This is a genomic window from Edwardsiella sp. A.80236, from assembly GCF_044540725.1.
Lineage (GTDB): Bacteria > Pseudomonadota > Gammaproteobacteria > Enterobacterales > Enterobacteriaceae > Edwardsiella > Edwardsiella tarda.
Genome location: NZ_JBIUCY010000009.1, coordinates 1 through 114,361 on the forward strand (window position 1 = coordinate 1; position 114,361 = coordinate 114,361).

Here is a 114,361-nt window from a genome sequence, read left to right on the forward strand (position 1 = left end):
ACAGAGTGACAGAGTGACAGAGTGACAGAGTGACAGAGTGACAGAGTGACAGAGTGACAGAGTGACAGAGTGACAGATGGGATCACGCTCGCGTCAGAAAGGCAACACAATTGAGGCGCGGCGACGAAGGTGGGATAATCGGCCGACTTCCGTCTACTGTACCGCTTTTATCAAGGAGCCGTTCCATGTCCCAGAGCATGTCCGAGAAGATCTTTGCCTTGCCGGTCGAACAACAGATGACCCCCTACATCAGCCTACGCCAACTGGACGAGCTGCCCATCGTGGTCATCAACCACCCGTTGGTGCGTGCCGCCGTCGCCCTACAAGGCGCTCATCTGCTGCTGTGGCAACCGAGCGGTGAGCAACCGGCACTGTGGTTATCCCCCATCTCCGCCTTCCGTCACGGCGAGCCGATCCGTGGCGGGGTACCCATCTGCTGGCCTTGGTTTGGCCCGGCGCAGCAAGAGGGTTACCCGTCACACGGCTTCGCGCGTAACCTGCCATGGACCTTTAGCGCACACGACGAAGACGCCCAGGGCGTCACCCTGACCTTTACCCTGACGGCGAGCGATGCCTCACGCAAGTATTGGCCACATGACTTTAGCCTGATCGCCCGTTACCGCCTGGGCCAGCACTGTGCAATCGAGCTGGACGCCTATGGCGACTACCAGTGCCAGGCCGCCCTGCACAGCTACTTCAACGTCGCCGACATCCAAGACGTCTCCGTTTCCGGGCTGGGCAGCACCTATCTCGACAAGGTGAATGGCGGCGAAGCGGGCGTGCAGCAAGGAGCACTAACCTTCTCTGCCCGTACCGATCGGGTCTATACCGCACCGGAAGCCTTTAGCGTGATCCACGATAAGGGCTTCCAGCGTAGCATTGAGATCCATCACCACCAGCATAGCGATGTGGTCGCCTGGAACCCGTGGAGCGAAATCGCCGCCGCGATGGCCGACATGCCGAACGAGGGCTACCACACCATGGTCTGCGTGGAGACCGCCCGCGTCAGCCAGCCGATGCAGGCCAGCGACGGCAACCCGGCGCACCTGGCCGCCACCCTGCGCCTGCGCCCACAACGCTAAGGCTCCATCGCCGGCGCCCCGGTGTGGGCGCCGGGATCGCCCCGCCGACGGCGCGGGCCAGAGCGTGATAGCCGGTGCCTCTCTCACCCCCACGCTGCCTCACCGCCTGTTCTCCCCACCGTCACAAGCGCCCATCCCGCCCATCGCCCCCCTCGGCGATAGCCACGCCAGACGGGTCACCGACGCGAATGCTCCCGGCCTCGCGCCATCCCTGGCAGTACCCGTTGCGCCACGGCATGAGGGGAACGCCCCCTGAAGGGTACACTCGCCAGGTTAGCGCCTTGCACCCGCGCCCCGCCCTCTTGGGCAAGCCCTTGGCCACTGAGTCACTTTCCCCTCGTCACTCGCCTGACGCCTCCTGTTCACCCCACCGACCACCTTACCGGCCACCTCACCCACTTTCCCGCACCGCACCGACGTGTGGCCACCTTGCCATCGATCACTTGCAAATAATTATCATTATCAATTAATATGTATGACCTTTTGATACTTCTGGGTTATGTATATGATAAAAAGAACAGTTTTCACTCTATTGCTCCCCTTCTGCTCTCCACTGGTCGTCCAAGCGGCGGAAGCGGAGAAAAAAGACAGCGAGGATAGCGTTTATGTCATCGAGAAGAAGGAGGAGAAAATCAACGAGACGGCCATCTCGCAGAATGAGATAGAGAATCAGCTGATTTTCGATATGCAGGATATTGTCCGCCACCTGCCCGACGTCGGCGTCTCCAGCGACGGGCGTTTTGGTAATAATGGCTATAGCATGCGTGGCGTCGATAAAGATCGCGTCGCGATCTCCGTCGACGGCATACCGCAGGGAGAAACCTTCGACAACCTGATTTACAAGGGATATGGCTATTTTAACGGCAGCATTAACAACGTCGAAACCGAGCAACTGAAAAGCGTATTGATCACGAAAGGAGCCGACTCGTTATTCTTGGGAAGTGGCGCCTTGGGTGGCGGTGTGCAATATGTCAGCAAAGATCCCAGCGATTTGATCCGCTCGGGGAATAGCGGTTTGGTTTCCCGCACCGCCTACAGCTCGAAAAATGACGAAAAGATGCAGACTCTCGGCGGTGCATTTAGCGGCGATTGGCTGGAGGGGATGCTGCTTTATACCTATCGGAATGGCCATGAAACCGACAACTTCCGCCATGAGAACGACGTCTTTGGCCGGGCCCGTGGTACGCCAGACCCGCAAACGAGAAAGCGCCAGTCGCTCCTCTCCAAGTTCAACCTCATGCTCGGCGATGCGCACACCCTCAGCGCTACCGTCGAATACGCCAAAGAAAAAAACTATACCGATGAGAAGTCGTGGCACCTCTTCTCCAAATATCACCGCACCGGCGACGATGTCGCGGAAAAGCGGCGTTATAGTTTCTCCGATACCTGGCAACCCAGCGCGTACATCGACACCGTCAAAACGGAGTTTAACTGGCAAAAAATCGACCAGACCGCCTTTAGCACGATCTATGAAGACTTTGAGCAAGGGTATTATGGCGATATTTTCGAAGAGAAAAGCCGCCGCCTGACTCAGTATGGCCGCTATCTGAATAACGAGATTTCATTCAATACCTGGTCATTATGGGCGACACGTCATCATCTGACGCTACGCAGCCAATATGCCACGAAACGCTTTGATAATGTCAATGCCGATATCACCTGGTTAGGTAATCCCAAACAACCCTACCTAGATGATAAAAAAATCATTCGCCCCGTCTCTAGCCGCGATATCAATGCCACCTTCGTCGATGAGATCACCCTGCCCGACGAGAAGCTCAGTTTTATCGTCGGCGCCCGCTATGATCATGTCACGCATAAACCCGACGCGGGGCCATTATCCCTGGCGAAAGATAGCGATCCCCAACCCAACCGCTATTCCGCCCTGTCGTGGGCCCTGAGCGCCAATTATGCCATCACTCCCAACTATACGTTGCAGTATAAGATCGGTAAGGGGTTCCGTATTCCTACGGCGCAGGAACTCTATTTCGATTATGGCGATAGCATCGCGGCTAACCGTGTCGAGCCGAATCCCAACTTAAGGCAGGAGCAAGGCCTCAGTAACGAAATCGCCCTGAGTTATCAGGGGGATCTGCTCCAGAATAAGATCAACGCCTATTACACCAAATATACCGACTTTATCGATCTCAAGCAGACCGAGAAGCAGGTTCCCAATCCTTGGTACGATCCCAGCAATCCCTCACGCTGGAACAAGCCGACCCTGTCGCAGAATCACCTGCAATATGCCAATGTCGCCTCGGCGGCTGTTTGGGGGCTGGAGCTGAGCAACGAGTTTCACCTCAGTAAGGCGCTTGGCGGGCAGGATAACTATAGCCTGCGTAATAGCGTGAGCTACGCCCGGGGGAAAGATGCCGATGGCAACGCATTGCTCTCGATTCAACCCGTTAAATGGGTCTCCTCCCTCGCCTATCGCGATCTCGGCGGGAAATATGGCGCAGAGTTCTTTATGACCTATGCGGCAAAGAAGACCGCGAGCCAGGCCATCCATAATGGCCGCCCCTGGCCCTATCTGAGCGCGAGCTATGTGGTATTCGATACCACCGCCTATTATCACATCAATGATAATATCTCGCTGCGTGCCGGCGTATTTAATCTGTTGAATAGAAAATATAGCACCTGGGATACGCTACGCAGCCTGCCGGAATTCGGCACAACCAACCAGATAGATAGCGATAGAGTGGGTCTACAGCGCTTCACCGCGCCGGGGCGGAACGTCGCCGCCGACATCTCCTTCTACTTCTAATCTCCGCATCCACGCCCGAGGCAAACGGGTGAGGCGGGCAACGAAAACAGGGTCGCCGAGGCGACCCTGTTACGCTGATTGGCAACGTCTGACACCCTCTTAGAAGGTGTAGGTCACCCCTGACCACAACATGCCAGTATAATCCTTGCTGATCATCGGGCTGTTGGTGATCTCGTCGCTCAGTGAGACGTAGCGGCCGGCGAAGAAGGCGCTCCACTTGGCGTTGATGCGATAGTGCGCAGTCAGCTCCAGGTAAGGCGACCAGCTATTTTTCGGGCTGTACTGATCCAGCGTGCTGCGGCGTGACTCGTCGCCGGAGACACCGAAGTAGTAGTTGTTCTGGTTGGCGCTGTTCCAGGTCACCCCAACGCCCGGCGTGAAGCTCCAATCGCCCTGACGCCAGGTGTAGAGGTAGGCCAGATCCCCCACCAACCCATTGCTGTTATCCAGGATGTCGCCAGAGAAGGCGGCGCGCAGTGTCCCCCAGCTCTCGTGGTGGCTATAGCTCAAACCGGCCATCACGGTGGCGTAGCGGTTATCCAGACGCTTCATGCGCCAGTCGTCACTGTCGCTGGCGCGGTAACGCCAAGGTGAATAAAACACGGTCGCACTCAGCTGATCCTGCTGATCTTTCCACAGGTAATAACCCGCGGTCAGGCTGTGAAAATAGAAATCATCACTGTCGTAATTCACCATCGGCACGGGATAAACTCGCTCGGATTCTCCACGGTATGGATCCGGGGAAACCAGGGCGGAAGCACCAATAGACCAGGTACCCGCCTGAGCGGCGGCGCTAACAAGCAGGGAGAGGGTACCCAGCGCGCAGAGCGTACGTTTTTTCACCTTTACATCATCCAATAACAAATCAAAATAAGTTGAACGATTATACTCAGAGACTGGTTAATATCATTAGGTTTTATCTAAAAAATCGTTAACATGCCACTTTTTATCCGCTCCGCCCCCTCGCGCCGCCTCCCGCCAATTTGTGCCGCTCCGCCCGCCATGACGCGGGAAAAACCCTAAACTGAGTGCTTGAAATCGCTTAAAAAAAAGACAGGCGCCGCTCGCGCATTCGGGGGAGTCCGCCTAAGCTTGATCTCAGGGGGAGACTGCGGTCGGCCCGCCGGGTGCGGATGCCTCGGGGCGGTGCGCGGCGCCGTTAGCCATGTCACTGACTATGCCGCTGAGACATCTTCCTTAACTTGTGCTGACAAAAGGATGGGCATCGCTATGAACATATTTGAACAATATCGCCAGCGTTATGAATCGGCCAAGGATGAGGAGCTGACGCTACAGGCCTTTCTGACTCTCTGCCGCCAGGATCGCAGCGCCTATGCCAACGCCGCCGAACGCCTGCTACAGGCCATCGGTACCCCGGAAATGATCGACACGGCGCAAGATCCCCGACTCTCCCGCCTATTCTCCAACCGCGTCATCGCCCGCTATCCCGCCTTCGCCGAATTCTACGGCATGGAAGAGGCCATCGAGCAGATCGTGGCATATCTGCGCCACGCGGCGCAGGGATTGGAAGAGAAGAAACAGATCCTCTACTTGCTGGGGCCGGTCGGTGGGGGTAAGTCCTCGCTGGCCGAACGGTTAAAGGCGTTGATGCAATGCGTCCCCATCTATGTGTTGAGCGCCAACGGCGAACGCAGCCCGGTCAACGACCACCCGCTGTGTCTGTTCAGTCATCAGCAGGATGGCACCCTGTTGAGCCAGGAGTATGGCATTCCGCCGCGCTACCTGGGCACCATCATGTCGCCATGGGCGGCCAAACGCCTACACGAGTTCGGCGGCGACATCACCCAGTTCCGCGTCGTCAAGGTGTGGCCATCGATCCTACAACAGATCGCCATCGCCAAGACCGAGCCGGGCGATGAAAACAACCAGGATATCTCCGCCCTGGTGGGTAAAGTCGATATCCGTAAGCTGGAACATTACGCCCAGAACGATCCCGATGCCTATGGCTACTCCGGCGCGCTGTGCCGGGCCAACCAGGGGATCATGGAGTTTGTGGAGATGTTCAAGGCGCCGATCAAGGTGCTGCATCCGTTGCTGACCGCCACCCAGGAGGGCAACTATAACGGCACCGAAGGCATCTCCGCCCTGCCCTTTAGCGGCATCATCCTGGCGCACTCCAACGAATCGGAGTGGGTGCAGTTCCGCAACAACAAGAATAACGAGGCCTTCCTCGACCGCGTCTACATCGTCAAGGTGCCCTACTGCCTGCGCATCTCGGAAGAGATCAAGATCTACGACAAGCTGTTGGATAACAGCGAGCTGGCCCTGGCGCCCTGCGCCCCCGGCACCCTGGAGACCCTGGCCAGCTTCAGCGTGCTGTCGCGCCTGAAGAGCCCAGAAAACTCCAGCCTGTACTCCAAGATGCGTGTCTACGATGGCGAGAGTCTGAAGGATACCGACCCCAAGGCCAAGTCTTACCAGGAGTATCGCGACTATGCCGGGGTGGACGAAGGCATGAACGGCCTGTCGACGCGTTTCGCCTTCAAGATACTCTCCAAGGTGTTTAACTTCGACCACGGCGAGGTGGCCGCCAACCCGGTGCATCTGTTCTATGTGCTGGAGCAGCAGATCGAGCGCGAACAGTTCCCGCAAGAGGTGGCGGAGAAGTATCTGGAACACCTGAAGGGCTACCTGATCCCGAAATATGTCGAGTTCATCGGCAAGGAGATCCAGACGGCCTACCTGGAGTCCTATTCGGAGTATGGACAGAACATTTTTGACCGTTATGTCACCTATGCCGACTTCTGGATCCAGGATCAGGAGTACCGCGATCCGGATACCGGCCAGCTGTTTGACCGTGAGTCGCTCAACGCCGAGTTGGAAAAGATCGAGAAGCCGGCGGGGATCAGTAATCCGAAAGATTTCCGTAACGAGATCGTCAACTTCGTGCTGCGCGCCCGCGCCCACAATAATGGCCACAACCCCAACTGGACCAGCTATGAGAAGTTGCGCACGGTGATCGAGAAGAAGATGTTCTCCAACACCGAGGAGCTGTTGCCGGTGATCTCCTTCAATGCCAAGACCTCCAGCGAGGAGCAGAAGAAGCACGATGACTTCGTCCACCGCATGATGGAGAAGGGCTATACCCGCAAGCAGGTGCGCCTGTTGTGCGAATGGTATCTGCGCGTACGTAAGTCGTCATGAGGATGCGCTATGGGCGGCGTTTTGCCGCCCTTTTCTAGCGGTTGGCAGATTGGGAGGCGCCATGTCTTACTTTATCGATCGTCGCCTAAACGGCAAGAACAAGAGCGCGGTGAACCGCCAGCGCTTCCTGCGCCGCTATACCGCGCAGATCAAGAAATCCGTCGCGGATGCCATTCATCGCCGCTCCGTCTCCGATGTCGAGAGCGGCGAGTCGGTCACCATCTCGCACGACGACATCAGCGAGCCGCTGTTTCAACAGGGCGCTGGGGGGGAACGCCAACGGGTCCATCCCGGTAATGACCATTTTGTACAGAATGACCGCATCGATCGCCAACCGGGCGGCGGCGCCGGGGGAGGCAGCGGGGAAGCGGGTAACGGTGAGGGCGGCGAGGATAATTTTGTCTTTCAGCTCTCTAAAGAGGAGTACCTGGATCTGCTGTTCGACGATCTGGCGCTGCCCAACCTGCGCCACAACCACTACCGCCAGCTGACCGAGTTTAAGAGCCATCGCGCCGGTTATACCGCCAGCGGAGTACCGGCCAACATCAGCGTGGTACGTTCGCTACAGAACTCCTTGGCGCGACGTACCGCGATGAGCGCCGCCAAGCGGCGCGAGCTGCGCCAACTGGAGGAGCAGCTCGATGCGCTACAACAGCGCGAACCGGCGCAACCGCTGGAAAGCATGCGCCTACGCGGCGAGATCGAGGTGCTGCGCCAACGCATCGCCCGGGTGCCGTTTATCGACAGTATCGATCTCCGCTACAAGAACTATGAGCGGCGCCCCGAGCCCTCTAGCCAGGCGGTGATGTTCTGCCTGATGGATGTGTCCGGATCGATGGATCAGGCCACCAAGGAGATGGCCAAGCGCTTCTATATTCTGCTGTATCTGTTTCTCAGCCGTAACTACAAGAACATCGAGGTGGTCTACATTCGTCACCATACTCAGGCGAAGGAGGTGGATGAACAGGAGTTCTTCTACTCGCAGGAGACCGGCGGCACCATCGTCTCCAGCGCCCTGAAGCTGATGGATGAGATCGTGCGCGCCCGCTACGATCCGGCGCAGTGGAACATCTACGCCGCACAGGCCTCCGATGGCGACAACTGGGCCGACGACTCGCCGCTGTGCCAGAAACTATTGACTGAGCGGCTGCTGCCGTTGGTGCGCTACTACTGCTACATCGAGATCACCCGCCGCGCGCACCAGACCCTGTGGCGTGAATATGAGGCGTTAAGCCGCAGCTGCGACAACTTCGCCATGCAACATATTCGCGAGCAGCAGGACATCTACCCGGTGTTCCGTGAACTGTTCGCCCGCCAGCTCGCCAACGATTGAGTCTCTCGCCCCTGCCGCCCGTTGGGCGGCATAACCTGCTGACTTTTCGCGCATCATTAAATTACTTTACAAAGCGGTGCAGAACATTTGTCGCGTTTTGTGGCCTAATACGGACGGTTAAATTTATTCTTTTCATGCTGTAGGAAAGTCATCGCATGCATTCCAGCCAAAAAGCCACCCACTGGCGAGAAGTGTGGCATCTGATCAAACCCTATTGGGTTTCAGACGAAAAATTCAGCGCCTGGAGCCGACTCGGCGCCATCATCGTATTGACGCTGGCGGCGGTGTATCTGAATGTCCTGTTTAACGAGTGGAACCGGGTGTTCTACGATGCCCTACAAAACCGTAACTATGCGGTGTTTAAGGCGCAGTTGATCCGCTTCAGCTACCTGGCGTTTATCTATATCGCCATCGCTATCTTCCGCATCTATCTGACCCAGGGGCTGCAAATGTTGTGGCGCCAGTGGATGACCCGGCGCTATATGGACCGTTGGCTCCAGCATCAGGCCTACTACCATACCGAGATGCAGCAGTCGATCGATAACCCCGACCAACGTATCGCCCAAGATCTGAGCGCCTTGACCAACGGCACCCTTTCCCTGACCCTGGGGCTGCTCTCCAGCCTGGTGACGCTGTTCTCCTTCGTCGCCATCCTGTGGTCGGTCTCCGGCTCGCTGTCGCTGATGATCGCCGACCATGCCCTGGAGATCCCCGGCTACATGGTGTGGTTCGCCTTGCTGTACGCCGGGTTGGGGTCGCTGATGATCTGGCTGGTTGGCCGGCCGTTGGTCAACCTCTCCTTCGATCAGGAGCGCTTCGAGGCAAACTTCCGCTTCGGGTTGATCCGCATCCGCCACAACGCCGATCCGATCGCTCTGTATCACGGCGAGCCGCAAGAGCGCCAGCAGCTTGATGGCCAGTTCCAGAACATCCGCCGCAACTGGTGGAGCATCATGCGCCTGACCCGGCGGCTGAACTTCGCCAGCAATTTCTATGGCCAGTTCGCCATCATCTTCCCGATCCTGGTGGCCGCCCCGCGCTACTTCGCCAACGCCATTCAGCTCGGCACCCTGATGCAGATCTCCTCGGCCTTCGGCCAGGTGCAGGGGGCGCTCTCTTGGTTTATCAACGCATTCGACGATCTGGCCGCCTGGAAGGCATGCGTCAACCGTCTGGCCGGTTTCAATAAGGCCGTGGCCGATCTGGCGGAGCACCCCGGCGATATTCGCCACGGGCAAACCCAGGATGACAACCAGGCGCTGGCGATCAACGGGCTGACCCTGCAGATCCACCAGGGGCGCACGCTGTTCAACGACGTTAGCCTGCAGGTAGCGCGCGGCGATCGCGTCCTGATCACCGGCCCTTCCGGCTGTGGCAAGTCGACGCTGTTGCGCGCCATCGCCGGTGTCTGGCCCTATGGCCACGGCGAGATCTTACGCCCCGACGAGGGTTCGCTGCGTACCCTGTTCCTGCCGCAACGCAGCTATCTGCCGATAGGCAGCCTGCGCGACGCCATCTGTTACCCCTCTGACGCCACGACCCACAGCGATGAGAGTCTACAGACCATCCTACGCGCCTGCCGCCTGAACCACCTGTGCGATCAGCTGGCGACGCGCGCCAACTGGTCGCAACAGCTCTCTCCCGGCGAGCAACAGCGCATCGCCTTCGCCCGCGCGCTGGCGCTGCAACCGGATATTCTGTATCTGGACGAGGCGACCAGCGCCCTAGACGAAGATACCGAGCAGCATGTCTACCGCCTATTGAGCGAGTGGTTACCGGGCCTCACCCTGATCAGCGTGGCGCACCGCAGCAGCGTGGCCCCCTTCCATACCCTGCGTTGGCGCTTTAGCAAGGCGAGCCAAGCCGACGACGACGAGCGCTACTTCGCCCCCTCACAGGTCGAGGTCTCCCTACTCGCAGGCCACCACTAAATGCGACCGGCCGGGGCGCCATGCCCCGGCCATCTGCCTCTTTGCCGCCTTGATCGTGACGCTAGCCCCGCTCGCCTACGCTGCGGGGTGATCGGGCGTGTTGATCAGCCGATCCAACCGGGGCGCCAGCCACCAGCAGATCAGCGCGACGACCAAGGTTGCGAGGGCTAAGGCATAGAAGTAAGCGCCATACTGTTGCAGGGAGTGCAGTGCATCGCCCGCGGCCTCGTTGTCGCTGGCGGAGAAGCCCGCCAACCAAGCCGCCCCCAACGACGCCAGCGCCAACACCATCCCCCACGCGCCATAGATAAAACCACGCACCTCGCGCGGGAACAGCTTGGCGAGCATCGACTGACCCAGGGCCGAGATCAACAGTTCGCCGATGGCGAATAGCAGATGCGGGGCGATGATCCAGAAGGGGGAGACGATGCCCGCCGCATTGCCGAAGAAGCGGGCACTACCGGCGCAGGCAAAGGCGGCGGCGCAGGCTAACATCCCCACGGCGAACTTGACCGGCATCGAGGGGTCACGCCCGTGCTCGCCCAGCCAGGTATAGAGCCAGGCCAGACCGGGACTGAGTACGATGATCCACATCGGATTCAGCGCCTGAAAGGAGACCGGGTTGACCGCTACCCCCAGCAAGGAGGGGCGCACGTTATTGATGGCGAAGAAGTTGAGCGAGGTCGGCATCTGATTGTAGAGGATGAAAAACAGCAAGGCCTGCCCCATCAGCACCAGCCCAACCACCATCTTCAGCCGCGAGATGCGCGTCTCACGCCGCATGATACGCACAATCAGCAACAGGATGATCAGGGCGACGGCCACCAGCAGCACCCGCGTGATCAGCAGTTCACGCAGCAGGAACATGCTGAGCGCCACCACCAGCAACGAACCGCCCAGGTAAGCGGCCATGATAGCGCTCCCCGGCTTGCGGCTATCCACCGGGCTCGCATTCACCAGATAACGGCTATAACGCGCCAGCAGCAACAGGTTGATCACCATCCCCAGCGTGCTGAGAATAAAGGCCGCCTGCCAGCCGAGACGGGCGGCGATCTCCGCCGCCGCCACGGTCGTCAAGAAGGCGCCAATATTGTTGACCATATAAAACAGGGTAAAGGCGCTATCCAGACGTTGATCACCCTGGTTATAGGCCGCGGCGACCAACGCCGGGGCGGCCACCCCGCCGACGCTGCGCCCGACGATCACGCAGCCTAAACCGGCGAAGAGCAGTGACGACGCGTCGCTCAGCGAAGCCGCGGTGATCAGCGCGTAACCCACTCCTTGGAAGGCGTAACCCCACCATAGCGTGCGTTTGGCACCTAACACCTTGTCCGCCAGCCAGCCGCCGACAAACAGCAACGAGGCGCCGATGGCCGTGAAGCTACCGAAGATGCTGAAGGCGCTCTTCTCGTCGAGATGGAGCGCATCATGTAGAAAGACCGGCAGGACGGTCCACAGGCTATAGAAGGAGACGGCCCACCAAAACTGGCAGGCGCATAGGATGTAGAAGGTCGCGGGATAACGCCGGTTCATGAGGCACCTCCTATCGTCTCTGCCTCATCGTATAGCTGTGATGGACAAGGAAAGGCGGCGCTGAAGAAGTGGCGATAGCCCTGGAAAGTCTGCCAGATATCGGACTTGGCACTGACTTCAAACGGTGAGTGCATGGACAACAGGGGAACCCCAGCGTCAACGACACAGGGGCCATGCTGGGCGAGGAAACGGGCGATGGTACCGCCGCCCCCCTCATCGACCTTACCCAACAGGCCGTTTTGCCAGCGCAATGCATGGCTGTCCAACATGTGCTGCAGCAGGGCGAGGTATTCGGCATCGGCGTCGTTGGTTAAGTTCTTCCCACCCGCCCCGGTGTATTTACTCAGCACCATCCCCCCGCCCAGACGAGCGGCGTTATCGGCGTCATGGACCTCGGGAAACAGCGGATCGAGCGCCGGCACCACATCCGCCGACAGGGCGTAAGAGTTCCAGAGGCACTGGCGCAACTGGGTGACCGACGCTCCCGGCATACGCTGCAAGAGCATCTCGATAACCCAGGGGAAGAAGTCGGACTGCATCCCGGTGGCGCCCGACGAGCCGGTCTCCTCCTTATCCAGGAACAGGCAGATCAGGGTCTGCTCCGGTTGCTCGCACGCCAGCAAGGCCTGCAGCGCCGTATAGACGCACACCCGATCATCTTGACCGTAGCCGCCGAGCAGCGAACCATCCAGGCCGACATCGCGGCTCTCCCCCGCGGGCACCAACGCCAGCTCGGCGCGTAGCAAGTCCGCCTGCTCCAGGGCGTAGTCATGCTGCAAGCGGGCCAAGATCTGGCGCTTGACCCGATCCTTATCCTCTTCGGCCAACTCGGCCAAGGGGAGACTGCCAACCAGGATCTGCAGCTCCTCCCCCTTTAATAGTTCATCCCCCGGACGCTTACGCTGGATCTTCGCATCCAGGTGCGGTAGCAGATCGGGGATGGTAAATACCGGCTGATCGCCCCGCTCACCCAAGGTCAACTCGATGCGCCCATGTTGACGGGTGAAGACCACCCCATGCAGCGCCAAGGGGCGTGCCCCCCACTGGTACTTCTTAATACCGCCATAATAGTGGGTACGCATCAGCGCCAATCCCTGCGCTTCATGGAGCGGATTTGGCTTAAGATCGAGATGCGGCGCATCACTGTGCGCGGCGATAATTCGCACCCCCTGGCATAAGGGGCTGCGCCCCATGACGATCAACGCCATGCTCTTATTACGATTAACACAGTAATATTTCCCGCCGACCCTCACGCTCTCCGCCGCTGGCAAAGGACCAAATCCTTGCGCCTGCACCACCTCACGAATAGCGCGAATACACTCCCGTTCGGTTTTAGCCCGATCGAGGAAAGCTTTATAACCGTTACAGAATAATTCCACCTGGTTTATATATTCAGAAGATAAATAATTCTCCATCACACTCCCCTTAATATTATTGTAGAGTGCGGCAATAATATAACCTGAATTTTGGCGGATTATTGAAATAGATCACCAATTAAATTATTGATTTCAGTGTTATATTTTAATAAAAACATGTCATGGTTATATTTATCACTAGGCAGCAGCCGGGAGGTGAATAAAATAATTACCGGGGTCGGCACAAGTAACGGTGATAAATGCCCCACCACGCCGACGCCGTTCGAGGGGGGTTATTGCGGCATAATAAGGGAGAAGTCCCACGTTCCAGGCGGGCGTGGGCGCTGACGTACGGTACGACTCATCGGCAATACGCGCAAAATAAAGATAAAGTATGCTTATGATTACTCGACTCAACAATAGAGAATAATCCACCGAGACACGCGCCGCATCCGCTCACCGCCGCCGTTATTCCGCCCCCAAACGGGGGGGTAGCGGCGCGCTGGCGTAAAATAAATTAATTAACTGTGAACTAAGCCACAACACATAACATCCTCAGCCCATCAAAATAGGTATCACTGGCAAAAGATGCTAGTGTTATTAATTATAATCATAGATGACTAATTAATTTCGTAATCTTATCTACTCGCTCGTTAATTGATACCGCTTGCCGGGTCATTTGTCGCAACACCAAGGGAAAGACACCATGAGTACACTCACTGAACTGCCTGATTACGGCATTCACTTTAGTGATACCGTTCATTTTGACCATGAAGTATCTCGTCTGATCGGTGAAACCGTCAGCGCGCTGATTGCGCGCGATGGCGACATCATCTACGGCGATCTCATCCATGCCATCGCGCGCACGGCTCGCCACGAATCCTGCCAACACCGTCGGACGCTGCTGCTCAGCGCCTTAGATCGCCTGCTGGGCGATCAACCGGCACACAGCGAACTGGCCTAACACATCGACATCGCCAGCCAGGCCTTCTCCTGGCTGGCTTCCCCGCATAACAGTAACATACGGCAACATAAGGTGCTGGCGTCGCCGCTTAGGCTGCGTTATGGTGAAAGCAGGACAGGTTGCGCTAACCGCTCTCCGTAAGTAGTGTCGCTAGCACGCCTGTGACCGCGATCATTTTCAAGGAGACCTTTTATGACCAAGCCGCATCACATTGCCGAATGGGCACGCGTGCGTGAAACCTCTTTAGAAATCGCCGAAGCCATCTTCGAACTCGCCCACGATGACGAAACCTTAGCCCAACAGATCTGGGAAGAGGGGAACGATAAGGTGCTGCCTCTGGCCTTCGCCAAGACGGATAAGGATCAACTCTATTGGGGTGACGAAACCATCGACCGCCGCGACGTCTGATCGCCTCTCGCGCCCTCGCCTTGCCGAGCGGGGAGAGGGCGCGAGTCATGCTATGCGCTCCACCTTTTTCCCCCCTCTCCCATCGCCGCCCTCTTCCGCGGCAAGCGTCACGCGCCCTTCCACCACTCACCTTTTCCGCCGATGGCGGCAGGTTTTAGCCTCGTAGACTACGCTTGTATCAGGACGGCGTGCCGCAGTCCATACCACGAGTTAAGGGAGGTGTGCCATGGCCATATCAACCGCGGAGTCCCGCAGCAGTCGCTGCCTGAGTGATGGCCCGGACTGGACGTTTCCGTTATTGCAGGCGTATCTGAGCGAGATCGATCGCGTCGCCAAACACTACCGCTTAGAGACCTACCCTCATCAGATCGAAATCATTACCGCCGAGCAGATGATGGATGCTTACTCCAGCATCGGCATGCCGATTAACTATGCTCACTGGTCCTTCGGTAAGAAATTTATCGAGACGGAGCGCCGTTATAAGCAGGGACAGCAGGGGCTGGCCTACGAGATCGTGATTAACTCCAACCCCTGTATCGCCTATTTGATGGAGGAGAACTCCATCACCCTGCAGGCGTTGGTGATGGCGCACGCCTGTTACGGCCATAACTCGTTTTTTAAGAATAACTATCTGTTCCGCACCTGGACCGATGCCGGTTCGATCATCGACTACCTGTTGTTCGCCCGGAACTATATCCGCCAGTGCGAAGAGCGCTACGGAGTGGAGGAGGTCGAGAAGATCCTCGACTCCAGCCATGCCCTGATGAATTACGGTGTGGATCGCTACAAACGACCGCAGAAGATCTCACTGGACGAGGAGCGGGCCCGCCAGCAGGCGCGCGAGGCCTACCTGCAAAGCCAGGTCAACGATCTGTGGCGTACCCTGCCGCGCCGCGAGGTCGGTGTCATCGATCGCCAGGCGGCACGCTTCCCCAGCGAGCCGCAAGAGAATATCCTGTACTTTATCGAGAAGAATGCGCCGTTACTGGAGCCTTGGCAGCGCGAGATCGTGCGTATCGTGCGCAAGATCAGCCAGTATTTCTATCCCCAGAAGCAGACTCAGGTCATGAACGAGGGGTGGGCCACCTTCTGGCACTACACCATCCTTAATCACCTGTATGACGAGGGTAAGGTCAGCGACCGCTTCATGCTGGAGTTTCTGCATAGCCATACCAACGTCATCGCGCAACCCGCCTATAACAGCCCCCATTATGGCGGCATCAATCCCTATGCGCTGGGCTTCGCCATGTATCAGGATATTAAGCGTATCTGCCAGCAACCGACGGCGGAGGATCGCGAATGGTTTCCCGACATCGCCGGAGGCGATTGGCTCGAGACGCTGCACTTCGCCATGCGTGACTTCAAGGATGAGAGCTTTATCAGTCAGTTTCTCTCGCCGCATCTGATGCGTGAGTTCCGTCTGTTCTGTGTGCAGGACGACGATCGCAATAACTATCTGGAAATCGAGGCGATCCATAACGAGGAGGGCTATCGGCGCCTGCGTGAACGCCTCTCCGCCCAGTATAATCTGAGCAATCTGGAGCCCAATATCCAAGTCTGGAACGTCGCGCTACGCGGCGACCGTTCGTTGACCCTGCGCTACATTCCCCACAATCGCATCCCACTGGAGGCCAATAGTCGCCGAGCGGTACTCAAGCATCTGCAACGTTTATGGGGCTTCGACGTCTATCTGGAGCAGCTTAACCCAGACGGCGGCGTCGAACTGTTAGAGCGCTGCCCCCCGCAGCCCGCCGGCCTATAACACAACAGGGGCGCTAAAGCGCCCCTGTTGTCGACCGTCGTCAAGCGTTTCTCGGCTTAGCCGCGCCCCTCGGCTAAATCACGCGGAATGCCACTCTGCATCCCGTGCCAGATGGCACCACTCTCTTTGCCGTAGTTACGCACGAAGTCCATGACCTGATCGTGTTGGTGAGCCGCGGCCAGTTCGCCGAGACGGGCATAGAAGGCCAGCGCCAGACGGCGTGCCTGTGGATTAGAGAAGTAGTAACGCCCCACTCGGGTATACAACCCTTTCAGGCCATTGAGGATCAAACCGTAGATCGGGTTGCCGCAGGCGAAGGCCAAGGCGCGGAAGATACGGTAGTCGAGGGCGGCGAAGGCCTCGGCGCTATCCTCCACCGTCGGCGCGTCGGCCACGATACTCTGCACCTTGTCGGGATGCTGACGCACCGCCGCACGAATGAAGATCGCGGCGATATTGGTACGCACCGCCAGTACGTTGTCGATCAGCTGTGGCACACTGTCGTGATCCAGACGCGCCAAGGTCTCCAGGATATTCAACCCGGAGGTTTCCCAGAAATTATTTACTTTGGTCGGTTTTCCGTGCTGGATCGTTAGCCAGCCATCACGCGCCAGACGCTGTAGCACCTCACGCAGGGTCGTGCGGGTGACACCGATCAGCTCAGATAATTCACGTTCTGCAGGGAGAATGGAACCGGGGGGGAAACGATTATTCCAAATACTCTCAATAAGATACTCTTCCGCAAAACCAGCTGGACTCTGCGCCTTAATAACCATGTTGTTAACGTTCCGTCACGACAATCAGCAAAAACTATGGCGCTCATCATACCAGATGGCATCCCGCTGATATAGCACCGGGAGGTAGGAAAGCGCGAAACAGTGTGACCGGCGACACAGGGCTAGCGCGCCGCATACCCCGCCCGCCCCCGCACGATCGTCAGCGCCCAACACGATAATTTCTCCTTGGCCTAAAGCGATGCATATGTATAATGAAAATCATTATCAATTGATGATGCTGTGAGGATGAAGGATATGGATCTGCTGGGAATAACCATTACCGGCGCCGCCGCCTTGAGCGGGACGGCTCTCCTGGTTACACTATGTATCGATGGCGGCCTACCGCGCTTCTGGCAGCGGCGCGCCCCGCGCGCCGAACCGCATTGCGATCGTCGAGCATTGCCCCTGACACCACAGGATGAGGCGGCCGTACCACGCCTCGGCACGTTGACGTTGCCTCCCTCCGCCTTACCGGCCATCGGCCCGCTCGATATTCCATTGCCGGCCCCGCGCATCGCCCTGGGCGATCTCGGCTGACACAGCCGATACGCCGCACGCATGCGCATCTCATGCGTGCCTTATCGCGCATCGCGCGGCACGCTTCTGGATGAGGCTCACCAAAAAAGCCACGCATACTAGTCATTTATCCGGCAATTCAAGTTTCTGACCGCTTTCCTTACCCATTTCACCCCACGCCCATTGCAGGCGGACGCTAAAATCGGCAAGCTTGGCCCTCATTGCCGGGCGCGCTTTGCCGCGCCTGACGCAAGCCGGCCGGGGATGGTGCCGACTTTCGGGTAAGGGATTGCAGTAATCCATCAATAATTAAATGATTTACAATAGGTTATATCGGAAGCGTGATTTGCTACCCAAGGTGAAAGTAGTATAGTCTAATCATTTCCCGGCGAAGATAGGCGCCATTGCGCGGCTCGGGAGAGCAACCGATACCGGCAAATCTCATAAGAAATTAGGTTTAACGACGTTATGACAATCACATATACCCAGGCGTTCGCCAAGAACTTCCTCGGCAACGCGCCGGGATGGTACAAGGTGGCCATTCTGGTATTCCTGCTTATCAATCCGCTGGTGTTCGCTATCAGCCCGTTCTACGCCGGCTGGCTGTTGGTCGTCGAGTTCATCTTTACCCTGGCGATGGCGCTCAAATGCTATCCGCTACAACCCGGCGGTCTGTTGGCGTTGGAGGCCGTGTTTATCGGCATGACCACGCCAGAGAAGATCGCCCATGAGGTAGCCGCCAACCTTGAGGTCTTGCTGCTGCTGATCTTTATGGTCGCCGGGATCTACTTTATGAAGCAGTTGCTGCTGTTCGTCTTTACCAAGCTACTGCTCAACATTCGCTCCAAGATTGCCTTGTCGTTGGCCTTCTGTCTGGCCGCCGCCTTCCTCTCCGCCTTCCTCGACGCCCTGACGGTGATCGCGGTGGTGATCAGTGTGGCCATCGGTTTCTACGGCATCTACCACCAGGTTGCCTCGGGGGGTGGGAGCAACGTGGCACTCAGCGACGATAGTCAGTTGACGGACAGCGCCAAACGCGAGGCACTGGATCAGTTCCGTGCCTTCCTACGCAGCCTGCTGATGCATGCCGGGGTGGGCACCGCCCTCGGCGGCGTCATGACCATGGTCGGCGAGCCGCAAAACCTGATCATTGCCAAGAACGCCGACTGGCATTTCGTCTCCTTCCTGCTGCGCATGGCGCCGGTCACCGTGCCGGTATTCTTCTGCGGCATCCTGACCTGCTACCTGGTGGAGCGCTTCTCGCTGTTCGGCTACGGCGCTCAGTTGCCGGATCGTGTACGCCAAATCCTGCGTAACTTCGACCAGGAGAGCAGCAACAGCCGGACACGCCAAGACAAGCTCCGGCTGATGATCCAGGCGCTGGTCGGGGTCTGGTTGGTGATCGCGTTGGCCTTCCACCTGGCCGAGGTCGGCTTGATCGGCCTGAGCGTGATCGTGCTGGTTACCTCGCTGTGCGGCGTCACCGACGAGCATCTGATCGGTAAGGCATTCCAAGAGTCATTGCCCTTCACCGCCCTACTCACCGTGTTCTTCTCGGTGGTGGCGGTGATCATCGACCAACACCTGTTCACCCCGGTGATCCAGTTCGTCCTGCAGGCGCCGCCCGATCGCCAGCTGACGCTGTTCTATCTGTTCAACGGCCTGCTCTCCTCGATCTCCGATAACGTGTTCGTCGGTACGGTCTATATTCATGAGGCGAAAGCCGCATTGGAGTCGGGGGCCATCTCGCTGAAACAGTTCGAGATGTTAGCCGTCGCTATCAATACCGGGACCAACCTGCCGTCGGTCGCCACCCCTAACGGCCAGGCGGCCTTCCTGTTCCTGCTGACCTCCGCGCTGGCGCCGTTGATTCGCCTCTCCTATGGTCGCATGGTCTGGATGGCGCTGCCCTATACCGTCGTGATGACGCTGGTCGGCTTACTGTGTGTCTCCTTCGCCCTCGAGCCGGCGACGCAGCTCCTCTCCCAGTGGCATCTGTTAACGCTGCCACCGGCGCAAGAGGTGCTGGCCAGCGGCCTATAAGCACGCGCGGCGAAACACATTTCGGCGATTTTTTTCTGGTAGTGTGCAGTCAATGGTTTACACTGGCTGCACCTTTTTGTGACATGGAAGCGTAGTTATGTTGCAATTTTTGAAGCGTTGCTCTCAGGGGCGCGGAGCTTGGCTGCTGATGGCGTTAACGGCGCTGTTACTGGAACTGACCGCGCTCTATTTTCAGCATGTGATGCTGTTGAAACCCTGCGTCATGTGTATCTATGAGCGCTGCGCGCTGTTCGGCATCCTGGGTGCCGGGCTGTTGGGCGCCGTCGCGCCGCAAACCCCGCTGCGTTGGGCCGCGCTATTATTGTGGCTGTATAGTGGGTATCGCGGTCTGGAGTTGGCCTGGCAGCACACCATGATCCAGTTGCACCCCTCTCCCTTCACCACCTGCGATTTCTTCGTCTCATTCCCGACATGGCTGCCGCTGGATAAGTGGTTCCCGGCGATCTTTTTTGCCAATGGCGATTGTGCCGAGCGTCAATGGCAGTTCCTGACGCTGGAGATGCCGCAGTGGTTGGTGGGGATCTTCGCCGCCTATCTGCTGGTCGCCCTGCTGGTCTTGCTCGCCCAGTTTGTTAAGACCAAGCGCCGCTCGCTGTTTAGCCGTTAAGGCCTACCCGCTATCAAAACGCCAGACTCGAATCGAGCCTGGCGTTTTTTATTCCTCGGGGCGCGCATGATGCCCGCGTCACCCACACGACTCAGCGCGCGATCAGTACCGAGGTATGCGCATGGCGCACGATGGCCGCCGCGTTGGAGCCGAGAAGATAGGTCTTCATGCTGGGACGCCGCGAACCGATCAGGATCAAGTCGGCACCAATGCACTCCGCCTCTTTCAAGATCTCGTCGTAGATACCGCCCTGGCGCACCACGACGCTGATATTCTCTGCCGGCAGCGGCAGTTGTGCGGCCAGCGCCTGTAGACGACGATGCAGCTCCTCGCTCATCACATCGTCGAACTGGTTGGTCTGCGGATTGAAACGATTGAGGATAAAATCGGGGATCTGAACGACCACGTACATCAGGCGCACCCGGGTCTCCTCGCTACGGATCACGGATTTCACCTGCTCCAGCGCTAACGCCGTCAGCGCCTCTTCCCCCAGATCCAGCGGCAGTAAAATGTTCTGATACATCGCTCCCCTCTCCTCTGTTGTGATGGGTGCCACGCATCGGCGGTGCCGATACGCGTCAAATCATCATACAAAGCTGACCGGGTGAGGACAACCGCTTTAGCCCGTGGGCGGATCACCCACCGACTCCGCATCACGCGATGAAGTTACTCGGCGTGCTCATCCTGCTGCCACAAAGGCCGACGCATGATGTGTTCTTCCCAGTCGCTGACCTCACTCTCGCGCACCGCGATATAGCGCACCGAGATACGCGCGGCATGCATCGCCGACTTCGAGCCGGTGCGTAACGGGTGCCAGGCGGGTAACGTCCCCCCTTCGTTAAGCAGGCGGTAGGCACAGGTCGGCGGCAACCATTCGAAGGTCGGCAGGTTGTCCCGCGTCAGCTTGATGCAATCCTCTTCATACTCGAAACGCCGCTCATAGTGGCGGCACTGGCAGGTCTTGATGTTGAGTAGGTTACAGGCCACATTCGTGAAGTAAATCTCATCGGTATCTTCATCTTGTAGCTTGTGCAGGCAGCATTGGCCGCAGCCATCGCATAGCGCCTCCCACTCGGCATCACTCATCTGTTCCAGCGTCTTTTCCTGCCAAAAGGGCGTCGTACTCATCTTTGCTCTACCCGCAACAATACCGTTAAAGGCGGACTGTATAGACGCTTTGGGCGATGGATGCAAGCGACTTGTGCCAGCGCCCTGGGCCGAGCTAGATCACTCGCGTGGTCAGCGAGCGCTGATTGAGACCGATGCTCAGCATGTCGCCGGAGCACAGGGGGCCGACGCCGGCGGGTGTACCGGTCAGGACCACGTCGCCGGCACGCAGGGTAAAGAAGCGACTCATGTAACTGATCAACGGCAGGATGGGCGTCAACATATCACGCGTATTACCCGCCTGACGCGCCTCGCCATTGACACTCAACGTCAGGTTGGCGTTCTGTGCGTCGCCGAATTCGTTTTCAGGGATGAAACCGGAGATCGGGCAAGCCCCATCGAACGCCTTGGCCTTCTCCCAGGGGTAGCCGTGCTGCTTGCATTCACGTTGGATGTCACGCAGGGTAAGATCCAGCGCGACGCCATAACCGGCGATCGCCCGCGCCACGCGATCCTCGCTGGCGTTGCTCAACGGCGTGCCGATCAAGACCGCCAGCTCGACCTCATGATGCACCTCACCCAGGCCATGGGGAATGACGATCGGCTGGCGCAGATCGCATAATGCGCTCTCCGGCTTGATAAACAGCACCGGCTGCGGCGCGACCTGGCTGCCCATCTCGCGAATATGGTCTCGGTAATTATTGCCGACACAGACGACCTTGCTAACCGGTAACTCCAGCAGGGCGCCCTGCCAATCACGATGCTGATACATCCTTCACCTCCATGCTCGCTGATAGCCGCCGTCACGCACGGCCGATTCACCTCAACCATTGAGTCTATCGTGTCCTGGCGCAGACGGAAGCCCGCCACCGAGTGTAGCGTGACCGCCTTCACACCCTAGGCGATATGATCCCGCCTCAGGCGGCGCCCCCCTGCGTCAGACGATGCATCTTCAGCAGATCCTCCGGCGGCGGCGGCAGTTGCAAGTAATAGCCCTGCTCGGCCAGCGCCGCGCGCACCGCCGCAATATCCGCGCCCGCCAGGCGTGAACGATTAGCCAGATTGAGCACCATCGCCAACTGCGGCCGGCCGAAGCTTTTCAACAAATCCTCAGGCACGCGGGAAAAATCGTCTTTCTTTTCCACATACAGATAAGTTTGCTCACGCTTGGAGCTTCGGTAGATCACACAAAGCATTTTTTCCACTCTATTTAATTCTGACGGCGACTTGCCTAGATATACCACTGACTATAACATGCTTAGATACAGCGGAATATCACGTAGCCCGTGGTTATTTCGGAGATTTCCCAAGTTGCTGAGCTGAGTCAGGATAGATGTCACAAGCGCCAATAGAACTGAAAGGCAGCAGTTTTACACTCTCGGTTGTTCATTTGCATAATTCTCAACCAGAGGTAATTCGTCCGGCATTAATCGCCAAGGTCGAGCAAGCGCCCGCTTTTTTGAAAAATGCGCCTGTTGTTATTAATATTACTGATGTAAACGGCAGCGTGGAATGGCGAGAAATGCTGCGCGTGTTTAGCGCCGCCGGTCTGCATGTTATCGGCGTCAGCGGCTGCCGCGATGAGGCACAAAAGCAGGCGGTATTGGCGGCAGGATTACCCCTACTCAGCGAGGGTAAGAATGCGCCGAAGATCGTGCCGCCTAGCGCGCCCATCATCGCGCAGACCAAGATCATCGCGACACCGGTCCGTTCGGGGCAACAGATCTATGCACGCAACGGCGATCTCATCGTCACCAGCCATGTCAGCGCGGGCGCCGAGCTTATCGCCGACGGCAATATCCATGTCTATGGCATGATGCGCGGTCGTGCGCTCGCCGGCGCGGGCGGCAATAGTGCCAGCCAAATCTTTTGCACCCATCTGGCGGCCGAGTTGGTCTCTATCGCCGGACAGTACTGGCTGAGTGAGCAGATCCCAGAAAACTATTACGGGCAGGCCGCCCGGCTCTCTCTGAGCGACGGCACCCTTACCATTCAATCTTTATTCTAGGCCCTTCTCCAAAAAGGATATTTTTCATGGCACGCATTATTGTTGTTACATCGGGTAAAGGGGGCGTTGGCAAGACTACATCAAGCGCGGCCATCGCAACCGGACTGGCACAGAAAGGCAAGAAAACCGTTGTTATCGACTTTGACATTGGCCTGCGTAACCTCGATCTGATCATGGGCTGCGAGCGCCGCGTCGTCTATGACTTCGTCAACGTCATCCAGGGGGATGCCACCCTGAACCAGGCGCTGATCAAAGATAAGCGCACCGAGAATCTGTTCATCCTGCCCGCTTCGCAGACGCGCGACAAAGATGCGCTAACCCGTGAAGGGGTAGAGAAGGTCTTGAATGATCTGCAGGCGATGGACTTTGAGTTCATCATCTGCGATTCGCCGGCGGGGATCGAAACCGGGGCGCTGATGGCGCTCTACTTCGCCGATGAGGCAGTCATCACCACTAACCCGGAGGTCTCCTCGGTACGCGACTCCGATCGTATCCTGGGTATCCTCTCCTCCAAGTCCCGCCGGGCGGAGAATGGCGATGAGCCGATCAAAGAACATCTGCTACTCACCCGCTATAATCCCGGGCGTGTCAGCCGTGGCGACATGCTGAGCATGGAGGATGTGCTGGAGATCCTGCGCATTCCGCTGGTCGGGGTGATCCCAGAGAGTCCGTCGGTGCTGCGCGCCTCCAACCAGGGGGAGCCGGTGATCCTGGATAACGAATCCGATGCGGGCCAGGCCTACCGTGATACGGTAGAGCGCCTGATGGGCGAAGAGCGCCAGTTCCGTTTTGTTGAAGAAGAGAAGAAGGGCTTCCTGAAGCGCCTGTTCGGGGGATAAGAGATGGCATTACTTGATTTCTTCCTGTCGCGTAAAAAGACGACAGCCAATATCGCCAAGGAACGGCTACAAATCATCGTCGCGGAGCGGCGCCGGGGCGACAGTGAACCACACTATCTGCCGCAGTTAAAACGCGATTTGTTAGCGGTGATCTGTAAGTATGTACAGATCGATCCAGAAATGGTCAGCGTGCAACTGGAACAGAAAGGGGATGATATTTCAGTATTGGAACTGAATGTCACCTTGCCCGAGAGTGAAGAAGCCGCTAAATGATCGTGGCCCGTCGTTTCCTTATTTTTCGGGGGAACGACTGGATAAATAAACAGATAATTAGGCGTTCCTGGTTTATTATTACTCCGGGAGGCGGGAATAATCTGATTATTGTCGAATGAGGTGAATTGTCTGATAGATAAAATGAGCCAATCGATTTTATCTCACAGACAATAAAGGCAGCGTCACGCTGCCTTTATTATTGCGCCATACCCGCTTATATTTTTTGCAGCAGCGCGTGTAATCCTTCCGCCAGCAACTGGCCGCGCCATCCGCTCAATAGCTCCGGCTGCTCCGCCTTCAAGCCCCAGTGTACGCTAAGTAACTGGTTGATCTGACGGCGTGAGGCGATCAGTTCCGCCGTTAAGCCTCGCTGTTCCGCCACCTGCTGCACCAACGCCTTAATGTGTTTAAACGCCTGCTTATAACCGGCGTGGTCGATCAAGCGTTCGACCATGGGCGGCAGCTGATCGTCGGCCAACGCCGCGCTCTGTGCGACAATCTCCAGCATCGCCTTGCCGTGGTAACGGATCTCCGGGCCGCTGACGCCCAACTCGCTCAGCTCCCCCATCGAGCCAGGCAAGTAGCGCGCCACCTGCCACAAGCTCTCTTCGCGCACCACGAAATTCACCGCCATGTCACGGCTACGCGCCAAGTTCAGACGCCACTCCGCCAACTGTTGCAGACACGCCAGCTGCCGCGGGCGCAACTGCCAGGCATTGGTCATGTCACGGTAGACCTGGCGGGGATCGACCACCTCAGAACGGCGGCGACACAGCGCCTGGCACTCGTCCAACGCCGCCGGTAGCCAACCACAGCCCTCCACCTCGGCCAACAGCTGATGCGCCATCGGCAACAGATAATACACATCCGCCGCCGCGTAGTCGCACTGGCGCTCGCTCAGCGGACGAGCCAACCAATCGGTCCGTGACTCGCTCTTGTCCAACTCGACGCCCAGATAGGCGTTGACCATGGCGGCAAAGCCGCTGGAGAGCGGACGCCCGGTAAAAGCCGCCAGGATCTGTGTGTCGATCAGCGGCTGAGGCAGGGTCTGAAAATCATGCAGGAAGACCTCCAGATCCTCGCTGCCGGCGTGCAGCAGTTTGACGACCTGCGGATTACGCAGCAGATCGACAAACGGCTGCCAGTCGGAGATCGGCAGCGGATCGATCAATGACAGGGTTTCACCGTCATACAGCTGCACTAATCCCAGCTGCGGATAGTAGGTGCGGGTACGGACAAACTCCGTATCCAGCGCGACATAGGGAAACGCGCTGGCGCGCTCGCAGACATCTTGTAGCGCGCTGTTCGATGTAATTAACTGATACTTCAACATAATAATCTCATTCAGGCGCCAGGCTCGCGGCCCGGCGCGGTCGGGTGGCCCAGCATCGCCGCCGGCGCCAAAAACAGTGCGCCGGCGTTGCTGCCGGCGCCCGAGGCAAAAAGCCTGCTGACAGAGTACGCGCCGAGGCTACGGCTTGTCACCTGCTGTCTGCTCCTCGCGCAGTACCCGGCGCAAGATTTTACCCACGTTACTCTTCGGCAGCTCGTTATAGAACACGATCTGTTTCGGCACCTTATAGCCCGTCAGATGACGGCGGCAGTGACTCACCAGTTCATCGCGCGTCAGGCTGGGATCACGCTTGACCACGCACACCTTAACCATCTCACCGGAGCTTTCGCTCGGTACGCCGATGGCCGCACATTCCAGCACCTTGGCGTGCATGGCCACCACCTCTTCGATCTCATTGGGATAGACGTTGAAGCCGGAGACCAGGATCATGTCTTTCTTGCGATCGACGATACGCAGGAAGCCGAGTTCATCCATGGTGCAGACATCGCCGGTCGCCAGCCAGCCGTCACGCATGATCTCATCCGTCGCCTCTGGCCGTTGCCAGTAGCCCCGCATCACCTGCGGGCCGCGTACCTGCAACTCGCCCGCCTCGCCCAAGGCTACCTCGCGGCCATCATCATCCACCAGCCTGACCTGGGTCGAGGGCACCGGCAAACCGATGCTGCCACTGTAACGTTTTAGATCGTAAGGGTTACCCGCCACCAGCGGCGAACACTCCGTCAGGCCGTAGCCCTCCAGTAAATGATGCCCGGTCAGCTTTTCCCAACGCTCGGCCACCGCCTTCTGCACCGGCATGCCACCACCGACCGATAGCCGCAGCGACGAGAAGTCCAGCTCGCGAAAATCCTCGTTGTGCAGCAAGGCATTGAAAAGGGTGTTCACGCCGGTCAGCGCGGTGAAGGGGTAACGACTCAACTCCCGTACCATGCCCGGAATGTCACGCGGGTTGGTGATCAGTAGGTTGCGCCCCCCCATCTCGATAAACAGCAGACAATTCACCGTCAGGGCGAAGACGTGGTACAGCGGCAGCGCCGTCACCACCATCTCTTGTCCGCGCTTCAGTAACGGCCCATAGGCCGCTTTGGCCTGCTCCAGATTGGCCTGCATGTTACGGTGCGTGAGCATCGCGCCCTTGGCGACGCCCGTGGTACCGCCGGTATATTGCAGGAAGGCCAGATCGTCGTTGACGATGTCCGGCTTGACGTACTGCATGCGTCGCCCACGTTGCAACACCCGACGGAAAGAGATGGCGTCCGGCAGGTTATATTTGGGTACCAGGCGCTTGATGTACTTGACCACGAAATTAACCAGCGTCCCCTTGGCCGCCGGTAACTGATCCCCCATGCGCGTCAGGATCACATGGCGCACCTGAGTCGAATACACCACCTTCTCCAGGGTGTGGGCGAAGTTGGAGACGATGACGATGGCGCTGGCACCGCTGTCGTTCAGCTGATGCTCCAGTTCGCGCGGGGTATACAACGGGTTGACGTTCACCGCCACCATCCCGGCGCGCAGGATGCCAAACAAGGCGATGGGGTACTGCAACAGGTTGGGCATCATCAACGCCACGCGATCGCCCTTCTGCAAGCCGAGGCCGTTTTGCAGGTAGGCGGCAAAGGCGCGACTGCGCTCCTCCAGCTTGCGGAAGGTCATCACCTGCCCCATATTGATGAACGCAGGCTGATCCGCATAACGCGCGACGGCGTGTTCAAACATCTCCACCAACGACGCGTAATGGTCCGGATCGATCTCCGCCGGCACATCCTCCGGATAGCGTTTAAGCCAAACCTTTTCCAAGGTGCTTCTCCCTTGTCTCTTATCTGTGTGAGGGGATGACGATCGTCGCCCGTGGCGAGGCGGCGAGAGCCGACCCGTGGCGTGCGATCGCCGTCGTGAATATGCCCTCCTGGCATTAAAAACAAATAACCCCGCAGGGCGGGGTTGCTTTGTTAAGTGCCGCGCGACCTCGTGCAAACGAGGCGCCTGCGCGGCAGCGCGCCATTTTATACCCGAAGCGGCGCGATGGCACCTAAATCTCCCCATGATGAGGCAGTTTGCCCGCTTTTAATCCACGGCTGGCCACGCTTTGCGCAGCGCATGAGCGGTCAGCCTTGTGGGACCACCACGTTTTCGATGCGTGCGGGCATCGGCGGACCCCATCCCCACCCAGGGCCGAAACCTGGCCCCCAGTAAGGGCCGCGCCAGTAAGGATCATAGCCCCATGGCGCGAGGCCTAACGGCTGCGGTGGCATGATCACCTGCTGATCGACCTGCCAACGCTGGTAACCGGTGATATCCAGGGTCACGAAGGTATACGGCGTCTGGCCGATCTTACCCGCGACGCTGCCCGTCAGCGGGCCGACCACGGTGACTAACTGGTGATTAAAGTTGACCGGGTCCAAGAAGTTCACGCTCTTGGCCAGGATGCGCCCCTGGGCCGCCTGACCGAGGATCGGGCGCGCCGCGTCATCCAGCGGCATCACGGCGATCTCCAGGTAGCTGGCCTCTTTCTTGTTGGTCACGCTGACCACCATACCGCCGAAACGCGCCTCCTGGCCGACATACAGATCGGGCGCATTATGCACCGCCACGAAGTTCTGCTGCGGCGTCGGCGAGGTACCACGCACCGATTCCGGCACACTCACGCAGCCAGCCAGCAGCCCCATTAATCCGACGACGCCCGCCGCCGCGATAGCCCTTATTATTCGCCGACTCATCTCACCCTCCGTTAACCCGGCCCCATACCTGCCGGGCAGATCTCGTGACTAGCCAGTTAGACTCGCGTCCCGCGGGCGGGTTCCCGCCGCCTGGTCGCTTAATCGCGTCCCGGCAGCTTTTTCCAGGTCACCTCGTTGCGCAGGTAAACCGGTTGCGCCTGCTCGACCGCCAGCGCCGCCCCCGCCTGCCAGGCTTGCAGCGCCAACGGCAGCATATCCTCGGCATGCGGTAAGCGTATCTGCCCATCACGTAGCGACAGGCCGCTGGCCGCCGCCATATCCGGATAGGTCTGCCAGCCGGTACCGACGGTAGCCCACTCGCCCTGCAAGGCGGCCAGACGCGCGGCCGCTTGCTGCGGGCTGAGTACCGCCTCGCTGTCCTCACCCTGCCAAATACCGTCGACATCGCGCCGGTATTCGCCCCAGTAGACCTCGCCCATGCGCGCATCGATGGCGCTCAGCACCTGACCGGCCGCTCCGACGCGCCAGGCGCCCTGTGCCATGGTCGCCAACGTGGAGACGCCCAGCATCGGCAGATCGGCGCCCAACGCCAACCCCTGAGCGATGCCGACCCCGATACGCACCCCGGTAAAGCTGCCCGGGCCGCGGCCGAAGGCCAGCGCATCCAACTGCGCCAGCGTTAATCCGGCTTCGGCCAGGATCTGCTGCACCATCGGCAGGATACGTTGCGTGTGCTCGCGTGGGCAGAGTTCGAACTGCGCCAGGCTCTCGCCGTTATTCCACAGAGCAACGGAACAGGCTTCCGTTGCGGTATCAATCGCTAAAATTCGCGTGGACATGCCAACCTCGGCAGGAAAATAAATGAGTTACTGATATGGAGAATGATAACACAGCCCCCTAAGGCTGTATTTGTCAATTCTCCGTCGCGCCCTCGGCCTGCGCCGCCGGGGCGGCACGCAGGAAGTCGATGGCTCGCGCCAGATCGCGGGTACGCGGCGCTGGCGGTAGGCTACGCAGAAACACCTCGCCATAGGGGCGCATCACCAGGCGATTATCGCAGATGACGATCACCCCGCGGTCGCGGCTGTCGCGGATCAGGCGCCCGACCCCTTGCTTGAGGGTGATCACCGCATCGGGCAATTGCACCTGGCTAAAGGGGTCGCCGCCGCGTAGTCGGCAATCCTCCATGCGCGCCTTGAGCAAGGGATCGTCCGGCGCGGTGAAGGGTAACTTGTCGATGATGACGCAACTGAGGGCGTCACCGCGCACATCGACCCCCTCCCAGAAGCTGCCCGTCGCCACCAGCAAGGCGTTACCGGCGGCGATAAAGTCGGCCAGCAGGCGCGACTTACCGCTCTCCCCCTGCACCAACACCGGCAAGGTCAAACTGGCACGAAACGCCTGGGCCAGATCGCGCATCATGGCGTGGGAGGTGCAGAGAAAGAAGCAACGCCCGTTGTTGGCCTCAATCAGCGGGCTGAGCATACGCGCCAATTGCACGGCGCCACCGGGCTGATTCGGCGAGGGCAGGAAACGGGGAACACACAACAAGGCCTGATGGGCATAGTCGAACGGGCTGGGCAGCAGCAGGCTGCGCGCCGCCGTCAATCCCAGGCGCTCGCTAAAGTAACCGACCTCCTCCTCCACCGCCAGGGTGGCCGAGGTGAAGATCCAGGCGCCGGGTTTACTTTGTATCACCTCGCGGAACTTCTCCGCCACCGTCAGCGGCGTCAACGCCAGCACGAAGTGGCGCGGGGTACATTCGTACCAATAGCTGTAGCCGGGTTGGCTCACATCGGAGAGCCGTTTCAGCCGATTGCGGTAGAGGGTGGCCCGCTCGAAGGCGGCATCGAGTAACGCCGAACGCCCCAGCGACATCTTCATCACGTCGTAGCACAGCTCGAGGGCATCATCGACCAACAGCAGGGCGCGACGCACCTCGTTCTGCGCCAGGATGTCGCGCAGGTTGCCGCGAAAGCCGGGATCGCCCAGCACGATGCGCAGATCGAGACTGCGTTGCGTCAGCAGATCGGCGCTCTTCTGTAACTGAGCGACATCGCGCAGCTCGGTACGGTAGGCCATGATGATGTCGCGCGCCAGATCCACCAGTTGGCGGCTGGAGAGCTGCTGGCCGAAATATTGGCTGGCGATGTCCGGCACCTGGTGCGCCTCGTCGAAGATGGTCACCTGCGCCTCGGGGATCAGCTCGCCAAAGCCCCCCTCCTTGACCACCAGATCGGCCAGGAACAGATGGTGGTTGACCACCACCACCTGCGCCTCCATCGCCCGCCGCCGCGCCTTGACCACGAAACAGCCCTTGTAGTGTGGGCAGTCACCGCCCAGACAGTTGTCGTTATTGCTGGTCACTAACGGCCAGACCGCGCTCTCCTCCGCCACACCGTGGCACTGGCTGATGTCGCCATCCTCGGTCTGGATCGACCAACTGCGCACCTGCATCAACTCGGCCAACAGCGCCGGGGCCAGCTCGCCCCCGGCCAACGACTGTTGCTCCAGACGCTCGCTGCACAGATAGTTGGCGCGCCCCTTAAGCAGTGCCGTCGCCCCCTGGTAATCCAGCGCCGCCTTCATCAGCGGCAGGTCACGGTTATACAGCTGATCCTGCAATGCCTTGGAGCCGGTCGAGATGATCACCTTCTGGCCACAACGCAGCGCGGGCACCAAGTAGGCGAAGGTCTTGCCGGTTCCGGTGCCCGCCTCCACCACCAATTGTCCCTGGGTGGTGATCGTCTCCGCGACCGCCTGCGCCATCTGGCGTTGCGCCTCGCGGGGGGTGAAGCCGGGTATTTTCTGGGTTAATAGCCCATCGGGGGCAAAATCGTCGGCCACGGCATCTCTCATCTCGGGAATTATAGTGGGGGGATTATGCCAACTCCGTGGCGCAAGCTCCATCGCCATGGGGCTTTATTATCTGACAGACGCACGCATGCGCGGGCGGGAGATCGCCCGCTGGCGACGATTTTGGGTATACTAGCGACACGCCAACAACATGACGAGAAGGGTGAGAAATGTCTATCGAACGTATTAATCCGGAGAAACGCTGGTCGGATGCCACCGTCTTCAACGACACCATCTATTTTACCAGTGTGCCGGAGAATCTGGAGGCCGACGCCACGGCGCAGACCGCCAATGCGCTGGCGGCCATCGACATGCTGCTCGCCCAGTTGGGCAGCGATAAGAGCCGCGTCCTGGATGCCACGATCTTCCTGGCCGATGGCGCGGACTTCGAGGCCATGAATGCCGCCTGGGACGCCTGGGTGGTGCCGGGCAAGGCGCCGGTGCGCTGTACCGTACAGGCCAAACTGATGCACCCGCAGTATCGGGTCGAGATCAAGATCGTCGCCGCCCGCTAACCGGAGGGCCCGCGAATGGGCCACCCTGGCGCTCGCGCCGAGGCCGGCGGGATCATCCCCCTGCCGGCCAGCCGCGAGATAGCCACTAGGCCAGCTTGATCATCACCATGCCGGCCAGCAACAGCGCCAATCCGCACCATCCCTTCACGTTCAAGCGTTGACCGAACAACACCCATCCCGCCGCCATGGTCGCCACGATACCGAAGCCTCCCCATAGGGCGTAGGCCACCGACAGCTCGATCCCTTTCACCGCTTGACTCAAGGCGCCGAAGGCCGCCAGAACCGCCAACAGAGAGAGCACTCCCGGCAAGGGGCGACGAAAACCATCGGACCACTTGAGCAGGATATTGGCACCGATCTCCAGCACCACCGCCGCGCCCAGCCAGACGGCGTGTAACCATTCAAACGGTGACATGTTTCCTCCCCGCCGCCTCATCAGCGTTCGGGCGCGTACCGCTCAAGCCACGTTTCACCGTGCCGGACTTCAACAAGATGATGCCACCCACCAACAGCGCCAACCCCGCAAGCTTGAGCGGGGAGATCGACTCGCCGAACCACAGCACGCTGAACAGGGTGATAAACAGGATACCGATCCCTTCCCACAGGGCATAGGCGACGCCCAGCGCCACGCGTTTAACCGCGAAGGCCAGCAGAATATAGGAGATCGCCACCATCAGTAACATCACAATATTGCCGCCGATGCTGCCGCTGACGCTGGCCCACTTCATCGATAAGGTGCCGATGATTTCGGCGGCGATGGCACAAGCCAAAAAGATCCAATAAATCATAATATTCTCCATTAATTTAGTTTTAGTTATCAGGCCGATATTTTTCTTTAAGTTCTAAAAAATTATTTTTATAAATAAGATGATAGAGAAATTCATCACGCACGGAGTCCGCCGCGAATGCAGAAGATAAATAACCGATAGCCTAATGCCGTCACCCGGCGTGGTGCGATACACACGCGGCGAACAGACGATGGAGAATGACGCTATAGCTCACTACACCAGTGGTACTGACTGGCGATTGTGCAAGAAATGAATAATAGATATGCAGAGGTTTTGATCATCAAACGATTATGCGTTTTCATAGTTGTTTACCCTCTTCCCCCGTACCTGAATCTGGTTGTACGGTTTGTGCAGTGTCCTCCGGTTAGTCATCGTTATATTAGTTGTAGCATAGGCAATTTATTTAAGCAAACCGCCCTTTCCCGTATTTTTCATGGAAAAAATGCCAAAAATAAATAAGTTATCAGATTAAAAAAATAGGGCCACCCCATGGGGATAGCCCTATTCTCCTGCGCCGTCAAGGCGTTAGTCTCATCCCCCTCGGCGCGACGCTGAATAAAGCCAGCGCGCCGGTGGTTAATCATGCAATGGGACGATGAGATTAATCCTTGGCGCCCATCACAGCCTGACGGGCCAGCTCGGTAATGCGCGCGTAGTCACCGCTCGCTAACGCGTCCGCCGGGATCAGCCAAGAACCACCGATGCACAGCACGCTCTTCAGCGCCAGGTAATCCCGGTAGTTGCTCGGCGAGATGCCACCCGTCGGGCAGAAACGGATGTGAGAGAACGGCCCGGCGATAGCCTGCAGCGCCTTCACCCCACCGTTGGCCTCCGCCGGGAAGAATTTGAACTCTTTCAAGCCGTAATCCATCCCCTGCATCAACTCGGATACCGTGCTGATACCCGGAATCAACGGAATCGAACCCGCCGTCGCCGCCTGCAACAGCCCCTCGGTCAGACCCGGGCTGATGGCGAACTGAGCGCCAGCCTCGGTCACTTGGCGCAGCTGCTCGGCGTTAGTCACGGTCCCGGCACCGACGATAGCCTCCGGGACTTCCTGCGCGATCAGGCGGATCGCCTCCAGCGCGCAGTCGGTACGCAGCGTCACTTCCAGTACGCGTACCCCACCGGCGACCAGCGCCTTCGCCAAGGGCACCGCCTGCTCCAGCTGGTTGATCACGATGACCGGCACGACGGGGCCGGCGGTCAGAATGGATTCCGCACTCACTTTCCAGTTGTTCATTGTCGCTTCTCTCCTGATGCCTTTCGGCGGATTAATCAGTGATCCCTTACCGGCACGCCGGCCGACGACGCCTGAAGACAGGCGGGGATCGGTCATAGCGGGGGCGGTCAACACCGCCCCAGCGGGTTAAGCCTGATAAAAGGGGATGCAGCTGGCGCCCTCTTCGGCGCCGGACAGCTGTTCGCGCAACGGATGGAACAGCTCACGCCCCGAGCCATCGTGCAACGCCGAGAGATCCGGCCGCGCCTCGCTACGCGCCGCCAGCTCGGCCTCGTCAACCAGCAGGGTCAAGGTCCCATTACGCCCATCGACGCGCACCCGGTCACCGTCGCGCACCTTGGCCAGCAGGCCACCGGCGTAGGCTTCCGGCGTCACGTGAATGGCGGACGGAACCTTACCGGAAGCGCCGGAGAGACGACCGTCCGTCACCAACGCCACCTTCAAGCCGCGATCCATCAAGACGCCCAGCGGCGGCATCAGCTTATGTAATTCCGGCATGCCGATGGCACGCGGCCCCTGGTAGCGCACCACCACCACGCAGTCGCGATCCAGCTTGCCGGCCTCGAAGGCGGGTAGCACATCGTGCTGGCTTTCGAATACCACCGCCGGGGCCTCGATGATCTGGTTCGCCTCCGGCACCGCCGAGGTCTTCATCACTGCACGTCCTAAGTTACCGGCCAATACCTTGGTGCCACCGTGAGGGGCGAAGGGCGCCTCGATGCTGGCGATCACCTCGGGATCGAACGACTGTTCGGCGCCGGGGCGATAGACCAACTGACCATCCTCCAGGAACGGCTCCTGGGTATAACGGCTCAGGCCATGGCCCGCGACGGTCTCGACCGCTTCATGCAGCAATCCGCCCTTAAGCAGTTCACGCACCAGCACGGCGACACCGCCCGCCGCCTGGAAGTGGTTGATGTCGGCCGGACCGTTCGGGTAGATGCGGCACAATAGCGGCACCACCTCGGAAAGTTCGGAGAAGTCATCCCAGTTGATGATGATGCCCGCGGCGCGCGCCATCGCCACCAGGTGCATGGTCAGGTTGGTGGATCCGCCGGTCGCCAGCAGGGCCACGATACCGTTGACCACCACGCGCTCATCCACCATCCGGCCGATCGGCAGGTAGTTACCGCTGCTCTCCGTCATGCGCGTCACCTGGCGAGCCGCCGCATCGGTCAGGGCGTGGCGTAGCGCGGTATCCGGCTGGACGAAGGAGGAGCCCGGCAGATGCATCCCCATCACCTCCATCACCATCTGGTTAGAGTTGGCGGTTCCGTAGAAGGTACAGGTACCCGGCGCATGGTAGGAGGCGGCTTCCGACTCCAGCAACGCCTCACGCCCGACCTTACCCTCGGCGAACAGTTGGCGGATGCGCACCTTCTCCTTATTCGGCAGGCCGCTGGCCATTGGCCCGGCCGGTACGAACAGGGTCGGCAGATGACCGAAAGACATCGCCGCCATAAACAGCCCCGGAACGATCTTGTCGCAGACCCCCAGGTAGAGCGCGCCGTCGAACATGTTGTGTGACAGCCCGACCGCGGCGGACATGGCAATCACCTCGCGACTCATCAGCGACAGCTCCATGCCGTCCTGCCCCTGAGTCACCCCGTCGCACATCGCCGGCACGCCGCCAGCGACCTGGCCGACCGCGCCGACCTGATGCAACGCCGCCTTGATCTGCTGCGGGTAGCTTTCATAGGGCTGGTGGGCGGAGAGCATATCGTTATAGGCGGTGATGATCGCGATATCGCTCTGGGTCATGCTCTTCAGCGTCGCCTTGTCCTGCTGGGTGCAGGCGGCGAAGCCGTGCGCCAGGTTACCGCACGCCAACTGGGCGCGCTGTACCCGCTTGCTGCGTGCGCGCTCGATCTTGGCCAGATAGGCCGTACGCGCGGCGCGTGAGCGTTCAATAATGCGTTGGGTAACACGTTCTACGGTTGGATTCATTGCAGCCTCATGCCGTCCAGTAGACGTCGACCGGCGTCCGACTCTGTTGAAGTACGGCGCGGATCGGCATCTCATTCACCTCCACACCGCCGACCGCCTGCAGATAGACCTGTCGCTTGGTGTCGCCCACCAGGTGCAGGTAAATCTGCCGGCTGTCCAGCAGCGCCGGGAGTGTGAGGGTTATGCGATCGAGCGGCGCCGTGAGGGGAGTCATCCCCATACACACGCGACCGGAGTCCATCGCGAGAGCCGGAAACAGATTCTCTGCTCCGGGGAAAAGTGATGCGGTATGGCCATCGTCCCCCATACCCAGGATCACCACGTCGAAAGGACGCGGTAGCGCCGCCAGGGCCGCCTCGCTGGCGGCCGCACCGACGAACGGTGTCGCGGCGTCGTTCTTCAGCCCGATGAAACGCGCTGCCGAGGCCGCCCCCTGTAACAGGTGCTCCCGCACCAGACGCTCGTTGCTGGCCTCATCCTGCGGGGCGACCCAGCGTTCGTCGGCCAGGGTAATCGTCACCCGTGACCAATCGAGCGCCTGCTGCGATAGGCAGGCGAACAGCCCCAGCGGGGTACGCCCGCCGGAGACCACCAGGCTGGCTTGGCCGCGAGCGGCGATCCCCTGACGTAGGCGTGCGGCGATGTCATCAGCCAATTGTTCGTTCAGCGCCTGCGCGCCCTGTACTTCGTTAAAGGTTACCATCGTCTCTCCTCCTCTCTCATTGCGGGGCCACTCCGCCCCGCCCTGGCTGCTTAGAACTCGTTCCAGCAGCGGCCATCACGCGTAATCAAGGCCACAGAGGAGACGGGCCCCAGCGTGCCTGCCTGATAGGGCTTCGGCGCATCGTTATCGTCGGCCCAGGCGGTCATGATGGAATCGACCCATTTCCAGGCCTCCTCCACCTCATCGCGCCGTACGAACAGCGCTTGAATGCCGCGCATCGCCTCCAGCAGCAGGCGCTCATAGGCATCTGCCAGATGCTCCTGATGGAAGGTATCGGAGAAGCTCAGATCCAGCTTGGTGGTCTGCAGGCGGTGCTTATGCTCCAGCCCCGGTACCTTGTTGAGGATGTCGATCTGCACCCCCTCATCCGGTTGCAGACGGATGGTCAGTTTGTTCTGCGGCAACGCCTGGTAGGAGTCGCTAAACAGGTTGAGCGGTGGGTTCTTAAAGTAGACCACCACCTCGGAACACTTATTCGGCAGACGCTTACCGGTACGCAGGTAGAACGGCACACCGGCCCAACGCCAGTTGTCGATGTCGGCGCGAATGGCGATGAAGGTCTCGGTGTTGCTGCTCTTGTTCGCACCCTCCTCCTCCAGGTAGCCCGGCACCTTCTTCCCTTGGACGAAGCCGGCGGTGTACTGGCCACGCACCGTGGTCTCACGCACGTTGCTGTGATCGATGCGACGCAGGGAGCGCAAGACCTTCACCTTCTCATCACGGATACGATCGGTGGAGAGATCCGCCGGCGGATCCATGGCGATCATCGTCAGGATCTGCAGCAGATGGTTCTGCACCATGTCGCGCATCTGGCCCGCCTGATCGAAGTAACCCCAGCGCCCTTCGATGCCTACCTCTTCCGCCACGGTGATCTGCACGTGGTCGATCATGCTGTTGTCCCAGTTATTGGCGAACAACGCGTTGGCGAAGCGCAGCGCCAAGAGGTTCAGCACTGTCTCTTTGCCCAGGTAATGGTCGATACGATAGACCTGGTTCTCGTCGAAATAATGCGCCACCTGATCGTTGATCGCCCGTGATGAGGCCAGATCGGTACCCAGCGGCTTCTCCATCACGATGCGACTCGGCTGACGGTTCATTCCGGCATGGCCCAATCCTTGGCAGATGGCGCCGAAGGTGCTGGGCGGCATGGCGAAGTAGTTGAGGGTGACACGCTGCTGCGGGTCGACCATCTTGGCCAGACGCTGGAAGTGATCCGTATCGTTGACATCCAGGTTACAGAAATCGAGGCGCGCACTCAGACGCTGCCACAGCGCCTCATCCAGGCTCTCCTTCAAAAAGGTATCCAATGCCTCGCGTACCACCTCGCGATAGGCCTCGGCATCCCACTCGGCACGCCCGACGCCGATGATGCGCGTCTCGGGATGGATATGTCCCGCCTTCTCCAACTGATACAGGGAAGGCAACAATTTACGTCGCGCCAGGTCGCCCTTGGCGCCAAAAATAACCAGGTCGCAAGCCTGTGCCGTTGACGTTACCGCCATATCTCTCTCCTCGTGCAGGTTACTTGTAATTTTTTTACAGAATCAGATTAATGATACTGATTGTAGCGAGAAAAACGGCTTCCGAGGCATGCTTTACTACACCGTTAATGCGGAAAGCAGCCTATGCGCCACCTCACTCAGCCATGCGACCGACCTTCTATGTAATTTTCTACCAAATTTGTAGAAAAATTACCATGCCGAAAGTTAGACACAGGTCATACATTGCAAAAAAAGGCCGTTCTCCGCCGCAGATGGACTGCAAAGCCGTCATCGCTCGTTGTATATTTTCAACAAACGTTGATAGATTTCTCTTTTATATGAAATCGCCTAACCCGATGAGTGGCCCTCTCCTATGAATACGCTGGAAAAAATCCAGGCAAGTCTGGATCAGCTGAGCAAATCCGAACGCAAAGTCGCCGAGGTCATCCTGGCCGCACCACAGACGGCTATCCACTCTAGCATTGCCACCCTGGCGAAGATGGCTGACGTCAGTGAACCTACGGTAAACCGCTTTTGCCGCCGCCTGGAAACAAAAGGGTTTCCAGATTTTAAATTGCATCTGGCACAAAGCCTTGCCAACGGCACCCCCTACGTAAACCGCAACGTCGAAGAGAGCGACAGCGTCGATGCCTATACCAGCAAGATCTTCGAGTCGGCAATGGCCGGGCTGGAGATGGCGAAGAATCATCTGGATATGGCGACCATCAATCGCGCCGTCGATCTGCTGACCCAGGCAAAGAAAATTTCTTTCTTCGGCTTGGGTGCCTCCGCCGCCGTCGCCCACGATGCGATGAATAAGTTTTTCCGTTTCAACATTCCAGTGGTCTACTTCGACGACATCGTCATGCAGCGTATGAGCTGTATGAACTCCAATGAGGGCGATGTGGTGGTGTTGATCTCCCATACCGGGCGTACCAAGAGTCTGGTGGAGATGGCCCATCTGGCGCGTGAAAACGACGCCACGGTGATCGCCATCACCTCGCTCGGTACCCCGCTGGCCCAGGAGGCCAACCTCGCCCTGCTGTTGGATGTGCCGGAGGATACCGATGTCTATATGCCGATGGTCTCGCGTCTGGCGCAGCTGACGCTGGTCGATGCCCTGGCGACCGGCTTTACCCTGCGCCGAGGGGCGAAATTCCGGGATAACTTGAAGCGGGTCAAGGAAGCCTTGAAAGAATCGCGCTTTGATAAGGAGCTATCCTTTCCCTCTCCCATCGAGTGAGGGTATGGCCTGGCTTTCCGTTAGCAGGCTGGTTCTAAATACTGGGTGCCGGTCGGTCGAGATCGACTCAATCGGTGTCCCCCGCAGGCGCTCGCCGCCTGTGGACTACCCGGGCGAGATGTGGCGGCACTGACCGTTATATTTGCCCACCGTTGTATTGGCAACACCAATGCTTCACATGTCAATGGAGTTATGCATGTCCAGACGGCTTAGAAGAACCAAAATCGTTACCACGCTTGGCCCGGCCACCGACCGCGACAATAATCTGGAAAAGATTATCTCCGCCGGCGCGAACGTGGTGCGTCTTAACTTTTCACACGGTAGCGCAGAGGACCATCAGCTGCGTGCGAACAAAGTTCGGGAAATCGCCGCCAAACTCGGGCGTCATGTCGCCATTCTCGGTGATCTACAGGGTCCCAAGATTCGAGTATCCACCTTTAAGGAAGGCAAGGTATTCCTCAACGTGGGGGATAAGTTCCTACTGGATGCCACCCTGGATAAGGGCGAAGGCGATAAAGAAAAAGTTGGTATCGACTATAAACGTCTACCGGAAGATGTGGTGCCGGGCGACATTCTGCTGCTCGACGATGGGCGGGTGCAACTGAAGGTCCTCTCCGTACAAGAGAATAAGGTCTTCACCGAAGTGACCGTCGGTGGCCCGCTCTCTAACAACAAGGGGATCAACAAACTGGGCGGGGGACTTTCCGCCGATGCCCTGACGGAAAAAGATAAGGCCGACATCCTGACCGCCGCGCAGATCGGCGTCGATTATCTGGCCGTCTCCTTCCCGCGTTGTGGCGAGGATCTGAACTACGCCCGCCGTCTGGCGCGCGATGCCGGCTGCGAAGCGAAAATCGTCGCCAAGGTAGAGCGCGCCGAGACCGTTGCCAGCGAAGAGGCGATGGATGACATCATCTTAGCCGCCGACGTGGTGATGGTTGCCCGTGGCGATCTGGGCGTCGAAATCGGCGATCCGGAGCTGGTAGGCATTCAGAAGGCCCTGATCCGCCGTGCGCGCAAGCTGAATCGCGTGGTGATCACCGCCACCCAGATGATGGAGTCGATGATCACCAACCCGATGCCGACCCGTGCCGAGGTGATGGACGTCGCCAACGCCGTGCTCGATGGCACCGATGCGGTGATGCTCTCCGCCGAGACCGCCGCCGGTCAATATCCGGCCGAAACGGTGGCCGCGATGGCGCGTGTTTGCCTGGGGGCGGAGAAGATCCCCAGCATTAACATCTCCAAACACCGCTTAGACGCGCAGTTCGACAACACGGAAGAGGCCGTGGCGATGTCGGCCATGTACGCCGCCAACCACCTCAAGGGGGTGGCCGCCATCATCGCGATGACCGAGTCCGGCCGCACCGCATTGATGATGTCCCGCATCAGCTCTGGCCTGCCGATCTTCGCCATGTCACGCCATGAGCGTACCCTGAACCTGACCGCCTTGTATCGTGGCGTGACGCCGGTTCACTTCGATAGCCAATGTGACGGCATCGCCGCCGCACAAGCTGCCGCGAATCTGCTGCGCGATAAAGGCTTCTTAGTCTCTGGCGATCTGGTGATCGTCACCCAGGGCGATCAGATGGGCACCATCGGCAGCACCAATACCTGCCGAACCCTACGGGTCGAGTAACGCACCCTCTCGCAACGGGGGCGCCCATGGCGCCCCCTTTTTTTCATCCCGATCCTGAGCGGCGCCTTATAGGGTCAGCACGATAAACAACGCCATCCCCGCCAATACCCCAGAAAATGCCTGACGCTGATGGCTATCACTCACCCGACGCCGTAACTGCATCGCCAACGGTTGGGTCAATAGCGCGCACGCGAACACCGGTAACACCACACTCAGATTGACATAGCCGAACTGCCAGGCCCCTGGCAAGACCGCGCCAAGCGGTGGGGTGCGTAACAGATAGCTGGTGACGGTAACCGCGCTACCCAGCAGCAGCAACCAGTTGCAATACAGGGCGATACGTTGACGTGGAATCGAAGGCAACAGAGCCAGTAACGGCGCCAGCACCGACCCGCCCCCCAAGCCGGTAATGCCCGCGACCGTGCCCCCCGCCAGACACAGGCCAATGCCATAGTTACGGGTACGTGGCGGGGACATCACCGTCGTCGTTGAGCTCGCCGCACAACGCAGGTTACGCCAAGCCATCAGTAGCAGGATGGCGGCGAAGATCAGCAGAATCGCCCGTCCAGGCAACAGGAAGCTGATGTGCACCCCCAGTTGCATGCCGGCGCTTACCGCCAATGCCCAGCCGATCAGCAGGCGGGGATCGGGACGCAATTGCTGCCGCCAAAAGGCTAACACGTTGATTAACGCCGTCAGCATCACCACACTCAGCGAGGTGGCGGCCAGCAGTTGCACCTCACACGCGGGAAACAACACATGCAGCACCGGCACCAGCACGATACCGCCCCCCAGCCCAAACAGCGCGGAAAGCAGACTGGTCAACGCCCCGCACAGGCAGAGTAACGCAATAATTCCCAGGCTCATCCGGTTACCTTCGTTTCTTACGCTGGCCGGACACGTCGCTTACGGCGCTGCCTCTCACGACGAGCCGGTGTCGCGCGACTACAAATCCTGACGGCAGTAAGGCTCAATCTCCCCCGGCCGACGGGTCTTCAACAGTTTTAAGATCCAGGTGTACTGCTCCGGATGCGACTCCATCAGCAGCTCCACCTCCTGATTCATCCGCCGGGCGATATAGGCATCATCTTGCCCGGCGATATCATCCATCGGCGGACGCAGGTAGATATCCAAGCGGCTCCGGTCGCCATCATACACCGGGAACAAGGGGATAACGCGCGCCCGGCACAGCTTCATCAAGCGTCCGATGGCTGGCAGCGTGGCCTTGTAGGTGGCGAAGAAATCGACGAACTCGCTGTGCTCGGCACCATGATCCTGGTCGGGCAGATAGTAGCCCCAATACCCCTTCCGCACCGAGCTGATAAACGGTTTAATGCCATCGTTGCGCGCATGCAGGCGACCACCGAAGCGGCGACGCGCCCAGTTCCAGAGGTAATCGACCAGGGGATTCTTCTGGTTATGGAACATGGCGGCCATCGGCTGCCCCCCCGCCGCCAGCAACATCGCCGGCAGATCGACCGCCCAGCCATGGGGCACCAGGAAGATGACATTCTCCCCCTGTTCACGCGCACGCTCGATGATCTCCGCGCCATGCCAATGGGTATGGCGCAGCAGACGGCGCGGGCCACGCAGGGTCAGTTCGGCCATCAGCAGCATCGACTGACCGGCGCGGGCAAACATCGTGTCGATGGTCTCCTCGCGCTGGCGTTCGCTCCATAAGGGAAAGCAGAGCATCAGGTTGATACGCGCCCGACGCCGCGCGCCTGAGGCCAGGCGCCCCGCCAACCGCCCGACAGCGCCGATCAGGCGATCGCGTAGGCGCAGCGGTAAGTAGGCCATCAGGGCCATCAGGCTGACCCCTAACCAGACTCCCCAATAGCGAGGATGTAAGAAGGCGGCGCGAAAACGCGGGATAAACTCAACGTTCGATTTAGTCTCTGTTTCCATCAATGGGCTCTTTTGTGATATCCGCACGGTGATCCGGGCGGATGGCGGAAAATTGTAATCATTTGGCCGGCAAAAAAAAACCGTTGCCGTCTGCCGGGATGTCCGCTCAGCGTGCCGGCATGCTGCCAAACCGACGAACGGCGGCCTCGAAACAACAAAAAGCCCGCCGAAGCGGGCTTGACTGCGCATCGGTGGCTTAGGCCCCCGCTCAGTCCAGTTGCAGTTGCGGTACCACCTCGCGCGCCTGCGCCAGGAAGGCCGTACGCTCTTTGCCGGTCAACGCATCGGAGCGTGGCAGTTTCACCGTCAACGGGTTCACCGCCTGGTTGTTGACCCAAAACTCGTAATGCAGATGCGGGCCCGTCGAGCGGCCGGTGTTGCCCGACAGGGCGACACGATCGCCGCGTTTCACCTTCTGCCCCGGTTTCACCAGGATGGTCTTCAGATGCATAAAGCGCGTGGTGTATTGACGACCGTGACGGATCACCACGTAGTTACCGGCGGCGCCGCTACGCTTGGCGATCACCACTTCGCCGTCGCCCACCGCCAACACCGGCGTACCGACTGGCATGGCAAAATCGACCCCCTTATGGGGCGCGACGCGTCCCGTCACCGGATTGAGGCGATGCGGGTTAAAGTTAGAGCTGATGCGGAAGTGTTTACTGGTCGGATAACGCATGAAGCCCTTGGCCAACCCCCCGCCCTGACGATCGTAGTATTTGCCATCTTCGCCACGAATGGCGTAGTAGTCCTTGTCGCCACTGCGCAGACGCACGCCGAGGATCTGACTCTGCGCACTCTTGCCATCCAGCATCTCACGAGATAGCAGCACCGAGAAGCGATCGCCCTTCTGCAGCTTACGGAAATCCATCTGCCACTGTAACGCCTTGATCACGGTGTTGATTTCATTACGATTCAGGCCAGCCGCCTGCGCGCTGGCGACGAAGCTGCCGTTGAGCGTACCGGTGATCACCCGGTTCTTCCACTCCCCCTGCTGGTTCTCTACCGTCTCTTTATAGCTGCCATCGCTCAGCTGGTAGACCCGCGTCTCACGACGCGAGACGTCCCAAGTCAGTTTCTGCAGGGCGCCATCGTCGTTGATCTCCCACGTCAGCGTCTGACCGACGTTCAGGTTACGCAGGGCGGGATATTGCTTCGCCAACGCCGAGACGGTAGACATGTCGACGCCATACTGGGTCAGAATGCTGCCCAGCGTATCACCGCTGGAAACGACATAGTCATGGCTGTTGCCGGCGTCGCTGCCATCGTCGATCTCATCCTTGGGCACGTCGTCTTCTGGCGCCGGCTGGTCGAGGGGTTCGCTGGCCTCAGGGGACAACGCCGTGAGCGACTGAGTCTCCAGTTGTACACTCTTGGCGACCTCACCCTCGACCAGGCGAGGATGAGAGACGAAAGGCTGCCAGATGGCGACAGCCAGGGTAACGACGCTCAGGGACCCCAACATGACACGATGGGGCCGGGGCAGATTACTGTATGCCTGAGCGATAGAACGCGCTATCTGCTGCACTCGGTTTTCCTCTTAATCTCCCTTCAGGCAGCTAGAATACTGGTGCGCCAGTGTGGTCAAGAAGACCTGATAACTGTCCGCACTCAGGGGGATCGCGCTCCCTAGGGGATCAAGTGTACCCTGCCGGACAGGGGTCCCCTGCGCAATCGCCGAGATGACTGCTGGCCTGAACTGTGGCTCAGCAAAAACGCAAACCGCTTTTTGCTCAACCAACTGTGTTCGAATTTGATGTAAGCGCCGTGCGCCAGGCTGGATCTCGGGATTGACGGTGAAATGCCCCAACGGGGTCAGGCCAAAAGCATTCTCGAAGTAACCATAGGCGTCGTGGAAGACAAAATAACCTTTACCTTGCACGGGCCGCAGCATCATAGCAACTTTCGTTTGTGTCTGCTCGAGTTGTTGCTCGAATTTACGTAGGTTGACATCCAGTTTCTCGCGATTTTGTGGGCTTTGTTGCACTAATCGGTCGTGGATGGCGATCGCTACCTGTTTGGCGATGGCCGGAGAGAGCCAGATATGCATATTATACTGGCCATGATCATCGGTATGATCGGCCGCTAAGCCAGTCTGGGCGCCATTTGTAACAATATATGACTCGGCAGATTCGGATTTTTCCGCGTGCTTTTCACTCTGCGAACTATGATGATCATGATCATCATCATCTCCCTCGATCAGCTGACTCCGCACGGTCGGCAGCGTGCTGAGAGAGAGATTTTTGCTTTTTTCTAGCTGTTGGGTTGGTTTAACCAAAAAACTCTCCATTTCTGGCCCTATCCATACCACCAGGTCGGCGTCACGCAATCGTTTGATATCGGATGGCTTCAGCGCATAGTCATGCGGTGAGGCACCGTCAGGCAGCAACACCTGCGTCGGCATCACCCCATCGGCGATCGCCGCAGCGATAAAACCCAATGGGCGAATCGAGGTGACCACATCGGCTCGTGCGCTACCGACCAGCGCGCATACCGACAGTGCGGAAGCAATCAGCGTGCGTTTAACTATATTGTTTTGCGATATCATGAGAAAATTTCCTGGGAAACGTACGAAGAAACGTTATATTATAACATTCCATTTATAGTGCAATACGCCGTAACCATGTCACAACCAGATAATCATCCCTTGGTCACCCTTCAGCACATCGCCGTCCGCTTCGGCACCCGCGATGTGCTGGATAATGTCTCCCTGACGCTACGGCGTGGGCGCATCCTGACGCTGCTCGGCCCCAACGGCGCCGGTAAGTCCACCCTGGTGCGCGTCGTGCTGGGGTTGGTCGCCCCGACGCGTGGCGAGCGCATTACCCGCCCCGGGCTAACCATTGGCTACGTACCGCAGAAGCTGCACCTGGACGCGACTCTCCCGCTGACGGTAGAGCGCTTTATGCGCCTGCGTCCCGGCGTCAAACGTCAGGATGTGTTGCCGGCGCTGCAACGGGTGCAGGCCGCCCATCTGCTGACTCAGCCGATGCAGAAACTCTCCGGCGGCGAGAATCAGCGCGTCCTACTGGCGCGCGCCCTGCTCAACACCCCGGATCTATTGGTGTTGGACGAGCCTACCGCCGGCGTCGACGTCAACGGCCAGTTGGCGCTGTATGATCTGATCGACCGCCTACGCCACGAGCTGAATTGCGCGGTGCTGATGGTTTCCCACGATCTGCATCTGGTGATGGCTAAGACCGACGATGTGCTGTGCCTGAACCAACACATCTGCTGTTCCGGTACTCCACAGGCCGTGGCCAATCACCCCCAGTTTATCGCGCTGTTTGGTAACCGTGGCGCCCAGCAGCTGGCGCTCTACCAGCACCATCACAACCACCGCCACGATCTGTGCGGCAAGGTGATCCTCAAGAGCCGCACGGGAGAGGCCGATGATTGAGTTGTTGTTGCCCGGCTGGCTAGCCGGTGCCCTGTTAGCGTTGGCGGCCGGGCCTCTGGGTTCGTTTGTCGTCTGGCGACGCATGTCCTACTTTGGCGACACCCTGGCGCATGCCTCGCTGCTCGGCGTCGCCTTCGGTCTGCTGCTCGACGTCAACCCCTTCTATGCGGTGATCGCCGTGACGCTGGTGTTGGCCTGTGCCCTGGTGTGGCTGGAGCGCCGTCCGCAGCTCGCGGTCGATACCCTGCTGGGTATCATGGCGCACAGCGCGCTCTCCCTCGGCCTGGTGGTAGTGGCGTTGATGTCTAACGTGCGCGTCGATCTGATGGCTTACCTGTTCGGCGATCTGTTGGCGGTTACCTACCAGGATGTGGTGCTGATCGCCATCGGCGTGGTGCTGGTACTGGCGCTGCTGCTATGGCAATGGCGCGCCCTGTTGTCGATGACCATCAGCCCCGATCTGGCGCATGTCGATGGCGTGCCGCTCGGGCGTACCAAGCTGCTGCTGATGCTGACCACCGCGCTGACCATCGGGCTGGCGATGAAGTTTGTCGGCGCGTTGATCATCACCTCGCTACTGATCATCCCGGCGGCGACGGCACGCCGTTTCGCCCGTACCCCCGAGCAGATGGCGACGGGCGCAGTACTGGTGGGTTGGCTGGCCATCAGCGGCGGTCTGGCCCTCTCCGCCTGGTATGACACCCCGGCCGGGCCCTCGGTGGTACTGTGTGCCGCCTTCCTATTTATGCTGAGTCTGAGCCGACGTCAGGCCGCCTGATCCCCCAGATAAAAAAAATCCCGCAGCCAGCTGCGGGATTTTTTTATCCGACGCCGAGGGCATTACGCCTGGCGTTCGATGCCGAAGTGACGGTAGGCATGGCCGGTCGCGATGCGCCCACGTGGCGTGCGTTGAATGAAACCCTGCTGGATCAGGTAGGGCTCCAGCACATCCTCGATGGTCTCACGCTCCTCGCCGATCGCCGCCGCCAGGTTATCCAACCCAACCGGGCCGCCCATAAACTTGTCGATCACCGCCAACAGCAGCTTGCGATCCATATAGTCGAAGCCGGCGGCATCCACATCCAGCATATTCAGCGCCTGCGCCGCCACCGTCCCATCGATGTGGCCATCGGCGCACACCTCGGCAAAGTCACGCACCCGGCGTAACAGACGGTTGGCGATACGCGGCGTACCGCGCGAACGGCGTGCGATCTCTAACGCCCCCTCCTCCGTCAACGACAGCCCCAGGCACTGGGCGCTGCGCCCGACGATATGTTGCAGATCGGCCACCTGATAGAACTCTAAACGCTGCACGATGCCGAAACGATCGCGCAGCGGCGAGGTCAGCGAACCGGCGCGGGTGGTGGCGCCGACCAGGGTAAAGGGCGGCAGATCGATCTTGATGGAGCGTGCCGCCGGCCCCTCGCCGATCATGATATCCAGCTGGTAATCCTCCATCGCCGGATAGAGCACCTCCTCGACGACCGGGGAGAGGCGGTGGATCTCGTCGATAAACAGCACATCGTGCGGCTCTAAGTTGGTCAACATCGCCGCCAGATCGCCCGCCTTCTCCAACACCGGCCCCGAGGTGGTACGCAGATTCACGCCCATCTCATTGGCGACAATGTTAGCCAAGGTGGTCTTGCCCAGCCCCGGAGGGCCGAAGATCAATAGGTGATCCAACGCGTCGCCGCGCAGCTTGGCCGCCTTGATGAAGATCTCCATCTGCTCGCGGACCTGCGGCTGGCCGACATAATCGGCCAGGCTCTTCGGCCGGATTGCGCGATCGAGGAACTCCTCCTCGCTCTGGCTACCGGCGGAAATCAGACGATCGGCTTCTATCATCCCAAACTCTCCAGAGGGTTACAGAGCCGCGCGCAACGCGTCGCGGATCAGGGTTTCACTGTCCGCCCCGACGCTGGCTACCCGGTTGACCAGGCGGCTGGCCTCCTGCGGCTTATAGCCCAAGGCGATCAGCGCCGCCACCGCCTCACCCTCGGCATCGGCCTGAGTCTGCGGCTGGGCGCTCGGCGGCAAATCGTCCGACGGAGTGAACAGATCACCGCTCAGCCCCTTGAAGCGATCTTTCATCTCGACCACCAGACGTTCGGCGGTCTTCTTACCCACGCCCGGCAGCTTGATCAATGCGGCCACCTCTTCACGCTCCACCGCCGCGACGAATTGTTGTGCCGACATGCCCGACAGGATCGCCAGCGCCAGCTTCGGCCCGACGCCGTTGACCTTGATCAGCTCACGGAATAGCGCGCGCTCCTGCTTATTATTGAACCCATACAGCAGTTGGGCATCCTCACGCACCACGAAGTGAGTGAAAATTACCGCCTCGCTGCCAGGTTGCGGCAACTCATAAAAGCAGGTCATCGGCATCTGTACTTCGTAGCCGACGCCGCCGGCCTCCAGCAACACCTGTGGTGGCTGCTTTTCCAGAATCACTCCTCTGAGGCGACCAATCACGCGCACTTCCTCTCTGTCTCAGTCAAATATTCCCCCGCTTATACCATAAAAAAGGCTGGATGAATATCCAGCCTGATAGAAAGCGCGTCCTGCCCCACTCAGCGTAGGCGACCCCGCGCCAGATTGAGGCGCCCATCGCCGATACGCAGCGCGTTCTGGCTGACATGGCAGTGGGTGATCGCCACCGCCAGCGCATCGGCGGCGTCGGCTTGCGGGTTGGCGGGGAGTTTGAGCAAGGAGCGCACCATATGCTGCACCTGGGCCTTCTCCGCCCCCCCGTTACCCACCACCGTCTGTTTGATCTGGCGCGCCGCGTACTCAAACACCGGCAGGTCACGATTGACCGCCGCCACGATGGCGGCGCCGCGCGCCTGTCCCAGCTTGAGCGCCGAGTCGGCGTTCTTCGCCATAAACACCTGTTCGATGGCGAAGTAGTCGGGATTAAACTGGGTAATGATCTCGCTAACGCCGGCATAGACCAGCTTGAGGCGCGTCGGCAGATCATCGACAGCGGTGCGAATGCAGCCGCTGCCGAGATAGTCGAGTTGGCGCCCACACTGGCGGATCACGCCGTAACCGGTGATACGCGAGCCGGGGTCAATCCCGAGGATGATACTCATTCCAGAGTAGCCGCAACCTCGTCGGAGATTTCACCGTTGTGATACACTTCCTGCACATCGTCGCAGTCTTCCAGCATATCGATCAGGCGCAGCAGCTTCGGCGCAGTCTCCGCGTCCATGTCTGCTTGAGTCGAGGGGATCATGGAGACTTCGGCCGACTCGGCCACCAGGCCAGCCGCATCCAGCGCATCCTTCACCTTACCGAAGGTTTCCCACGGGGTGTAGACATCGATGGCGCCGTCATCATAGGTCACCACGTCATCGGCACCCGCTTCCAGCGCGGCATCCATCACGACGTCTTCATCCAGGCCCGGCGCGTAAGAGATCACCCCTTTCTTGGTGAACAGGTAGGATACGGAGCCGTCGGTACCCAGGTTACCGCCACACTTGGTGAAGGCATGACGCACTTCGGAAACGGTACGGTTACGGTTGTCGCTCAGGCACTCGACCATCACGGCGGTGCCGCCTGGGCCGTAGCCTTCATAGATGATGGTTTCCATGTTACCGTCGTCGTCGCCGCCGACGCCGCGGGCGATGGCGCGATTCAGGGTATCACGGGTCATGTTGTTGGACAGAGCCTTATCGACGGCCGCACGCAGACGCGGGTTAGCGTCCGGATCGCCGCCGCCCAGCTTGGCGGCGGTGACCAGCTCGCGAATGATCTTGGTAAAGATTTTACCGCGCTTGGCATCCTGCGCAGCCTTACGATGTTTGGTGTTGGCCCACTTACTATGACCTGCCATATAAATCTCCGCTAAAGGCGCAAAGGCCCTAAATAGTCAATATGCAAACGCCTGTCAACAAGCCAGACGGCCAGCATGGCCGCCCGGACAGGCAGGTAATCAAGGTACGAACTGTTCGATCGCCTGGCGGTTGCTCCAGGACTTGGTCAGCTCGGCGGCGGCGGCGGCGTCCATCCAGCGGTAAGCCAGATGTTCGCTCAGCGGGATCGCCCGCTCGTCAGGCAAGGCCAAGCAAAACCAATGCTCCAGATTGCGCGTCACCCCAGGCGCATAACGCCGACGCAGGTGCGCGAACAGCTCAAACTCCACGCAACGCTGGCAGTCCGTCAGCGTCAAATGCTCGTCGACGATGTCGATTCCCACTTCTTCCTTTACTTCACGCTGCGCGGCTTGCGGCGCCAACTCCCCCGCTTCCAGGCTGCCGGTAACCGACTGCCAAAAATCGGGGTCATCGCGCCGCTGCAACATCAGCACCCGTCCGCTCTGGCGCGCATAGATCACCACCAGCACGGATTCCGGACGCTTATAAGCCATTACTCGTCGTCACCCTGTTTCAGGCTGACGGCGATGGACAGCTCCTGCAACGCGGCCGGGTTGGCGCGGCTCGGCGCATCGGTCAGCGGACAGGCGGCGGCGGTCGTTTTCGGGAAGGCGATCACGTCACGGATATTCTCCGTGCCGGTCAGCAACATCACCAAACGGTCCAGACCGAAGGCCAGGCCGGCATGCGGTGGGGTGCCATACTTCAGGGCATCCAGCAGGAAGCCGAACTTCTCGCGCTGCTCCTGCTCATTGATGCCCAGAATGTCGAATACCGCCGACTGCATGGCACCGTTGTGAATACGCACCGAGCCGCCGCCCACTTCGTAACCGTTCATCACCATGTCGTAAGCGTTGGCGATCGCACCGACCGGATTGGCCTTCAGTGCTTCCGGACTGATATCACGCGGTGAGGTAAACGGATGGTGCATCGCCGCCAGACCGCCTTCGCCGTCCTCTTCGAACATCGGGAAGTCGATCACCCACAGCGGGGCCCAACGGGTTTCGTCGGTCAGTTTCAGGTCACGACCCACCTTCAGGCGCAGAGCGCCCATGGCATCGGTAGCCACCTTGGCGCTATCGGCGCCGAAGAAGATGATGTCGCCGCTCTCGGCCGCGCAACGCGCCAGGATACCTTCCAGCACCTCGGCGTTGAGGAACTTAGCGATCGGGCTCTGCACGCCATCCATCCCGGCGGCACGGTCGTTGACCTTCATCCAGGCCAGCCCCTTGGCGCCATAGATGCCGACAAACTGACCGTACTCGTCGATGTTCTTACGGGTCAGGCTGGCGCCACCCGGTACACGCAGCGCGATAACGCGTCCCTTGGCGTCGTTGGCCGGGCCAGAGAAGACTTTGAAATCGACGTTTTTAACCAGATCGGCCACGTCCACCAGCTCCAGCGGATTACGCAGATCCGGCTTATCGGAGCCGAAACGGCGCATCGCCTCGGCGAAGGTCATCACCGGGAAGTCGCCCAGATCGACGCCTTTGATCTCCAGCCACAGCGCGCGGGCCAACTCTTCCATGATTTCACGCACCTGCTCGGCGCTCATGAAGGAGGTTTCCACATCGATCTGGGTGAATTCCGGCTGGCGGTCGGCACGCAGGTCTTCATCGCGGAAGCATTTGACGATCTGATAGTAACGGTCGAAACCGGACATCATCAGCAACTGCTTAAACAGCTGCGGAGACTGCGGCAACGCGTAGAATTTGCCCTTATGGACTCGGCTCGGCACCAGGTAGTCACGCGCCCCTTCCGGCGTAGCCTTGGTCAGCATCGGGGTCTCGATATCCAGGAAGCCGTGGTTATCCATGAAACGACGCACGAATGCGGTGATCTTGGCGCGGGTCTTCAGACGCGCGGCCATCTCCGGACGACGCAGATCCAGGTAGCGGTACTTCAGGCGATTCTCTTCGCTGTTAGTCTGGTTAAAGTCCAGCGGCAGCGGCTCGGCGCGGTTGATGAGGGTCAGGCCATGGCCAAAGACTTCGATCTCCCCGGTTGGCATCTCGCTGTTACGCTGACTCTCCGGGCGAGCACGCACGGTGCCGGTGATCTGCACGCAAAACTCGTTACGCAGCTCAGAGGCCTGACGGAAAGCATCCTGATGATCCGGATCAAAGAACACCTGCACCACCCCTTCGCGGTCACGCAGATCGATGAAGATCAGACCACCCAGGTCGCGGCGGCGATGTACCCAACCGCACAGGGTCACTTCCTGGCCCACATGGGACAGATTCAACTGCCCGCAATAATTAGTACGCATAACGATATCCTTTGGCTTGCTTAATTTATTTTGCCGACGCCGCGCCCGGACAACCGGCCGGACACGTGCTGCCTGCGCAGCGCTCTGTTGAAGACGGTGTTTTGTCGGTACGTGGCTTAAAATCGGTCGCGTACCAGCCGTTTCCCTTTAACTGGAAACCGGCGGCTGAAATCTGTTTTTTCAAGGCAGGATGACCGCACGCCGGGCAATCGACCAGCGGTGCATCGGACATTTTTTGCAACTTCTCAAGATGATGATTGCAGTCGCTACAAACGTATTCGTAGATCGGCATAGCTCAGGCGGATTTACATGCTTGATGAAAAAAGGGGGCTATTATACTGGAAATTCCCCGCTGCGATAAGAGCGCGCGCGCACTTTGCACTGTTTCTCACCACCCTTCCCCCTCTGCCTAACTTGTTAGCTTTATGTTATATTTCAGGCGTGTTCATTATGGAGCCAACGGATGTTCTACTATGGGCTGCCGCAGTGGCAGCATGCCGCCTGGGCGAAGATCGGTCTGCACGACTTAGCCGACTATAGCCGTTACTTTAACTGCGTCGAAGGCAACACCACCTTCTATGCCCTGCCAACGCCCGAGTTGGTGCAGCGCTGGCGCGCCATGACCCACGACCACTTTCGTTTCTGCTTCAAATTTCCTTCCGCCATCAGTCACCAGGCGGCACTCCTGCATTGCGATCAACAGATTGGCGCTTTTTACCGTGCGCTGCAACCTCTGGATGGCCGCCTAGGGCAACTTTGGCTACAACTGCCGGCGGCCTGTGGCCCGGAGCATCTGCCGCGTCTGTGGCACTTTCTCGACGCCTTGCCGCGTGGCTTCCAGTATGGCGTCGAGGTTCGCCATCCAGCCTTCTTCGCCAAGGGCGAGGCCGAGCGCTCGCTTAATCACGGGCTGCGCCAACGCGCGATCAACCGCGTCATCCTCGACAGTCGCCCGGTACACCATGCCCGTCCCGACAGCCACGCCGTGCGCGAGGCACAGCGCAAGAAGCCGCAATTACCAGTACACGTGGTGATGAGCGGCAGCCAGCCAATGGTGCGCTTCGTCGGCGGCGACAATCTGGCGGCTAATCGCGAGTGGTTGCAGCCCTGGCTAGCACCGCTCCAGCGCTGGAGCCAAGAGGGCACCCCCTATCTGTTTATCCATACCCCGGACTGCCGCGACGCGCCGCAACAGGCGCAGGCGTTATGGCGTGCCCTGGCGCAGGCCGATGTCGCCGGACTGCCCGCGCGCCCCGATTGGCCGCAGCAGGCGGCGCTGTTCTGAACAGTGAGGCGGATTAAACGTAGGCTACAGTAAAAAAATCGACATACCTCAACAGATTAGTCAGGACATTCCTCTGTGCTACGGCTATCATTTACCAGTTCATACGATTAAGACTATGGAGCTTAAGAGAATGATAAGCGCGCTTTATGTTGTGCTTGGCGCACTATTATTAGTCACGTTTTCTTGGCAGGTAGTACGGCTGCGCATGCTCTATCGCGTCAGCTATGGCGATGGCGGCTTCTATGAGTTACAGACCGCCATCCGCATCCACGGCAACGCCGTGGAATACATTCCCATCGCCGCCATCCTGCTGGTGATGATGGAGATGAACGGTGCCCGAGTATGGATGGTGCATCTGTGTGGAATACTGCTGATCCTGGGGCGTATCATGCACGCCTGGGGATTGCGCCAACACGAGATGCATTGGCGCCGCTCCGGAATGAGTGCCACTTACCTCGCCCTGCTGCTGATGGTATTGGCTAACCTCTATTATCTCCCCTGGGGGCAAATGTTGCTCGGCGATTAACCGGCGTCCCGGCGGGATCGCCGGGTTCGCACCTTAGTCCCGACGCGGCCTGCGCGCCAGGCAAAATCCGCCCCACAACACCCCGAGCCATAGCGGTAGCAACAGCACCGAGATGCGGATGGCGGGCGTCAACGCCATGATCACCAAGATCAGGCCTAGAAAGGCCAAACAGAGGTAGTTGCCATAGGGATACCACAGCGCACGAAAATGGGTCACCACGCCCTGACGGTTCATCGCCGCCTTAAACTTGAGGTGCGCCATGCAGATCATCACCCAGTTAATCACCAGCGTCGAAACCACCAGCGCCATCAACAACGCAAACGCCTTACCCGGCATCAGGTAGTTGATCAGGATCACCAGTGAGGTAGTCAAACCCGATAAGGCGATCGAGCGCAGCGGGATACCACGGCGGCTAATCCGAGTAAGCCAATGCGGGGCATGGCCTTGCAGCGACAGCCCATACAGCATACGGCTATTCGAGTAGACGCAGCTGTTGTAGACCGATAACGCGGCCGTCAGGATCACCACGTTGAGTGCCGCCGCCACCGTCCCGCTATTCAGATGGGCGAAGATCATCACAAACGGGCTACTCGCCGCGTCGATCTGTGGCCAGGGGTACAGCATCAGCAGCACCAGCAGAGAACCGATATAGAAGATCAGGATACGGTAGACCACCTGATTGGTCGCCTTGGGGATACTCTTACGCGGCTCGCTGGCCTCGGCGGCGGTGATACCGATCAGCTCCAATCCACCGAACGAGAACATGATCACCGCCAGCGCCATCACTAATCCCCCCCAGCCGTGTGCCAGGAAGCCACCGTGACGCCAGAGGTTATCGAGCCCGGCCTGCGGTCCCGCCTCGCCGGAGAGCAGCAACCAGCTACCGAAGGCGATCATCCCCAGGATCGCGGCCACCTTGATCAGGGCGAACCAGAATTCGGTTTCGCCATACAGGCGCACGTTGACCATATTCAGCGCGTTGATCAGCACAAAGAACAGCGTGGCCCAGATCCAGGTCGGCACCTCCGGCCACCAATATTGCATGTAGATCCCGGCGGCGGTCAGCTCGGCCATGCCGACCAACACGAACATGACCCAATAGTTCCAGCCGGAGACGAAGCCGGCGAACGGCCCCCAGTAGCAGTGCGCAAAGTGGGCGAAGGAGCCCGCCACCGGCTCCTGAACCACCATCTCACCCAGTTGACGCATAATGAAAAAAGCGATCACCCCGCCGAGGGCATAGCCCAACAATACGGCTGGCCCGGCCAACTGGATCGCCGGACCGATGCCGAGAAACAGCCCGGTACCGACGGCGCCGCCTAGGGCGATCAGTTGAATATGTCGGTTTTTTAATCCCCTCTCCAGGGTGGTACTACTGTGCTGCGAATCGCCCATTTTTTCCTCTGTGCGATAGCGTCATGGTGGCTCTCTGAAGCGCGATCTCCGTGGCGTATCGTATTATTTTATTTACAACGCGCGGCGATTTGTATCACTGCAAACTATTGCAATCAAGATAAATATCATGCTAGTCCGCTGACTGCTGGCGGAATATTCAGCGAGCGTACCGTCGGTGAGGTGTCCGTCGACAAGGCGAAATGGCGCATAGCCGACGGCGGCCATCTTCTGCTAAACTATGCGCCCCTTATTGAAACTCCCTACATCCGCTATGTCTGACTGCGATAAAAATCCCGCACCGTGCGCCGGGCGCGACACGCTATTTTCCGCCCCGATCGCCAAGCTGGGCGACTGGACCTTTGATGAACGCGTGGCCGAAGTGTTTCCCGACATGATCCAGCGTTCGGTGCCTGGCTACTCCAACATCATCGCCATGATCGGTATGCTGGCGCAGCGCTTCGTCCTGCCGGGAACGCGGGTGTATGATCTCGGCTGCTCTCTGGGGGCCGCTACCCTCTCCATGCGCCGCAATATTCAGGCCGAGGGATGCGAGATCATCGCCATCGATAACTCACCGGCGATGGTCAGCCGTTGCCGCCGTCACATCGATGCCTTCCGTAGCCCAACGCCGGTTCAGGTGTTGGAAGCCGACATCCGCGATGTCGCCATCGAGAATGCCTCGCTGGTAGTGCTGAACTTTACCTTGCAGTTTCTCGCCCCGGACGATCGCCAGATCCTGCTGGATCGGATCTACCAGGGGTTGCTGCCGGGCGGTGCGCTGGTATTGTCGGAGAAGTTTAACTTCGCCGACACCACCGTTGGCGAACTGCTGTTCGATATGCACCATGACTTCAAGCGTGCCAACGGTTACAGCGAGCTGGAGATCAGCCAGAAGCGCAGCATGTTGGAGAACGTGATGCTGACGGATAGCGTCGAGACTCACAAACAGCGCCTGCACCAGGCAGGCTTCCAGCACGCCGAGACCTGGTTCCAGTGCTTTAACTTTGGTTCGCTACTGGCCATCAAGGAGACCCAGGAATGATCGACTTCGGCAACTTCTACGCCCAAATCGCCCACGGGCCGCTGAGTAAATGGTTGGAGGTGCTACCGGCCCAGTTGGCGGCCTGGCAGCGTGACTCCCTGCACGGTTACTTCCGCGACTGGAACAACGCGGTAGAGCGGCTGCCTGAACTGACGCCCTACCACCTGGATCTACTGCATGGCGTACACGCCGAGGCGGAGCAACCGCTGAGCGAAGGGCAACGCATCGGTATCGAAAAGATGTTACGCGCGTTGATGCCCTGGCGTAAGGGGCCATTCGATCTGTATGGCATTCACATCGATACGGAGTGGCGCTCGGATTGGAAATGGCAGCGCGTACTGCCGCATCTGTCGCCGCTGGCCGGGCGGACCATCCTCGATGTCGGCTGCGGTAGCGGCTATCACCTATGGCGCATGGTGGGCGCCGGCGCGCATTTGGCGGTGGGGATCGACCCGATGCAACTGTTCCTGTGCCAGTTCGAGGCGGTACGCAAACTGCTCGGCGGCGACCAACGCGCCCATCTGCTGCCCCTAGGCATCGAACAACTACCGGCACTGGGTGCCTTCGACACCGTCTTCTCGATGGGGGTGCTCTATCACCGCCGTTCACCGCTCGATCATCTGTATCAACTCAAGGATCAGTTGGTCAGCGGCGGCGAACTGCTGCTGGAGACGCTGGTGATCGAGGGTGATGCCCAGCAGGTGTTGGTCCCCGGCGAGCGCTACGCGCAGATGCGCAACGTCTACTTCATTCCCTCGGCCGCCATGTTGATTACCTGGCTAGAGAAGTGCGGTTTCTGTGACGTCCGCCTGGTCGATCAATGCCCGACTCGTGTCGAAGAGCAGCGCCGTACGAGCTGGATGACCAGCGAGTCTCTGGCCGAATTCCTCGACCCGCACGACGCCCGGAAGACCTGTGAAGGCTATCCGGCCCCACTGCGCGCCGCCTTCATCGCCCGCAAGCCCTAAGGCGAGCGGCGCAGAAAAAAGCCCCAACCACAAGGGATGGGGCTTGATGAGTGAGCGAACCCTCCGCTACAAGTTCGTACTGACTTCTACTGGAGATGGCGACTACAGGGCGTGGAGAGCGGATGCGACTCTGCGGCGACACAGGCTTCCGGCATCATCTGCAATGCCGCCTTCATCGCCTCGACCATGCCGCTGTCCACGCAATAGTGGCAAAATTCGTCGTTCTCTGCATGGCTCATACTCACGCCCGCCTTGCGATAACGCATCGTCGACGGCACGCAATGACCCGCCGAGGTATGCACCTCATGCAGGCCGATCTCCACGAACTTATGCAAGTTGGACAGGCGTACCCCGGCTCCGGCCATGATCAACGGCCCCTGGCTGGCTTGATGCAACTGACGCAACAGCGGCAAACCCGCTTCGGCGCTCTGTTGTTGACCCGACGTCAAGATACGCGCCACCCCTAAATCGGTTAGCTGCGCCAAGGCCAACATCGGATTGGCACACATGTCGAAGGCTCGGTGAAAGGTGATGGCCATCGGCCCGGCCAGCGTCATGAGCTGGCGCATACGATGCAGATCGATATGCCCCTCTTCATCCAATAAGCCGATCACCGCACCGGGAAACCCCAGATCGCGTACCAACGCCAGATCACGCTTCATCAAGGCAAACTCGCTATCGCTATAGCAAAAATCGCCGCCGCGTGGACGAATGATCGGATGCACCGGGATGCTCACCTGCTCACGGCACCCCACCAAGGTGCCGTAACTGGGGGTGATCCCCCCATCCTGCTGACTGGCACACAGCTCGATACGATCGGCCCCCGCCGCCTGAGCGGCCTCGGCACACGCCAACGAGTAGCAACAGACTTCTAACTTCACCATTCCAACCTCCGAATCAACAGCCAAAAGGGCGCCGAGATGAAAAATACTCATACCCATGCAGCCAATATTGAGGATCACCCCACGCCTCGCCTAGTCTGTTCCCTATAGCGTTTGAGTTTTTCCCCCATGCGCGTGATGATAAATTCGCCACCCGACGCACACAGCCGACTGGCAAGATCATGGCGCAACAGAAAAGTAACCGGTTGCAGCCTGAAGGATGCAATTAGCCTACTAAAGGATAATAGTGATGACATTTAATTTCGATGAAGTGATCGACCGCCGTCACAGTGACAGCGAGAAATGGGGCAAATATGCGGGACAGGACACAATTCCACTGTGGGTCGCCGATACCGACTTCCGCTCGCCACCGGCCGTCATCGAGGCCTTGCAACAGCGGGTGGCGCACGGCGTATTCGGCTACGGCGCGCCGCCCGCGTCGCTGATCGCCCTGTTTGTCGAGCGCATGGCGCAACGTTATCAGTGGACCATCCAACCCGACTGGCTGGTGTTCCTGCCGGGATTAGTCTGTGGTCTTAACCTCACGGTGCGCGCCCTGACCGCCGCGGATCAAGGCACCTTGGCCCCTCACCCTATCTACCCCCCTTTCATGAAGTCGGCCCACCTAGCCGGGCGTAGCCAGACGGCGATGCCACTCACCTTGCGTGACGGGCGTTGGGTGGTCGATCTGGCGGCGGCCGAGGCGGGAATGAGCGGACAGGAACGGCTATTGATGCTGTGTAACCCACAGAACCCAGGGGGAACGGTCTACCGGCGCGAGGAGTTGGCGGCACAGTTAGCCTTCGCCCAACGCCACGACCTGCTGATCTGTTCCGACGAGATCCACTGCGATCTCCTGCTGGAGCCGGGCGTACGCCACACGCCGATCGCCGCGCTGAGTTCCGATGCCGAACGGCGCAGCGTGACGCTGATGGCGCCCTCCAAGACCTTTAACATTGCCGGCCTCGGCGCCTCCGTCGCCATCATCCCCGATGCCCAGCTGCGTAGCCGCTTTATCGCGGCACGTACCGGCATCGTCCCGCAAGTCGATATCCTGGCCTTCGTCGCCGCTGAGGCCGCCTATCGCCACGGCCAACCCTGGCTGGATGCACAGTTGGACTATCTGCGCGCCAATCGCGATCACCTTAGCGCGCGCATCAACGCCATGCCGGGGCTACGTACCGTCAGCGTCGAGGGGAGCTACCTGGCCTGGATCGATGCCAGCGCCCTGCCCGTCGAGCAACCGCAGGCGTTCTTCGAGCGCGCGGGGGTCGGGCTCTCCGACGGGGCCGACTTCGGCGCGCCACGCTTCGTGCGCCTCAACTTCGGCTGTCGGCGCGCCCTGCTCGATCAGGCGCTGGATCGTATGGCGCAGGCCATCGCCACGCTCTAGGTTAGGCGCGCTCGCTGGCGACGATCGCCCGCAAGGTATAGGGGTGAAACTTGATCGTCGTCAGCCGATCACCGACGGCGAGCGTCGGATTGGGCAAACGCTCGCCTTCGCCCTGCGGGTGGCTAAAGGTGAGGCTGATCCCCGGCGCGAGCAACCCCTCATCCGGCAGCAATGCCAGGGCACGGCTATGCAGCGTGGCCGGATCGCCCGCCAAGACCAGCTCCACATGCTGCCAGCCCTGATGCGGGTAGCGCTTCGCCCCCGGATACGGCAGCTCGACACAGTCTATCGACCAAGGCCCGACGCGTAGCGGTTGCGCCAGATCGAATAGACAGATCGGGCGGCCATTGATCGGATTCTCGGCCAGCAACGTGGCGCAACGCAGGAAGCCACGCCGCCAGCGCTCGGCGGTCTCCCGTTCGTTGCAACGCAGCGAGATGTGATCCGCCGTGAAACGTGCCAGATCCAGCGACAGTGAGTCCGCCAGCGCCGTTAATGCCGCTTCGAAACGCGTCAGATCCGCCGCTAACTCCTGTAGCTCGTCGATATCGGCTAAGTTATTCATGCCCTCTCCCGTGATGATAGGTGCATCGCCCCTGACGGCGACGCCAAAACCGAGGCGCGTACTCTACCGCGCCGCGCGCGCCACATCCATCCCCCACGCGTGCCCCCACAGGGAAAGGCGCACAGGTGCTGACGGCAGTAGTGATTTCACCTATAATGGCCGGCTGTTTTCCGTCGCATCATATCATTCGGCGGTTAGGATTCGGTTTTCACATTCACGATGCCGGCGCCCACGGCGACCGGTGCGAACAGCTTAAGGTAACCCTGTGAATATTCAGGCACTTATTTCAGATAAAGTCACTCAGGCGCTGGTTGCAGCCGGTGCGCCGGCCGACAGCGAGGCCCTGGTTCGTCCTTCCGCCAAAGTCCAGTTCGGCGACTATCAGGCCAATGGCATCATGGCGGCGGCGAAAAAAATGGCTATGCCTCCACGCCAACTCGCCGAGCAGGTGGTGGCCAATCTGGCCCTGGATGGGATCGCCAGCAAGGTAGAGATTGCCGGCCCGGGTTTCATCAATATCTTCCTCGACGCCGCCTGGCTGGCTGACCAGGTCGATGCCGCACTGGCGGATCCACGCCTGGGCGTCGCTCGCGTCGCGCCGCAGACCATCGTCGTGGACTACTCTGCCCCAAACGTCGCCAAAGAGATGCACGTCGGTCATCTGCGTTCCACCATCATCGGCGATGCCGCGGTACGCACCCTGGAGTTCCTCGGTCATAACGTCATTCGTGCCAACCATGTCGGCGACTGGGGTACCCAGTTCGGCATGCTGATCGCCTATCTGGAAAGGGTGCAAAGCGAAAGTCAGGCTGGCGAGATGGCCCTGGCCGATCTGGAAGCCTTCTACCGTGAAGCCAAGAAGCACTATGATGAGGACGCCGCCTTCGCCGAACGCGCACGCGGTTACGTGGTCAAGCTGCAGGGCGGTGACGAATACTGCCGTGAGATGTGGCGTAAGCTGGTCGACATCACCATGCGCCAGAACCAGCGCAACTACGATCGTCTGAACGTCACCCTGACCGATGACGATGTGATGGGCGAGAGCCTGTACAACCCGATGCTGCCGGGCATCGTGGCCGATCTGAAGGCCAAAGGGCTGGCGACGGAGAGCGAAGGCGCCACCGTGGTGTTCCTCGACGAGTTCAAGAATAAAGAAGGTGAGCCGATGGGGGTCATCGTCCAGAAGAAGGACGGCGGCTACCTGTACACCACCACCGACATCGCCTGCGCCAAATATCGCTACGAGACACTCGGCGCCAATCGTATCCTCTACTATATCGACTCACGCCAGCATCAGCATCTGATGCAAGCCTGGGCCATCGTGCGCAAGGCGGGTTATGTCCCGGAATCCGTCAGTCTGGAGCACCACATGTTCGGCATGATGTTGGGCAAGGACGGTAAACCGTTCAAGACCCGCGCCGGCGGCACCATCAAGCTGGCCGATCTGCTGGATGAAGCCACCGAGCGCGCCGCCAAGCTGATCGCCGACAAGAACCCCGAGCTGAGTGGCGACGAGCTGAAAGAGCTGGTGGAAGTGGTCGGTATCGGCGCAGTCAAGTATGCGGATCTCTCCAAGAACCGCACCACCGACTATATCTTCGACTGGGACAATATGCTGGCCTTCGAGGGCAATACCGCCCCCTATATGCAGTATGCCTACACCCGTGTGGCCTCCATCTTCAAACGCGCGGGTATCGATGAGAACAGCCTCAGCGGTGCCGTCATCCTGACAGAGGAGCGTGAGAAGGCGCTGGCGACTCGCCTGATGCAGTTTGAGGAGACCATCCTGACGGTGGCGCGCGAAGGCACCCCGCACGTCATGTGCGCTTACCTGTATGAGGTCGCCGGGTTGTTCTCCAGCTTCTACGAAGCCTGTCCGATCCTCAACGCCGACGACGAGCACGTCCGCGCCAGCCGCCTGAAGCTGGCCGCCTTAACGGCACGCACGCTGAAAACCGGCCTGGATACCCTGGGTATCAAGACCGTCGAGCGTATGTAACCGCCCAGGCATATGCCGCATCGCAAGCCACCCGCTGTCTAGCCGGTGGCTTTTTTATTCGCCGCCCGGCGTCCGGGCATGGCGGTTTAGGCCGATCGCCGCCTCCCGATACCGCCCCCGACCGAGCCGAGCGGGCAAAGCGATCCGCCGCCGACGCCAGCGGGGCAGATCACGCCTGGCAGGGTGAGTCTGTGCCGCGCGACACCATCGCCAAGGTCGCGCCGTGATCCGATGAACGATGCGGGGAAAAAAAATCCCCGGCAATGCCGGGGAGTCGGCGCGCACCGAACCTAGCGCCGCCGTGGCGCGCGTGACGCGCTGAGGGAATGCCGAGCGCGGATAGGCGTTATAACACCGCGCTACGGGTAAAATCGCGCAGGCGGAAACCCAGTAGCGCCAATACCGCAAAGTAGCTGGCGGCACCGGCGATCACCAGCCCCATCAGCCGCAACAGGCGATAAGGCATGCCGCCGACATCCCAGGCGGGCATCCACCACATCATGCCGACCAAGACGGCCGCCATCACCAACACCGCCGCCAACAGCTTCAACAGGAAGCCCAACCAACCGGCTAACGGCGTGAACAACTTCTGACGGCGCAGCTGCCAGTAGAGCAAACCGGCATTGAGGCAGGCGGCCAAGCCGATAGAGAGCGAGAGCCCGGCGTGCTTCAACGGACCGATAAAGATCAGGTTCATCACTTGGGTCAGGATCAGCGTCACGATGGCGATCTTGACCGGTGTCTTGATGTCCTGGCGTGAGTAAAAACCCGGTGCCAAGATCTTGACCATGATGATCCCCAGTAATCCCACCGAATAGGCGACCAAGGCACGCTGCGTCATCGCCGCATCAAAGGCGTTGAATTTACCGTATTGGAATAGCGCCACCGTCAACGGCTTAGCGATCACGCCGAGCGCCACGGCACAGGGTAAGGCCAGCAGGAAACAGAGGCGCAGCCCCCAGTCGAGCAGGCGGTTATAGTCGTCCAGCCGCCCCGAGGAGAAGCTCTTCGCCAGCGAGGGCAGCAGGATCGTTCCCAGCGCAACCCCGAGGACACCCGAGGGCAACTCCATCAGCCGGTCGGCGTAATACATCCAGGAGACCGAGCCGGAGACCAAAAAAGAGGCGAAGATGGTATTGATGATCAGGGATATCTGGCTCACGGAGACCCCAACGATCGCCGGCCCCATCAGCTTAAGCACTCGCCAGACACCCCGATCGTGCAGATTGATGCGCGGCAAGACCAACATGCCGATCTTCTTCAAATGCGGCAACTGATAACCCAGTTGCAAGACGCCCCCCACCAGCACCGCCCACGCCAGCGCCAACACCGGCGGATGGAAATAGGGCGCGGCGAACAGCGAGAAACCGATCATGCTGACGTTAAGCAACGTCGGGGCAAAGGCCGGTACCGAGAAGCGGTTCCAGGTATTCAGCACCGCGCCGGCCATCGAAGCCAGCGAGATCAACAGAATATAGGGAAAGGTAATGCGCAGCAGCGCACTGGTCAGCGCAAACTTATCCGGCGTATCGGCGAAGCCGGGAGCGGTGGCATAGATGACCCAGGGGGCGGCCACCATCCCCGCCACGGTCACCAGCGCCAAGATCAGGGTCAACAGGCCGCTGACATAGGCGACGAAGGTACGCGTCGCCTCCTCGCCCTGTTGGTTCTTATACTCCGCAAGAATCGGCACGAATGCCTGAGAGAAGGCGCCCTCGGCGAAGATACGCCGCAAAAGGTTAGGCAGTTTAAAGGCGACAAAGAAGGCATCGGTCGCCATCCCGGCACCAAAGATCCTTGCTACCAGCGCGTCGCGGGCGAAGCCCAACACGCGCGAAAACATGGTCATCGAGCTGACCGCAGCCAGTGATTTAAGTAGATTCATCGGTTCATCGTCAGGGTTGCGGCCCCGCCGTCCATCGCTGGCGGGGTGGAAATAGGCCAACTAGTCTACTTATCCCCGAACGAATAGCCAGTGCAGGATGTAACAAAAGGCTCGGATTTCAGACGCTAGGCGCGATATTGCGCAGTGGGAGGAGGGCTGGGGCCACGACGGGGCCCCGCGCCGTTTATTCGTCGGACAACAGGCTCGCCAAACGCCGTTTCAAGTCGGCGACCTCCGCCTCCAGCGCCGTGACTCGTGCGCTCAATTCATCCGTCTCCACCGCCGCGCTCGCTGTATCTGCCGCGGCGCTCTCCGCCCCGATCGCCGCCTCGCCGCAGAAGAGATGCGCGTAGCGACTCTCTCGCCGTCCCGGCTCACGCGCCAGACGCACGACGAAGGGGCCATCTTCACGCTCCGCCAGGCGGTTCAGCGCCTGCTCCGCCTCATTGACATCGGCGAAGGCATACAGCCGGTTGCTACGGGTACGCAGCTCTCCCGGTGTCTGTGGACCACGCAGTAACAGGCAGCAGATCAGCGCGACCTCCGCCGGGCTGAAGCGCAGATCGCCAAACTCGGAGTTGCAGAAGCGGTGTTCATACTTCACCACGCGACTGCCCGGGGCGTTGATGCTACGGATCTGATGCTTACGTACCAACAGATCCAGGGCGTTCTGCACCTCGCTTTCGCTCAGATCCAATACCGGCTCTCGATTGGTCTTCTGGTTGCAGGCGGTGGTCAGGGCATTAAGCGATAACGGATACTGTTCCGGCGTCGTGACCTGCTTCTCAAGGAAGCAGCCGATGACGCGTGCCTCGATCGGGGAAAGAATATGTTTAATCATCTGCGGTTATCTCCTGGTAAACCCGGCCATGGGGCCGCATCAGCGCCCCGGCGTCCAATCGGGGGTAGTCAAGGCGGTCAGCACGTGATCCTGCCACTTCCCATTGATTAATAAATAGTTTTTAGCATAGCCCTCTTTTTCAAAGCCGAGGCGCTGCAGTAGCGCGCCGCTGCGCTGATTATGGGGCATGTAGTTGGCCATAATGCGATGCATGCGTTGCTGGCGTTGCATATAACGGATCGCCGACTGCAACCCCTCATACATCATCCCCTGCCCCTGCCACTTGGCCGCGACAGAGTAACCGAGGAAACAGGCATGAAAGGCGCCGCGCAGCACGTTGCTGAAGTTGGCGACCCCACGCACCTCCTGCTCATCTTGCCCCAGCAAAATAAAATAGAAGGCGCTACCCTGCTTCTGGAGTTCACGGATCATCGACAAGCGCGCCTGCCAACCAGAAGGATAACAGTGGCTTTCATCGCGTATCGGCTCCCAAGGACGCAAGAAGTCTCGATTTTCCGCGTAGTAATCCGCCAGTCGGTGGGCATCGCGCTCGCTTACCAAACGAACGACTAACCGATCCGTGGTCAGGTGGACCTTAGGGCCCGTGTTGCCATAGCCAAACATGCATCCCTCCGTATGCGTTGCCCTCATCGAATAGCGCCGCACCGCGCGTGGCCCGCGAACGCTGTTACTGATTACTATAACCTCTCCCTCTTCCGGCGGTAAGTCATTGACTGATGTTATAATGTCCAAACGCGCCGCCCCGTCAGCAATTTCTCTCGGTTCTGCTGGCTAGTTAACGCTATATGCCAAAATTTTCTGAATCCACAATACAATTTACTGTTTATTCAGCCATTCTATGACTTCCTCTGTCATTAGTGCCCAGAACGGGCGAAAATAGTACCGCTCGGTATCAATTTCTTACTTGCGCTTACGCTTAATGGTGGAACATGTCGCTGGTATTACAGGCCAGGCGATCGGGAAAATACTTTCTGCTGATCGATAACCTACTGGTCGTGCTCGGTTTCTTTGTTGTATTCCCGTTAATCTCTATCCGCTTTGTCGACCAATTAGGTTGGGCGGCACTGATGGTCGGTATCGCCCTCGGCCTCCGTCAGCTGCTACAACAGGGGCTCGGCATTTTCGGCGGCGCCATCGCCGATCGCGTCGGCGCTAAGCCGATGATCGTCATCGGCATGTTGCTACGCGCCGCCGGCTTCGCCACGATGGCGGTCGCCAGTGAGCCGTGGATCCTATGGGCCTCCTGCGCCCTCTCCGCCCTCGGCGGTACGTTGTTCGATCCCCCGCGAACGGCCTTGGTGATCAAGCTGACTCGTCCCCATGAGCGTGGGCGCTTCTACTCGTTGCTGATGATGCAAGATAGCGCCGGCGCGGTGGTCGGCGCGCTGATCGGTAGCTGGCTATTGGCCTATGACTTCCACTATGTCTGCTGGACCGGCGCATTGATCTTCGTACTGGCCGCCGCCTGGAACGCGTGGCTGCTCCCCGCCTATCGCCTATCGACGGTCCGTGCGCCGGTCGGCGAAGGGATGCTACGCGTGATCCGCGATCGCCGCTTCCTCACCTATGTGCTCACCCTGACCGGCTACTACGTGTTAGCGGTGCAAGTGATGTTGATGCTGCCGATCGTCGTCAACGATATCGCCGGTGGACCAAGCGCCGTTAAATGGATGTACGCCATCGAGGCGGCGCTATCGCTGACGCTGCTCTATCCCATCGCCCGCTGGAGCGAGAAGCGCTTCCGGTTGGAGCAGCGCCTGATGTTTGGTCTGCTACTGATGACCCTAAGTCTGTTCCCGGTGGGTCTCAGCGGCTCACTCCCGTCGCTGTTCGCCCTGATCTGCTGCTTCTATCTCGGTTCGATCATCGCCGAGCCGGCGCGGGAAACCCTGAGCGCCTCGCTGGCCGACGCGCGGGCGCGGGGCAGCTACATGGGCTTCAGTCGTCTGGGTCTGGCGCTGGGGGGCGCCCTGGGTTATACCGGTGGCGGTTGGATGTATGACCTCGGGCGCTCCTTCGCCATGCCCGAGCTGCCGTGGGCCTTGCTCGGCCTGATCGGCCTATTGACCTTAGCGATACTGTATTGGCAGTTTAGCCTACGTGCGCCCTGTGCGGTCCGTCAGCCGCGCTCCAGCTGACCCCGGCGGCGGGGATTCGGCCTTATCCGATCCCCGTCGTGCGCCATAAGGTGTATGCTGTCATGGAGTTAGCGCATGATACGCCTCTCCAGGCACGGGTTTTTCCCCCGCGCGCGCTGTGTCACAATGCATTTTTTCCTGCGGGTTGTTCCCGCCGCCGAGGCTTGATTAATGAAAAAACTATGGTTCACCGCCGCCCTGTTGGCGGCCGGTCTCTTGTTGAGCGCCTGTAATAAGCTGACCAGTTACAGCATCAGCGAGCAGCAGATTAACAGCTACCTGGAGAAACACAGCCAGTTTGAAAAACAGATCGGGGTTCCCGGCTTGGTGGATGCCCGTATCACCCTCAGCCAACTCAGCAGCCAAATCGGGCGTAGCGAGCCGAACACCATCACCCTGAGTGGCCATGCCAACGTCGCCATCAGCTCGATCCTCGGCCCCCAGCAGAGCGAGTTGACGCTAACCTTGCGCGCCAAACCGGTCTATCAGCGTGAACAGGGGGCTATCTACCTACGCGATCTGACGCTGGTGGATTACCAGGTGCAACCGCAGAAGATGGAGACCATCATGAAGGTGCTGGCCCCCTATCTAAACCAGTCGCTGCGGACCTACTTCGACCAGGAGCCGGCCTACGTGCTCAACCCGGAGAAGAGCAATGCCGAGGCCATCGCGCGTAAACTGGCCAAGGGACTCGAAGTCAAACCCGGCGAGCTGGTGATCCCGTTGACGGAGTGATCGTCACGCCGCATCGCCAGGCTATCATGACAACGGCGCCCTTGGGCGCCGTTGTCGTCGGTAAGATCGGTACGGTGTTTAGGCGTCGCCCGCCTCGTCAGCGACGTCCTCATCCTCCGCCAGATCGTCACGCAGCGCCTGCAACACCTCACGCGCCAGCTCCGCCAGCGTACGATAGAATGGCGTGCGCGCATGCGCTTCAACCTTGCCTAAAAACGCCCCGGCCCAGGGCATCAGATAGCTATCGAACAGGCTGGCCTGCGCCAGCAGTTCATCGCTCTGCGCCTGATCTTCCAACCAGGAAGCCGCCAGCAGCAACTGGGCGAAACTGTCCGCCGCGCCGCTTCCCAACGGCATGCCGCGCTGTAGCAGGAAATCACGCACCTGCTGCTCACAGGCCCCCTCCACATAGGCGCTGCGCTGAGTCGCTACCGCTCCATCCGCACCGAACAGCGCCTGATAATCCTGAGCCAATGCCTGACGATCGGTGGCCGCCGCCTGGAGACGCGTCAACAATGCCTCCTGCTCCAACGGCCAGTGCTGCGCCAGACGATTCTGCTGCAACAGGGTAAACAGCGGATCCAACAGGGGATCCTGTGGCTGGCGGGCGAACAGCGAACCCAGCAGACGACATACCATGGAAAACTCGTTCATATCCGTTCCTGCAATCGATCGTTCAAAGTGACAATGTCACAAATTTAGAGAGTTACCACGCGGCAAACTCGGGGATAGCGCGATGGCCTCGACGCTGTAAAAAGTCGAGCACACGCCGCGCGGAGGCATTCAATACCCGCTCCGGCGGGAAGTTTACCTCATTCAGGATCGAGATACAGTGGCTAAAGTTCCCCATATCGAAGGCGATATGGGCATCGGAGCCCAGTGACAGCCAACCACCGGCATCGCGCACCGCCGCCGCAATGGCGCGGCAGTTGTCGGCGCTCCCGACACGCGAATGGATAAAAGAGGAGTTATTCAACTCCAGCGCCACCTCATAGCGTGCCGCCGCCTGAGCGACGGCGGGAATGTCTATCGGATATTTATGATTGCCGGGATGAGAGACGATATCCACCTCGCCGCGCGCCATCAGCGCCAATAACGCGCTGGTATGGTAGTCCCGATCCTGCGGGGCGAGTACCGGCTCATGAAAACCGGCGATCACCAGATCCATCTCCGTCCACATGCGTCCCGGACAGTCGATCTCACCACGTTCATTTTTGATGTTGGCTTCGATCCCTCGCAGAATGCCAACACCATCGACACAGCGTGGCCAAACGCGCATATTCATAAAATGCCAGGAATGGGGGGCATCGGCCATCTCCGGGCCATGATCGGTGATGGCGAAGAGCCGTAGCCCACGTGCCGCCGCCTGGGCGATATAGTCGTGCAGCGTGCTATAGGCATGGGTGCTGGCGACGGTATGCATGTGTAAATCGACGGGATACATCATCTCTCCTTGCTGGGTGTCCGCGCGCCGCTCGCGCGCGCTGGCAAAATCACCTGTCTACGGTAACAAAAAATGCGCCATGATTCATACCCTGCCCCTCACTCCCCCGCGCCTCGTGCCTCTTTTCGCCTATTAGTACAACGCTTAAACCCATTGTTTGCCACATTGTTTATATTATCGCTTTGTTTTATGATGCCACTATCTATAGCGTATTCACTGCTAACGGTAGCGTAACCGTGTAGCGACGTTCTATTTCAGGCCCACTGGTTTTAATTGGGAGTTGCCGCTATGATTCTCGAAAGAACGTTGCGTAGAGCCGTTGCAGGCCTTTTCGTTATCTTATTTATCAGCACCGCCGCCTTAGTCGTTTATAGCAGTGCGCGCGAATGGCAAAATATGCGCCTGGTGACCTCGGCGATCGTGAATGGCATTTCAAAAAGTCAACTGGATAATGATAATCGGAATATTCAGCGACGCAGTAAAATTATCGAGTACGTCACAAAAAGAGCCGACCAAGATATGGATCTGTTTAGCGTTGCGCGCGATCTACATTGGGGCAGTAGCGTCTATTGGCTGGATGGCACACACCTGCGCCTCTTGGATCAGGACGCGCAAGATCGACTCTCTCACGACAAGAAGCTGGCGCTCATCGCCCAGTTACGCGTCCACCCTCAGCCTTATTGGTACGGCCACCTCGATCGCGGCGAGACCGTACTCCCCTATCTGAAATATACCACCCAGGCGGGAAAGGTATTACTCTTTCTACTGGATATTAATGGTCTGGAAAAGGTACTGGATGAACACAGTGCTACCACCCCCATTTATCTCTATGTCTTCGACCAAGAGAATAGATTGATCGCCCGTTCAGCCAATGCGCCGACACAACTGCCCGATAGCATCCGTGGTGATAATCTCCATACCAGCCGCCCGTTTGAAATAAAGGTTAGCCAACAAAATGCGTTGTTAAATGGTAAACAGGCGACCCTGGTAGGATATATTCCCGCCGCCTATCTGTTAAAACTGATCGGTTTTAACCTGCTCTATTTTATTTTGTCATTTAGCTGTGCAATATTTTTCTTGCGTTATTTCTACAAAAAGATCAAGCGTGAGATCGAGCAGGAACGAGAAACCTTTTTAGCCGGCAAAACGCCGTCGCATACGCACGGCCTCTTCTTTAACGACGCGGTGAAGCGGCGCGTCGAGCTGGATAACCACGCACTGTTACGCGATCCCTTAACCAAGCTGTACAACCGGCGTAAGTATGATTACGACATCGCGCAGCGTCTGTACCAGAAGCACCCCTTTTACCTGCTGTTACTCGAACTGGATACCGCCTCTAGCGACGACTCACTCGCCACACACGAAGCGGAGGAGTTGCGCCTGACGCAAATCGCCGCCCTCTTCGCCCAGTATCAAGAGGGATGGCGCTTCTACCGACTCGGTGGAGAGGTCTTCGCCGCCCTGCTCGATAAACGACACGTGACGGATCGTCGTGCCCTAGCCCAATGCTGTGACACGCTCCTGGCCGAGGCGGCGCGTAGGCACGCCTGCCTCAGCATCGGAGCCAGCGACAGCGCCGAGGCCAGCGAGCGCCTGGTGCTACAAACCCTGGCGGACAATCGGCTGTATATCAGCAAGCATCACGGGAAAAACTGCGCGACCTTACCGCCGGAGCGCCCGCAGGTTCCCACACCGAGCGGAGCCGATGCGTGGCCGGATCAATAGCCGCGGGCGATATCTACCACCCCTTCAGGATGACGCCCGGCCTCGATGGCACGGATATTATCGGCGATATAGTCCATCGCCACGGGTGCCAGCGTGATCGCGGCGATATGCGGCGTCAAGGTGACGCGTGGATGCTGCCAGAAGGGGTGATCGCCCGGCAAGGGCTCGCGGGCGAACACGTCCAGGGTCGCCGCGGCCACCTGACCGCTGTCGAGCGCCGCCAACAAGGCGTCCTCATCCAGATGCACCCCGCGAGCCAGGTTAATGACATAGGCCCCGGCATTCAACTGCGCGAACAGTGACGCGTTCAGGATCCCGACCGTCTGCGGCGTATTTGGCAGTAGGTTGATCAGTAACTGTACGCCATGCAGGAAGGGCGCAAGCTGATCGTTACCGTAGAAGCTCTGCACCTGGGGATAATCTTTCACCCCACGGCTCCAGCAGCGTACCGGTAAACCAAACGAGGCCAAGCGGCGCGCGACACGTCCCCCCAACACCCCTGCCCCCAACACGCCGATGGTGAACGTCTCGGCTTCATGCGGCACCAGATAACGCCAAATCCCCTGGCGCTGTTGCTGCGCATACTCGTCGAAACGCCGGAAGTAGCGCATCACCGCGGTGACCGCGTACTCCTCCATCTGTTGCGCCATCCCCGTATCTTCCAGGCGCACCAATGGGATCCCCGCCGGCAGCATGCCGGGGTGTTCGCGCGCCTGCGACAGAATGGCATCGACGCCGGCGCCCAAGGCGAAGATGGCGCGCAGATCCTGGCGTTCGGCTAACATCTCATAGGGAGGCTGCCAAACCAAAGCATAGTCCGCCGGAGCGTTATCGCCCGGCAGCCACTGACGGATGCGCGCCTGCGGCAAGCGCTGGCGCATGCCGTCCAGCCAGGTCTGAGCATCGAAAAAAGGATGGTAATAGATGATCTCCACATCGGCCTCCTGAGGGATGATGGCGGCATCGCTGCCACCCGTTAGCGGATAAAAAAACGGCGAATACCCTTTTGTCAGGATCTCCGCCGTCTGTCAACGCCGAGCGCCATTATTGCTTAGCGCCGCCTATCATTGCTCGCAGCGACTCGCCGCACCCGCTTTTGCCGTCTCCTGACGGGCGATCAGCCGCCGAAGCAACGGCACCAGCAACACCAGGATCACGCCGGTCACGATCGAGCCCCAACCCAGCGCATTAAACACCGAGCTATAACCGGGGTTCGTCTCCAGCGGCGTATTGCCACTGTTCTGCGGCATCAGCCCGGAGACGTAGCCCGCCAGCACGGAGGCCACCCCGGTGACCATCATCCAGCAGCCCATCATCAAGCCTTGCAGACGCGCCGGCGCCAACTTACCGATCATCGCGTAACCGATGGGGGAGATCAGCAGTTCGCCCAGACTTTGCAGCAGATAGCTGATGGCGATCCATTTAAAGGCGACCAAGCCATTCGCTCCGGCCAGCGAAATCCCCAACGGCAAGACCAACATTCCCAAGCCCATACAGAACAACGAGGCAGCAAACTGGGAAGGAATGTCGATGCGCATCCCACGCTCACGCAACCATTTAAAGAGCCAGGCCATCAGCGGCCCCCCGATGACGATCACCAGGGTATTGATGTTCTGGATCCACTGTGGTGCCACGCGCCAGCCATAGACATTCAAGTCGATATTATGTTCGGAGAACAGCATTAGGCCCATCGGCGCCAATTGATACAACGACCAGAATACCAGGGAGCCCAGCGCCAAGATCAGGTAGGCCACCATGCGGCGACGCTCTCCCTCTTGGCGATGGCGCGCCGTCATCACGCACAGCAGGGCGAAGACCACAATACCCAGCAAGATGACGAAGCTACTACTGAAACCGGCATGCGTCAGCAGGATACGTAGCACCGGAACCAGCGCTACCAAGATCAGCAAGCCAATCAGCATACGGCCATAGAACGCCCGACCGCCAATATGGCGTAACGGGGTATTGATGTCGGCCAGAATACGCCAGCGCGACAGCGTGACCAAGATAGCCACCGCATTACCCAAGGTGGCGAACAGGAACAACGCCCGGTAATTCTCCGTCAACTGGAAGTAACCCGCCACGGAGAAACCGATGAAGAACCCCAGGTTCATCCCGGCATAGTTCCACAAAAACGCGCTCTCACGGCGGTTATCGTCCGGCGCGAAGCGTTGGGTCAGCATCATGTTGATACAGGTGACATTCAGGCCGCTACCGGTCAGGAACATCGCCAACCCCCAATACAGCCCGGTGACGCCCAGTTCGGCGATCAGATAACAACCGATGACCTGCAGCACCATCCCCAGGACAAACAGGTTACGGTTACTCAGACAGCGTCCGCCTAAGTAGCCACCGAACAGATGCAAACCATAGTTGAAGGCGCCGAAGATCCCCATCATGGCGTTGGCTTGGCTCTCGCTAAAGCCGAGACGCTTGGTGGCATACAGCACCAGGGTGGAATAGAGCACGGCGAAGCCAAGGGTGGCAAACGTCTGAATGAAGAATAGGGCGCCGGTTCCCGATGGTACCGCGCCTTGATGAGAGTGGGTGGTCGAAGCGTTCACCGCTTTTCTCCTCGAACGAAGGGGCTAGTCACAACTCATCCTGAGAACTTCCCGGTGTTGTGCCGGTCGGCCTTTGTTGTTAGTCCATAGCGTTTGTTTAGGCCGCACTCTCATTTAGCGGGATAAACGACCAAAAGGCCAGCGATAATCTCAATTAATTGCCTATTTAGCTATTATTTAGTCAGTTTATAAGCGTAACTATTCACATTACTTCCCTATCTTATGCTGAAAATGACGCTCTAGCGCTCACTGTGAGCATCACATCTCATGCATACACGCCTAGGCGTGACAGCACGCGGCGACTACAATAGCGGCTTGAGTATTAACGCCATGACCGAATAAGGTGCCCTGATGCGACCCCTGACTCTACTGCGCAACGCCGCGGCGCTGTGCCTCGCCTTAACCGTGAACCTCCATGCCGCCGAACCCCGCGAAACCACCTGGGAGAGCCATCTCCAACACGCGCGCGGTGAAACGGTCTACTTCAATGCGTGGGGCGGCAGCCCGCAGGTGAATGATTACCTAAGCTGGGCTGCCCAGCAGGTGAAGCAACGCTATGGCATCACCCTCGTGCAGGTCAAAGTGGGCGATATCGCCGAGAGCGTCGGTCGTATCCGCGCGGAGAAGGCCGCAGGGAATACCCAGCAGGGCAGCATCGATCTGTTGTGGGTCAATGGTAAAAACTTTAACGCGTTGCGCCGCGATGGCCTGTTGTATGGTCCCTTCGCCGAGCAGTTGCCCAACTGGCGCTGGGTGAATCAGGCGCTGCCGGTACGCAACGACTTTACCGTCGCGACCGATGGCTACGAAGCGCCGTGGGGCGTCGGCCAATTAGTGTTGATCCACGATGCCGCCACCTTGCCCACGCCCCCCGCCGCTCCGCAGGCGCTGTTGGCTTATGCCCGCCAGCATCCAGGGCGTCTGACCTACCCTCGCCCGCCACAGTTCCACGGTAGCAGCTTCCTAAAAAGTATCCTGATGCAACTGAGTCCTAACCTGCCACTGGATAAACCCGTCGATGCCCAGACCTTCGCGCGCGACAGCGCGCCGCTCTGGGCCTGGTTGGATCAGATTCACCCCTATTTATGGCGCCAGGGACGTGTCTTCCCCACCAGCGATGCCCAGCAGCTGCAACTGTTTAACGATGGTGCCCTCGATCTGGCCATTACCTTCAACCCGGGCATGGCGCCTGCCGCCATCGCCGCGGGTGAACTGCCGCCCGATGCGCGGGTCTACGCCTTTAAGGCCGGCGCGCTAAGCAATGTCCATTTCCTGGCGATCCCTTTCAATGCTCGCGCCAAGGACGCCGCGCTGGTGGTCATCAACTTCCTTCAGTCACCTGCCGCCCAAGCGCGTAAGGCCAATGCCCGTATCTGGGGCGACCCCACGATTCTGGATGTGGCCCGCCTCCCCGCCGCCCAACGCCAAGCCTTCGGCCAGCTCCCGACGCTGTTCCCCGCCCTACCCGAACCCCATCCCTCTTGGCAAGAAGCCTTAGAGAAGACCTGGCAGCAGCGTTACGGCCAATAGCCTCGCCACGTTTAATTACGCCGCATTTCGCGGCGTAATTGGCCAAATTGTTGAATGTTTAGCTAAACAGTTGGTTTTACGAAAAAAGAGTATTGACGTCGCCACGGCTTTTCCCTACATTAGCGCCCATCGCAACACGGCTCGCTGTTGCGGCGACAATTTGGTGAGGTGTCCGAGTGGTTGAAGGAGCACGCCTGGAAAGTGTGTATACGTGAAAACGTATCAAGGGTTCGAATCCCTTCCTCACCGCCAGATTCTAGAAAGCCCGGCCTATGGCCGGGCTTTTTGCGTTTTCGCGCTGAGCAACCTAGCGGCCGCGTTTCCTCTCGCTCAGCCTTCCCCCCGCCTTGGATGCCTCATCGAAGGCCACGCTCTCGCCTGTTACGTCGTGGGAAACTATCCCTCTCGCTCCGGGAGCGAGGCCACCTCTCGGGTTCGCTCGTTAGCGAATCGAGTGGGCGGTTTAGTCTCTGATGACGCTCCGGCGCTATCGTCTTCCAGAGAGGGTAAGCTCCGCGCGCTCAACGCCCGCGGATCCAGCTTATTCATGGCGGGCGCAGAAGGCGCTCAGCGCAGCGGCTAAGCCCGCCGGATTCTCCCAGGCCATCGCGTGGCCGCACTGCGCCACGGTAATACACGCCGTCCCTAAGGATTGCAGCCGTGAAAAATCCGCATCGGGTAGCGACGCCTCGCCGAAGATCAACCCGCTTGGCCGTGTCATTCGCAGGAAGAGTGCTAACCAGGCGTTTCCGGCGATCAGACTAGCCGCCGAGCGCCAAACCGCCCACGGCGCGGCGACCGCGAGGCTGCCCGCCCAGGCACTATCCTCGCTCGCCACGAAAGCCGAGTGCCCCGATGCAATATAATCATGCTGGCTATTCGCATAGATTTTCTGACTAAACAGGCCGCCGCCAGGATGGAAATTCGGCTCAGAGACGATCAGCCCGCGAACCCCCGCCGCTGCCTCGGCGACACTCTCGATGGCGATGCTTCCCCCCATGCTATGTCCATAGATGAAGTAATCGCGCAACCCGATAGCTTGAATGGCCTCGTTAACCACCCGGGCCTGCTCCCCGATGGTGTAACCATACTCCCACGGCTTATCGCTATACCCATAGCCGGGCAAGTCGATCAGAATCGCGGCTCTGCGTCTAAAATGAGGATCGCAAACCACGCGAGGATAATCATACGATGCGGCACATCCCAGGCCGTGTATGAACACCACGGGTATCCCCTCACCCGGCAAGGTCAGCCAACGCACCCGGCAGCGCGCAACCGTGGAATAGCACGATGATAGCAAAAGCCTCTCCTCATTCGAGATCCATCACTCCGCGCCCACGCCACCTATAGTCGGCTCTGGGGCATAAGGTACCCGCTGCGTTTCGCCGAGTTGATGGGCATCGAGTTTGTGTTGATCGATCAAGAAACCCAATTGGAGCAGCTAAAACAGCAGTTACGCTGGAACGAGGTGTACTACCGCCTCGGCCTCTGACTGCAGAGCATGCCGATAAACGCCCCAGATTGGCTACGCATTCATCAGATGGACAGGGCGTGAAAAAATCTGCTTGACCATCCGGGGCGTGATCCCTATAGTAGCGCCCCGTTGCAGCGTACAACGCCGCAGCGCAAAATTTGGTGAGGTGTCCGAGTGGTTGAAGGAGCACGCCTGGAAAGTGTGTATACGTGAAAACGTATCAAGGGTTCGAATCCCTTCCTCACCGCCAGATTCTGAAAAGCCCGGTCTATGGCCGGGCTTTTTGCATTTCCCTCTCTCCTCATTCTTCACCACTTTCAGTGAAAAATCAGATCGCCGTCGCTAGCCCACCTCCCCATTATTGCCGATAGTCTATCTACCATGTTCAACAATGAGATCATCGCTATGAGCAGTGAAGAAGAACTATTACGCCTGCACGCCGAGGAGCAACACCTCCAGTTTCCGACCTTCAACAATGAGAGCGCCTGGCAGTTGGGGTGCGCCCTCCGACAGGAGGCCGAGCGGCGCGGGCTGCATGTCACCATCGATATCCAATTCGCCGATCAGACGCTATTCCATTACGCCATGCCGGGTACCTCGCCGGACAATGCCGAGTGGATCCGACGTAAGCGCAACGTGGTACTGCGTTTTCATCGTAGCTCCTATGCCATGGGAATGCGTCTGGCGCTACGTAATACGACCCTGGAGGCATTCTATGGCTTGAGCAATGCCGACTACGCCGTACAGGGGGGAAGCTTCCCGCTCCGTATCGCCAACTGCGGTTGTGTCGGCGCGGTCAGTGTCTCTGGCGCGCCACAGCGCGAGGATCACCTGCTGGTAAGTGAGGTTATTAGCAACTTTCTCGGGCTTAGCCAGGCAAAGTCAACCTAATCGCCAAAACCCTTTTTCTTCATCGTCAGGCGGGAAGGGACAAACCCCGGCCCCGCCTGACATCTCTCCCAACGGCGCTGTAAAGAAACCGCTTTTTTTACGCTGCCGACAATTTACTCGTCTGACTTGATATATATCTATATTTCCGCTTCACTAAAGGCGTATCGTATTGCTCCTCTTCGCGACGGACCGCCTATGGCCCGCCTTTCTTTGATTTTTCTATAGTTGGTTTAATCGCATAATGAAAACCCATAAAATTGGCGGCGTTATGCCGTTCAGCGCGCTGATTGAGTCCTGTTGGCGTGATCCCTATTCACTCCAGCGCTTCACCAAGGATCTCATTGCCGGTATTACCGTCGGCATCATCGCCATTCCGTTGGCGATGGCATTAGCCATCGGTAGCGGCGTGCCGCCACAGTATGGTCTATACACCTCGGCCGTCGCCGGTATCGTCATCGCCCTGACCGGCGGTTCACGCTACAGCGTCTCTGGCCCGACCGCCGCTTTCGTGGTGATCCTCTATCCAGTATCGCAACAGTTCGGCCTCTCCGGGCTGTTGGTGGCTACGCTGATGTCGGGGATCTTCCTGCTGTTGATGGGGATGGCGCGCTTCGGTCGCCTGATCGAGTACATCCCGCTCTCCGTCACCCTCGGTTTCACCTCCGGGATCGCCATCACCATCGCCACCATGCAAGTCAAAGACTTCTTTGGCTTACACCTGGAGCATGTTCCCGAAAGCTATCTGTTTAAGGTGGCGGCGCTGGCCCAAGCCATGCCGACCATCAACTGGGCGGATACCCTGATCGGCGCCACCACCCTGGCGGTATTGATCCTGTGGCCTAAGCTCGGCGTACGCCTACCGGGCCACCTGCCGGCACTGCTGGCGGGGAGCGCGGTGATGGGCATCTGCTCCCTATTCGGTCACGATGTGGCGACCATCGGTTCCCGTTTCAGCTATATCCTGGCCGACGGCAGCCACGGGCAGGGCATTCCGCCGATCCTGCCGCAGTTCGTATTGCCGTGGAAACTCCCCGCGACCGATGGCAGCACCCTCTCCCTGAGCTGGCATAACCTGACGGCATTGATGCCGGCGGCCTTCTCCATGGCGATGCTGGGCGCGATCGAATCGCTGTTGTGCGCCGTGGTGCTGGATGGCATGACCGGGAAGAAACACCACTCCAACGGTGAGTTGATCGGCCAGGGGCTGGGCAACATCGCCGCGCCCTTCTTCGGTGGCATCACCGCCACCGCCGCCATCGCGCGTTCGGCAGCCAACGTGCGCGCCGGCGCCACCTCGCCCGTCTCGGCGGTGATCCATTCGCTACTGGTGATCCTGGCGCTGCTGGTGCTGGCCCCCTGGCTCTCCTATCTGCCGCTGGCGGCGATGGCCTCCCTGCTGCTGATCGTGGCGTGGAACATGAGCGAGGCGCATAAGGTGGTCTACCTGCTGCGCCGAGCACCGAAGGATGACATCATCGTCATGCTGCTATGCATGTCGTTGACGGTACTGTTCGATATGGTGATCGCCATCACCGTTGGCATCGTGCTGGCTTCACTGCTGTTTATGCGCCGTATCGCGCGCATGACCCGCATCAGCGAGGTCAGCCATGACGATGCGCGTGGGGTGCTGGTGCTGCGCGTCAGCGGCCCGCTGTTCTTCGCCGCCGCCGAGCGTATCTTCAATGAGATCCTGGCGATGGGTGACAAGTACCAGACGGTTGTAATGCAGTGGGATGCGGTGCCGGTACTGGACGCCGGCGGCCTGAACGCCTTCCTGCGCTTTATCGATACCCTACCGCAGGGGAAACGCCTGCTGGTCACCGATATGCCGTTCCAGCCGCTGAAGACGTTGGCGCGCGCACGCGTGACGCCGATCGATGGACGCCTGGCATTCTACGCCACCCTGCCGGATGCCCTGCGCACGCTGGAGGAGGAGCGCTAACGCCGCCCGCTCCTGCAATGGCGCCCAAACGGGCGCCATTTTTCTCTGTCTCCCCGCCCCGCTCCCCACTATGATCGCGCTCCCACACGGAGAGAGAACGCGATGAAAAGAGCCCTAATAGCCCTTGTCGCCCTGTGCGCCGCCTTCTATGCCGGTATCAGAGCCGACCGTTTCCTGATACAGGATGCCTGCCTGGACGCCGGCGGGCGCGTACAGGGGATATTCTGCGAACACGGATAAAAAAAAAAGGGGGAGCTTCAGCTCCCCCTACAAGACGTATATCGTGCGCTCAGACGATTAGTTGGCGGTATCCAGCGGCGGGAAGTTCTTCACCAGATCGTCGATGGCCTTCATCTGTACCAGGAACGGCTCCAGCTTATCCAACGGCAACGCGGAAGGACCGTCACACAGGGCGTGTGCCGGATCCGGATGCGCCTCGATAAACAGGCCAGCCAGACCGATAGCCATGCCGGAGCGGGCCAACTCGGCGACCTGGGCGCGGCGACCGCCCGAGGCGGCGCCGAACGGGTCACGGCACTGTAAGGCGTGCGTGACGTCGAAGATCACCGGCGCGCCATGGCTCACATTCTTCATCACGCCGAAGCCCAGCATGTCGACCACCAGATTATCGTAACCGAAGTTGCTGCCGCGATCGCATAGGATCACCTGATCGTTGCCGCCTTCCTGGAACTTGTCCACGATGTTACCCATCTGACCCGGGCTGAGGAATTGCGGCTTCTTCACGTTGATCACCGCACCGGTTTTGGCCATCGCCTCGACCAGATCGGTCTGACGGGCCAGAAACGCCGGGAGCTGGATCACGTCCACCACCTCTGCCACCGGCTGTGCCTGCTCAGGCGTATGCACATCGGTGATGATCTTCACCCCAAAGGTCTGCTTCAGTTCCTGGAAGATCTTCATCCCCTCTTCCAAGCCAGGACCACGATAGGAGTGGATGGAGGAACGGTTGGCCTTGTCGAAAGAGGCCTTAAAGACATAGGGGATCCCGAGCTTCTGGGTGACGGTGACGTAGTGCTCACAGATGCGCATCGCCAGATCGCGCGACTCCAGCACATTCATCCCACCGAAGAGAACAAACGGCAGATCGTTAGCGACCTGAATATCACCAATGCTGACAACTTTCTGTTTCATGCTTGCGCCTTTAATTTGTGAAAAAACCTGCTAACCCAACAGCGGACGCACAGAGTATGCCATACTCCGCCGCCAATCGCCGCCACGGCGCAGGCAAAAAGAAATCGAATCGGCATGCCAGGCTCGCTTGATTCAGCGGCACGCCACCCGCTTAATGCAGGACCACCGTAAACGCTTCGATGGCGTGGATCTGTAGCTTGATCACATCGGCCACCGGATCCTCCGGGCACTGCTCGACGAAATAGTTCAGATCGGATAAGGCGATGTGTGGGCACTCTAGACGGGCATAGATCAGCCCACGATCGCGGATCTCGTAGGGATCTTCGGGGTCGAATTGCAGCAGTGCCTCGCACGCGTTCAGCGCCAACTCAATCTGTTGCTCTTCCATCAACGCCGTCTTCAGCGTCGCCAACAGGCGGCGTACCACCTGGCTGTTCTCCGCGGCGGCCAGATCCTCGTCGCTCACCTCGGCCTGCATGCCCAAATGCCCCTTCAGCCAAACCGCCAGCAGCGCACGCTCCAAGCGTTCGCCGTTGAGCGGGTTGATCAACCAGGTACTGCCATCTGGCCAGTCGGCGCGCAGCAGCAGCTGGGTCGGAAAGACAACCGCCTGCACGGGGAGCGCCAGACGCTGGGCGACCTGTTGCAGGATCACCCCCAGCGAGGCCGGCGTCCCCTGACGGCATGCCAGCACCTTATCCAGCCACAGCGCATCGGAGAGGCGATAAACGCCGCCGACGCCGCCAAAGCCCCACTCGCCAAAGAACAGCGTCAGCAGACCTTGCAGACGCGACGTCTCGTCGCTCACCGCTTGCAGTGCCGTCTGTGCCTGTTCCGCCAACGCATCCAACGCGTGGCGTACCTCCTCCACGGCCAGATCGGGACGAACCCCCTGTTGCATCTGCAGCACGCCGTCGCTCAGCGTCATCTCATCGAAGGCAAAATCGGCCATTACACTCATATTGGTTCCATACTCAGCGGCAGTCCGTTCATCGCCTATTTCTTCATGACGCCGGGTGCATCCGGCAAGCGGCCATCTCGACATTAAACGCTCCACTGACCCAGCGTGACACGCTCATTGTCGCCATAATCGCGCACACTCTCGACCCGGCTAAAGCCGACATCGTTCAACAGGGCGCGTACCGCCGCCCCCTGTTGCCAACCATGCTCCAACAGTAACCAGCCCTCCGCAGCCAGATAGTGCGGCGCCTGACTGGCGATAATGCGCAGATCCGCCAACCCTTGCTCGGCGGCCACCAGGGCACTGGCCGGTTCGAAACGCACGTCGCCCAGGCTCAGGTGCGCATCGTCGGCATCGATGTAGGGGGGATTGGCCACGATCATATCGAAGCGACGCCCGGCTAATGGGGCGAACCAACTCCCCTGCAAGATCTCGACGCGCGCCAGCCCCAATCGTTCGGCATTACGGCGGGCCAACGCCACCGCCTCGGGATTGAACTCGACGGCACTCACCCGGCAGTCGGGACGTTCGCTGGCCAAGGCCAAGGCGATGGCGCCGGTGCCGGTACCGAGATCGACGATCTGAGCCGGCCGTGCGGGCAGACGTTGCAGCGCCTGCTCGACCAGGCACTCGGTATCAGGACGCGGGATCAGCGTCGCCGGCGAGACCTCGAGCGCTAGCGACCAGAATTCACGTTGCCCGATCAGATAGGCCACCGGCTCCCCCTGCTCACGCCGCGCCAACAACGCCGCGAGCCGTTCTAGCTGCGCCGCCGTCAGCCGCGTCTCGCCGAAGGCGAGGATAAAGCTACGCCCCTTGCCGCTGACATGCTCCAGCAAGATCTCGGCGTCGCGCCGTGGGCTGTCACCGGGCGTCAGGCGAGCGATGGCCTGACGCAACCAATCGTCGTAACGCATCATTCCTGCTCGGACAGCGCGCTGAGCTGATCCGCCTGGTACTCCTGCACGATAGGCTCGATCAGGCTATCCAGCTTACCCTCCATCACCTCGTCCAGACGGTAGAGCGTCAGGTTAATACGATGGTCGGTCACCCGCCCTTGCGGGAAGTTATAGGTACGAATGCGATCGGAGCGATCGCCGCTACCCAGCAGGTTACGGCGTGTCGATGCCTCCTCCCGCTGACGCTTGGCGATCTCGGCGGCACGAATACGCGCCCCCAACACCGACATCGCCTTGGCTTTGTTCTTATGCTGCGAGCGCTCATCCTGACACTCCACCACGATACCGGTCGGCAGGTGGGTAATACGGATCGCCGAGTCGGTGGTGTTCACGTGCTGACCCCCAGCCCCGGAAGAGCGGTAGGTATCGATGCGTAGATCCGCCGGATTGATCTGCGGCAGCTCCGCCTCCGGCACCTCTGGCATCACCGCCACGGTACACGCCGAGGTATGGATGCGCCCCTGCGACTCCGTCGCGGGGACACGCTGCACGCGGTGGCCGCCAGATTCGAACTTGAGGCGCCCGTAAGCCCCCTCGCCGCTGACCTTGGCGATCACCTCTTTATAACCACCGTGCTCCCCCTCGCTGGCGCTCATCACCTCGATGCGCCAACGACGCGCCTCGGCGTAGCGGCTGTACATGCGGAACAGATCGCCGGCGAACAGACCCGCCTCGTCGCCACCGGTACCGGCGCGCACCTCGAGGAAACAGTTACGCTCATCGTCGGGATCCTTGGGCAGCAGCAAGATCTGTAGCTGCTGCTCCAGCTCGTTCAGGCGCTCGCGCGTCTCCTTGATCTCCTCCTGCGCCATTTCACGCATCTCAGGATCATCCAGCATCATCTCCGCCGTCTCGAGATCATCTTGGGCCTGCCGCCAGTCAAGAAAACAGCGCGATACATCGGTCAACTGGGCATATTCACGCGACAGCGCGCGAAAACGATCCTGCTCGGCGATGACTCCGGCATCACCGAGCAGCGCCTGAACTTCTTCATGGCGCTCTTGTAATGCTTCTAGTTTGGCAACAATAGAAGGCTTCATGCGTGGCTATTTACCTATCAATAAAAAGGAAGAGAACAAAACTAATTGTGGTCCAGTCCGAGACTGTCGCGCAGTACCTGTAGACGCTGCGCATCGCCGCTGCCGGCGGCTTGCTGGAGGGATTTGGTCGGGGCATGGATAAGACGATTGGTCAGGCGATGGGCCAGACGGCGGATCACCGCCTCGGCATCGACGCCTTGAGCCAGGGCGGCCAACGCCTCGGACTCGGCCTCGGCACGCAGCTGATCGGCCTGAGCGCGGTATTCGCGGATCGTTTCGACGGCACCTTGCGCGCGCAGCCAGGCCATAAAATTGGCGCACTCTTGCTGCACGATATGCTCAGCCTGCACCGCCGCCGCCTGACGCTGGGCCATGTTGCCCTGAATGATCGCCTGAAGATCATCCACGCTATACAGATAGGCGTTCGCCAACTCGCCGACCTCCGGCTCGATGTCGCGCGGCACGGCGATATCCACCAGCAACATCGGACGGTTGCGCCGCGCCTTCAGGGCACGCTCCACCATCCCCTTACCGATGATCGGTAACGGGCTCGCCGTCGAACTGATGACGATGTCAGCCTCGGCCAGACGCTCGCCGATCGCCTCTAAGGTGATCACCTCGGCGCCAACCTCTGAGGCCAGCGTCTGGGCGCGTTCGCGGGTACGGTTGGCGATCAGCATATGCTGCACCTGGTGCTGGTGCAGGTGACGCGCTACCAGCTCGATGGTCTCTCCGGCGCCGACCAGCAAGACATTCAGGCGAGCCAAGGATTCGAAGATCTGCCGCGCCAGGGTACAGGCGGCAAACGCCACCGACACGGCGCTGGCGCCGATTTCGGTTTCGGTACGCACCCGCTTGGCGACAGAGAAAGTCTTCTGAAACAGACGCTCCAGGTCAGCAGACAGCGCCTGCTCACGTTGAGATTCCGAGAAGGCTTTCTTGACCTGCCCCAAGATTTGCGGTTCGCCCAACACCAACGAATCCAAGCCACTGGCGACGCGCATCAGATGGCTGACGGCCTCGTTATCTTGGTGCCAATATAGGCTATCGCTCACCTCTTCCGGTGACAGTTGATGATAGCTGCACAGCCAGTCGACGATCTGTTGGCGGAGATCGGCCCGCTGCTCTACGCTCAGGTACAGCTCGGTCCGGTTACAGGTAGACAACACCACTCCCGCCTGCACCGACGGCTGCCGCAGCAGACTTTCAATGGCCCGATCCAACGTATCGGGAGAAAACGTTACCCGCTCCCGTAAGGAGACCGGTGCCGTTTTATGATTGATTCCAAGTGCAAGAAGACTCATGAAAAACCGTTAGTAGTCCCGACGTCATTAGGGTTTAGTGGTAATGGCAGCATTCTACTTGATGCGTCGAAGCAATAAAAGCCACTGCACCCCGGCATGGCGTGCGCTGACAGACATTTTTTTACCCTTTTCCTCATCGATAGCCACCACTCCCCATTGACGCCCTCCGGTAAGGAGGCTAGCGTTAGCCACCAACAACCTTCACCATGGAATCCGAGGATGAAAAAGGTAAATCTCCTGCGTTTACTGCCAGTTAGCTGCTTGCTGCTCGCAGCCTGTAGTTCCCTGCCCCAACCCGGCACGGGCGGTAACATTGACTCACCGCAATGGAAAGCCCACCAGCAACAAGTAGAAAATATCACCGCCTATCAAACACGCGGGGCATTTGCCTATCTTTCCGATAAGCAAAAGGTGTATGCACGATTCTTCTGGCAACAGACCGCTGCCGGGCACTACCGCTTATTGTTAACCAATCCGCTGGGGAGTACCGAGCTGGAACTGAACGTGCGGCCCGGTGTGGCGCAGATCACCGACAACCAAGGACGTCACTACGTCAGCGATAACGCCGCCGTGATGATCGAAAAACTGACGGGAATGCAGATCCCATTAGATAACTTACGCCAATGGATGCTGGGGCTACCCGGCCAGGCTCAGCAGGTTCGCCTGGATAGCGCACAACGCCTCAGCCAGTTAACCTACCGCCATGCTGGCCAGAGCTGGCAGGTCGATTACCTGCGTTACGACACCCGCGTCACCCCGCCCTTGCCGGCACAGCTGGAGCTGAGCCAGGGGGAACAACGCATCAAGTTGAAGATGGATAGCTGGACGCTGCAGCCATGATCCACGCACAGACCCATTGGCCGGCCCCGGCTAAGCTGAACTTGTTCTTATACATCACCGGACGGCGCGCCGACAGCTACCACCTGTTGCAGACCCTGTTCCAGTTTCTGGATTACGGCGACACGCTCACTATTCAGGCGCGCGACGATGGTCAACTGCGCCTACTGACGCCCGTCGACGGCGTCGCCGATGAGGACAACCTGATCCTACGCGCGGCGCGGGCGTTGCGCGCGGCCTTGCCCGCTCGCTTCGCTCACTGCGGCGCCGACATCGCCCTGGAGAAGGTGCTGCCGATGGGTGGCGGCCTAGGCGGCGGGTCGTCGGATGCCGCCTCGACCCTCGTGGCGCTCAATACTCTCTGGCAAGCGGGATTGCGCGACGATCAGTTGGCACAGATCGGCCTCCGGCTGGGCGCCGATGTACCCGTATTTGTTAATGGCGTTGCCGCCTTTGCACAAGGTGTTGGAGAATTGTTACAGCCAGCACATCCTGAAGAAAAATGGTATCTCGTTGCACATCCAGGTATCAGCATCCCCACTCCGGCGATCTTCGCCGATCCTGCATTGAAAAGAGACTCTCCGGTGAGAACTTTGGCGGAACTGTTGGTAACACCGTACAGTAACGATTGCGAGGCTATAGCAAGAAAACGTTTTCGTGAGGTTGAACAGGCGCTTTCGTGGCTGTTAGAATACGCGCCGTCGCGTCTGACAGGGACCGGCGCTTGCGTGTTTGCGGAATTCGACACCGAGTGCAGGGCTCGTCAGGTGTTAAGCAATGCCCCCGAGTGGATGCAGGGATTCGTGGCGCGTGGCGTCAATACGTCGCCGTTGCACCGTGCCCGCTCCGAGCTGCTGGCCTCCATGCACACAACCGACTAACGTTTAAAGCACCTCGCTGCGTTTGACAATCGTTTTGCATGCTGCGCGGCCATTTGTTCGCCGAACGAATGCAGAGTCTGCCGTGACTCAAACCGATACCTGTAGGGTAATGCGGCGCGTCAGCCCACTCCTCGTTAACGCGCCGTACTATCAACTTCTCTGGACGCAAGCCTGAGGTTCTTCTCGTGCCTGATATGAAGCTTTTTGCTGGTAACGCTACCCCGGAACTAGCACAACGTATTGCCAACCGTTTGTACACCAGCCTCGGCGACGCCGCTGTAGGCCGTTTTAGTGACGGCGAAGTGAGCGTGCAAATCAATGAAAATGTACGCGGTGGTGATATTTTCATCATCCAGTCCACCTGTGCCCCGACCAACGATAACCTGATGGAGCTGGTTGTTATGGTCGACGCACTGCGCCGCGCCTCTGCCGGTCGCATCACGGCGGTCATCCCTTACTTCGGTTACGCGCGTCAGGATCGTCGCGTGCGCTCCGCGCGTGTGCCGATCACCGCCAAGGTCGTCGCTGACTTCCTGTCCAGCGTCGGGGTTGACCGTGTGCTGACCGTGGACCTGCACGCTGAACAGATCCAAGGCTTCTTCGATGTACCGGTAGACAACGTCTTCGGTAGTCCGATCCTGCTGGAAGACATGCTGCAGCAGAAGCTGGAAAACCCGATCGTGGTTTCTCCGGACATCGGCGGTGTGGTGCGCGCTCGCGCCATCGCCAAGCTGCTGAACGATACCGATATGGCCATCATCGACAAGCGTCGTCCGCGCGCCAACGTCTCTCAGGTGATGCACATCATCGGTGACGTGGCGGATCGTGACTGCGTCCTGGTCGACGACATGATCGACACCGGCGGTACGCTGTGTAAGGCGGCTGAAGCGCTGAAAGAGCGCGGTGCCAAGCGTGTCTTCGCCTACGCCACTCACCCGATCTTCTCCGGTAACGCCATCGATAACATCAAGAATTCCGTCATCGACGAGTTCGTGGTCTGCGACACCATCCCGCTAGCGCCGGAAATCAAGGCACTGGACAAGGTTCGCAGTCTGACGCTGTCCGGCATGTTGGCCGAGGCCATCCGCCGCATCAGCAACGAAGAGTCCATCTCGGCGATGTTCGAACACTGATAGCTTGCGCCTAATAAAAACGGCGGATTTATCCGCCGTTTTTCGTTTCTAGCGTTAGCATCGCGGCGGGTTGGGTAGATCCCGCCGCATCTTTTTCTCTCCGCGCCCTCCCTGCGTCTCCCCCACAGATTAAACCGAAGCTATACGTCACGCGGCTATCCGGGCAACATTCGTCCGCACTATGCTAGGCTGCCCATTCATTCTCTGCTGCGTTAATGGATGCCATCATGTTCAGACTATTATGTGCCCCCCTACTTAGCCTGCTCAGCACCACGGCCAACTGCACGCCGACGATCCCGCCCTTACCCCAAAAAGATATGGCCGGGCAGACGGCGGCGTTTAATCAACGCATGGGCCTGGCGGCGCCGTACGCCGCCGCCAGCCAACAGTTTCTACGCAGCGCAGCCTCACTCTCTTCGGCGATCTTCTTGCGCCAAGCGGCGGACAGTCACCCCTACTTCGTCAACTGGATGAGCGGAACCCGCAAGGTGGCCGGCGATAACCCCTGGACCACCTATCACTCCACCCTGTTCGATAGCCGCAGCGACTACCTCATCACCGGTAACCTCGGCGCCGCCGAATACGTCGGCTTCCAGGTGTATGGCATGCGCGACGGGCGTAATATCGCCCTGGCTCAGCAAAATCGCTCATCGAACACGATGCAGATCGACTGCCGGGGCAACTTTACGCTGCGTCTCAGCCCCAAGCCTCTCACCGGTGAGGGGGATAGCATCACCACGACCCCAGAGGACTATATGCTCATCGTCCGTGAGTATTACCAAAACGGACAGCAGAAGCTGCATAACCCCGCCCGTTACCGCATTCAGCGCCTGAGCGGTGAGGCGCAGCCGCCCATCCCGGATGCGCGGCAACGCGTCGCCCTGGCCGACGCCTTCTACCGTAGCCTGGTACTCAGTTCATTGGATATTGCCGAGAAGATGGCACAGGTGCGTAACAGCAATCAGGAGGTCGAGGTCGATCGCCGCTTATCCGACGCGCTCTACCCCACCACAGACAATCGTTACAACGGCGTCTACGTCACCCTGCCCGACGATGACAGCGTGATCCGCATCAGCGGCACCCTGCCACGCGATGCCACCTACATTTCCGTCGTATTCTATACGCCTTACTATATCACGCCCGATTACCGCAACGCGCGCACCTACCTGACCGGGCAAGAGATCGTCCAGCAGGCCGATGGGCATTACCAGATCAACCTGACGCGCCAACCGCGCGATCTGCCGAATAACCTCACCAGCGCCGGTTACGATCAGGGTATCGTGGCCATCCGTTACCTGGGCTCGCAAAGCTATCCCGAGTTCGAGGTGCAACGACTGTCCCACGCCGACGCGCAAAAACCATAAAAAACGCCGCCCTTCCCGGCGGCGCTCAAACGGTATGACACGTCGTTATTTTAAGAGTGACGTTCACGCGTTTTACGGGTACAGCGTTTATCGTAGTGACGTACCCACCAATAGCGGTCGGCGACGCGCTCACGACCTCCAACACGCGCCCCCGCCAGCCATAACAGCGCACCGATGAAGATGCTCATCACCGCACCATGTGAAAAGTATTGAGGTAAATCCAATTGGGGTAACTGAGCCAGTACGGAGTAACCGACACCGCCCACCATGGTAATAAGCCCCAGCCCCATCAGAATGTTGCCAAGCAGCATCGAGCTTTTACGTTTCATTGGTCTCCTCCTTCGCTGTATCAGTATCCATAAAATCCACTGATGCTAGGTTAGCCTCCTATCAGGGACGCTAACCTATCCCGTTAGTGACAGTATAGTCACTTAATATTTACCTGATTGGGTGCAGTTCACATTTTGTCCTTGCAACCATTAGTTATTTCATTTTGCAACCAGATATGATTGAGTCCGGGGTGTGTCGTCAACTCCCACAGTCAGTAGCGCCGCTCATCATTGTTTCCCGACAGCGGTGACACGGATGCGGCAAGGTAGTGAGCCGCGGCAAAGTGTGGTCTAATTACGGCGGTTCTTTTATCCACGACTTGCCGCGGGGCGCTCCCGCGTCTATCACACAAAGATCGAATGTACTGATGACGATTAAACTGATTGTCGGCCTGGCCAACCCTGGCGCGGAATATGCTCAAACGCGCCACAATGCCGGTGCCTGGTTCGTTGACGCCCTCGCCGAACGCCACGGCCAATCCCTGAAAGACGAGAGTAAATTCTTTGGCTATACCGCCCGCCTCAACCTGGCCGGGCACGATCTACGCCTACTGGTCCCCACCACCTTCATGAACCTCAGCGGCAAGGCCGTCTCCGCGCTAGCCGGCTTCTACCGTATCGCCCCGGATGAGATCCTGGTGGCGCACGATGAGTTGGATCTGCCCCCCGGCGTGGCGAAGCTGAAGTTAGGCGGGGGTAATGGTGGCCACAATGGCCTCAAGGATATACAGAGCAAGCTGGGCAACAATCCCAATTTCTATCGCCTGCGTATCGGCATCGGCCATCCCGGCGACAAGAGTAAGGTCGTCGGCTTCGTGCTGGGTAAACCGCTGGCGAGCGAGCAGCCATTAATCGACGAGGCGATCGACGAGGCGCTGCGCTGTACCGAGGTACTGATGCGCGACGGGATGGAGAAGGCGATGAATCGCCAGAATGGCTTTAAGGCCACGCCACGCTGATAGCGAGCAGCGTAGCCCACGCCACGCGTCGCCGACGGATAAGTCGAGAAAATGACGCGTTGCGTGTATAATTGGGCAAAATTTTCCTGTTTATTTGGTGGCTAATGTATTAACCACCAAAAATTCAATGAGTTAAGGTGATTAAACATGGGTTTTAAATGCGGTATCGTCGGCCTTCCTAACGTCGGTAAATCTACGCTGTTCAATGCGCTGACCAAAGCGGGGATCGAAGCCGCGAACTTCCCGTTCTGTACCATCGAGCCGAACACCGGCGTGGTGCCGATGCCCGATCCGCGTCTGGATCAGCTGGCCGAGATCGTGAAACCCCAGCGTACCCTGCCGACCACCATGGAGTTCGTCGACATCGCCGGCCTGGTGAAAGGGGCCTCCAAAGGCGAAGGCCTGGGCAACCAGTTCCTGACCAACATTCGTGAGACCGAGGCCATCGGCCACGTGGTACGTTGCTTTGAGAACGACAACATCGTACACGTCTCCGGCCGAGTCAATCCGGCTGAAGACATCGAGGTGATCAACACCGAGTTGGCGCTGGCGGATCTGGATACCTGTGAGCGCGCCATCCACCGCGTGCAGAAGAAGGCCAAGGGCGGCGATAAAGACGCCAAGCTGGAGCTGTCCGCACTGGAAAAATGCCTGCCGCACCTGGAACAGGCTGGCATGCTGCGTGCGCTGGATCTGAGCGACGAAGAGAAGGCGGCCATCAAGTATCTGAGCTTCCTGACGCTGAAACCGACCATGTATATTGCCAACGTCAACGAAGATGGCTTTGAAAACAACCCGTTCCTGGATCAGGTCCGCGCCATCGCCGAACAAGAAGGTTCCGTCGTGGTGCCGGTATGCGCCGCCGTCGAAGCGGACATCGCCGAACTGGATGATGCCGACCGTGACGAATTCATGGCCGAACTGGGTCTGGAAGAGCCGGGCTTGAACCGTGTGATCCGCGCCGGTTATAAGCTGCTGAACCTGCAAACCTACTTCACTGCCGGGGTGAAAGAGGTTCGTGCCTGGACCATCCCGGTCGGCGCCACCGCCCCGCAGGCGGCCGGTAAGATCCATACCGACTTCGAGAAAGGCTTCATCCGCGCCCAAACCATCGCCTTTGATGACTTCATCACCTATAAGGGCGAACAGGGCGCCAAGGAAGCCGGTAAGATGCGTTCCGAAGGTAAGGACTATATCGTCAAAGATGGCGATATCATGAACTTCCTGTTTAACGTCTAAATCGTTATTGTGGTCTCATGAGGTTTCACTGAATCTCAGCAGAATCGAAAAACACTTTAAAATCCACGCAATTGCGTGGATTTTTCATTTTATAAAGTCTCACCGCATTTCGTAACCACAGTGTCTCACTGCAATCGGTCAGTTCCCAATCAGAGATAGCCTCACACCATCTCCTTAAAATTCTTCAGGAAACGGCTAACGTGGAGTACAACAGATGCCGAAAGCAAAGAAAGAAAACAATTTAAAATCAATACATTATAAAAGATACGTTCAATATATAAGCAACAAAACTAAAAGAAACGCATTTTACTGCTCACTATTTTTCAATGAGTTAAGTTGAATAGTGATGCGCTTCATACACAATCTCCCCCATCCACAGGATAGTGAAACATGACATCTACTCACCATTCACACCTTTCGTCTGCCAACAGTAGACAGTTCTTCTGTATCCTATCATTCCTGAAAGACAAAAATCATCTCACACCTTGACTATCATATTGTTTTATTAAACAACAACTAATAAAGTGCTTTAGGCGGCTGCGTGATATATGGAAAGTTTCCGTATAATAAATTGTTAACTTTAATTGTTGTTGTCCAGGTAATATGATTAGCGATTTGAAGCAGTGATTTTTCTATGATGTGGTCATATGCGGCATATGACCAATTGACACATGTATTTTATAATGAGCAATATAAACATATCTACACTTGAATTCAGTGTTTCAAATGGCGTCCCGTTAAGACGTGCCACAGAAACTAAAACTGTAATTGAAGTTCCATCTGAATCCATTTCATTAAGTATTAAAACTGATACTGATTGGCCAGCAGTTTTAGCAACATTTGTTGTTGGATCGGGAAGTGTGCTCATAGCATGGCAGTTAGCGAAAATAACAAAGAAAAACCAGCTCGATGCAATGCGAGCAACAAGGGCAAATTATCGTCATCAGTAGCAACAAGACTTAAGGCAAGCTGCATCTAAATTTGTTTCTCAAAGCTCATGTATATTTATGAAGTATTCTTATTATAGAAATGATGTTGAAACTAATTACCATGATGATTTTACAATTTTATTAGAAGCTCAGGCGACAATTGAGCTAATGCTTGATAAGCAGAAAGAATATACTCAGCATGTTGTTGCGGATATGGAGGCTGTTGTTGCGGCTTTATATGCAGAAGAAGATATAACTAACCATATAAACAATTTTTTAATTAATATGCGGGCGGTATTAGAGAAAGCATGGCAGGATATGAATAGAGATATTATAGGGCAAGAATAAAAAGCGAGTTAACAAAAAGTTCAAGCAGGGACATTTTGAAATGGGCATTCGCTATGTGAAATTTATGCCCATTTCAAACCGCTGCGCACGCAGGCGTGCTACGCTATGCCCCTTAACTAAAGGTTATCAGGTGTGCAGCAATTAGATATGTGGTGAGTTTAAATATCATCGATGGATGTTATTTATTTTTCTATGTTGCGAAGGTGTTTTAATGTTCATTAATTCAAGAAGATTGTATATTGTATTTTCTAATTTATCCGTGTCGTGATCCGCAGTAAACATCGCACGAAGAAGATATAAATATTCGGCATCATCAGGTTTGAATTTATATTCAATTTTTTCACCTTTAGAATTAGAACCGGATAAGTAAAAGTCACTTGTGAAGTCATCTTTGTAAAAATAAACACCAGTAATAAAACCATCACCGAGTCTGTTATATCGTTTTATATCACTTATATCAATGGTGGCTGAGTATATTTCTTTGGCTTTTACATTATTAATCAGTAGTTCTGCCACTTCTATAGCACGAATAACGTCTTGTTCATCTGGGATGTGAAACTCATGCTCGACTTTATTTCTAATGTTTCTTACTTCAGAAATCATGAAGCTTGGAGCAAATCCCAAAGCAGAAAATAATCGCAGACTATAAGGCCGGACATCCTGTTCTTTTTTAGATAGAAAGCATGCGCAAAAATCTAACTCTGATTGACCTATGTTGTCAGGGTTAATAGATAAACTTCGCAATACCATTTCAATTAAGCAATCAATGCTACGCTTTGCATTAGACAATGCATTGATAAGACTTTGAGGGTCCACATTCCTTATATCTTTTTGAGCATATTTTAGATAGTCAAGAGCTGACGCTTTGAATTTAAAATCAAAACTTATATTATCACAGATACCTATGCTCAGATTTGTATAATCAAGCTTTACATGCTCGAAAACTTCTTTAGCTGTTGTTGCGGTTTCTACATTTCTAGTCATGCTTTTAAATATATTGTTCATTAAATAATGTATGGATTTATCTATGGTACTATTCTACTAAACATGAGTCACGTAATTCTGTGTTATTTAATGAATGGATTAATGTTTAGGCTACCATGATAACAAGAAGTTAAAGCATGGACATTTTGAAATGGGCATTCGCTGTGCGAATTTTATGCCCATTTCAAATCACTACGCCCGCAAGCGTGCTCCGCTATTCCCCTTAACTAAATGTTATCAGGAAAGGAACTAAACATATATTTTTGGTGAAAGCAATTTTTATACCACTATTTTTACCACTGCTGTAGTTGGCATTGCTAGGTGCGCAGTAATAGCTAAATTTTTGTTATTCTCACCACAGTAGTTTGTTATATGCGCTCTAAATGGATCGTCGACTTTTAACCCAATTGTCTTTTTTTACAATGATACCAAGCTTATTGACGTCGCTATTTAATCTCATACTCGGTTTATCAAAAGCATCTTCGGGTGTTAACCCATTTCTAAGACGGGTACAAACCGTTGAATAAGTAACCTTCGGTTTGATACGAGCGTATGCGCTACGTATAGATGGGTAATAAACTTGATTAACAGTAACAGACTTCGAATTACCAAACCCTTCGCCATGCCCTTCCAAGGACTTCTTAACTATTATTTGGTAACCATTCTTACCCACCCACTCAAAATCAATAATATTAAATTGACGCACACCAATAGCGTCTTTTCCCCATACGACGTAATAGGGGGTAGCCTCATCGTGTAGAGTAATCTCTTGGAGTTTTTTTCCACCAGACATACCACTAGCACTCCAAAGATCCCAACCACATTGTTCTGAGTAGGAATACATTGAACTCGCAGAAGCTTCAGAGACCGATGCTACTTTTCCTGAAATTACTTTATTACCATCACGAACCGTTGGGTGTGGATAATTAATATATTGCTTTTCCAACCAATCACACACAGCCACATCTATCAGCTTGTGAGTTAAAATTGATATTTGAGGAGAGTTCGACTCAATCCAAGAATAATCAATACCACTACTTTTGCATATAAACAATAGTTTTTGATAAAAATCGGCCGCTTTCATCTTTCCATCTTGCTCCATTACCAATAGAGCATATGGTCTCAAAAAATCAATTAATTCTTTACTCATAATTTCCTTCACTTGAAAACATATAATAGCGTTATTAAGCGGAAACTTTGCGTATAGTAACGCGGCATGCACTCTAAGTCACCAGATGTAACGCTCTGTAGCGTGCTGGGTGGTAATTTTTACTGCGCAAGTAGAGTTAGCTCATGTTTTGGGCGTGCACAAACACATTGCTGTGCGAGCATCGGGTTCCGTGATAACAAGCTGCTCAAGCAGGGAAATTTTGAAATGGGCATTCGCTGCGCACGCAGTCGTGCTACGCAATGCTACTTAGCTAAATGCTATCATGATGCAGTTGCTTGTTTTATATCATTGGACTGACGCAGCCCCTGCCACTAAAGCAGCCCCCGCCTGTTCAGGCTGCACAGTCACACACTTCCCCCACGCCCCACGATGGTACGTACAGGGTCATCGCCATTCATCGCCGCGTCATAAAGCGCTGTTACGCTTTTTGCCCATGACAAATGACAATAGACCCACTCGATAAGGGATAAACGATGATCTATGACCCCATACGGCGACACTTTCTCAAAAGCGCCAGCGTCGCAACCGCCGCCCTCTTTCTTCCGCCAATCCATGCCGAGACGCGCGTCTCACCGCCGCTCAGCGATCGGGTCATGCCCGCCGCGCTACAGCCGATAAGCCTAGCAGAATGTCGTGCGCTAACACCGGAAGAGATGGCCGCGAGCTCACCGCTCATTCAACAGGCGCGGGGCTATTTACAAGACCAGATCGCCACTATCCAGGATCAGGCGTTACAGCAGACGATCGGCGCGCTCTATCGCCAGCCGGTGCCGCTGTCTATCGCCCGCATGAGTAGCGATGAACGCCGCGCCGTTTGGCAGGAGCTCCGCGCGAAAGGCTACACCGACGCCCAGGAGGCAGATTTTCTTCCCCCTCTTCCCCCACAGCGTAACGATGGTGAGGCGTTTTTCAGCGCGCCGGGGAGCGGTTACCAGAGTCATCATGCCTACCCAGGTGGACTCGCGACCCATGTCGCGGCCAATGTCGCGATCACTAACGGGATCATCGCGACCTATACCGATGTCTATGGCTACCAGGTTGAGCGTGACATTGCGCTCGCCGCCCAACTGCTACACGATCTGCATAAACCGTATGTTTTTCAGTGGCAGGCGGATCATGCCAGCCGTCAGGAGCAGACACTGGCAGGCACCGGCGAACATCATATTCTATCCCTTGCCGAGCTGATTTACCGGAAGCTGCCGCCAGAGTTGGTGGTCGCGACGGCCTGCGCGCACCAACCGCCCTCCAATGCCGAGAGTGAGGCGCAAATTGCAGGCTGGCTCGCGGCGGCCGCCATCATTGCGGGCCGCGACCCCGTCGCCTATGGATTAGTCGCCCAGCGAGGCAACGGCCTGACCCTGAAGAATATTGCCCAGCAAGAGGGGTATATTTGCCACCTGGGCGATCATGACTTTGTCCTCTCGGGCCCGGCGGTGAAGCAAACCCTACCGCTCCTGCAACACCTCGCCCGCCAAGACTATGGCATCGCACCGGATGGCGACGCCTTTAATGCGCTACGCAACCGGCTGTATTCGGCGCACAGCGCGATGCGTGTGCATCATGCCTATCTGACCCAAGGCGAGGGCGCGGTCCGGGCATTGATGCACGGCGTCGTGGCCGCGGCATAAGCGCGATCTCTGCGGGATCAAAGGGGCGCCATCGCGCCCCCTATCCGCAGGCCGCGCCGTCGCTCACCACGCTAAGGACCACGCGGCCCGATCGCCGGGCACGGGCGGAGAGGATGTGAGTGAGTGGGTGAACAAACCGGCGCATCGTCTCGGCGATCGCCTCCGGGATCAGCCAAAGGCGGTGTGATGAGCCAGCCAGACCATCAAGGCCAGAGCCGCCGATGCCGACCCGCACCCTCGCAGGCACATCCGGCATCGCGGCTCGTCGCCGTTACTTCAGCAGGCGAACCTTAACCGCCTTGCCCTTGATCTTCCCCTGCTGTAGACGCTTCCACGCCTGGCGGGCGACCGCCTGACGCACGGCGACATAGGCGTGGGTCGGATGGAGATCGATCTTACCGATATCTGCCCCCTCCAGCCCCAGATCGCCAGTCAATGCCCCGAGGATATCGCCTGGACGCATCTTGGCGCGCTTGCCGCCATCGATACATAGGGTCGCCATCGCCGCCGCCAGCGGGACGACGCGTACCCCGCTCGGTAGCGGTTGCCAGTTAAGATTGAGACCCAGCATCTCCTCCAGCACGCTGGCGCGTTGGGCCTCCTCCGGTGCACAGAAGCTAATGGCCAATCCGCTTTCGCCAGCACGGGCGGTACGCCCGATGCGATGCACATGCACCTCGGGATCCCAGGCGAGTTCGTAGTTGATGACCATCTCCAGAGCCTTAATATCCAGCCCTCGCGCCGCCACATCCGTCGCCACCAGCACCCGGCTGCTGCCATTGGCGAAGCGGACCAATGTCTGGTCACGCTCCCGCTGCTCCATATCCCCATGCAAGACCAGCACGCTCTGGCCCGCCTCATTTAATGCATCCCCCACCGCCTGGCAATCTTTCTTGGTATTGCAGAACACCACACAGGAGGCGGGTTGATACTGGCTTAACAGCGTCTGCAACAGGCCGAGCTTCGCGCTACGGGCGACCTCGTAAAAGCGTTGCTCCACGGCGGGCAAGGCATCGACGGTGTCGATCTCGATGCTCAGCGGATCGCGCTGGATACGGCGGCTGATGGCGGCGATCGCCGATGGCCACGTGGCGGAAAACAGCAGCGTCTGGCGCTTTTCCGGCGCCCAGGCGATCACCTCGTCGAGGGCATCGGCGAAGCCCATATCCAACATCCGATCCGCCTCATCCAGGACCAGTGTCTGCAAGGCGGCCAGGCTAACGGTCTCTTTTTGCAGATGGTCGAGCAGTCGGCCCGGCGTGGCGACGATGATGTGCGGCGCGTGGGTCAATGAGTTACGTTGCACGCTGAACGGCAGGCCACCGCACAGCGTCAGCACCTTAATATTCGGTATGCAGCGCGCCAGATTGCGTAAGGCATTCGCCACCTGATCGGCCAGTTCACGGGTCGGGCAGAGTACCAGTGACTGGGTAATAAACTGGCTAGCATCAATATGCTGTAACAGACCGAGCCCAAACGCCGCCGTCTTCCCGCTCCCGGTCTTCGCCTGCGCACGGACATCTTTACCCGCCAGAATCGCTGGCAGGGTCGCCGCCTGTACCGGCGTCATGGTCTGGTAACCCAGCTCCTTGAGGTTATTGAGTTGTTCGGCGGAAAGGGCATTCAGTTCGGCAAAGGAGGTCACAATGATAGTCTCAGCGGGTAGAAAAGCCGCCCGAGCGTTATTGCCCGGACGTCGAGGCGACATAATACCATCCAATCGTCTCGGCGCTGTCGGGATTTTTTCTGGGTGTCACGGCGTATAGCGTACCGCCCTCCTGGGGGCACGTGTCTCGTCCCAACATGGCGGGAGTGGAGCCGACTCGCCTACCTTTAAGCCTCATTTTCCCCGGCGACTTGCTACAGAGCGTAGAATTACAGGTATAATCCTCGACATAACTTAGCGGATTTAGATACCAATATGACCAAACTGACCTTGCAAGAGCAGCTGTTAAAAGCGGGACTGGTGACCAGTAAGAAGATAGCCAAAGTCCAGAGAACGGCAAAAAAATCACGCGTCCAGGCCCGAGAGGCGCGCGAAGCGGTGGAAGAAAAGAAACAGGCGCAACTCGAACGGGACAAGCAGCTCAGCGAACAGCAGAAGCAGGCCACCCTGGCGAAAGAAATTAAAGCCCAGGTGAAGCAACTGATCGAAATGAATAGAATCAGCCTGAAAAAAGGTGATATCGACTTTAACTTTACCGATGGCAACCTCATCAAGAAAATCACCCTCGATAAGTTGACGCACAGCCAGTTGGTCAATGGTCGTCTCGCCATCGCGCGTCTCGCCATCGACACTAACGGCGCCACTGAGTACGCGGTGATCCCGGCGAGCGTCGCCGATAAGATTGCGCAGCGGGACGCCGAGAGCATCGTCTTGCACAGCGCCCTGAGTCAGGAGGCGCAGGATGAGGACGATCCGTACGCCGACTTTAAGGTGCCGGATGATCTGATGTGGTAAACCAGGCGGCCTGCCTCAAGGGAGGATGAGTGGGGATCGCCCGCGCGACCTTTGTCGCGCCGCAGACGACGTGGGTCGGGATGAACGGACGCCAGGTGCATCGGCGCCCACACCCCGACGAGATCATCCCGACCCGATCACCGGTTACGCCTTAGCTATGTGAGATTGCGCCATAACCGCCGCCGGCACGGCTAAGCGCCCATCCCCCGACATCCCGCCGCGAGGCGCGGCTCAAGGTAGGCAACAGGCCGTCGCCGCCTGCCAGAAACGCTCCACCGCCGGGCGACAGCTCTCGCGCCGTTTATACAGCAGGATCGGTAAACAACAACTGAGCTGAGGATGGTCAGGAAAGGCGTTGCAAATCACCCCCTGAGCTAACTCCTGGTGGATCATCGAGAGCGGCAGCCAGGCCAAGCCCCGATCGCGCAGCACCATATGCTTGAGCCCTTCGCTCATGCTGGTCTCGTAGCACTTCGCCAACGCCCTGGGTGCCTGACGACATAGCGGCGCCACCACCCGGCCGATGAAGGAGAAGTCGCTGTAGGCCAGATAAGGCAACGGTTGCGTCGCATCCTGGCGCGCGGCGAGGTTACGCGAGATCACCGGAATCAATGTCTCGTGGGCCAACAGGTGTGCCTGCAACCCCTCCCTCTCGACGGCGTTCGGGCGTGCGCCGTCGATATCGTACACCATCAACAGATCGGCGCTGTTTTCCAGCAGGGTATTAAAGTGATTATCCACCCCCTGCAATCCCGGATTGACCACCACATTGATCCCCGCCAACGCCTCGCCGAGCGCGTCGAGCAGCGCGGGCAACACGTTGACGGCAAAGGTATGTAGGCTGACGATACGTACCGTCTCATCGGACTGAACCGCCAATTGGGCAAAATCGAACTTCACATCGTGGATGCGCGCCAGAATATCCTCGGCGGAGGGGAGAAACTTCTCACCATAGGGGGTCAGCGCGATGGGATTACTACTGCGATCGAACAGCGGCACCCCTAACCAGATCTCTAAGGCCCGAATGCGGCGGCTGAATGCCGGTTGCGTGACATTACGCGCCTTGGCCGCCGCCGAAAAGTTCCCCAGCCGATACAGGCTGAGAAAATCCTCCAACCATTTTACATCCATCGCGACATCCTATGTTCTGACGGCATAACCCCATGCTCAATAAGCAATAGTCACATAAAGCGTGGCGATATTATATTTTATCTCAATAAATTCCTGCGTGGTGCGGCACGAAATCGTACTGCACCACCCTTGCACCACCCTCAGGCGTAGCGCGCCGCAAGTATTTGCCGCTGTGCCCGCGCCGATTGCCTACCATTCCCCACGCGCCGCCCGCCGAGCCCTCATCGGTGACGCACGCATAACGCCACAACCAGGAGAGATGCCCATGTTTACCCTGCTGAAGAATGCCGAAGTCTACCAACCCCGCTATCTGGGGCGTCAAGATGTGCTGCTGTGCGGTGAAAAAATCGTCGCCATCGATACCGCGTTACAGGTGGCCGCCCTACCCGGCCAGTGCGAGGTGATCGACTGTCGGGGCAAGATATTAGCACCCGGTCTCATCGACCAACATGTGCATCTGATCGGGGGCGGAGGCGAAGGTGGCTTCGCCAGCCGCACCCCGGCGGTCTCGCTGTCACGCCTCGTGCGCGCTGGCACCACCTGTGTGGTGGGCGTCCTCGGGACCGATGGGATCTCACGCTCACCCAAGGATCTGTACGCCAAGATGCAGGGGCTGAATCGGGAGGGATTAAGCGCCTATATGCATACCGGCTCCTACGAGCTACCGACGCGGACCATCAGCGGCACAATCCGCGACGACATCGCCTTCATCGAGCGGGTATTGGGCGTGAAGATCGCCCTGGCCGACCACCGTGGCTCCTTCCCCACCAGCCAAGAGTTGCTGCGCATCGTCTCCGATATTCGGGTCGCCGCCCTACTGGCGGGCAAGAAGGGGTTACTACACATTCATCTCGGCGCCTTGCCCGATGCCTTTGCGCAGATCAACGAGCTGCTGGCGCGAGGCCTGCCCATCCATCACATCTCGCCGACCCATGTGGCGCGTACCGAGGCGCTGTTCGCCGACGCCATCGCCTTCGCCCGCGCCGGTGGTCACATCGATGTCACCTCCGGTGGTAGCCGCTTCCTGGAACCGGCCTGTGCGGTGAAGTTGGCACTCGAATCGGGCGTCGCCGCCGACCGGATCACCATCAGCTCCGACGGTAACGGCAGCATGCCGCGCTTCGATGCGCAGGGCAATATGGTGGCGTTGGAGGCGGCACCGCTCGACGGTAACCTATTGCTGTTGCCGCAACTGGTCGATCAGCAGATTCCTCTAGCCCAGGCACTGGCGATGGTCAGCGCCAACGTCGCCGAGGCCCTGGGAATCGATAAAGGCAGGATTTTACCCGGAAAGGATGCAGACCTGTGTCTATTCGACGATAATCTGCGCCCCGAACGCGTCTATGCCCGTGGCCGCTTGATGCTGAAGGGAGAGGAGTATCTGGCCATGGGTAACTTTGAACAAGGAAACTGAGAGAATGAGTCTACTGATCGCGCTGTGCGCCGTGCTATTTGCCGGGCGCCTGATCTTAAAAAACTATAATCCCCAGGCGGTATTATTACTGAGCGGCCTGGTGATGATGGCCATCGCCGTCTTCACCAATGACGCCACCTTTATTAGCAAGTCAACCGGTTGGATCGGCTTCGATCTGCTGGAGTACATTAACCAGCTGTTCCAAAAGATGGGCGGTGGGCTCGGTCTGCAAATCATGCTGATCGGCGGCTTTGCCATGTATATGTCCGCCATCGGCGCCAGCCAGGCGCTGGTGCGCGTGACGGCACGCCCATTGCAGCGCCTCAACTCTCCCTACCTGCTGCTGGGCATCGCCTTTATCCTCGGCCAGACGCTGTCGCTGTTTATCACCAGCGCCACGGGGTTAAGCCTGCTGTTGATGGCGACCCTGTATCCGGTACTGACGCGCCTGGGCTGTAGCCGCGCGGCGGCGGCGGCGGTACTTGCCAGTACCTGTGCCATCGAATTCGGCCCCGGATCCGGCAACTCCATCATGGCGGCGCAAACCTCGGGGGTGGATATCACCGAATACTTTATCCACCAGCAGTTACCCGTCGCCGTGTTGACCATCCTGGTGGTCGCGCTGTTGCACATCCTGGTGCAACGCTACTTCGACCGCCGCGACGGTGCCATGGCCGAAGAGGTTAATCTGGATCAGGAGAAGCTACAGGAGACGCAGAGCGACGCCCCGCTGCACTATGTGTTGCTGCCCATGCTGCCGCTGTTCTTTATGTTGACCTTCAGCAAGTTAGGCGTCGGTACAATCATCATCAACATGAATACCGCCGTGTTGATCAGCGTTGCGCTCTCCATGCTGTGTGAATACCTGCGCTTCCGTGCCGCCAAGCCCGTCATGGCGGGACTCAGTGTGGTCTTTAGCAACATGGGTAAGGTGTTCGCCACCGTGGTGACCTTAATCGTCGCCGGCCAAACCTTCGCCGAGGGGTTGAAGTCGATCGGTGCGGTGCATGACCTGTTGGAACTGGCCAGCAACGCCGGATTCGGTAGTGGCGTGGTGGTGCTGCTGATGGCCCTGTTAACCTTCACTATCGCCGCGCTGATGGGCTCCGGCAACGCCGCCTTCTTCTCATTCGCACCGATGCTGCCAGATATCGCCAAGCGCGTCGGCGGCAGTACCGCCGAGATGATCCTGCCGGTGCAGATCTCCGCCGGTATGGGACGCACCATTTCGCCGATCGCCGGGGTGATCATCGCCGTCGCCGGCATCGCCGGCATCTCACAGGTCGATATCGTACGCCGTACCCTCATCCCGATGCTCGGCGGTTGGTGCTTCATGCTGCTGTTGACCTTCTACCGCTCCGGGCAACTGTTATCGGTACTGCCTTTCATCGCCCTGATCATGATCATCATGATCGCTGCCCTATACGCCATGGCGCGCAAGAAAAATACTAGCCAGCAACACGCCGGCTAATCGCCCCAACGACTCCCACACTCTGGGAGTCGTTTTTTTCGTTTATTTCCCTCACCACTGGTTAATACCTTAATGCCGAGCCTTACGCTTATCGATCAATAAGCTAAGCGATACCACCAATTAATAACTGGTATATTCTCCTTTAAATAAATAAAAAACATTTTTTACCCTATCACTCTAATTAAATAAATTAAGATAGAATAAGAAAATAAACATCTGACGACAGATCGCGCAGCGATCACATTTTCACAAAAAATTAGCATGCTATATATATTGCCCGCATAAAAATAAATGGGCTGCATAATGAACACATCCGAACAAGACGTGAATTCGCTTACCTACCCCGCGTCATCGCTGAAAACGCTGTGGTGGAACATCATGGACAATTGGCGTGTGGGAATTATTCCCTTACCGTTATTTGTTCTCGCTGGTATATTAATTGCTGTAGATTGTCTCAATGATAGTCTACCGAATAATATCGTGGTCATGGTTGCCACGCTGGCCTTCTTCGGTTTTGCCTGTGGTGAATTTGGCAAGCGGCTACCGATCGTTGGCAAAATGGGTGCGGCGGCAATCTGTGCCACCTTTATTCCGTCGGCCATGGTCTATTATGGGGTATTACCTCAGACGGTGGTCACTTCAACCACGCAATTTTTTAAAAGCAGCAATATTCTTTATCTCTATATCTGCTGCATTATCGTCGGCAGCATTATGAGCATGAATCGCAGCACCCTGATCCAAGGGTTTATGCGTATCTTTTTCCCTATGCTCTGCGGTGAGATCGCCGGCATGCTGGTCGGTATGGGCGTCGGTTACGCCTTGGGTCTCGCGCCGTTCCAAACCTTCTTCTTCCTCATCCTGCCCATCATGGCCGGGGGGGTCGGCGAAGGCGCCATCCCGCTCTCTATGGGCTATGCGACCCTACTGCATATGCAACAGGGTGTCGCCTTGGGGCGTATCCTGCCGATCGTCATGCTGGGCAGCCTGACGGCCATCGTGATTGCCGGATCGCTGAACATGCTGGGCAAGCGCTTCCCACACCTGACCGGAGAAGGCGAACTGATGCCGCGTCGCGCAGGGGATAACGCAACACAGATGGCCGCCTTGACCGACACCGGCAGCGATAAGCTCGATATCTCCGCCCTGGCCTCCGGCGCACTACTGGCGGTGCTGCTGTACATGGTCGGGATGCTGGGACACCGCTTAATCGGTCTGCCCGCACCGGTTGGCATGCTGTTCGTCGCCGTCCTGATCAAGTTGGCACACGGCGTCTCGCCGCGCATCATGCAGGGTTCGCAAATCGTCTACCACTTCTTCCGGACTTCGGTCACCTACCCGATCCTGTTCGCCGTCGGGGTCGCCATCACCCCTTGGCAGGAGTTGGTTAACGCCTTCACGCTGGCGAACCTCGCGGTGATCGTCAGCACCGTCGTCACCCTGGTCGCCACCGGCTTTATCGTGGGTAAACGGATCGGGATGCACCCGATCGATGTGGCCATCGTCTCCTGCTGCCAGAGTGGACAAGGCGGTACCGGCGATGTGGCCATCCTGACCGCAGGCAACCGTATGGCACTGATGCCCTTCGCCCAGATCGCGACGCGTATCGGCGGGGCCATTAACGTCTCCCTGGCCCTGCTATTTTTGGGCAAAGTATTACTGTAACCCTACTTCAACCGATTAAGTCATCATTATTATGAAACTCGTTAGTTATCTGTATCGTGGACAACGCAGTTATGGCATCGCGCGAGCGGAAGGCATCATCGACTTGAAGCGACGCCTCGGTCTCTACTATGACGACCTCAAAAGCCTGCTCGGCGCCCAAGCGCTGGAGGAGGCCCGTGTATTCGAGCAGCAGCCGGTCGATATCGACTATATCGAGGTCACCTTCCTGCCGGTGATCGATAATCCCAATAAGATCCTCTGCGTCGGCATGAACTACCCGGATAAGCGCCGCGAGTTCGATCAGCAAGATCCCGCGCCGACGCTATTCGTCAGGTTCGCCGACTCGCAGACCGGGCACATGACCCCACTGCTGAAACCGTTGCAATCGCAACAGTTCGATTACGAAGGGGAATTAGCCGTGGTGATCGGCCGAGGGGGCAGCAACATCTCCCGCGGCCAAGCGCTGGAGCATGTCGCAGGCTACAGCTGCTACATGGATGGCTCGGTACGTGACTGGCAGCATAGCTGGTTCACCGCCGGTAAGAATTGGAGCCGGACCGGCGCCTTCGGCCCGTGGCTGGTGACGGGCGATGAGATCCCCGACCCTCAACAGCTGCGTATCCTTACTCGCTTAAACGGCCATGTGGTGCAAGAGGACAACACCGCCGCGATGATCCATCCCATCGCCCAGCTCGTGGAGTACATCAGCACCTTTACCCTGCTGAGTCCCGGCGATGTGATCATTACCGGTTCACCGGGCGGTGTGGGCAAGAAACGCCATCCTCCCCTGTTTATGCAGCCGGGTGATTGCGTCGAAGTCGAGATCGAACGTGTGGGACATCTCAGTAACCGCATCGTCGAAGGCGTACTCTAACGGCACATCACTGCGCACGGGACACGACCGTGCGCCCCCTCTGACGGCGTATTCTCCCAGTCGGCCTGCGGTCTACTGGGTGCGCCGCATGGCTGTTATCTATTGGAGATCGATTTATGTTGGGTCATAAGTACCATGCTCTTCTATTGACCACCGCCCTACTGTTGGGCGGACACGCCTACGCCAGCGCCCAGGGGGTCTACCTGACCCCGCAAACGGCACCGGATGCGGTCAAGATCCTCCCCCCTCCGCCGAGCTACGACTCTGTCGCCTTTCTCCAAGACCAGGCCGTTTACCAGGCGAAAGATGCCATCTATGGCGCGCAACGTATCGAGCAGGCGGCTAACGACGGCAACTATAAACAGATCCCGGCCCTCTTCTCCCCCGCCTTCGGCATGACGATCAGCGCCAAAACCACACCGGCCATTACGCGGCTGCTCGATAACATCATGGCCGATAGCCATAACCCCACCCTACGCTCCGCCAAAGATCATTACCGGCGTCAGCGCCCATTCGTGTTTAACCATGGGCATACCTGCACTCCCAAATATGATCAGGAGATGGCAAACTCTGGCTCCTATCCCTCCGGCCATGCCACGCTCGGTTGGGCCGTCGCGCTGGTGTTGGCCGAAATCAACCCGGCACGCCAAAACGAATTACTGCAACGCGGCTATCAATTCGGCCAGAGTCGAGTGATCTGCGGCGCCCACTGGCAGAGTGATGTCGATCAGGGACGGTTATTGGGATCCGCCTTCGTCGCGAGCCTGCACGCACAGCCGTCGTTCGAGCGCGATCTGGCCGCCGCCAAGGCGGAGTTCCAACGCCTCGCTCACTGAGCCTTATCCCGTCCACGGACTCCCCATGGCAACGGCAGCGCGCTGGACGCCCCGCCTAACGGCGCATGCAGTTAGGCGGGGGCAAGCCGCTTGCGCCATCCTCACCCACCGTATCAGAAAATATTATCACCCGGCGTGGGTGCCCCCCGCCGCATCCCACGCGGCAGCCTGGCGAGCCGCGTACTCGTGGAGATCATGCTAGCGGACGACGCGGAAGGGCGGTGCCCTCCGTCTCGAGGCGCTTGACGCTGTGCGACGGGGCCGCTCACACAGGCAGGCGCCCCGGTGCGGCGATGACAGCGGGAGGTGTCGTGAACGCGTTGCGCCACACGCGGCCTGTCCCCCTTACCAATCATGGTGCTGGCAGTGCCAGCGAAACTGTTCGATCAACGCCTGCGCCGCCTGCGTCAACGGGCGCTTGCGCGGGTAAATCAATCCATAATGCCCGACCGGCAGATGGAACTGTTCGATCGGTAACGCCGTCAGCACCCCGCCAAAGCGCGCCTCACGCAGACGCGCCCGGGACAAAATGGTCAGGTAGTCACCATTCATCACCAGATTCATTATGCACACCGTAGAATCCGTCAAGATGGGGTAGTGCGGATTATCCGGGTGGTCGAACGGGATAATGCAACGGATATGATGGTAATAGCCCATATCCGTTTCCGGCATCACCCACTTGGCCTGACATAATGCCGCTAACTCACGACAATTCGCTAACGGATGTCCGCGCCTTGCGACAATACAAAATGGCGCATCAAATAACGGTATAGAAATAAAGTCTCCCAGTGGCATTTCATCCGTCAATGTCCCTATGGCAAAATCGAGCCTCCCGTCACGTAAACTGGGTAATAATGTAGAAAGCTGTGCTTCCTTAACATTAATCACGGTCGCTGGAAACCCCTGTTTAAAATCATTCAACACTTTATTTAACACCGTTATTCCGAACAGCGAAGAAATACCTAGGGCGACATGGCCATGGCTATTCTTAGTTATTTGCTCAACTTCCTCCGCCGCCTTTTCTAACTCTTCCAGAATCAAGTGAGCACGAATCGCAAAGGACTTCCCGGCATCCGTCAGAGTCACGCCCTCGTTGCTTCTGATCAACAGCGTCGCGCCCATATGATGCTCTAACTCCTTGAGTGTACGGGTTAAAGCCGGTTGCGACTGATCCATCTTTCGCGCCGCAGCCCGTATGCTCCCGCTGCGGATCACCTCATTAAATACCTTCAATTGTTGTATTTTTGGCAAATAACGCATCGCTCCCCCTATCAGTTTTTTTTATCATCGTAAAACTAATAGCATATTACCCTGCCACCAATTTTCCGTTAAATCTATAAGCATCATACTGACTTTAACCATCATAAAAAAGAGCATCAAACTGGGGAGCGATTTTTATGCTGACAATAATCTTAGGCGTCGCGGTATTAATTGCCACGGTCATTTTATTGATTAAACGCTACGACACCCGCACCACACTAATCGGTGCCGGGATTCTATTATGTATTATTTCCCTCGCGCCGATGAATGCATTCAACGCGTTCACTACACGCATGACCACATCGGGCTTGATCGAGTCTATCTGTAGCAGTATGGGCTTTGCCTATGTGATGAAATTTACCGGCTGCGATATGTGTTTGGTCCGCCTATTAACGCGCGGTCTGAGCAAGCTGGGCTTTCTGCTGGTGCCGACAGCCGTTGCCGTCACCTTCGTCATCTGCATCGCCATCCCCTCTGCCGCCGGCGTCTCGGCGGCGGTGGGGGCTACGCTGATCCCCCTGCTGATCGCCGCTCGCGTCCACCCTGCCATCGCCGGCGGCGCCGTGCTCTCGGGCACGCTGGGCGCCTACCTGAATCCTGGCGTGGCGCATAATGCCTTTATCTCCCATATCTCCAAGACGCCACTGATGGATTTCGTCTTCTATCATGCCCCGACGACCATCATCTGCGCCGTGATCTGCGCCGTCTGCCTGACCCTGGTCGCCTTTGCCAGCCACGGCCTGAACTACCATCCGGATGGTGCAACCCTGCAAGACGGAGCGCGTGAGCAAGAGGAGCCGCTGCGCAACCTGCGTTTTTATCTCCAAACCCTCGCCCCGTTTCTCCCGGTACTCCTGTTGGTGTGCTCCAGCCTGGGCTGGCTCGGCAGTAGCAAAATGGGGGTGCCCGCGGCGATGATCATCGGCTCTCTGTACGCGTTACTCATCACCCGCGTGAGCCCCAGCGCACTGACCAAAAGTTTCTTCGACGGTATGGGCGCCTCCTACGCCAACATCCTCGGCATCATCATCGCCGCGGCCGTCTTCATCGAGGGGCTCAACGCCGTCGGCTTAATCAAGGCGTTCATCCAACTGCTGACCGACTCGCCGGAGTTCGCCCGCTGGGGCGGCACCCTCGGCCCCTTTCTGATGGGGCTGATCACCGGTACCGGCGACGCCACCGCCTTTGCCTTTAACGAAGCCGTCACCCCGCACGCCGGTGATTTTGGCTATCAGGTCAATAATCTGGGGGCTGGCGTCATGCTCGCCTCGGCTCTCGGCCGTAATATGTCGCCGCTCGCCGGAGCCGCCATCGTCTGCGCCGGGCTGGCGGGTGTCAGTCCGGTCGATATCGCCAAGCGCACCGCGCCAGGCGCCATCGTCGCCGTGTTGTACGTCGCGCTATTTTTTCTTTAATGCTATAGGGAGATCATGATGATCCTTTCCGATACGGAGCAGCTACGCCAATGGCGTCGGATGTTCCACCAGCTTCCCGAGCCCGGCTGGAGCGAATTCATTACCACCGCCCGTTTGATCGAGATGTTACGCGCCATGGGCTACCGCGTATTACCGGGCGCGGCATTTCTCTCCCGTGAGCATATCCAGGGACGTAACGAGGAGGAGGTGGCCCAAGGCCTAGCGCGCGCGCGGGCCTTCCCGGTCGAGGCGGCACTGCTGGCCGAGATGGCGGCATTAACCGGCTGCGTCGCCCTACTGGAAACGGGCCGTCCGGGGCCAACCATTGCCCTGCGCTTCGACATCGACTGCGTCGCCGTCCATGAAAGCGAGGCACCGCAACATCGGCCACAGGCGGCCGGCTTCGCCTCGCGCCATCCCGGCTGCATGCATGCCTGCGGGCATGACGGCCACATGACCATCGGGCTCGGCGTCGCCCAGACACTGTATGCATTACGCGATCGCCTCTGCGGCACGGTGAAGCTGCTGTTTCAACCGGCGGAGGAAGGGGTGCGCGGCGCCAAACCGGTCGCGGAAGGGGGGATCCTAGACGATGTTGACTATTTCCTCTCGGCCCATATCGGCATGGGTGTTCCCAGCGGCGAGATCGTCGTCGATCCACGCGATTTTCTCTGCACCACCAAGTTGGATCTGCGGTTCTTCGGCGCCCCGGCGCATGCCGGTATGATGCCTCAGGGGGGAGCCAACGCCTTGGCGGGCGCTTGCCACTGCGTGACCCAACTCCTGGCGATCCCTCGACACAGCGCGGGGATGTCACGCATCAACATCGGTACGCTACGTGCCGGCGAAGGGCGTAACGTGATCCCCGCCTATGCCGAGATGCAGTTAGAGGTTCGTGGGGAGAACCGCGCCATCAATGATTATATGCAGCAACAGGTCCTGCGTATCGCCGAGGGCATCGCACAGAGCTTCGCGCTACGGGTCGAACATCAGGTAATGGGCAGCGCCGTCGATCTCCACAACGATGCGACGCTGATGACGCTGGTAGCGGATATCGCCAGCCAGCAGCTGGATCTGCGCATCGGAGAGGCCAGCTTTGGCGGCAGCGAGGATGCCACGCTGCTGGTGGAGCGAGTACAGGCGCACGGTGGCCAGGCGGCCTATATCGTACTGGGCGCCGATCTGACGGCGGGCCACCATCAGTCCGCCTTCGATTTTGACGAGGCCGTGCTGGGCCAGGGCGTTGCTCTCTTTAGCGCCTGTGTCGAGCGCCTCTGCCAGCGCTAACCCCCCCAGATCGCCCGGCTCATCACACCATATGGCTGGCCGGGCGTTAGCCACTCAGCGTCGCGGCGGGGTCGCCTCATCCGAGGCGCCCTTGCCGTCATAGGGGCCATGAAAATAGTCCACCGGTGCGTACAGGGTATCGGCCAATAAGGAGAAGGGAAGATCGATAAAGGCGCGACTGCGCGTCAAAAAATCGTAGTCATAATTCCCGGATCCGCTGACGCGCGCCATGTCGTTGCGCACGCCGGGGTAATAGGTGTGACCATCCTGCATGGTGGTTCGTCCCATAATGCTGCCGCATCCCGCCAACAACACCGTGACACCGCCGATCAATGCGGCCCTCAACAGTCGCTGTTTCATGTTTATCTCCCTGAAATGTCGCTAAGCATCGATGATAATCAAGATCGTCCCAACGACCTAGCGGCGCGCATCCTGCGTGCCGATTTTTTTGCCGCGGCTCACTGTTGCGCGTCGCGCCGGCGTCTCTTATACCAACGGAGGAGTAGCAACGCCAGCGCCAAGCCAAGCAGTAGCGCGCCGCCAGCCCATAGACGCTGATGCGGATCAGCGAATAGGCGCAACAATAACTCGCTCGCCCCATAACCGAGAGTGACGATAGTCAACGCCCAAAGGATAGCCCCCAGTACGTTAAAGAGAATGAATTTGGCCGGGCGGACGCCCGAAGAGCCGATGATGATCGGACCGATGGTGCGAAACCCATAGGCGAAGCGCATGCCGAGGATCAACCAGCTCTCATTACGCCGGATCTTCGCCTGGACATAGCTGATCTTGGCCTGTTGGCCGGGAAAGCGCCGCAGGATCGGCGTGCCAAAGTAGCGCCCGACGAAATAGAGCGTGGTATCTCCCAAGGTCGCGCCGAGAATGGTCAACAGCACTACCCAGGGATAGAAGAGTAGATGTTTATGCGCCGCCGCCCCGGCCAGAAAGGCGATGGTTTCGCCTTCGATAATGCTGCCAATCACCACGGCTACATAGCCGTATTCACTTATCCAGCGTACTGCATCGATCATGGTTCATCCTTAGTACTGCGCAGGGCGCCTATCATACCGAAAAAACGTCCGGCGTCACGCCGACGCATCCGATGGGCCATACTTAAATCTTGGCTGAATAGAAATACAAATAATCACAAAAACTGTTATGGGATATCTTTTTTTTTGATAATGTCAGCGCGGCGGTATTCCGCCCCGCCCGCAGCCAGTATGCGCGCAGTCATTCAAAGGAGGGTGCCATCCATGAAGTCTCATATTAAAACCAGCCACCACAATACCCGCCACAGCGAATATCAGCTGATCCTGCCGCTGATCGCGCTGGGGGTGCTGGCGGTGACGCAGCCCACCACGCTGGGTGCCCTGGCCGCGATCAACCTACTGGCGCTGATCGCGATCCTCGCCAGCGCCTTCAGCGTGGTGCGTCACGCGGATGTCCTAGCCCACCGCCTCGGCGAGCCCTATGGCTCGCTGATCCTGACCCTGTCAGTGGTGATCCTGGAGGTCAGCCTGATTTCGGCCCTGATGGTGAGCGGCAAAGCCGCGCCGGAGTTGATGCGCGATACGCTCTACTCCATCGTGATGATCGTCAGCGGCGGGCTGGTCGGTTTTTCCCTGCTGCTCGGCGGCCATAAGTTCGCCACTCAGTATGTCAATCTGGGCGGGATCAAGCAGTATCTGATCGCACTGATCCCGCTGGCGATCATTGTGCTGGTGCTACCGATGACCCTGCCCGGCGATAACTTTACTCACGGTCAGTCGCTGGTAGTCGCGCTGTTATCGGCCGCCATGTACGGCGTATTTCTGCTGATCCAGACCCGCACCCATCAAAGCCTGTTCGTCTACGAGCATGAGGATGAAGGCGACGATCCCAGCGATCCGCACCACGGTAAGCCCTCATCCCACCGTAATCTGTGGCACGCCGCTTGGCTGGTCGCCTACCTTATCGCCGTTATCGCGGTCACCAAGCTGAACGCCCTGCCGTTGGAAGGGCTGCTCGGCGCCTTGAACGCGCCGCAGCAGATGACCGGTTTTCTGGTCGCGCTGCTGATCCTCTCCCCTGAGGGGCTAGGTGCCCTGAAGGCGGTGCTGGCCAATCAGGTGCAGCGCGCCATGAATCTGTTTTTTGGCTCGGTGCTGGCGACCCTGTCGCTGACGGTGCCGACGGTAACACTGATCGCCCTGCTGACCGATCAGCCGCTGCTGTTTGGGCTGGGTGAGCCGCAGATGGTGGTGATGCTGGCCACCCTGATGCTGTGCCAGGTCTCGTTTAACACCGGCCGCACCAATGTGCTCAACGGCGCGGCGCATCTGGCATTGTTCGTCGCCTACCTGATGACCCTGTTCCTGTAGCTGACCTACCCTAGGCGGGTCAGCAGCACACCGCAGAGGATCACCAGCGCGGCCGTCACCCGTGCCCGCCCCAGCGGCTCATGCAGTAGGCAGGCCGACAGTAGTAGCGCAAACAACACGCTGCTCTCGCGTAAGGCTGCGACGATGCCGATCGGCGCCTGCGTCATCGCCCAGATGACGATGCCATAGGCCAACAGCGACATCGCGCCCCCAGCCAATCCCCGGCGCCAGGTGCTGCGTATCAGATAGCCGGTGCGCGCCCCCTGACGCTGCCAGAGCCATACCAGCATCACGCCCCCATTGAGCGCAAACAACCACAGGGTATATCCCAGCGCATCCCCCGCCGCCCGCGCGCCGGCACCGTCAGTCAGGGTGTAGCCGGCGGTACACAGCGCGCTGAGCAGCGCATCACGCAGCGCGGCGCCGCTCAGCGGGCGTCGGCTCGCGCCGCGCAGGGCCATCAGCAGTACCCCGCCTATCAGGATCAGTGCGCCGGCGGTCGCCAAAAACGAGGGGGTCTCCCGCAGCAGCAGGCTGAACAACATCACCAATAGGGGAGCACACCCCCGGGCCAGCGGATACATCTGCCCCAGATCGCCATGGCTATAGGCCCGGCTGAGAAACAGGCTGTAGGCGGTGTGAACCAGCACCGACAGCGCGAGCCAGTACCAGGCGGCCGCCGGCAGCGCGGCGCATAGCGGCAGTAACGGCAGCGCTGTCAGCCCAGCAAACAGCGCCACCAGCGCGACGCTGACAAAGCGATCCGCGCCGCCTTTCACCAGCACATTCCAGCTGGCGTGCAGCAGCGCGGCAAACAGAACGGCAATAAAAACCGCGGTGGTCATCTGCGATGGTATCCCTTCCCGCTATAAACAGTGAGTCAGCGCGGCATTGTCGGCCACTCCGGCTGACATCTACGCTCTCCTAGCATAACCGGCGCGGCACGCGCTGCCATGACGACAACCAAATAAAACAGGCCACCCTAAGGTGGCCTGACGCTCGCACAACGGTACCGCTATCGCGCTTAAAATCCCAGGCTGTCCAGCAGATCGTCGACCTGCTCCTGGTTGGCGACCACACCCGGACCGTTCTGGTTCATCTGCGGGCCATTCAACAGGCTCTCGTTCTCACGCTTCGGTTTGGCCGGTTGTTCCGGCATGTTCTCCAACAATACCATCAATAGCTGCTTTTCGATCTCCTGGATCACGTCCATCATGCGCTTGATCACCTGACCGGTCAGATCCTGAAAATCTTGCGCCATCATGATCTCAAGTAGCTGGCTGTGAGTGAAGGCGGTATGCTCCGGTACCGCGCTCAAGAACTG

General features: G+C 58.5%; 106 protein-coding genes and 2 tRNA genes (1 of these 108 cut by a window edge). 52 read left to right on the plus strand and 56 right to left on the minus strand.

The window, feature by feature from the left end; genetic code table 11:
• Positions 1-197: 197 nt before the first annotated feature.
• Both ACEQFP_RS09155 and ACEQFP_RS09160 read left to right on the plus strand, forming a co-directional pair.
• Entirely contained in the window at positions 198-1,082 is an 885-nt protein-coding gene (locus ACEQFP_RS09155) for a D-hexose-6-phosphate mutarotase (RefSeq protein WP_035597271.1), read from the plus strand.
• 505 nt (positions 1,083-1,587) lie between these two features.
• Positions 1,588-3,843 (plus strand): TonB-dependent hemoglobin/transferrin/lactoferrin family receptor, encoded by a 2,256-nt coding sequence (locus ACEQFP_RS09160; protein ID WP_223931121.1) that lies wholly within the window; start codon positions 1,588-1,590, stop codon positions 3,841-3,843.
• 99 nt (positions 3,844-3,942) lie between these two features.
• Here the strand turns inward: ACEQFP_RS09160 and ACEQFP_RS09165 are convergent, their stop codons facing one another.
• On the minus strand, positions 3,943-4,686 hold the full coding sequence (locus ACEQFP_RS09165; RefSeq protein ID WP_370546808.1) for a MipA/OmpV family protein: 744 nt from the start codon (positions 4,684-4,686) through the stop codon (positions 3,943-3,945).
• A 387-nt stretch (positions 4,687-5,073) separates the two neighbouring features.
• On the opposite strand from ACEQFP_RS09165, the gene ACEQFP_RS09170 reads away from it, so the two are divergent.
• From ACEQFP_RS09170 to ACEQFP_RS09180, 3 genes are all read left to right on the plus strand, one after another.
• On the plus strand, positions 5,074-7,008 hold the full coding sequence (locus ACEQFP_RS09170; RefSeq protein ID WP_005293217.1) for a PrkA family serine protein kinase: 1,935 nt from the start codon (positions 5,074-5,076) through the stop codon (positions 7,006-7,008).
• Positions 7,009-7,069: 61 nt separating this feature from the next.
• Positions 7,070-8,341 (plus strand): YeaH/YhbH family protein, encoded by a 1,272-nt coding sequence (locus tag ACEQFP_RS09175; RefSeq protein ID WP_005293214.1) that lies wholly within the window; start codon positions 7,070-7,072, stop codon positions 8,339-8,341.
• 155 nt (positions 8,342-8,496) lie between these two features.
• Complete coding sequence (locus ACEQFP_RS09180) at positions 8,497-10,272, plus strand: ABC transporter ATP-binding protein/permease (protein ID WP_005293211.1); 1,776 nt, start codon at positions 8,497-8,499, stop codon at positions 10,270-10,272.
• A gap of 75 nt (positions 10,273-10,347) precedes the next feature.
• Here the strand turns inward: ACEQFP_RS09180 and ACEQFP_RS09185 are convergent, their stop codons facing one another.
• Positions 10,348-11,805, minus strand: coding sequence for a peptide MFS transporter (locus ACEQFP_RS09185; RefSeq protein WP_005285029.1), 1,458 nt, complete (start codon positions 11,803-11,805; stop codon positions 10,348-10,350).
• Positions 11,802-13,220 carry an aminopeptidase gene (locus ACEQFP_RS09190; RefSeq protein ID WP_097363952.1) on the minus strand — a complete coding sequence of 473 codons (1,419 nt, stop codon included), beginning with the start codon at positions 13,218-13,220 and terminating at the stop codon, positions 11,802-11,804. The genes ACEQFP_RS09185 and ACEQFP_RS09190 overlap by 4 nt, the downstream gene beginning before the upstream one ends.
• 646 nt (positions 13,221-13,866) lie before the next feature.
• On the opposite strand from ACEQFP_RS09190, the gene ACEQFP_RS09195 reads away from it, so the two are divergent.
• From ACEQFP_RS09195 to ACEQFP_RS09205, 3 genes are all read left to right on the plus strand, one after another.
• On the plus strand, positions 13,867-14,124 hold the full coding sequence (locus ACEQFP_RS09195; RefSeq protein ID WP_005285017.1) for a hypothetical protein: 258 nt from the start codon (positions 13,867-13,869) through the stop codon (positions 14,122-14,124).
• A 192-nt stretch (positions 14,125-14,316) separates the two neighbouring features.
• Entirely contained in the window at positions 14,317-14,532 is a 216-nt protein-coding gene (locus ACEQFP_RS09200; protein WP_005285014.1) for a YccJ family protein, read from the plus strand.
• Positions 14,533-14,758: 226 nt separating this feature from the next.
• On the plus strand, positions 14,759-16,294 hold the full coding sequence (locus ACEQFP_RS09205) for a SpoVR family protein (RefSeq protein WP_005293204.1): 1,536 nt from the start codon (positions 14,759-14,761) through the stop codon (positions 16,292-16,294).
• A gap of 56 nt (positions 16,295-16,350) precedes the next feature.
• Here ACEQFP_RS09205 and fadR read toward each other — a convergent pair whose 3' ends face one another.
• Positions 16,351-17,070: a fatty acid metabolism transcriptional regulator FadR gene (fadR, locus tag ACEQFP_RS09210; RefSeq protein ID WP_005293201.1), complete on the minus strand. Its 720-nt coding sequence runs from the start codon at positions 17,068-17,070 to the stop codon at positions 16,351-16,353.
• Between the two features lie 255 nt (positions 17,071-17,325).
• Between fadR and ACEQFP_RS09215 the strand changes: the two genes are divergently transcribed.
• The 3 genes from ACEQFP_RS09215 to dsbB all read left to right on the plus strand — a co-directional run bounded on the left by ACEQFP_RS09215 (position 17,326) and on the right by dsbB (position 20,257).
• On the plus strand, positions 17,326-17,607 hold the full coding sequence (locus tag ACEQFP_RS09215) for a hypothetical protein (RefSeq protein WP_370546813.1): 282 nt from the start codon (positions 17,326-17,328) through the stop codon (positions 17,605-17,607).
• Positions 17,608-18,054: 447 nt separating this feature from the next.
• Entirely contained in the window at positions 18,055-19,629 is a 1,575-nt protein-coding gene (gene nhaB, locus ACEQFP_RS09220; RefSeq protein ID WP_035596780.1) for a sodium/proton antiporter NhaB, read from the plus strand.
• Positions 19,630-19,726: 97 nt separating this feature from the next.
• Positions 19,727-20,257, plus strand: coding sequence for a disulfide bond formation protein DsbB (gene dsbB / locus ACEQFP_RS09225; protein WP_005293195.1), 531 nt, complete (start codon positions 19,727-19,729; stop codon positions 20,255-20,257).
• 91 nt (positions 20,258-20,348) lie between these two features.
• Here the strand turns inward: dsbB and ACEQFP_RS09230 are convergent, their stop codons facing one another.
• The 4 genes from ACEQFP_RS09230 to ACEQFP_RS09245 form a co-directional block, all read right to left on the minus strand.
• On the minus strand, positions 20,349-20,780 hold the full coding sequence (locus ACEQFP_RS09230; RefSeq protein ID WP_005284992.1) for a universal stress protein: 432 nt from the start codon (positions 20,778-20,780) through the stop codon (positions 20,349-20,351).
• Between the two features lie 143 nt (positions 20,781-20,923).
• Complete coding sequence (locus ACEQFP_RS09235) at positions 20,924-21,385, minus strand: YcgN family cysteine cluster protein (RefSeq protein ID WP_005284988.1); 462 nt, start codon at positions 21,383-21,385, stop codon at positions 20,924-20,926.
• Positions 21,386-21,479: 94 nt separating this feature from the next.
• Positions 21,480-22,136 carry a fumarylacetoacetate hydrolase family protein gene (locus ACEQFP_RS09240; protein WP_005284985.1) on the minus strand — a complete coding sequence of 219 codons (657 nt, stop codon included), beginning with the start codon at positions 22,134-22,136 and terminating at the stop codon, positions 21,480-21,482.
• A gap of 145 nt (positions 22,137-22,281) precedes the next feature.
• Complete coding sequence (locus ACEQFP_RS09245; protein WP_005284983.1) at positions 22,282-22,560, minus strand: YcgL domain-containing protein; 279 nt, start codon at positions 22,558-22,560, stop codon at positions 22,282-22,284.
• A 137-nt stretch (positions 22,561-22,697) separates the two neighbouring features.
• Between ACEQFP_RS09245 and minC the strand changes: the two genes are divergently transcribed.
• From minC to minE, 3 genes are read left to right on the plus strand one after another with little or no spacing between them, the layout of a single operon-like run.
• Positions 22,698-23,372 (plus strand): septum site-determining protein MinC, encoded by a 675-nt coding sequence (gene minC / locus ACEQFP_RS09250; RefSeq protein WP_005284980.1) that lies wholly within the window; start codon positions 22,698-22,700, stop codon positions 23,370-23,372.
• A gap of 26 nt (positions 23,373-23,398) precedes the next feature.
• The gene (minD, locus tag ACEQFP_RS09255; RefSeq protein WP_005284977.1) at positions 23,399-24,211 is read left to right on the plus strand and encodes a septum site-determining protein MinD; all 813 of its coding nucleotides are present in this window, start codon (positions 23,399-23,401) and stop codon (positions 24,209-24,211) included.
• Positions 24,212-24,214: 3 nt separating this feature from the next.
• A complete protein-coding gene (gene minE, locus ACEQFP_RS09260; RefSeq protein ID WP_005284974.1) occupies positions 24,215-24,484 on the plus strand; it encodes a cell division topological specificity factor MinE in 270 nt (89 codons plus the stop codon).
• A gap of 214 nt (positions 24,485-24,698) precedes the next feature.
• On the opposite strand, the gene rnd is transcribed toward minE, so the two are convergent.
• From rnd to ACEQFP_RS09285, 5 genes are all read right to left on the minus strand, one after another.
• Positions 24,699-25,814, minus strand: a complete 1,116-nt coding sequence (gene rnd / locus ACEQFP_RS09265; RefSeq protein WP_035594887.1) for a ribonuclease D — start codon at positions 25,812-25,814, stop codon at positions 24,699-24,701.
• 141 nt (positions 25,815-25,955) lie between these two features.
• Positions 25,956-27,635, minus strand: a complete 1,680-nt coding sequence (gene fadD, locus ACEQFP_RS09270; protein ID WP_005293178.1) for a long-chain-fatty-acid--CoA ligase FadD — start codon at positions 27,633-27,635, stop codon at positions 25,956-25,958.
• Positions 27,636-27,943: 308 nt separating this feature from the next.
• Positions 27,944-28,555 carry a Slp family lipoprotein gene (locus tag ACEQFP_RS09275; RefSeq protein WP_005284963.1) on the minus strand — a complete coding sequence of 204 codons (612 nt, stop codon included), beginning with the start codon at positions 28,553-28,555 and terminating at the stop codon, positions 27,944-27,946.
• A 98-nt stretch (positions 28,556-28,653) separates the two neighbouring features.
• Positions 28,654-29,355 (minus strand): tRNA (adenosine(37)-N6)-threonylcarbamoyltransferase complex dimerization subunit type 1 TsaB, encoded by a 702-nt coding sequence (gene tsaB, locus ACEQFP_RS09280; RefSeq protein WP_035596777.1) that lies wholly within the window; start codon positions 29,353-29,355, stop codon positions 28,654-28,656.
• A gap of 73 nt (positions 29,356-29,428) precedes the next feature.
• On the minus strand, positions 29,429-31,363 hold the full coding sequence (locus ACEQFP_RS09285) for an ATP-dependent DNA helicase (RefSeq protein WP_035605007.1): 1,935 nt from the start codon (positions 31,361-31,363) through the stop codon (positions 29,429-29,431).
• A 179-nt stretch (positions 31,364-31,542) separates the two neighbouring features.
• Between ACEQFP_RS09285 and ACEQFP_RS09290 the strand changes: the two genes are divergently transcribed.
• Positions 31,543-31,887 carry a RidA family protein gene (locus ACEQFP_RS09290; protein ID WP_005284952.1) on the plus strand — a complete coding sequence of 115 codons (345 nt, stop codon included), beginning with the start codon at positions 31,543-31,545 and terminating at the stop codon, positions 31,885-31,887.
• A gap of 85 nt (positions 31,888-31,972) precedes the next feature.
• Here the strand turns inward: ACEQFP_RS09290 and mdtI are convergent, their stop codons facing one another.
• From mdtI to zwf, 6 genes are all read right to left on the minus strand, one after another.
• Positions 31,973-32,302, minus strand: a complete 330-nt coding sequence (gene mdtI / locus ACEQFP_RS09295) for a multidrug/spermidine efflux SMR transporter subunit MdtI (RefSeq protein ID WP_005284950.1) — start codon at positions 32,300-32,302, stop codon at positions 31,973-31,975.
• Positions 32,289-32,675 (minus strand): multidrug/spermidine efflux SMR transporter subunit MdtJ, encoded by a 387-nt coding sequence (mdtJ, locus tag ACEQFP_RS09300; RefSeq protein WP_035596771.1) that lies wholly within the window; start codon positions 32,673-32,675, stop codon positions 32,289-32,291. Before mdtJ ends, mdtI begins: the two co-directional genes overlap by 14 nt.
• A gap of 601 nt (positions 32,676-33,276) precedes the next feature.
• Positions 33,277-33,918: a bifunctional 4-hydroxy-2-oxoglutarate aldolase/2-dehydro-3-deoxy-phosphogluconate aldolase gene (locus ACEQFP_RS09305; protein WP_005284935.1), complete on the minus strand. Its 642-nt coding sequence runs from the start codon at positions 33,916-33,918 to the stop codon at positions 33,277-33,279.
• A gap of 126 nt (positions 33,919-34,044) precedes the next feature.
• Positions 34,045-35,865 carry a phosphogluconate dehydratase gene (gene edd / locus ACEQFP_RS09310; protein ID WP_005284933.1) on the minus strand — a complete coding sequence of 607 codons (1,821 nt, stop codon included), beginning with the start codon at positions 35,863-35,865 and terminating at the stop codon, positions 34,045-34,047.
• Positions 35,866-35,872: 7 nt separating this feature from the next.
• Positions 35,873-36,568 (minus strand): 6-phosphogluconolactonase, encoded by a 696-nt coding sequence (pgl, locus tag ACEQFP_RS09315; RefSeq protein ID WP_109579127.1) that lies wholly within the window; start codon positions 36,566-36,568, stop codon positions 35,873-35,875.
• Between the two features lie 50 nt (positions 36,569-36,618).
• Positions 36,619-38,091 (minus strand): glucose-6-phosphate dehydrogenase, encoded by a 1,473-nt coding sequence (gene zwf, locus ACEQFP_RS09320; RefSeq protein WP_370546815.1) that lies wholly within the window; start codon positions 38,089-38,091, stop codon positions 36,619-36,621.
• A 352-nt stretch (positions 38,092-38,443) separates the two neighbouring features.
• On the opposite strand from zwf, the gene ACEQFP_RS09325 reads away from it, so the two are divergent.
• Entirely contained in the window at positions 38,444-39,313 is an 870-nt protein-coding gene (locus tag ACEQFP_RS09325) for a MurR/RpiR family transcriptional regulator (protein ID WP_005284923.1), read from the plus strand.
• 196 nt (positions 39,314-39,509) lie between these two features.
• Positions 39,510-40,952 (plus strand): pyruvate kinase, encoded by a 1,443-nt coding sequence (gene pyk, locus ACEQFP_RS09330; RefSeq protein WP_005293163.1) that lies wholly within the window; start codon positions 39,510-39,512, stop codon positions 40,950-40,952.
• A 66-nt stretch (positions 40,953-41,018) separates the two neighbouring features.
• On the opposite strand, the gene ACEQFP_RS09335 is transcribed toward pyk, so the two are convergent.
• The 4 genes from ACEQFP_RS09335 to znuA form a co-directional block, all read right to left on the minus strand.
• Positions 41,019-41,819: a sulfite exporter TauE/SafE family protein gene (locus ACEQFP_RS09335; RefSeq protein WP_005284916.1), complete on the minus strand. Its 801-nt coding sequence runs from the start codon at positions 41,817-41,819 to the stop codon at positions 41,019-41,021.
• Positions 41,820-41,897: 78 nt separating this feature from the next.
• Complete coding sequence (lpxM, locus tag ACEQFP_RS09340; protein ID WP_005284912.1) at positions 41,898-42,860, minus strand: lauroyl-Kdo(2)-lipid IV(A) myristoyltransferase; 963 nt, start codon at positions 42,858-42,860, stop codon at positions 41,898-41,900.
• Positions 42,861-43,068: 208 nt separating this feature from the next.
• Positions 43,069-44,388: a murein DD-endopeptidase MepM gene (gene mepM, locus ACEQFP_RS09345; protein ID WP_005293159.1), complete on the minus strand. Its 1,320-nt coding sequence runs from the start codon at positions 44,386-44,388 to the stop codon at positions 43,069-43,071.
• Between the two features lie 12 nt (positions 44,389-44,400).
• Positions 44,401-45,408, minus strand: a complete 1,008-nt coding sequence (gene znuA / locus ACEQFP_RS09350; RefSeq protein ID WP_370546816.1) for a zinc ABC transporter substrate-binding protein ZnuA — start codon at positions 45,406-45,408, stop codon at positions 44,401-44,403.
• A gap of 75 nt (positions 45,409-45,483) precedes the next feature.
• Here znuA and znuC point away from each other — a divergent pair, with 75 nt between their 5' ends.
• Positions 45,484-46,260: a zinc ABC transporter ATP-binding protein ZnuC gene (gene znuC, locus ACEQFP_RS09355; protein ID WP_005284902.1), complete on the plus strand. Its 777-nt coding sequence runs from the start codon at positions 45,484-45,486 to the stop codon at positions 46,258-46,260.
• Entirely contained in the window at positions 46,253-47,038 is a 786-nt protein-coding gene (gene znuB / locus ACEQFP_RS09360) for a zinc ABC transporter permease subunit ZnuB (protein ID WP_005284899.1), read from the plus strand. Before znuC ends, znuB begins: the two co-directional genes overlap by 8 nt.
• A gap of 62 nt (positions 47,039-47,100) precedes the next feature.
• On the opposite strand, the gene ruvB is transcribed toward znuB, so the two are convergent.
• The 7 genes from ruvB to ACEQFP_RS09395 all read right to left on the minus strand — a co-directional run bounded on the left by ruvB (position 47,101) and on the right by ACEQFP_RS09395 (position 52,696).
• Positions 47,101-48,105, minus strand: coding sequence for a Holliday junction branch migration DNA helicase RuvB (ruvB, locus tag ACEQFP_RS09365; RefSeq protein ID WP_005284896.1), 1,005 nt, complete (start codon positions 48,103-48,105; stop codon positions 47,101-47,103).
• 18 nt (positions 48,106-48,123) lie between these two features.
• Positions 48,124-48,732 carry a Holliday junction branch migration protein RuvA gene (gene ruvA / locus ACEQFP_RS09370; RefSeq protein ID WP_097363956.1) on the minus strand — a complete coding sequence of 203 codons (609 nt, stop codon included), beginning with the start codon at positions 48,730-48,732 and terminating at the stop codon, positions 48,124-48,126.
• Positions 48,733-48,830: 98 nt separating this feature from the next.
• A complete protein-coding gene (ruvC, locus tag ACEQFP_RS09375) occupies positions 48,831-49,352 on the minus strand; it encodes a crossover junction endodeoxyribonuclease RuvC (protein ID WP_005284890.1) in 522 nt (173 codons plus the stop codon).
• On the minus strand, positions 49,349-50,095 hold the full coding sequence (locus tag ACEQFP_RS09380) for a YebC/PmpR family DNA-binding transcriptional regulator (RefSeq protein WP_005293145.1): 747 nt from the start codon (positions 50,093-50,095) through the stop codon (positions 49,349-49,351). The genes ruvC and ACEQFP_RS09380 overlap by 4 nt, the downstream gene beginning before the upstream one ends.
• A 99-nt stretch (positions 50,096-50,194) precedes the next feature.
• A complete protein-coding gene (gene nudB / locus ACEQFP_RS09385; protein ID WP_005284881.1) occupies positions 50,195-50,629 on the minus strand; it encodes a dihydroneopterin triphosphate diphosphatase in 435 nt (144 codons plus the stop codon).
• A complete protein-coding gene (gene aspS, locus ACEQFP_RS09390) occupies positions 50,629-52,404 on the minus strand; it encodes an aspartate--tRNA ligase (protein WP_005293141.1) in 1,776 nt (591 codons plus the stop codon). Before aspS ends, nudB begins: the two co-directional genes overlap by 1 nt.
• Positions 52,405-52,429: 25 nt before the next feature.
• Positions 52,430-52,696: an FmdB family zinc ribbon protein gene (locus tag ACEQFP_RS09395; protein WP_071523947.1), complete on the minus strand. Its 267-nt coding sequence runs from the start codon at positions 52,694-52,696 to the stop codon at positions 52,430-52,432.
• 171 nt (positions 52,697-52,867) lie between these two features.
• On the opposite strand from ACEQFP_RS09395, the gene ACEQFP_RS09400 reads away from it, so the two are divergent.
• Together ACEQFP_RS09400 and ACEQFP_RS09405 are read left to right on the plus strand one after the other, a co-directional pair.
• Positions 52,868-53,689, plus strand: coding sequence for a DUF72 domain-containing protein (locus ACEQFP_RS09400; RefSeq protein WP_097363957.1), 822 nt, complete (start codon positions 52,868-52,870; stop codon positions 53,687-53,689).
• 130 nt (positions 53,690-53,819) lie between these two features.
• Positions 53,820-54,215, plus strand: coding sequence for an MAPEG family protein (locus ACEQFP_RS09405; protein ID WP_005293138.1), 396 nt, complete (start codon positions 53,820-53,822; stop codon positions 54,213-54,215).
• A gap of 33 nt (positions 54,216-54,248) precedes the next feature.
• On the opposite strand, the gene ACEQFP_RS09410 is transcribed toward ACEQFP_RS09405, so the two are convergent.
• Positions 54,249-55,610, minus strand: a complete 1,362-nt coding sequence (locus tag ACEQFP_RS09410; protein ID WP_005284865.1) for an amino acid permease — start codon at positions 55,608-55,610, stop codon at positions 54,249-54,251.
• Positions 55,611-55,881: 271 nt separating this feature from the next.
• On the opposite strand from ACEQFP_RS09410, the gene cmoA reads away from it, so the two are divergent.
• Positions 55,882-56,652 carry a carboxy-S-adenosyl-L-methionine synthase CmoA gene (gene cmoA / locus ACEQFP_RS09415; RefSeq protein WP_005284859.1) on the plus strand — a complete coding sequence of 257 codons (771 nt, stop codon included), beginning with the start codon at positions 55,882-55,884 and terminating at the stop codon, positions 56,650-56,652.
• The gene (gene cmoB / locus ACEQFP_RS09420) at positions 56,649-57,620 is read left to right on the plus strand and encodes a tRNA 5-methoxyuridine(34)/uridine 5-oxyacetic acid(34) synthase CmoB (protein ID WP_005293133.1); all 972 of its coding nucleotides are present in this window, start codon (positions 56,649-56,651) and stop codon (positions 57,618-57,620) included. The genes cmoA and cmoB overlap by 4 nt, the downstream gene beginning before the upstream one ends.
• A gap of 86 nt (positions 57,621-57,706) precedes the next feature.
• Here the strand turns inward: cmoB and cutC are convergent, their stop codons facing one another.
• Positions 57,707-58,504 (minus strand): copper homeostasis protein CutC, encoded by a 798-nt coding sequence (gene cutC, locus ACEQFP_RS09425; protein WP_005293131.1) that lies wholly within the window; start codon positions 58,502-58,504, stop codon positions 57,707-57,709.
• Positions 58,505-58,751: 247 nt separating this feature from the next.
• On the opposite strand from cutC, the gene ACEQFP_RS09430 reads away from it, so the two are divergent.
• Positions 58,752-59,894 (plus strand): MalY/PatB family protein, encoded by a 1,143-nt coding sequence (locus tag ACEQFP_RS09430; RefSeq protein ID WP_005284843.1) that lies wholly within the window; start codon positions 58,752-58,754, stop codon positions 59,892-59,894.
• 1 nt (position 59,895) lies between these two features.
• Here the strand turns inward: ACEQFP_RS09430 and ACEQFP_RS09435 are convergent, their stop codons facing one another.
• Positions 59,896-60,459, minus strand: a complete 564-nt coding sequence (locus tag ACEQFP_RS09435; RefSeq protein ID WP_005284840.1) for a VOC family protein — start codon at positions 60,457-60,459, stop codon at positions 59,896-59,898.
• A gap of 265 nt (positions 60,460-60,724) precedes the next feature.
• Here ACEQFP_RS09435 and argS point away from each other — a divergent pair, with 265 nt between their 5' ends.
• Complete coding sequence (argS, locus tag ACEQFP_RS09440; RefSeq protein WP_005284834.1) at positions 60,725-62,458, plus strand: arginine--tRNA ligase; 1,734 nt, start codon at positions 60,725-60,727, stop codon at positions 62,456-62,458.
• A gap of 346 nt (positions 62,459-62,804) precedes the next feature.
• On the opposite strand, the gene murJ is transcribed toward argS, so the two are convergent.
• The 3 genes from murJ to rimJ all read right to left on the minus strand — a co-directional run bounded on the left by murJ (position 62,805) and on the right by rimJ (position 65,808).
• On the minus strand, positions 62,805-64,343 hold the full coding sequence (gene murJ / locus ACEQFP_RS09445) for a murein biosynthesis integral membrane protein MurJ (protein WP_005284831.1): 1,539 nt from the start codon (positions 64,341-64,343) through the stop codon (positions 62,805-62,807).
• Between the two features lie 184 nt (positions 64,344-64,527).
• The gene (locus ACEQFP_RS09450) at positions 64,528-65,184 is read right to left on the minus strand and encodes a DUF480 domain-containing protein (RefSeq protein ID WP_370546819.1); all 657 of its coding nucleotides are present in this window, start codon (positions 65,182-65,184) and stop codon (positions 64,528-64,530) included.
• A gap of 39 nt (positions 65,185-65,223) precedes the next feature.
• On the minus strand, positions 65,224-65,808 hold the full coding sequence (rimJ, locus tag ACEQFP_RS09455; RefSeq protein WP_005293125.1) for a ribosomal protein S5-alanine N-acetyltransferase: 585 nt from the start codon (positions 65,806-65,808) through the stop codon (positions 65,224-65,226).
• A gap of 326 nt (positions 65,809-66,134) precedes the next feature.
• On the opposite strand from rimJ, the gene mdtH reads away from it, so the two are divergent.
• Complete coding sequence (gene mdtH / locus ACEQFP_RS09460) at positions 66,135-67,343, plus strand: multidrug efflux MFS transporter MdtH (RefSeq protein WP_005284822.1); 1,209 nt, start codon at positions 66,135-66,137, stop codon at positions 67,341-67,343.
• A 171-nt stretch (positions 67,344-67,514) separates the two neighbouring features.
• Positions 67,515-68,078 carry a lipoprotein gene (locus tag ACEQFP_RS09465; protein WP_370546820.1) on the plus strand — a complete coding sequence of 188 codons (564 nt, stop codon included), beginning with the start codon at positions 67,515-67,517 and terminating at the stop codon, positions 68,076-68,078.
• Between the two features lie 78 nt (positions 68,079-68,156).
• Here the strand turns inward: ACEQFP_RS09465 and ACEQFP_RS09470 are convergent, their stop codons facing one another.
• Positions 68,157-68,732: a molecular chaperone gene (locus ACEQFP_RS09470; protein WP_370546822.1), complete on the minus strand. Its 576-nt coding sequence runs from the start codon at positions 68,730-68,732 to the stop codon at positions 68,157-68,159.
• A gap of 52 nt (positions 68,733-68,784) precedes the next feature.
• Entirely contained in the window at positions 68,785-69,522 is a 738-nt protein-coding gene (locus ACEQFP_RS09475; protein WP_370547554.1) for a phosphatase, read from the minus strand.
• Positions 69,523-70,041: 519 nt separating this feature from the next.
• Here ACEQFP_RS09475 and ACEQFP_RS09480 point away from each other — a divergent pair.
• Positions 70,042-71,247 (plus strand): diguanylate cyclase domain-containing protein, encoded by a 1,206-nt coding sequence (locus ACEQFP_RS09480; RefSeq protein ID WP_370546823.1) that lies wholly within the window; start codon positions 70,042-70,044, stop codon positions 71,245-71,247.
• Here the strand turns inward: ACEQFP_RS09480 and ghrA are convergent.
• A complete protein-coding gene (gene ghrA, locus ACEQFP_RS09485) occupies positions 71,241-72,182 on the minus strand; it encodes a glyoxylate/hydroxypyruvate reductase GhrA (protein WP_396464234.1) in 942 nt (313 codons plus the stop codon). The two genes, ACEQFP_RS09480 and ghrA, sit on opposite strands and share 7 nt — an antisense overlap.
• Positions 72,183-72,311: 129 nt before the next feature.
• The gene (locus ACEQFP_RS09490; RefSeq protein WP_396464236.1) at positions 72,312-73,811 is read right to left on the minus strand and encodes a peptide MFS transporter; all 1,500 of its coding nucleotides are present in this window, start codon (positions 73,809-73,811) and stop codon (positions 72,312-72,314) included.
• Positions 73,812-74,162: 351 nt separating this feature from the next.
• Between ACEQFP_RS09490 and ACEQFP_RS09495 the strand changes: the two genes are divergently transcribed.
• A complete protein-coding gene (locus ACEQFP_RS09495) occupies positions 74,163-75,341 on the plus strand; it encodes an ABC transporter substrate-binding protein (RefSeq protein ID WP_396464237.1) in 1,179 nt (392 codons plus the stop codon).
• 162 nt (positions 75,342-75,503) lie between these two features.
• Positions 75,504-75,593, plus strand: a tRNA-Ser gene (locus ACEQFP_RS09500).
• A 289-nt stretch (positions 75,594-75,882) separates the two neighbouring features.
• On the opposite strand, the gene ACEQFP_RS09505 is transcribed toward ACEQFP_RS09500, so the two are convergent.
• Positions 75,883-76,641 carry an alpha/beta fold hydrolase gene (locus ACEQFP_RS09505; protein WP_396464239.1) on the minus strand — a complete coding sequence of 253 codons (759 nt, stop codon included), beginning with the start codon at positions 76,639-76,641 and terminating at the stop codon, positions 75,883-75,885.
• Between the two features lie 334 nt (positions 76,642-76,975).
• Here ACEQFP_RS09505 and ACEQFP_RS09510 point away from each other — a divergent pair.
• The 4 genes from ACEQFP_RS09510 (at position 76,976) to ACEQFP_RS09525 (ending at position 79,888) form a co-directional block, all read left to right on the plus strand.
• Positions 76,976-77,065: transfer RNA gene (locus tag ACEQFP_RS09510), tRNA-Ser, on the plus strand.
• A 155-nt stretch (positions 77,066-77,220) separates the two neighbouring features.
• The gene (locus ACEQFP_RS09515) at positions 77,221-77,706 is read left to right on the plus strand and encodes a heme-degrading domain-containing protein (protein WP_205438348.1); all 486 of its coding nucleotides are present in this window, start codon (positions 77,221-77,223) and stop codon (positions 77,704-77,706) included.
• A gap of 241 nt (positions 77,707-77,947) precedes the next feature.
• Positions 77,948-79,648, plus strand: a complete 1,701-nt coding sequence (gene dauA / locus ACEQFP_RS09520) for a C4-dicarboxylic acid transporter DauA (RefSeq protein WP_205438349.1) — start codon at positions 77,948-77,950, stop codon at positions 79,646-79,648.
• Between the two features lie 102 nt (positions 79,649-79,750).
• Positions 79,751-79,888, plus strand: a complete 138-nt coding sequence (locus tag ACEQFP_RS09525) for a hypothetical protein (protein ID WP_396464242.1) — start codon at positions 79,751-79,753, stop codon at positions 79,886-79,888.
• A gap of 57 nt (positions 79,889-79,945) precedes the next feature.
• On the opposite strand, the gene kdsA is transcribed toward ACEQFP_RS09525, so the two are convergent.
• From kdsA to hemA, 5 genes are all read right to left on the minus strand, one after another.
• A complete protein-coding gene (gene kdsA, locus ACEQFP_RS09530) occupies positions 79,946-80,800 on the minus strand; it encodes a 3-deoxy-8-phosphooctulonate synthase (protein WP_005284779.1) in 855 nt (284 codons plus the stop codon).
• 151 nt (positions 80,801-80,951) lie between these two features.
• Positions 80,952-81,761 (minus strand): tetratricopeptide repeat protein, encoded by an 810-nt coding sequence (locus ACEQFP_RS09535; RefSeq protein WP_396464244.1) that lies wholly within the window; start codon positions 81,759-81,761, stop codon positions 80,952-80,954.
• A gap of 83 nt (positions 81,762-81,844) precedes the next feature.
• Positions 81,845-82,678 carry a peptide chain release factor N(5)-glutamine methyltransferase gene (gene prmC, locus ACEQFP_RS09540; protein ID WP_005293099.1) on the minus strand — a complete coding sequence of 278 codons (834 nt, stop codon included), beginning with the start codon at positions 82,676-82,678 and terminating at the stop codon, positions 81,845-81,847.
• Complete coding sequence (prfA, locus tag ACEQFP_RS09545) at positions 82,678-83,760, minus strand: peptide chain release factor 1 (RefSeq protein WP_109610257.1); 1,083 nt, start codon at positions 83,758-83,760, stop codon at positions 82,678-82,680. The genes prmC and prfA overlap by 1 nt, the downstream gene beginning before the upstream one ends.
• A 41-nt stretch (positions 83,761-83,801) precedes the next feature.
• Complete coding sequence (gene hemA / locus ACEQFP_RS09550) at positions 83,802-85,064, minus strand: glutamyl-tRNA reductase (RefSeq protein ID WP_005284764.1); 1,263 nt, start codon at positions 85,062-85,064, stop codon at positions 83,802-83,804.
• Between the two features lie 219 nt (positions 85,065-85,283).
• Here hemA and lolB point away from each other — a divergent pair, with 219 nt between their 5' ends.
• From lolB to ACEQFP_RS09570, 4 genes are all read left to right on the plus strand, one after another.
• Positions 85,284-85,904, plus strand: coding sequence for a lipoprotein insertase outer membrane protein LolB (gene lolB, locus ACEQFP_RS09555; protein ID WP_396464247.1), 621 nt, complete (start codon positions 85,284-85,286; stop codon positions 85,902-85,904).
• The gene (gene ispE / locus ACEQFP_RS09560) at positions 85,901-86,782 is read left to right on the plus strand and encodes a 4-(cytidine 5'-diphospho)-2-C-methyl-D-erythritol kinase (RefSeq protein ID WP_370548943.1); all 882 of its coding nucleotides are present in this window, start codon (positions 85,901-85,903) and stop codon (positions 86,780-86,782) included. The genes lolB and ispE overlap by 4 nt, the downstream gene beginning before the upstream one ends.
• A gap of 185 nt (positions 86,783-86,967) precedes the next feature.
• A complete protein-coding gene (gene prs / locus ACEQFP_RS09565) occupies positions 86,968-87,915 on the plus strand; it encodes a ribose-phosphate diphosphokinase (RefSeq protein WP_005293094.1) in 948 nt (315 codons plus the stop codon).
• Positions 87,916-88,142: 227 nt separating this feature from the next.
• Positions 88,143-89,279, plus strand: a complete 1,137-nt coding sequence (locus ACEQFP_RS09570; RefSeq protein WP_396464250.1) for a hypothetical protein — start codon at positions 88,143-88,145, stop codon at positions 89,277-89,279.
• 50 nt (positions 89,280-89,329) lie between these two features.
• On the opposite strand, the gene ychH is transcribed toward ACEQFP_RS09570, so the two are convergent.
• Positions 89,330-89,608, minus strand: coding sequence for a stress-induced protein YchH (gene ychH, locus ACEQFP_RS09575; protein WP_005293084.1), 279 nt, complete (start codon positions 89,606-89,608; stop codon positions 89,330-89,332).
• A 368-nt stretch (positions 89,609-89,976) separates the two neighbouring features.
• On the opposite strand from ychH, the gene pth reads away from it, so the two are divergent.
• The 4 genes from pth (at position 89,977) to ACEQFP_RS09595 (ending at position 93,083) form a co-directional block, all read left to right on the plus strand.
• Positions 89,977-90,567, plus strand: coding sequence for an aminoacyl-tRNA hydrolase (gene pth / locus ACEQFP_RS09580; protein ID WP_035597966.1), 591 nt, complete (start codon positions 89,977-89,979; stop codon positions 90,565-90,567).
• 147 nt (positions 90,568-90,714) lie between these two features.
• Positions 90,715-91,806, plus strand: a complete 1,092-nt coding sequence (gene ychF / locus ACEQFP_RS09585; protein ID WP_005284745.1) for a redox-regulated ATPase YchF — start codon at positions 90,715-90,717, stop codon at positions 91,804-91,806.
• 683 nt (positions 91,807-92,489) lie between these two features.
• On the plus strand, positions 92,490-92,756 hold the full coding sequence (locus tag ACEQFP_RS09590) for a hypothetical protein (protein WP_396464253.1): 267 nt from the start codon (positions 92,490-92,492) through the stop codon (positions 92,754-92,756).
• A gap of 57 nt (positions 92,757-92,813) precedes the next feature.
• Positions 92,814-93,083, plus strand: coding sequence for a hypothetical protein (locus ACEQFP_RS09595; RefSeq protein WP_396464255.1), 270 nt, complete (start codon positions 92,814-92,816; stop codon positions 93,081-93,083).
• A 165-nt stretch (positions 93,084-93,248) separates the two neighbouring features.
• Here ACEQFP_RS09595 and ACEQFP_RS09600 read toward each other — a convergent pair whose 3' ends face one another.
• Both ACEQFP_RS09600 and ACEQFP_RS09605 read right to left on the minus strand, forming a co-directional pair.
• Entirely contained in the window at positions 93,249-94,088 is an 840-nt protein-coding gene (locus tag ACEQFP_RS09600) for a hypothetical protein (protein WP_396464257.1), read from the minus strand.
• A 358-nt stretch (positions 94,089-94,446) separates the two neighbouring features.
• Positions 94,447-95,217 carry a hypothetical protein gene (locus ACEQFP_RS09605; protein ID WP_396464259.1) on the minus strand — a complete coding sequence of 257 codons (771 nt, stop codon included), beginning with the start codon at positions 95,215-95,217 and terminating at the stop codon, positions 94,447-94,449.
• Positions 95,218-95,711: 494 nt separating this feature from the next.
• On the opposite strand from ACEQFP_RS09605, the gene ACEQFP_RS09610 reads away from it, so the two are divergent.
• The gene (locus ACEQFP_RS09610; protein WP_396464260.1) at positions 95,712-96,866 is read left to right on the plus strand and encodes a Tat pathway signal sequence; all 1,155 of its coding nucleotides are present in this window, start codon (positions 95,712-95,714) and stop codon (positions 96,864-96,866) included.
• 271 nt (positions 96,867-97,137) lie between these two features.
• On the opposite strand, the gene dbpA is transcribed toward ACEQFP_RS09610, so the two are convergent.
• Positions 97,138-98,511 (minus strand): ATP-dependent RNA helicase DbpA, encoded by a 1,374-nt coding sequence (gene dbpA / locus ACEQFP_RS09615; protein WP_396464279.1) that lies wholly within the window; start codon positions 98,509-98,511, stop codon positions 97,138-97,140.
• A 276-nt stretch (positions 98,512-98,787) separates the two neighbouring features.
• Here dbpA and ACEQFP_RS09620 point away from each other — a divergent pair, with 276 nt between their 5' ends.
• Entirely contained in the window at positions 98,788-99,327 is a 540-nt protein-coding gene (locus ACEQFP_RS09620) for a DUF2058 domain-containing protein (protein WP_396464261.1), read from the plus strand.
• A gap of 231 nt (positions 99,328-99,558) precedes the next feature.
• Here the strand turns inward: ACEQFP_RS09620 and ACEQFP_RS09625 are convergent, their stop codons facing one another.
• Complete coding sequence (locus ACEQFP_RS09625) at positions 99,559-100,458, minus strand: LysR family transcriptional regulator (RefSeq protein WP_005284701.1); 900 nt, start codon at positions 100,456-100,458, stop codon at positions 99,559-99,561.
• A gap of 265 nt (positions 100,459-100,723) precedes the next feature.
• On the opposite strand from ACEQFP_RS09625, the gene iadA reads away from it, so the two are divergent.
• From iadA to ACEQFP_RS09650, 5 genes are all read left to right on the plus strand, one after another.
• A complete protein-coding gene (iadA, locus tag ACEQFP_RS09630) occupies positions 100,724-101,872 on the plus strand; it encodes a beta-aspartyl-peptidase (protein WP_097363971.1) in 1,149 nt (382 codons plus the stop codon).
• Between the two features lie 4 nt (positions 101,873-101,876).
• On the plus strand, positions 101,877-103,343 hold the full coding sequence (gene dcuC, locus ACEQFP_RS09635) for a C4-dicarboxylate transporter DcuC (protein ID WP_005284692.1): 1,467 nt from the start codon (positions 101,877-101,879) through the stop codon (positions 103,341-103,343).
• 303 nt (positions 103,344-103,646) lie between these two features.
• Positions 103,647-105,005 (plus strand): 2-hydroxycarboxylate transporter family protein, encoded by a 1,359-nt coding sequence (locus ACEQFP_RS09640; RefSeq protein ID WP_005293044.1) that lies wholly within the window; start codon positions 103,647-103,649, stop codon positions 105,003-105,005.
• Between the two features lie 31 nt (positions 105,006-105,036).
• A complete protein-coding gene (locus ACEQFP_RS09645; protein WP_109728444.1) occupies positions 105,037-105,879 on the plus strand; it encodes a fumarylacetoacetate hydrolase family protein in 843 nt (280 codons plus the stop codon).
• Between the two features lie 116 nt (positions 105,880-105,995).
• On the plus strand, positions 105,996-106,715 hold the full coding sequence (locus tag ACEQFP_RS09650; protein ID WP_396464264.1) for a phosphatase PAP2 family protein: 720 nt from the start codon (positions 105,996-105,998) through the stop codon (positions 106,713-106,715).
• Positions 106,716-107,060: 345 nt separating this feature from the next.
• Here ACEQFP_RS09650 and ACEQFP_RS09655 read toward each other — a convergent pair whose 3' ends face one another.
• The gene (locus ACEQFP_RS09655) at positions 107,061-107,975 is read right to left on the minus strand and encodes a LysR substrate-binding domain-containing protein (protein WP_005284674.1); all 915 of its coding nucleotides are present in this window, start codon (positions 107,973-107,975) and stop codon (positions 107,061-107,063) included.
• Positions 107,976-108,112: 137 nt separating this feature from the next.
• On the opposite strand from ACEQFP_RS09655, the gene dcuC (ACEQFP_RS09660) reads away from it, so the two are divergent.
• Together dcuC (ACEQFP_RS09660) and ACEQFP_RS09665 are read left to right on the plus strand one after the other, a co-directional pair.
• The gene (dcuC, locus tag ACEQFP_RS09660) at positions 108,113-109,390 is read left to right on the plus strand and encodes a C4-dicarboxylate transporter DcuC (RefSeq protein ID WP_005284671.1); all 1,278 of its coding nucleotides are present in this window, start codon (positions 108,113-108,115) and stop codon (positions 109,388-109,390) included.
• Positions 109,391-109,408: 18 nt separating this feature from the next.
• Complete coding sequence (locus ACEQFP_RS09665) at positions 109,409-110,677, plus strand: M20 family metallo-hydrolase (RefSeq protein ID WP_396464281.1); 1,269 nt, start codon at positions 109,409-109,411, stop codon at positions 110,675-110,677.
• A 54-nt stretch (positions 110,678-110,731) separates the two neighbouring features.
• On the opposite strand, the gene ACEQFP_RS09670 is transcribed toward ACEQFP_RS09665, so the two are convergent.
• Positions 110,732-111,037 (minus strand): YceK/YidQ family lipoprotein, encoded by a 306-nt coding sequence (locus ACEQFP_RS09670; RefSeq protein WP_370548949.1) that lies wholly within the window; start codon positions 111,035-111,037, stop codon positions 110,732-110,734.
• 98 nt (positions 111,038-111,135) lie between these two features.
• Positions 111,136-111,708, minus strand: coding sequence for a DedA family protein (locus ACEQFP_RS09675; protein ID WP_370548950.1), 573 nt, complete (start codon positions 111,706-111,708; stop codon positions 111,136-111,138).
• A gap of 222 nt (positions 111,709-111,930) precedes the next feature.
• Between ACEQFP_RS09675 and chaA the strand changes: the two genes are divergently transcribed.
• Positions 111,931-113,037: a sodium-potassium/proton antiporter ChaA gene (gene chaA, locus ACEQFP_RS09680; protein WP_370545875.1), complete on the plus strand. Its 1,107-nt coding sequence runs from the start codon at positions 111,931-111,933 to the stop codon at positions 113,035-113,037.
• A gap of 5 nt (positions 113,038-113,042) precedes the next feature.
• Here the strand turns inward: chaA and ACEQFP_RS09685 are convergent, their stop codons facing one another.
• Both ACEQFP_RS09685 and cheZ read right to left on the minus strand, forming a co-directional pair.
• Positions 113,043-113,882, minus strand: coding sequence for an EamA family transporter (locus ACEQFP_RS09685; protein ID WP_370550246.1), 840 nt, complete (start codon positions 113,880-113,882; stop codon positions 113,043-113,045).
• 179 nt (positions 113,883-114,061) lie between these two features.
• Positions 114,062-114,361, minus strand: partial view of a protein phosphatase CheZ gene (cheZ, locus tag ACEQFP_RS09690; protein WP_370545876.1) — the 3' portion only. 336 nt of this gene lie beyond the right edge of the window; 300 of the gene's 636 nt are visible here — the last part of the coding sequence; its start codon lies off the right edge, out of view — the gene reads right to left on this strand; its stop codon occupies positions 114,062-114,064.

What these genes read in the sequence shown, in the direction of transcription:
- dauA (WP_205438349.1), top strand. Translation starts at nt 77,948, where the DNA reads ATGAAAACCCATAAAATTGGCGGCGTTATGCCGTTCAGCGCGCTGATT.
- ACEQFP_RS09275 (WP_005284963.1), bottom strand. Translation starts at nt 28,555, where the DNA reads ATGAGTCGGCGAATAATAAGGGCTATCGCGGCGGCGGGCGTCGTCGGA.
- ACEQFP_RS09650 (WP_396464264.1), top strand. Translation starts at nt 105,996, where the DNA reads ATGTTGGGTCATAAGTACCATGCTCTTCTATTGACCACCGCCCTACTG.
- nudB (WP_005284881.1), bottom strand. Translation starts at nt 50,629, where the DNA reads ATGGCTTATAAGCGTCCGGAATCCGTGCTGGTGGTGATCTATGCGCGC.
- ACEQFP_RS09525 (WP_396464242.1), top strand. Translation starts at nt 79,751, where the DNA reads ATGAAAAGAGCCCTAATAGCCCTTGTCGCCCTGTGCGCCGCCTTCTAT.
- ACEQFP_RS09640 (WP_005293044.1), top strand. Translation starts at nt 103,647, where the DNA reads ATGAACACATCCGAACAAGACGTGAATTCGCTTACCTACCCCGCGTCA.
- cutC (WP_005293131.1), bottom strand. Translation starts at nt 58,504, where the DNA reads ATGGTGAAGTTAGAAGTCTGTTGCTACTCGTTGGCGTGTGCCGAGGCC.
- ACEQFP_RS09190 (WP_097363952.1), bottom strand. Translation starts at nt 13,220, where the DNA reads ATGGAGAATTATTTATCTTCTGAATATATAAACCAGGTGGAATTATTC.
- ACEQFP_RS09620 (WP_396464261.1), top strand. Translation starts at nt 98,788, where the DNA reads ATGACCAAACTGACCTTGCAAGAGCAGCTGTTAAAAGCGGGACTGGTG.
- ACEQFP_RS09180 (WP_005293211.1), top strand. Translation starts at nt 8,497, where the DNA reads ATGCATTCCAGCCAAAAAGCCACCCACTGGCGAGAAGTGTGGCATCTG.
- ACEQFP_RS09645 (WP_109728444.1), top strand. Translation starts at nt 105,037, where the DNA reads ATGAAACTCGTTAGTTATCTGTATCGTGGACAACGCAGTTATGGCATC.
- znuB (WP_005284899.1), top strand. Translation starts at nt 46,253, where the DNA reads ATGATTGAGTTGTTGTTGCCCGGCTGGCTAGCCGGTGCCCTGTTAGCG.
- ACEQFP_RS09405 (WP_005293138.1), top strand. Translation starts at nt 53,820, where the DNA reads ATGATAAGCGCGCTTTATGTTGTGCTTGGCGCACTATTATTAGTCACG.
- ACEQFP_RS09470 (WP_370546822.1), bottom strand. Translation starts at nt 68,732, where the DNA reads ATGAACGAGTTTTCCATGGTATGTCGTCTGCTGGGTTCGCTGTTCGCC.
- hemA (WP_005284764.1), bottom strand. Translation starts at nt 85,064, where the DNA reads ATGAGTCTTCTTGCACTTGGAATCAATCATAAAACGGCACCGGTCTCC.
- ACEQFP_RS09685 (WP_370550246.1), bottom strand. Translation starts at nt 113,882, where the DNA reads ATGACCACCGCGGTTTTTATTGCCGTTCTGTTTGCCGCGCTGCTGCAC.
- ACEQFP_RS09465 (WP_370546820.1), top strand. Translation starts at nt 67,515, where the DNA reads ATGAAAAAACTATGGTTCACCGCCGCCCTGTTGGCGGCCGGTCTCTTG.
- ACEQFP_RS09200 (WP_005285014.1), top strand. Translation starts at nt 14,317, where the DNA reads ATGACCAAGCCGCATCACATTGCCGAATGGGCACGCGTGCGTGAAACC.
- ACEQFP_RS09290 (WP_005284952.1), top strand. Translation starts at nt 31,543, where the DNA reads ATGTCTATCGAACGTATTAATCCGGAGAAACGCTGGTCGGATGCCACC.
- ruvC (WP_005284890.1), bottom strand. Translation starts at nt 49,352, where the DNA reads ATGAGTATCATCCTCGGGATTGACCCCGGCTCGCGTATCACCGGTTAC.
- ACEQFP_RS09435 (WP_005284840.1), bottom strand. Translation starts at nt 60,459, where the DNA reads ATGAATAACTTAGCCGATATCGACGAGCTACAGGAGTTAGCGGCGGAT.
- ACEQFP_RS09675 (WP_370548950.1), bottom strand. Translation starts at nt 111,708, where the DNA reads ATGATCGATGCAGTACGCTGGATAAGTGAATACGGCTATGTAGCCGTG.
- ychF (WP_005284745.1), top strand. Translation starts at nt 90,715, where the DNA reads ATGGGTTTTAAATGCGGTATCGTCGGCCTTCCTAACGTCGGTAAATCT.
- ACEQFP_RS09195 (WP_005285017.1), top strand. Translation starts at nt 13,867, where the DNA reads ATGAGTACACTCACTGAACTGCCTGATTACGGCATTCACTTTAGTGAT.
- dcuC (WP_005284692.1), top strand. Translation starts at nt 101,877, where the DNA reads ATGAGTCTACTGATCGCGCTGTGCGCCGTGCTATTTGCCGGGCGCCTG.
- ACEQFP_RS09670 (WP_370548949.1), bottom strand. Translation starts at nt 111,037, where the DNA reads ATGAAACAGCGACTGTTGAGGGCCGCATTGATCGGCGGTGTCACGGTG.
- ACEQFP_RS09480 (WP_370546823.1), top strand. Translation starts at nt 70,042, where the DNA reads ATGGATCTGTTTAGCGTTGCGCGCGATCTACATTGGGGCAGTAGCGTC.
- rimJ (WP_005293125.1), bottom strand. Translation starts at nt 65,808, where the DNA reads ATGTTTGGCTATGGCAACACGGGCCCTAAGGTCCACCTGACCACGGAT.
- ACEQFP_RS09240 (WP_005284985.1), bottom strand. Translation starts at nt 22,136, where the DNA reads ATGTATCAGCATCGTGATTGGCAGGGCGCCCTGCTGGAGTTACCGGTT.
- ACEQFP_RS09590 (WP_396464253.1), top strand. Translation starts at nt 92,490, where the DNA reads ATGAGCAATATAAACATATCTACACTTGAATTCAGTGTTTCAAATGGC.
- ACEQFP_RS09175 (WP_005293214.1), top strand. Translation starts at nt 7,070, where the DNA reads ATGTCTTACTTTATCGATCGTCGCCTAAACGGCAAGAACAAGAGCGCG.
- prmC (WP_005293099.1), bottom strand. Translation starts at nt 82,678, where the DNA reads ATGCGTTACGACGATTGGTTGCGTCAGGCCATCGCTCGCCTGACGCCC.
- ACEQFP_RS09570 (WP_396464250.1), top strand. Translation starts at nt 88,143, where the DNA reads ATGTTCAGACTATTATGTGCCCCCCTACTTAGCCTGCTCAGCACCACG.
- minC (WP_005284980.1), top strand. Translation starts at nt 22,698, where the DNA reads ATGTCACAAGCGCCAATAGAACTGAAAGGCAGCAGTTTTACACTCTCG.
- ACEQFP_RS09535 (WP_396464244.1), bottom strand. Translation starts at nt 81,761, where the DNA reads ATGAGTGTAATGGCCGATTTTGCCTTCGATGAGATGACGCTGAGCGAC.
- minE (WP_005284974.1), top strand. Translation starts at nt 24,215, where the DNA reads ATGGCATTACTTGATTTCTTCCTGTCGCGTAAAAAGACGACAGCCAAT.
- ACEQFP_RS09400 (WP_097363957.1), top strand. Translation starts at nt 52,868, where the DNA reads ATGTTCTACTATGGGCTGCCGCAGTGGCAGCATGCCGCCTGGGCGAAG.
- ACEQFP_RS09325 (WP_005284923.1), top strand. Translation starts at nt 38,444, where the DNA reads ATGAATACGCTGGAAAAAATCCAGGCAAGTCTGGATCAGCTGAGCAAA.
- zwf (WP_370546815.1), bottom strand. Translation starts at nt 38,091, where the DNA reads ATGGCGGTAACGTCAACGGCACAGGCTTGCGACCTGGTTATTTTTGGC.
- ACEQFP_RS09335 (WP_005284916.1), bottom strand. Translation starts at nt 41,819, where the DNA reads ATGAGCCTGGGAATTATTGCGTTACTCTGCCTGTGCGGGGCGTTGACC.
- ACEQFP_RS09655 (WP_005284674.1), bottom strand. Translation starts at nt 107,975, where the DNA reads ATGCGTTATTTGCCAAAAATACAACAATTGAAGGTATTTAATGAGGTG.
- murJ (WP_005284831.1), bottom strand. Translation starts at nt 64,343, where the DNA reads ATGAATCTACTTAAATCACTGGCTGCGGTCAGCTCGATGACCATGTTT.
- ruvB (WP_005284896.1), bottom strand. Translation starts at nt 48,105, where the DNA reads ATGATAGAAGCCGATCGTCTGATTTCCGCCGGTAGCCAGAGCGAGGAG.
- fadR (WP_005293201.1), bottom strand. Translation starts at nt 17,070, where the DNA reads ATGGTTATTAAGGCGCAGAGTCCAGCTGGTTTTGCGGAAGAGTATCTT.
- znuA (WP_370546816.1), bottom strand. Translation starts at nt 45,408, where the DNA reads ATGATATCGCAAAACAATATAGTTAAACGCACGCTGATTGCTTCCGCA.
- edd (WP_005284933.1), bottom strand. Translation starts at nt 35,865, where the DNA reads ATGAATCCAACCGTAGAACGTGTTACCCAACGCATTATTGAACGCTCA.
- ACEQFP_RS09235 (WP_005284988.1), bottom strand. Translation starts at nt 21,385, where the DNA reads ATGAGTACGACGCCCTTTTGGCAGGAAAAGACGCTGGAACAGATGAGT.
- ACEQFP_RS09170 (WP_005293217.1), top strand. Translation starts at nt 5,074, where the DNA reads ATGAACATATTTGAACAATATCGCCAGCGTTATGAATCGGCCAAGGAT.
- ACEQFP_RS09475 (WP_370547554.1), bottom strand. Translation starts at nt 69,522, where the DNA reads ATGTATCCCGTCGATTTACACATGCATACCGTCGCCAGCACCCATGCC.
- ACEQFP_RS09515 (WP_205438348.1), top strand. Translation starts at nt 77,221, where the DNA reads ATGAGCAGTGAAGAAGAACTATTACGCCTGCACGCCGAGGAGCAACAC.
- ACEQFP_RS09410 (WP_005284865.1), bottom strand. Translation starts at nt 55,610, where the DNA reads ATGGGCGATTCGCAGCACAGTAGTACCACCCTGGAGAGGGGATTAAAA.
- mdtI (WP_005284950.1), bottom strand. Translation starts at nt 32,302, where the DNA reads ATGTCACCGTTTGAATGGTTACACGCCGTCTGGCTGGGCGCGGCGGTG.
- ACEQFP_RS09395 (WP_071523947.1), bottom strand. Translation starts at nt 52,696, where the DNA reads ATGCCGATCTACGAATACGTTTGTAGCGACTGCAATCATCATCTTGAG.
- minD (WP_005284977.1), top strand. Translation starts at nt 23,399, where the DNA reads ATGGCACGCATTATTGTTGTTACATCGGGTAAAGGGGGCGTTGGCAAG.
- ACEQFP_RS09495 (WP_396464237.1), top strand. Translation starts at nt 74,163, where the DNA reads ATGCGACCCCTGACTCTACTGCGCAACGCCGCGGCGCTGTGCCTCGCC.
- aspS (WP_005293141.1), bottom strand. Translation starts at nt 52,404, where the DNA reads ATGCGTACTAATTATTGCGGGCAGTTGAATCTGTCCCATGTGGGCCAG.
- ychH (WP_005293084.1), bottom strand. Translation starts at nt 89,608, where the DNA reads ATGAAACGTAAAAGCTCGATGCTGCTTGGCAACATTCTGATGGGGCTG.
- ACEQFP_RS09605 (WP_396464259.1), bottom strand. Translation starts at nt 95,217, where the DNA reads ATGAGTAAAGAATTAATTGATTTTTTGAGACCATATGCTCTATTGGTA.
- ACEQFP_RS09215 (WP_370546813.1), top strand. Translation starts at nt 17,326, where the DNA reads ATGGATCTGCTGGGAATAACCATTACCGGCGCCGCCGCCTTGAGCGGG.
- ACEQFP_RS09205 (WP_005293204.1), top strand. Translation starts at nt 14,759, where the DNA reads ATGGCCATATCAACCGCGGAGTCCCGCAGCAGTCGCTGCCTGAGTGAT.
- prfA (WP_109610257.1), bottom strand. Translation starts at nt 83,760, where the DNA reads ATGAAGCCTTCTATTGTTGCCAAACTAGAAGCATTACAAGAGCGCCAT.
- znuC (WP_005284902.1), top strand. Translation starts at nt 45,484, where the DNA reads ATGTCACAACCAGATAATCATCCCTTGGTCACCCTTCAGCACATCGCC.
- ACEQFP_RS09185 (WP_005285029.1), bottom strand. Translation starts at nt 11,805, where the DNA reads ATGAACCGGCGTTATCCCGCGACCTTCTACATCCTATGCGCCTGCCAG.
- ACEQFP_RS09430 (WP_005284843.1), top strand. Translation starts at nt 58,752, where the DNA reads ATGACATTTAATTTCGATGAAGTGATCGACCGCCGTCACAGTGACAGC.
- ACEQFP_RS09230 (WP_005284992.1), bottom strand. Translation starts at nt 20,780, where the DNA reads ATGTATCAGAACATTTTACTGCCGCTGGATCTGGGGGAAGAGGCGCTG.
- lolB (WP_396464247.1), top strand. Translation starts at nt 85,284, where the DNA reads ATGAAAAAGGTAAATCTCCTGCGTTTACTGCCAGTTAGCTGCTTGCTG.
- lpxM (WP_005284912.1), bottom strand. Translation starts at nt 42,860, where the DNA reads ATGGAAACAGAGACTAAATCGAACGTTGAGTTTATCCCGCGTTTTCGC.
- cmoA (WP_005284859.1), top strand. Translation starts at nt 55,882, where the DNA reads ATGTCTGACTGCGATAAAAATCCCGCACCGTGCGCCGGGCGCGACACG.
- mdtJ (WP_035596771.1), bottom strand. Translation starts at nt 32,675, where the DNA reads ATGATTTATTGGATCTTTTTGGCTTGTGCCATCGCCGCCGAAATCATC.
- mdtH (WP_005284822.1), top strand. Translation starts at nt 66,135, where the DNA reads ATGTCGCTGGTATTACAGGCCAGGCGATCGGGAAAATACTTTCTGCTG.
- ACEQFP_RS09155 (WP_035597271.1), top strand. Translation starts at nt 198, where the DNA reads ATGTCCGAGAAGATCTTTGCCTTGCCGGTCGAACAACAGATGACCCCC.
- pgl (WP_109579127.1), bottom strand. Translation starts at nt 36,568, where the DNA reads ATGGTAACCTTTAACGAAGTACAGGGCGCGCAGGCGCTGAACGAACAA.
- chaA (WP_370545875.1), top strand. Translation starts at nt 111,931, where the DNA reads ATGAAGTCTCATATTAAAACCAGCCACCACAATACCCGCCACAGCGAA.
- ACEQFP_RS09245 (WP_005284983.1), bottom strand. Translation starts at nt 22,560, where the DNA reads ATGCTTTGTGTGATCTACCGAAGCTCCAAGCGTGAGCAAACTTATCTG.
- ACEQFP_RS09450 (WP_370546819.1), bottom strand. Translation starts at nt 65,184, where the DNA reads ATGATTAAACATATTCTTTCCCCGATCGAGGCACGCGTCATCGGCTGC.
- ACEQFP_RS09160 (WP_223931121.1), top strand. Translation starts at nt 1,588, where the DNA reads ATGATAAAAAGAACAGTTTTCACTCTATTGCTCCCCTTCTGCTCTCCA.
- ACEQFP_RS09305 (WP_005284935.1), bottom strand. Translation starts at nt 33,918, where the DNA reads ATGAACAACTGGAAAGTGAGTGCGGAATCCATTCTGACCGCCGGCCCC.
- ACEQFP_RS09600 (WP_396464257.1), bottom strand. Translation starts at nt 94,088, where the DNA reads ATGAACAATATATTTAAAAGCATGACTAGAAATGTAGAAACCGCAACA.
- ACEQFP_RS09625 (WP_005284701.1), bottom strand. Translation starts at nt 100,458, where the DNA reads ATGGATGTAAAATGGTTGGAGGATTTTCTCAGCCTGTATCGGCTGGGG.
- tsaB (WP_035596777.1), bottom strand. Translation starts at nt 29,355, where the DNA reads ATGTCCACGCGAATTTTAGCGATTGATACCGCAACGGAAGCCTGTTCC.
- ACEQFP_RS09595 (WP_396464255.1), top strand. Translation starts at nt 92,814, where the DNA reads ATGAAGTATTCTTATTATAGAAATGATGTTGAAACTAATTACCATGAT.
- ACEQFP_RS09380 (WP_005293145.1), bottom strand. Translation starts at nt 50,095, where the DNA reads ATGGCAGGTCATAGTAAGTGGGCCAACACCAAACATCGTAAGGCTGCG.
- kdsA (WP_005284779.1), bottom strand. Translation starts at nt 80,800, where the DNA reads ATGAAACAGAAAGTTGTCAGCATTGGTGATATTCAGGTCGCTAACGAT.
- pth (WP_035597966.1), top strand. Translation starts at nt 89,977, where the DNA reads ATGACGATTAAACTGATTGTCGGCCTGGCCAACCCTGGCGCGGAATAT.
- iadA (WP_097363971.1), top strand. Translation starts at nt 100,724, where the DNA reads ATGTTTACCCTGCTGAAGAATGCCGAAGTCTACCAACCCCGCTATCTG.
- dsbB (WP_005293195.1), top strand. Translation starts at nt 19,727, where the DNA reads ATGTTGCAATTTTTGAAGCGTTGCTCTCAGGGGCGCGGAGCTTGGCTG.
- cmoB (WP_005293133.1), top strand. Translation starts at nt 56,649, where the DNA reads ATGATCGACTTCGGCAACTTCTACGCCCAAATCGCCCACGGGCCGCTG.
- ispE (WP_370548943.1), top strand. Translation starts at nt 85,901, where the DNA reads ATGATCCACGCACAGACCCATTGGCCGGCCCCGGCTAAGCTGAACTTG.
- ACEQFP_RS09610 (WP_396464260.1), top strand. Translation starts at nt 95,712, where the DNA reads ATGATCTATGACCCCATACGGCGACACTTTCTCAAAAGCGCCAGCGTC.
- ACEQFP_RS09665 (WP_396464281.1), top strand. Translation starts at nt 109,409, where the DNA reads ATGATCCTTTCCGATACGGAGCAGCTACGCCAATGGCGTCGGATGTTC.
- pyk (WP_005293163.1), top strand. Translation starts at nt 39,510, where the DNA reads ATGTCCAGACGGCTTAGAAGAACCAAAATCGTTACCACGCTTGGCCCG.
- dcuC (WP_005284671.1), top strand. Translation starts at nt 108,113, where the DNA reads ATGCTGACAATAATCTTAGGCGTCGCGGTATTAATTGCCACGGTCATT.
- nhaB (WP_035596780.1), top strand. Translation starts at nt 18,055, where the DNA reads ATGACAATCACATATACCCAGGCGTTCGCCAAGAACTTCCTCGGCAAC.